Origin of the sequence: Rhizobium skierniewicense Ch11, assembly GCF_023757665.1 — a bacterium.
GTDB lineage: Bacteria > Pseudomonadota > Alphaproteobacteria > Rhizobiales > Rhizobiaceae > Agrobacterium > Agrobacterium skierniewicense.
Genome location: NZ_RXPG01000030.1, coordinates 449579 through 564921 on the forward strand (window position 1 = coordinate 449579; position 115343 = coordinate 564921).

General features: G+C 56.5%; 98 protein-coding genes and 1 pseudogene (2 of these 99 running past the window's edge). 64 read left to right on the forward strand and 35 right to left on the reverse strand.

Going from position 1 to position 115343, the window contains the following annotated elements; all coding sequences use genetic code 11:
* The 10 genes from EKM04_RS21950 to EKM04_RS21995 all read left to right on the forward strand — a co-directional run.
* Nucleotides 1–131 carry the 3' portion of an acetyl-CoA carboxylase gene (locus EKM04_RS21950; protein WP_183893531.1) on the forward strand. The gene continues 103 nt to the left of window position 1, outside the view, so only the last 131 of its 234 coding nucleotides appear in the window; the start codon falls outside the window, past its left edge; the stop codon is at nucleotides 129–131.
* The gene (locus EKM04_RS21955; RefSeq protein ID WP_234910861.1) at nucleotides 128–1495 is read left to right on the forward strand and encodes an acetyl-CoA carboxylase biotin carboxylase subunit; all 1368 of its coding nucleotides are present in this window, start codon (nucleotides 128–130) and stop codon (nucleotides 1493–1495) included. The genes EKM04_RS21950 and EKM04_RS21955 overlap by 4 nt, the downstream gene beginning before the upstream one ends.
* A 12-nt stretch (nucleotides 1496–1507) precedes the next feature.
* Nucleotides 1508–2383, forward strand: coding sequence for a 5-oxoprolinase subunit B family protein (locus tag EKM04_RS21960; RefSeq protein WP_183893535.1), 876 nt, complete (start codon nucleotides 1508–1510; stop codon nucleotides 2381–2383).
* Nucleotides 2373–3344 carry a 5-oxoprolinase subunit C family protein gene (locus tag EKM04_RS21965; protein ID WP_183893537.1) on the forward strand — a complete coding sequence of 324 codons (972 nt, stop codon included), beginning with the start codon at nucleotides 2373–2375 and terminating at the stop codon, nucleotides 3342–3344. The genes EKM04_RS21960 and EKM04_RS21965 overlap by 11 nt, the downstream gene beginning before the upstream one ends.
* Nucleotides 3345–3590: 246 nt before the next feature.
* Nucleotides 3591–4343 carry an ABC transporter ATP-binding protein gene (locus EKM04_RS21970; protein WP_174155383.1) on the forward strand — a complete coding sequence of 251 codons (753 nt, stop codon included), beginning with the start codon at nucleotides 3591–3593 and terminating at the stop codon, nucleotides 4341–4343.
* A complete protein-coding gene (locus tag EKM04_RS21975; RefSeq protein WP_183893539.1) occupies nucleotides 4340–5074 on the forward strand; it encodes an ABC transporter ATP-binding protein in 735 nt (244 codons plus the stop codon). Before EKM04_RS21970 ends, EKM04_RS21975 begins: the two co-directional genes overlap by 4 nt.
* A 1-nt stretch (nucleotide 5075) precedes the next feature.
* Complete coding sequence (locus tag EKM04_RS21980; RefSeq protein WP_183893541.1) at nucleotides 5076–5981, forward strand: branched-chain amino acid ABC transporter permease; 906 nt, start codon at nucleotides 5076–5078, stop codon at nucleotides 5979–5981.
* 4 nt (nucleotides 5982–5985) lie between these two features.
* The gene (locus EKM04_RS21985; protein ID WP_183893543.1) at nucleotides 5986–7068 is read left to right on the forward strand and encodes a branched-chain amino acid ABC transporter permease; all 1083 of its coding nucleotides are present in this window, start codon (nucleotides 5986–5988) and stop codon (nucleotides 7066–7068) included.
* 40 nt (nucleotides 7069–7108) lie between these two features.
* Nucleotides 7109–8302, forward strand: a complete 1194-nt coding sequence (locus EKM04_RS21990) for an ABC transporter substrate-binding protein (protein ID WP_183893545.1) — start codon at nucleotides 7109–7111, stop codon at nucleotides 8300–8302.
* A 96-nt stretch (nucleotides 8303–8398) separates the two neighbouring features.
* Nucleotides 8399–10051, forward strand: a complete 1653-nt coding sequence (locus EKM04_RS21995) for an NTP transferase domain-containing protein (protein WP_183893547.1) — start codon at nucleotides 8399–8401, stop codon at nucleotides 10049–10051.
* Here the strand turns inward: EKM04_RS21995 and EKM04_RS22000 are convergent.
* Nucleotides 10043–10738 carry an XdhC family protein gene (locus EKM04_RS22000; RefSeq protein ID WP_183893549.1) on the reverse strand — a complete coding sequence of 232 codons (696 nt, stop codon included), beginning with the start codon at nucleotides 10736–10738 and terminating at the stop codon, nucleotides 10043–10045. The genes EKM04_RS21995 and EKM04_RS22000 overlap by 9 nt on opposite strands.
* Nucleotides 10738–11073 carry an XdhC family protein gene (locus EKM04_RS22005; protein WP_183893551.1) on the reverse strand — a complete coding sequence of 112 codons (336 nt, stop codon included), beginning with the start codon at nucleotides 11071–11073 and terminating at the stop codon, nucleotides 10738–10740. Before EKM04_RS22005 ends, EKM04_RS22000 begins: the two co-directional genes overlap by 1 nt.
* 245 nt (nucleotides 11074–11318) lie before the next feature.
* On the opposite strand from EKM04_RS22005, the gene paoA reads away from it, so the two are divergent.
* From paoA to paoC, 3 genes are read left to right on the forward strand one after another with little or no spacing between them, the layout of a single operon-like run.
* A complete protein-coding gene (gene paoA, locus EKM04_RS22010; protein ID WP_183893779.1) occupies nucleotides 11319–11915 on the forward strand; it encodes an aldehyde dehydrogenase iron-sulfur subunit PaoA in 597 nt (198 codons plus the stop codon).
* Nucleotides 11912–12862 (forward strand): FAD binding domain-containing protein, encoded by a 951-nt coding sequence (locus EKM04_RS22015; RefSeq protein ID WP_183893553.1) that lies wholly within the window; start codon nucleotides 11912–11914, stop codon nucleotides 12860–12862. Before paoA ends, EKM04_RS22015 begins: the two co-directional genes overlap by 4 nt.
* 3 nt (nucleotides 12863–12865) lie before the next feature.
* Nucleotides 12866–15064 carry an aldehyde oxidoreductase molybdenum-binding subunit PaoC gene (gene paoC / locus EKM04_RS22020; protein ID WP_183893555.1) on the forward strand — a complete coding sequence of 733 codons (2199 nt, stop codon included), beginning with the start codon at nucleotides 12866–12868 and terminating at the stop codon, nucleotides 15062–15064.
* Nucleotides 15065–15142: 78 nt separating this feature from the next.
* Here the strand turns inward: paoC and EKM04_RS22025 are convergent, their stop codons facing one another.
* On the reverse strand, nucleotides 15143–16909 hold the full coding sequence (locus EKM04_RS22025) for an SLC13 family permease (RefSeq protein WP_183893557.1): 1767 nt from the start codon (nucleotides 16907–16909) through the stop codon (nucleotides 15143–15145).
* Between the two features lie 518 nt (nucleotides 16910–17427).
* On the opposite strand from EKM04_RS22025, the gene EKM04_RS22030 reads away from it, so the two are divergent.
* Together EKM04_RS22030 and EKM04_RS22035 are read left to right on the forward strand one after the other, a co-directional pair.
* The gene (locus EKM04_RS22030) at nucleotides 17428–19194 is read left to right on the forward strand and encodes a sensor domain-containing phosphodiesterase (RefSeq protein WP_183893559.1); all 1767 of its coding nucleotides are present in this window, start codon (nucleotides 17428–17430) and stop codon (nucleotides 19192–19194) included.
* Between the two features lie 65 nt (nucleotides 19195–19259).
* Nucleotides 19260–20240, forward strand: coding sequence for a sensor domain-containing diguanylate cyclase (locus tag EKM04_RS22035; RefSeq protein ID WP_183893561.1), 981 nt, complete (start codon nucleotides 19260–19262; stop codon nucleotides 20238–20240).
* Nucleotides 20241–20245: 5 nt separating this feature from the next.
* On the opposite strand, the gene EKM04_RS22040 is transcribed toward EKM04_RS22035, so the two are convergent.
* Nucleotides 20246–20794, reverse strand: coding sequence for an RbsD/FucU family protein (locus tag EKM04_RS22040; RefSeq protein WP_234910842.1), 549 nt, complete (start codon nucleotides 20792–20794; stop codon nucleotides 20246–20248).
* Between the two features lie 248 nt (nucleotides 20795–21042).
* Here EKM04_RS22040 and EKM04_RS22045 point away from each other — a divergent pair, with 248 nt between their 5' ends.
* The 11 genes from EKM04_RS22045 to EKM04_RS22095 all read left to right on the forward strand — a co-directional run bounded on the left by EKM04_RS22045 (nucleotide 21043) and on the right by EKM04_RS22095 (nucleotide 33575).
* A complete protein-coding gene (locus EKM04_RS22045; protein ID WP_183893563.1) occupies nucleotides 21043–22104 on the forward strand; it encodes an ABC transporter ATP-binding protein in 1062 nt (353 codons plus the stop codon).
* Nucleotides 22105–22164: 60 nt separating this feature from the next.
* The gene (locus tag EKM04_RS22050; protein ID WP_183893564.1) at nucleotides 22165–23826 is read left to right on the forward strand and encodes a type 2 periplasmic-binding domain-containing protein; all 1662 of its coding nucleotides are present in this window, start codon (nucleotides 22165–22167) and stop codon (nucleotides 23824–23826) included.
* Between the two features lie 88 nt (nucleotides 23827–23914).
* Nucleotides 23915–25024, forward strand: a complete 1110-nt coding sequence (locus EKM04_RS22055) for a carbohydrate ABC transporter permease (RefSeq protein ID WP_183893566.1) — start codon at nucleotides 23915–23917, stop codon at nucleotides 25022–25024.
* A gap of 73 nt (nucleotides 25025–25097) precedes the next feature.
* A complete protein-coding gene (locus EKM04_RS22060) occupies nucleotides 25098–25958 on the forward strand; it encodes a carbohydrate ABC transporter permease (RefSeq protein ID WP_412762946.1) in 861 nt (286 codons plus the stop codon).
* 18 nt (nucleotides 25959–25976) lie between these two features.
* Nucleotides 25977–26897, forward strand: coding sequence for a ribokinase (gene rbsK / locus EKM04_RS22065; protein WP_183893568.1), 921 nt, complete (start codon nucleotides 25977–25979; stop codon nucleotides 26895–26897).
* A 216-nt stretch (nucleotides 26898–27113) separates the two neighbouring features.
* Complete coding sequence (locus tag EKM04_RS22070) at nucleotides 27114–28085, forward strand: sugar phosphate isomerase/epimerase family protein (protein ID WP_174155381.1); 972 nt, start codon at nucleotides 27114–27116, stop codon at nucleotides 28083–28085.
* 90 nt (nucleotides 28086–28175) lie between these two features.
* The gene (locus EKM04_RS22075) at nucleotides 28176–29240 is read left to right on the forward strand and encodes a sugar ABC transporter substrate-binding protein (protein WP_183893570.1); all 1065 of its coding nucleotides are present in this window, start codon (nucleotides 28176–28178) and stop codon (nucleotides 29238–29240) included.
* A gap of 58 nt (nucleotides 29241–29298) precedes the next feature.
* Complete coding sequence (locus EKM04_RS22080) at nucleotides 29299–30825, forward strand: sugar ABC transporter ATP-binding protein (protein WP_183893572.1); 1527 nt, start codon at nucleotides 29299–29301, stop codon at nucleotides 30823–30825.
* 16 nt (nucleotides 30826–30841) lie between these two features.
* On the forward strand, nucleotides 30842–31819 hold the full coding sequence (locus EKM04_RS22085) for an ABC transporter permease (protein WP_183893574.1): 978 nt from the start codon (nucleotides 30842–30844) through the stop codon (nucleotides 31817–31819).
* Nucleotides 31816–32691 carry a MurR/RpiR family transcriptional regulator gene (locus EKM04_RS22090; protein WP_174154761.1) on the forward strand — a complete coding sequence of 292 codons (876 nt, stop codon included), beginning with the start codon at nucleotides 31816–31818 and terminating at the stop codon, nucleotides 32689–32691. The genes EKM04_RS22085 and EKM04_RS22090 overlap by 4 nt, the downstream gene beginning before the upstream one ends.
* Nucleotides 32688–33575: a ribokinase gene (locus tag EKM04_RS22095; RefSeq protein ID WP_183893576.1), complete on the forward strand. Its 888-nt coding sequence runs from the start codon at nucleotides 32688–32690 to the stop codon at nucleotides 33573–33575. Before EKM04_RS22090 ends, EKM04_RS22095 begins: the two co-directional genes overlap by 4 nt.
* Before the next feature lie 34 nt (nucleotides 33576–33609).
* Here the strand turns inward: EKM04_RS22095 and gnd are convergent, their stop codons facing one another.
* Entirely contained in the window at nucleotides 33610–34644 is a 1035-nt protein-coding gene (gnd, locus tag EKM04_RS22100; RefSeq protein ID WP_183893578.1) for a phosphogluconate dehydrogenase (NAD(+)-dependent, decarboxylating), read from the reverse strand.
* Nucleotides 34645–34903: 259 nt separating this feature from the next.
* Between gnd and tkt the strand changes: the two genes are divergently transcribed.
* The 6 genes from tkt (at nucleotide 34904) to uxuA (ending at nucleotide 41908) form a co-directional block, all read left to right on the forward strand.
* Nucleotides 34904–36949 (forward strand): transketolase, encoded by a 2046-nt coding sequence (gene tkt / locus EKM04_RS22105; protein WP_183893580.1) that lies wholly within the window; start codon nucleotides 34904–34906, stop codon nucleotides 36947–36949.
* Between the two features lie 215 nt (nucleotides 36950–37164).
* Nucleotides 37165–38184 (forward strand): DUF808 domain-containing protein, encoded by a 1020-nt coding sequence (locus EKM04_RS22110; RefSeq protein WP_183893582.1) that lies wholly within the window; start codon nucleotides 37165–37167, stop codon nucleotides 38182–38184.
* Nucleotides 38185–38320: 136 nt separating this feature from the next.
* A complete protein-coding gene (locus tag EKM04_RS22115) occupies nucleotides 38321–38653 on the forward strand; it encodes a hypothetical protein (protein WP_183893584.1) in 333 nt (110 codons plus the stop codon).
* A 12-nt stretch (nucleotides 38654–38665) separates the two neighbouring features.
* On the forward strand, nucleotides 38666–39682 hold the full coding sequence (locus EKM04_RS22120) for an aldo/keto reductase (RefSeq protein ID WP_183893586.1): 1017 nt from the start codon (nucleotides 38666–38668) through the stop codon (nucleotides 39680–39682).
* Complete coding sequence (locus tag EKM04_RS22125) at nucleotides 39679–40524, forward strand: amidohydrolase family protein (protein ID WP_183893588.1); 846 nt, start codon at nucleotides 39679–39681, stop codon at nucleotides 40522–40524. Before EKM04_RS22120 ends, EKM04_RS22125 begins: the two co-directional genes overlap by 4 nt.
* A gap of 187 nt (nucleotides 40525–40711) precedes the next feature.
* On the forward strand, nucleotides 40712–41908 hold the full coding sequence (gene uxuA, locus EKM04_RS22130; RefSeq protein WP_183893590.1) for a mannonate dehydratase: 1197 nt from the start codon (nucleotides 40712–40714) through the stop codon (nucleotides 41906–41908).
* A gap of 121 nt (nucleotides 41909–42029) precedes the next feature.
* Here uxuA and EKM04_RS22135 read toward each other — a convergent pair whose 3' ends face one another.
* From EKM04_RS22135 to EKM04_RS22145, 3 genes are read right to left on the reverse strand one after another with little or no spacing between them, the layout of a single operon-like run.
* Nucleotides 42030–43196, reverse strand: a complete 1167-nt coding sequence (locus EKM04_RS22135; RefSeq protein ID WP_183893592.1) for a DMT family transporter — start codon at nucleotides 43194–43196, stop codon at nucleotides 42030–42032.
* A 13-nt stretch (nucleotides 43197–43209) separates the two neighbouring features.
* A complete protein-coding gene (locus EKM04_RS22140; RefSeq protein WP_174154741.1) occupies nucleotides 43210–44454 on the reverse strand; it encodes a type III PLP-dependent enzyme in 1245 nt (414 codons plus the stop codon).
* A gap of 33 nt (nucleotides 44455–44487) precedes the next feature.
* Nucleotides 44488–47028, reverse strand: coding sequence for a bifunctional diguanylate cyclase/phosphodiesterase (locus EKM04_RS22145; RefSeq protein ID WP_234900385.1), 2541 nt, complete (start codon nucleotides 47026–47028; stop codon nucleotides 44488–44490).
* A gap of 411 nt (nucleotides 47029–47439) precedes the next feature.
* Between EKM04_RS22145 and EKM04_RS22150 the strand changes: the two genes are divergently transcribed.
* On the forward strand, nucleotides 47440–47829 hold the full coding sequence (locus tag EKM04_RS22150; protein ID WP_183893594.1) for a RidA family protein: 390 nt from the start codon (nucleotides 47440–47442) through the stop codon (nucleotides 47827–47829).
* 53 nt (nucleotides 47830–47882) lie between these two features.
* On the opposite strand, the gene EKM04_RS22155 is transcribed toward EKM04_RS22150, so the two are convergent.
* The 6 genes from EKM04_RS22155 to EKM04_RS22180 all read right to left on the reverse strand — a co-directional run bounded on the left by EKM04_RS22155 (nucleotide 47883) and on the right by EKM04_RS22180 (nucleotide 53941).
* On the reverse strand, nucleotides 47883–48473 hold the full coding sequence (locus EKM04_RS22155; protein WP_183893596.1) for an NAD(P)H-dependent oxidoreductase: 591 nt from the start codon (nucleotides 48471–48473) through the stop codon (nucleotides 47883–47885).
* A complete protein-coding gene (locus EKM04_RS22160; RefSeq protein ID WP_183893598.1) occupies nucleotides 48473–49879 on the reverse strand; it encodes an FAD-binding oxidoreductase in 1407 nt (468 codons plus the stop codon). Before EKM04_RS22160 ends, EKM04_RS22155 begins: the two co-directional genes overlap by 1 nt.
* A 3-nt stretch (nucleotides 49880–49882) precedes the next feature.
* Nucleotides 49883–51199: a cytosine deaminase gene (locus EKM04_RS22165; protein WP_183893600.1), complete on the reverse strand. Its 1317-nt coding sequence runs from the start codon at nucleotides 51197–51199 to the stop codon at nucleotides 49883–49885.
* Nucleotides 51199–51993 (reverse strand): ABC transporter permease, encoded by a 795-nt coding sequence (locus EKM04_RS22170; RefSeq protein WP_183893602.1) that lies wholly within the window; start codon nucleotides 51991–51993, stop codon nucleotides 51199–51201. Before EKM04_RS22170 ends, EKM04_RS22165 begins: the two co-directional genes overlap by 1 nt.
* Nucleotides 51990–52817, reverse strand: a complete 828-nt coding sequence (locus tag EKM04_RS22175; protein WP_183893604.1) for an ABC transporter ATP-binding protein — start codon at nucleotides 52815–52817, stop codon at nucleotides 51990–51992. Before EKM04_RS22175 ends, EKM04_RS22170 begins: the two co-directional genes overlap by 4 nt.
* Nucleotides 52818–52924: 107 nt before the next feature.
* Entirely contained in the window at nucleotides 52925–53941 is a 1017-nt protein-coding gene (locus tag EKM04_RS22180; protein ID WP_183893606.1) for an ABC transporter substrate-binding protein, read from the reverse strand.
* Between the two features lie 178 nt (nucleotides 53942–54119).
* On the opposite strand from EKM04_RS22180, the gene EKM04_RS22185 reads away from it, so the two are divergent.
* A complete protein-coding gene (locus EKM04_RS22185; protein ID WP_183893607.1) occupies nucleotides 54120–55091 on the forward strand; it encodes a LysR family transcriptional regulator in 972 nt (323 codons plus the stop codon).
* Here the strand turns inward: EKM04_RS22185 and EKM04_RS22190 are convergent.
* Nucleotides 55079–55876 (reverse strand): creatininase family protein, encoded by a 798-nt coding sequence (locus EKM04_RS22190; RefSeq protein WP_183893609.1) that lies wholly within the window; start codon nucleotides 55874–55876, stop codon nucleotides 55079–55081. The genes EKM04_RS22185 and EKM04_RS22190 overlap by 13 nt on opposite strands.
* 342 nt (nucleotides 55877–56218) lie before the next feature.
* Here EKM04_RS22190 and EKM04_RS22195 point away from each other — a divergent pair, with 342 nt between their 5' ends.
* From EKM04_RS22195 to EKM04_RS22230, 8 genes are all read left to right on the forward strand, one after another.
* Complete coding sequence (locus tag EKM04_RS22195) at nucleotides 56219–56884, forward strand: FadR/GntR family transcriptional regulator (RefSeq protein ID WP_210290007.1); 666 nt, start codon at nucleotides 56219–56221, stop codon at nucleotides 56882–56884.
* 72 nt (nucleotides 56885–56956) lie between these two features.
* Nucleotides 56957–58468, forward strand: coding sequence for an ABC transporter substrate-binding protein (locus EKM04_RS22200; RefSeq protein ID WP_183893613.1), 1512 nt, complete (start codon nucleotides 56957–56959; stop codon nucleotides 58466–58468).
* 89 nt (nucleotides 58469–58557) lie between these two features.
* A complete protein-coding gene (locus EKM04_RS22205; RefSeq protein ID WP_174154714.1) occupies nucleotides 58558–59505 on the forward strand; it encodes an ABC transporter permease in 948 nt (315 codons plus the stop codon).
* Complete coding sequence (locus EKM04_RS22210) at nucleotides 59502–60377, forward strand: ABC transporter permease (protein ID WP_183893615.1); 876 nt, start codon at nucleotides 59502–59504, stop codon at nucleotides 60375–60377. Before EKM04_RS22205 ends, EKM04_RS22210 begins: the two co-directional genes overlap by 4 nt.
* A gap of 21 nt (nucleotides 60378–60398) precedes the next feature.
* Complete coding sequence (locus tag EKM04_RS22215; protein ID WP_183893617.1) at nucleotides 60399–62183, forward strand: gamma-glutamyltransferase family protein; 1785 nt, start codon at nucleotides 60399–60401, stop codon at nucleotides 62181–62183.
* Between the two features lie 4 nt (nucleotides 62184–62187).
* Nucleotides 62188–64026: an ABC transporter ATP-binding protein gene (locus tag EKM04_RS22220; RefSeq protein WP_183893619.1), complete on the forward strand. Its 1839-nt coding sequence runs from the start codon at nucleotides 62188–62190 to the stop codon at nucleotides 64024–64026.
* 151 nt (nucleotides 64027–64177) lie between these two features.
* The gene (locus tag EKM04_RS22225; protein ID WP_183893621.1) at nucleotides 64178–65920 is read left to right on the forward strand and encodes a M14 family metallopeptidase; all 1743 of its coding nucleotides are present in this window, start codon (nucleotides 64178–64180) and stop codon (nucleotides 65918–65920) included.
* 161 nt (nucleotides 65921–66081) lie between these two features.
* Nucleotides 66082–67062: a YihY/virulence factor BrkB family protein gene (locus EKM04_RS22230; protein WP_183893623.1), complete on the forward strand. Its 981-nt coding sequence runs from the start codon at nucleotides 66082–66084 to the stop codon at nucleotides 67060–67062.
* A gap of 38 nt (nucleotides 67063–67100) precedes the next feature.
* Here the strand turns inward: EKM04_RS22230 and EKM04_RS22235 are convergent, their stop codons facing one another.
* Nucleotides 67101–67988 (reverse strand): LysR substrate-binding domain-containing protein, encoded by an 888-nt coding sequence (locus EKM04_RS22235; protein ID WP_183893625.1) that lies wholly within the window; start codon nucleotides 67986–67988, stop codon nucleotides 67101–67103.
* 106 nt (nucleotides 67989–68094) lie between these two features.
* Here EKM04_RS22235 and EKM04_RS22240 point away from each other — a divergent pair, with 106 nt between their 5' ends.
* Entirely contained in the window at nucleotides 68095–69114 is a 1020-nt protein-coding gene (locus tag EKM04_RS22240; RefSeq protein ID WP_183893627.1) for a YeiH family protein, read from the forward strand.
* 14 nt (nucleotides 69115–69128) lie between these two features.
* Here the strand turns inward: EKM04_RS22240 and EKM04_RS22245 are convergent, their stop codons facing one another.
* The 3 genes from EKM04_RS22245 to EKM04_RS22255 are packed head-to-tail and all read right to left on the reverse strand — an operon-like array spanning nucleotide 69129 to nucleotide 71703.
* On the reverse strand, nucleotides 69129–69656 hold the full coding sequence (locus EKM04_RS22245; protein ID WP_183893629.1) for a flavin reductase family protein: 528 nt from the start codon (nucleotides 69654–69656) through the stop codon (nucleotides 69129–69131).
* A complete protein-coding gene (locus EKM04_RS22250) occupies nucleotides 69656–70546 on the reverse strand; it encodes an aldo/keto reductase (protein WP_183893631.1) in 891 nt (296 codons plus the stop codon). The genes EKM04_RS22245 and EKM04_RS22250 overlap by 1 nt, the downstream gene beginning before the upstream one ends.
* Nucleotides 70546–71703 (reverse strand): LLM class flavin-dependent oxidoreductase, encoded by a 1158-nt coding sequence (locus tag EKM04_RS22255; RefSeq protein WP_183893633.1) that lies wholly within the window; start codon nucleotides 71701–71703, stop codon nucleotides 70546–70548. The genes EKM04_RS22250 and EKM04_RS22255 overlap by 1 nt, the downstream gene beginning before the upstream one ends.
* Nucleotides 71704–71804: 101 nt before the next feature.
* Between EKM04_RS22255 and EKM04_RS22260 the strand changes: the two genes are divergently transcribed.
* From EKM04_RS22260 to EKM04_RS22285, 6 genes are all read left to right on the forward strand, one after another.
* Nucleotides 71805–72509, forward strand: a complete 705-nt coding sequence (locus tag EKM04_RS22260) for a GntR family transcriptional regulator (protein WP_183893635.1) — start codon at nucleotides 71805–71807, stop codon at nucleotides 72507–72509.
* 210 nt (nucleotides 72510–72719) lie between these two features.
* Nucleotides 72720–73793, forward strand: coding sequence for an ABC transporter ATP-binding protein (locus EKM04_RS22265; protein WP_183893637.1), 1074 nt, complete (start codon nucleotides 72720–72722; stop codon nucleotides 73791–73793).
* A 60-nt stretch (nucleotides 73794–73853) separates the two neighbouring features.
* On the forward strand, nucleotides 73854–75089 hold the full coding sequence (locus EKM04_RS22270) for an ABC transporter substrate-binding protein (RefSeq protein ID WP_183893639.1): 1236 nt from the start codon (nucleotides 73854–73856) through the stop codon (nucleotides 75087–75089).
* A gap of 135 nt (nucleotides 75090–75224) precedes the next feature.
* Nucleotides 75225–76160: a carbohydrate ABC transporter permease gene (locus EKM04_RS22275; protein ID WP_183893781.1), complete on the forward strand. Its 936-nt coding sequence runs from the start codon at nucleotides 75225–75227 to the stop codon at nucleotides 76158–76160.
* Nucleotides 76157–77011: a carbohydrate ABC transporter permease gene (locus EKM04_RS22280; protein ID WP_174154685.1), complete on the forward strand. Its 855-nt coding sequence runs from the start codon at nucleotides 76157–76159 to the stop codon at nucleotides 77009–77011. The genes EKM04_RS22275 and EKM04_RS22280 overlap by 4 nt, the downstream gene beginning before the upstream one ends.
* Before the next feature lie 52 nt (nucleotides 77012–77063).
* On the forward strand, nucleotides 77064–79055 hold the full coding sequence (locus EKM04_RS22285; protein ID WP_183893641.1) for an alpha-glucosidase: 1992 nt from the start codon (nucleotides 77064–77066) through the stop codon (nucleotides 79053–79055).
* 620 nt (nucleotides 79056–79675) lie between these two features.
* On the opposite strand, the gene EKM04_RS22290 is transcribed toward EKM04_RS22285, so the two are convergent.
* A complete protein-coding gene (locus tag EKM04_RS22290) occupies nucleotides 79676–80254 on the reverse strand; it encodes a DUF1349 domain-containing protein (protein WP_183893643.1) in 579 nt (192 codons plus the stop codon).
* A 537-nt stretch (nucleotides 80255–80791) separates the two neighbouring features.
* On the opposite strand from EKM04_RS22290, the gene EKM04_RS22295 reads away from it, so the two are divergent.
* Complete coding sequence (locus EKM04_RS22295; protein ID WP_183893645.1) at nucleotides 80792–81322, forward strand: cysteine dioxygenase; 531 nt, start codon at nucleotides 80792–80794, stop codon at nucleotides 81320–81322.
* A gap of 391 nt (nucleotides 81323–81713) precedes the next feature.
* On the opposite strand, the gene EKM04_RS22300 is transcribed toward EKM04_RS22295, so the two are convergent.
* The 6 genes from EKM04_RS22300 to EKM04_RS22325 form a co-directional block, all read right to left on the reverse strand.
* Entirely contained in the window at nucleotides 81714–81950 is a 237-nt protein-coding gene (locus EKM04_RS22300) for a hypothetical protein (RefSeq protein ID WP_183893647.1), read from the reverse strand.
* A 125-nt stretch (nucleotides 81951–82075) separates the two neighbouring features.
* Complete coding sequence (locus EKM04_RS22305; RefSeq protein ID WP_183893649.1) at nucleotides 82076–82765, reverse strand: TfuA-like protein; 690 nt, start codon at nucleotides 82763–82765, stop codon at nucleotides 82076–82078.
* Nucleotides 82765–83943 (reverse strand): YcaO-like family protein, encoded by a 1179-nt coding sequence (locus EKM04_RS22310; protein WP_183893651.1) that lies wholly within the window; start codon nucleotides 83941–83943, stop codon nucleotides 82765–82767. The genes EKM04_RS22305 and EKM04_RS22310 overlap by 1 nt, the downstream gene beginning before the upstream one ends.
* Before the next feature lie 2 nt (nucleotides 83944–83945).
* Entirely contained in the window at nucleotides 83946–84170 is a 225-nt protein-coding gene (locus EKM04_RS22315; RefSeq protein WP_174154670.1) for a hypothetical protein, read from the reverse strand.
* Between the two features lie 12 nt (nucleotides 84171–84182).
* Nucleotides 84183–85976, reverse strand: a complete 1794-nt coding sequence (locus EKM04_RS22320; protein ID WP_183893653.1) for a hypothetical protein — start codon at nucleotides 85974–85976, stop codon at nucleotides 84183–84185.
* A gap of 5 nt (nucleotides 85977–85981) precedes the next feature.
* Nucleotides 85982–86416, reverse strand: coding sequence for a helix-turn-helix domain-containing protein (locus EKM04_RS22325; protein WP_174154665.1), 435 nt, complete (start codon nucleotides 86414–86416; stop codon nucleotides 85982–85984).
* Between the two features lie 74 nt (nucleotides 86417–86490).
* On the opposite strand from EKM04_RS22325, the pseudogene EKM04_RS23185 reads away from it, so the two are divergent.
* The 6 genes and pseudogenes from EKM04_RS23185 to EKM04_RS22355 all read left to right on the forward strand — a co-directional run.
* A pseudogene (locus EKM04_RS23185) lies at nucleotides 86491–86673 on the forward strand (DDE-type integrase/transposase/recombinase); the annotation flags it as partial.
* Between the two features lie 1077 nt (nucleotides 86674–87750).
* Nucleotides 87751–88782, forward strand: a complete 1032-nt coding sequence (gene bcsN, locus EKM04_RS22335) for a cellulose biosynthesis protein BcsN (RefSeq protein ID WP_327786284.1) — start codon at nucleotides 87751–87753, stop codon at nucleotides 88780–88782.
* Nucleotides 88783–88894: 112 nt separating this feature from the next.
* Nucleotides 88895–91090 carry a UDP-forming cellulose synthase catalytic subunit gene (gene bcsA, locus EKM04_RS22340; protein ID WP_183893655.1) on the forward strand — a complete coding sequence of 732 codons (2196 nt, stop codon included), beginning with the start codon at nucleotides 88895–88897 and terminating at the stop codon, nucleotides 91088–91090.
* Complete coding sequence (locus tag EKM04_RS22345; RefSeq protein WP_183893657.1) at nucleotides 91087–93468, forward strand: cellulose biosynthesis cyclic di-GMP-binding regulatory protein BcsB; 2382 nt, start codon at nucleotides 91087–91089, stop codon at nucleotides 93466–93468. The genes bcsA and EKM04_RS22345 overlap by 4 nt, the downstream gene beginning before the upstream one ends.
* A gap of 35 nt (nucleotides 93469–93503) precedes the next feature.
* Nucleotides 93504–94514, forward strand: coding sequence for a family 8 glycosyl hydrolase (locus EKM04_RS22350; protein ID WP_252094098.1), 1011 nt, complete (start codon nucleotides 93504–93506; stop codon nucleotides 94512–94514).
* Nucleotides 94514–96715 carry a cellulose synthase gene (locus EKM04_RS22355; RefSeq protein WP_183893661.1) on the forward strand — a complete coding sequence of 734 codons (2202 nt, stop codon included), beginning with the start codon at nucleotides 94514–94516 and terminating at the stop codon, nucleotides 96713–96715. Before EKM04_RS22350 ends, EKM04_RS22355 begins: the two co-directional genes overlap by 1 nt.
* Before the next feature lie 39 nt (nucleotides 96716–96754).
* Here the strand turns inward: EKM04_RS22355 and EKM04_RS22360 are convergent, their stop codons facing one another.
* The 6 genes from EKM04_RS22360 to EKM04_RS22385 form a co-directional block, all read right to left on the reverse strand.
* Complete coding sequence (locus EKM04_RS22360; protein ID WP_183893663.1) at nucleotides 96755–97510, reverse strand: SDR family NAD(P)-dependent oxidoreductase; 756 nt, start codon at nucleotides 97508–97510, stop codon at nucleotides 96755–96757.
* Nucleotides 97503–98387 (reverse strand): polysaccharide deacetylase family protein, encoded by an 885-nt coding sequence (locus tag EKM04_RS22365; protein ID WP_183893665.1) that lies wholly within the window; start codon nucleotides 98385–98387, stop codon nucleotides 97503–97505. The genes EKM04_RS22360 and EKM04_RS22365 overlap by 8 nt, the downstream gene beginning before the upstream one ends.
* A 19-nt stretch (nucleotides 98388–98406) precedes the next feature.
* A complete protein-coding gene (locus tag EKM04_RS22370) occupies nucleotides 98407–100134 on the reverse strand; it encodes a dipeptide ABC transporter ATP-binding protein (RefSeq protein ID WP_183893667.1) in 1728 nt (575 codons plus the stop codon).
* Nucleotides 100131–101006, reverse strand: coding sequence for an ABC transporter permease (locus EKM04_RS22375; protein ID WP_174154647.1), 876 nt, complete (start codon nucleotides 101004–101006; stop codon nucleotides 100131–100133). The genes EKM04_RS22370 and EKM04_RS22375 overlap by 4 nt, the downstream gene beginning before the upstream one ends.
* Nucleotides 101006–101977 carry an ABC transporter permease gene (locus EKM04_RS22380; RefSeq protein WP_174154645.1) on the reverse strand — a complete coding sequence of 324 codons (972 nt, stop codon included), beginning with the start codon at nucleotides 101975–101977 and terminating at the stop codon, nucleotides 101006–101008. Before EKM04_RS22380 ends, EKM04_RS22375 begins: the two co-directional genes overlap by 1 nt.
* 62 nt (nucleotides 101978–102039) lie before the next feature.
* Nucleotides 102040–102741, reverse strand: a complete 702-nt coding sequence (locus tag EKM04_RS22385; protein ID WP_183893669.1) for a creatininase family protein — start codon at nucleotides 102739–102741, stop codon at nucleotides 102040–102042.
* Between the two features lie 205 nt (nucleotides 102742–102946).
* On the opposite strand from EKM04_RS22385, the gene EKM04_RS22390 reads away from it, so the two are divergent.
* The 3 genes from EKM04_RS22390 (at nucleotide 102947) to EKM04_RS22400 (ending at nucleotide 106119) form a co-directional block, all read left to right on the forward strand.
* On the forward strand, nucleotides 102947–103510 hold the full coding sequence (locus EKM04_RS22390) for a MarR family winged helix-turn-helix transcriptional regulator (protein ID WP_234900382.1): 564 nt from the start codon (nucleotides 102947–102949) through the stop codon (nucleotides 103508–103510).
* Nucleotides 103507–105099, forward strand: coding sequence for an ABC transporter substrate-binding protein (locus EKM04_RS22395; protein WP_183893671.1), 1593 nt, complete (start codon nucleotides 103507–103509; stop codon nucleotides 105097–105099). Before EKM04_RS22390 ends, EKM04_RS22395 begins: the two co-directional genes overlap by 4 nt.
* A gap of 72 nt (nucleotides 105100–105171) precedes the next feature.
* Complete coding sequence (locus EKM04_RS22400; protein WP_183893673.1) at nucleotides 105172–106119, forward strand: isoaspartyl peptidase/L-asparaginase family protein; 948 nt, start codon at nucleotides 105172–105174, stop codon at nucleotides 106117–106119.
* Nucleotides 106120–106216: 97 nt separating this feature from the next.
* Here EKM04_RS22400 and EKM04_RS22405 read toward each other — a convergent pair whose 3' ends face one another.
* From EKM04_RS22405 to EKM04_RS22415, 3 genes are all read right to left on the reverse strand, one after another.
* On the reverse strand, nucleotides 106217–107137 hold the full coding sequence (locus EKM04_RS22405) for an ABC transporter permease (RefSeq protein ID WP_174154639.1): 921 nt from the start codon (nucleotides 107135–107137) through the stop codon (nucleotides 106217–106219).
* Nucleotides 107130–108140: an ABC transporter permease gene (locus EKM04_RS22410; RefSeq protein ID WP_174154637.1), complete on the reverse strand. Its 1011-nt coding sequence runs from the start codon at nucleotides 108138–108140 to the stop codon at nucleotides 107130–107132. The genes EKM04_RS22405 and EKM04_RS22410 overlap by 8 nt, the downstream gene beginning before the upstream one ends.
* 78 nt (nucleotides 108141–108218) lie before the next feature.
* Complete coding sequence (locus EKM04_RS22415; RefSeq protein WP_183893675.1) at nucleotides 108219–109925, reverse strand: peptide ABC transporter substrate-binding protein; 1707 nt, start codon at nucleotides 109923–109925, stop codon at nucleotides 108219–108221.
* A 304-nt stretch (nucleotides 109926–110229) separates the two neighbouring features.
* Between EKM04_RS22415 and EKM04_RS22420 the strand changes: the two genes are divergently transcribed.
* From EKM04_RS22420 to EKM04_RS22440, 5 genes are all read left to right on the forward strand, one after another.
* Entirely contained in the window at nucleotides 110230–111393 is a 1164-nt protein-coding gene (locus EKM04_RS22420) for a M20 aminoacylase family protein (RefSeq protein ID WP_183893677.1), read from the forward strand.
* 32 nt (nucleotides 111394–111425) lie between these two features.
* Nucleotides 111426–113276, forward strand: coding sequence for an ABC transporter ATP-binding protein (locus tag EKM04_RS22425; protein WP_183893680.1), 1851 nt, complete (start codon nucleotides 111426–111428; stop codon nucleotides 113274–113276).
* A 296-nt stretch (nucleotides 113277–113572) separates the two neighbouring features.
* The gene (locus EKM04_RS22430; protein ID WP_183893683.1) at nucleotides 113573–114346 is read left to right on the forward strand and encodes an aspartate/glutamate racemase family protein; all 774 of its coding nucleotides are present in this window, start codon (nucleotides 113573–113575) and stop codon (nucleotides 114344–114346) included.
* Nucleotides 114347–114358: 12 nt separating this feature from the next.
* Complete coding sequence (locus tag EKM04_RS22435; RefSeq protein WP_234900381.1) at nucleotides 114359–115297, forward strand: ABC transporter permease; 939 nt, start codon at nucleotides 114359–114361, stop codon at nucleotides 115295–115297.
* Nucleotides 115297–115343 carry the 5' end (the start) of an ABC transporter permease gene (locus tag EKM04_RS22440; protein WP_183893685.1) on the forward strand. 757 nt of this gene lie beyond the right edge of the window, so 47 of the gene's 804 nt are visible here — the first part of the coding sequence; it begins with the start codon at nucleotides 115297–115299; its stop codon lies beyond the right edge, outside the window. Before EKM04_RS22435 ends, EKM04_RS22440 begins: the two co-directional genes overlap by 1 nt.

A 115343-nucleotide genomic window follows, 5' to 3' on the forward strand; every position in this document is an offset into this window, starting at 1 on the left:
TGATCGGCCTTATCGAAGTGATGAAGTCCTTTCACGAGGTTCGCTCTGACGTGGCAGGAAGCGGCATCAACTTTCTCGTTGATAATGAGGAGCCGGTCATGGCCGGTGCGGCACTGGCGGATCTAAGCTGATGCTGAAGAAGCTGCTGATTGCCAACAGGGGTGAGATCGCGGTGCGGGTGATCCGCGCAGCTCAGGATCTCGGTATCGCAACCGTTGCTGTTTACTCCGCAGCCGATGCAGATGCCTTGCATGTTCGCCTCGCAGATGAAGCCGTCAACATCGGACCGCCCGCAGCGAAGAAGTCCTATCTCAACATCGAGGCGTTGCTGGAGGCCGCGCGCAGCACCGGATGCGACAGCGTACATCCAGGCTATGGCTTTCTGGCGGAAAACGCTGACTTTTCCGACGCTGTGACCGCAGCAGGACTGATCTTCGTCGGTCCATCCGGCAACGCGATCCGTTTGATGGGCGACAAGGTATCGGCGCGATCGGCTGCGGCTGCTGCCGGGGTGCCTGTGGTTCCGGGTTCGGCTGGCCGCGTCGAAAGCGTGGAAGCCGCACGGGATGTTCTGGCGGAAACCGGTTTTCCGGTCATGATCAAGGCCGCGGCCGGCGGCGGTGGGCGTGGTATCCGCATCGCAAATTCACTTGCCGAGTTCGAGCAAGCCTATCCGCAGGCGCAGGCCGAGGCCCTGGCGGCCTTCGGTGACGGCGGTCTCTATATGGAAAAGGTCATAGGACGGGCGCGCCACATCGAGGTGCAGGTTTTGGCCGATGGAAAAAACGCCGTCCATTGCTACGAGCGGGAATGTTCGCTCCAGCGCAGACGCCAAAAGGTCTGGGAGGAGGCGCCTTCACAAGCACTTTCGGATGCTCTGCGCGAAAAGCTATGCGCGTCTGCTGTGGCGCTGGCGAAAGCGGTGTCTTACTCGGGTGCCGGAACCGTCGAATATCTCTATGAGGATGCAGCCGACACATTCTATTTTATCGAGATGAACACCCGTATTCAGGTGGAACACCCCGTAACCGAAGCCATTACCGGTCTCGATCTCGTTGCCGAAATGTTGCGGATTGCCGGTGGTGAGCCGCTACGACTGGTTCAGGATGATATCAAGGTCAACGGCCATGCCATCGAGGTTCGTCTGAACGCGGAAGACCCAGCCAAGGATTTCGCGCCGTTTCCCGGCAAGGTCGATGATCTGAGGATACCGGGCGGTCCCGGTGTCCGGTTCGATTCCATGCTCTACAATGGCTACGAGATACCGCCATTTTACGATTCCCTTCTGGCAAAGCTCATCGTGCATGCGGAAACGCGCGAAGCGGCCATTGCTCGCCTGAAGCGTGCACTGAACGAGCTTGAAATTACCGGCATAAAAACGACCAAGCCGCTGTTTCTGGCACTTGCAGCCGATCCTGCGGTTCAGTCCGGAGATGTCCACACCCGCTGGCTGGAAGGCTGGCTTACCGAAAACGCAGCGGCGCTCGCCGGCTGAAAAGGAGAAGTGATGTCGATACGATTCAACTTCGGCGGTGATGAACATATTTTCGGTGAAGTGTCCGAAGAGATGTCGCTGGCTTCGTTCTTCACCGGCCTGTCGATGATCAATGCGGTGCGTGAGGCGAAGATCAAGGGTGTTACCGAAACCTGCCCGGCCAATGCCAGCTTTCAGATTCGCTTCAACCCTGACATCATTTCCCCGCATGATCTGTTGAAAGAGCTGAAGTCGATGGAAGATGCAGCTTCGAAATCCGATGCTGCGTTGAAGACGCGGATCATCGAACTGCCGGTCTATTTCCAGGACCCGTGGACGCACGAGACCGCCATGCGGTTTCGCGAACGTCATCAGGACCCAAACTCGACCGATCTGGAATATTCCGCCCGCATCAACGGCTACGGCACGGTCGAGGAGTTCATCGCGGCCTATTCCGGCCAGCCATGGTTCGTCTCGATGGTAGGCTTCGTTGCTGGTCTGCCGTGGCTCTATCAGATGGTCGAGCGCAAGAAGCAGATCGAAGCGCCGAAATATCTGCGTCCTCGCACGGATACGCCAAAGCTGACGGTGGGGCATGGCGGTTGCTTTGCCGCGATCTATTCCGTGCGCGGGGCCGGTGGCTACCAGATGTATGGTGTCACACCCGCTCCGATCTATGATCCGACCCGCAAGGTGCGGTATCTGACGGACGAGATGTGCCTTTTCAAACCCGGTGATATCGTCAAGTTCAAGTCGATCACTCGCGACGAATACGACACAATGCTTGAAGAGATCGAGGCTAACCGCTGGCAGCCGACGGTGCGTGACTGCACCTTCAGCCTCACCAGTTTCAACAGCGACATTTACGGCACCAATGCCCAACTGATGGAGCTTCTCAATGGCCGTTAAAGTCATCACACCCGGCCTTGCCACGTCAGTCCAGGATCTCGGTCGTCCCGGTTATTATCATTCCGGTATTCCCGAAGGCGGTGGCATGGACCGCTTTTCCACCCGCATCGCCAATCTTCTGGTGGGCAACGAACCCGGTGCCGCTGTCCTGGAAGTCACCTTCATGGGCCCAGAGCTGGAGTTCACAAAGCCTCTGACCGTCGCCGTGACCGGCGGCGAACTTCCGCCCAAGGTCAATGGCGTGGAGCAGCCGACATGGGAAAGCTTTGCCGTGAAGGCAGGTGATCGTCTGTCGTTCGGATATCTCAAGGCAGGAGCGCGCGCTTATATTGCCATATCGGGCGGCATCGACGTTCCGGTCGTTCTGGGGTCGCGCTCGACCTATGTGCTTGGTGCCCTAGGCGGTTTTGAGGGGCGCGTCCTGAAAGCAGGTGACGAACTTCCGGTTGGCGAAGGTTCCGGCAAAGCAGGGCTTTCGCTTCCGTCGCATCTGCGCGGTTTGGGTGCCATGCCAGCCGAACTCCGCATGCTGCCCGGCATTTACTGGCACCGGATAACCGACGCCGCGGGGAAGCGCTTTTTCGAGGATACCTGGAAAGTCGCGCCGGAAGCTGACCGTATCGGCTATCGCTTCAAGGGCGGCACGCCACTCGAATTCATTCCTCGCGAGCAGCCGTTCGGTGCCGGTTCGGACCCTTCCAATATCGTTGACGCCTGCTATCCCTATGGGTCCGTGCAGGTGCCGAGTGGCACGGAACCCATCGTGCTTCATCGCGATGCGGTGTCGGGTGGCGGTTACATGATGCTGGGCGTCGTCATTTCTGCGGATATGGACCGTATCGCGCAAATGCAGCCGCATACACCGGCGCAATTCGTACCCGTAACGCTGGAGGAGGCGCTTGTGGCGCGGGCCGACAGGACGGCGGCGCTCGCGAAGGCAGAGGAATTCCTGGCCGCCTGATACGGTCGGATCTCTTCGGACGAGGAACCGGGGATGGACTGGTCAATCCCGATTGGCCCTCCGCAGCGCCAGATTACTATATCCGGCGCGCGCAACGACAAGACGAAGCCGGTAAACGGCGTGAATTTGTTAGCCGAGCGATCCGAAGAGATTGCCGGAAGAATAAGGGGAACATCGCTGGAATTTTCAGGCCGTCACACGGTCCGTTCCAGCATGCCCTCTCCTGAAAACATAAGGAACAGGGGAATGGGTCAACTTAGCGCGGAAAACGTCTCCGTCGCCTTCGCAGGGCTAAAGGCGCTGTCGTCGGTGACGTTGGATATAACGCCCGGACATATTAGTGGTCTGATTGGTCCTAATGGTGCTGGCAAGACGACACTGGTCAATGTGCTGACGGGTTTTCAGGCTCCGACCGAAGGAGCCATCAATCTCGACGGGGCATCGCTCAGCGGGCTCAAGCCGCATATGGTGCGACGGCGTGGTATCGCCAGGACCTTTCAGGGTGGCCGTCTTTTCCGGGATCTGGCCGTTATCGACAATCTCGAAGTGACCGGTGTAGGCCTCGGCATGAGCAGGCGAGCCGCCGTTGCAGAAGCGCAGGCCATGCTGGACTGGATGGGCATCGGCGCTCTCGGCTCGCGCATTGCCGGTACGCTGCCCTATACGGACGAGCGCCGGGTTGCCATAGGCCGCGCGCTCATTGGCCGCCCATCCTATATTCTTCTCGACGAACCCGCTGCCGGAATGAGCAGCCATGAGGCCTCCGACCTGTCGTCGCTGGTCCGGCGCATTGCACGTGAACTCGGCTGTGGTGTTCTCATCATCGAACACAATGTCGGCCTTGTGCTGGGGCTGTGCGACCACATCGTTGTCCTTGATTCCGGCGCGGTCATCGAAGAGGGCACACCCGCCGCGATCCGCGGCAGCGAGAAGGTGCGGCATGCCTACATGGGTACAGCTGCCGACACGGACTTGCCCGTTGTGGAGGCGTTGCAATGAATATCCTAACGGTATCCGACGTCGAAATCCGCTATGGCAGACTGACCGCCGTGCGGGGTGTTTCCTTCTCAATCGATGAGGGCGAAATCCTCTTCATCACCGGTCCGAACGGGGCTGGAAAATCATCGTTGATGCGCGCGATTGCGGGCGTTACCCCGGCCTCTGCCGGACGCATAGATTTCCATGGTAACGATATCACCGGCAAAGCGCCGGAAGATATTGCGCGCCTTGGCTTTTCCATGGTGCCGGAGGGGCGGGAGGTTTTCGGCTCTCTGACCATAGAGGAAAATCTTCTGGTCGGCACGGGGATGCACGCCCGAGATCGCGGTTGGCGTGCGCGCGCCGCGACCGAACTGGAGGCGGTTTATGAGACCTTTCCCATGCTGAAAGAGCGCCGAAACGGGCAGGCTGGCCTTTTGTCCGGCGGTCAGCAACAAATGCTTGTCATCGGTCGCGCACTGATGACGAACCCGCGCCTCATCGCCATCGATGAGCCGTCACTCGGACTGGCGCCCAACATCACCGACCAGGTTTACGAGCGGCTGATCGCACTGCGGGCCGAGCGTCGATTAACCCTGCTTGTCGTGGAGCAGAGCTCTGCCCGCGCCGTCATGGTCGGCGGACGCATGATCCTCATGCGCGGCGGCGAGATCGTGCTGGACGGCGATGCGCGCGCACTCGGCAACAGCGAGGCCATTCAGGCAGCTTATTTCGGTTATGAGGATCATTGAGATGTTACAGATCGTCTTCGACTCGCTGTCTCTCGGTTCGCTCTATGCACTCGGCGCACTCGGCATCGCGCTGATCTTCGGCGTCATGCGGCTGGTGAACTTCGCGCATGGCGATGTCATCGCCTTTTGTATCTTTGCGCTGTTATGGCCCTCGACGGATGCCATGGCTATCGTCTTTGCCGGTCAACTGCCTTGGTATCTGCTGGTGCCGCTGGTGTTGATAACGGGGGCTGGGCTTTCGGTCCTGTGTGAGATCGTTGTGTTCCGCCGATTCAGGCGTGCCAATCCGGCTACCATGATGATTGCGTCTTTCGCACTCGGCTTCGTCATACGCTACTTCCTGCTGATGCTGTTTACCAGCCGGCCGAAATCCATCTCGCTGTTGCCGATGCTGTCACAGCCGGTGGAGATTTTCGGCGCGCGGCTACCGCTGTTGCAATTGATCACCATCCTCGCGACGGTCCTGATCCTGATTGGCCTGTCGCTCTTCCTGCGGCGGACCCGGTTCGGGCTGGAAATGCGTGCTGCGGCGGAAAACTTTTCCATGGCCCGCATGCTGGGTGTTCGCGCCAACCGCGTCATCATGGGTGCCTTTGCACTTTCAGGCGCGCTGGCCGGTGCCATCGCCCTGATCTTCGGCAGCCAGACGGGCACCGCCGATATCCAGATGGGTGCATCTATTATGCTGATGGCCTTCATCGCGACTGTGATCGGTGGTCTCGGCAGTCTGGCCGGAGCAGTGCTTGCAGGCTTTTTGCTGGGTGCTGCGTCTGTCATCATGCAGGTCGTTCTGCCGGTGGATGCGCGCCCGTTTCGCGATGCCTTTGTTTATGGGGCGGTCATTCTCGTCCTGTTGTTCCGCCCGCAAGGCCTGATCGCCGCGCGCGGCACCAAGGAAAGGGTCTGACGCCATGACGATCGCAACCACACAAGACCTTCCCGCAGCATTGGCAGCTCCGAAAAAACCAGCGCCTTTCACACTTGCGCGCCGCACCATCATGACGCCGATCCTGTTGTCACTTCTGCTCCTGGCAATCGCGGTGCTGACGGTGATGACCGGTTCCAAGCCGTTCAACCAAGCCGTCATCGATGTCTTCGTCCGCGTCACACTGGTCGTTGGGCTCTACATCTTCATCGGAAACTCGGGCGTTCTGAGCTTCGGCCATATCGGCTTTACCTGCCTCGGGGCCTATGCGGCGGCGTGGCTGACCATCAATCCGATCATGAAGAAAAGCGCGCTTCCCGGGCTGCCGCAATGGTTGCTGGATACACGACTGCCCTATTGGGAAGCGGCCATATTGGCAGCACTCTTTGCCGGCATCGTGGCGCTTGTCTTCGGCAAGGTGTTGATGCGGCTTTCCGGCATCGCTGCATCGATTGCGACATTTGCCGTGCTGGCCATGATCAACACAGTCTATTCCAATTGGGAAGATGTGACCGGCGCAACGTCTTCCGTGGTCGGCATCCCCATCGTCAGAACCATATGGCCCTATGTCGGCGCTGCCGTCATCGCCATTTTCATCGCTTGGGCGCATGCCATCTCCCGGTCCGGTCTGGCATTGCGCGCCGCGCGTGATGAGCCGACGGCTGCCGCCGCATCGGGCGTGGATATCCCAAAGGAGCGTCTTGTCGCCTTCACCATATCAGGTACGGTCATGGGGCTGGGTGGCGCGTTGATGGCACATTCCATCGGTGTCGTCACGCCCGATACCTTCTATCTCGGCCTCACTTTCATCACGCTGTCGATGCTGGTCGTCGGTGGCATGAGCAGTCTGTCGGGTGCTGTGATCGGTGTGGTTCTTCTCTCAGCCCTCATTCAGGCACTCCGCATGCTTGAGGCCGGGGTTCCCATCGGGGCAACAACCTTTGCCCTTCCCAAAGGGCTTCAGGAAATCGCCCTCGGTGTCATCATGATCGTGATCCTTGCGCTCCGTCCTGCCGGATTGATCGGCAATCGCGAGATCACCTTGTTTCGTCGCAGTCAAAACAAATAGCCGGCGGAGAGGAAACCGCACGGCAATAAAGGAGAACGGAATGGCTTACATGACGAGAATGCTGTCTGCGGTTCTGGCAACCGCCATGACGACCTTACCGGCTTGGGCAGACGACGATAAAATCGTCGTCGGCTTTGCCACCGGTGCTTCCGGTTTCATGGAAGCCTATGACAAACCGGCGCAGGATGCGGCGATGATCCGCATCGACGAGATCAACGCGGCTGGCGGCCTGCTCGGCAAGAAGATCGAGGTCGTCAGTGCCGATACGAAGTCCGACCGTGCGGAAGGTGCCAAAGCCGGTCTGTCGGTCATCGATCAGGGCGCCGACCTGGTCGTCGTATCGTGCGACTACGACTTCGGTGCCCCGGCAGCGCTGGCGGCTGAAGATGCGGGACTGGTCTCGTTCTTCCTCTGTGCAGAATCCGTGAAAGCGGGCATTCAGGGCGTCGGCCCACACAGTTTCTCCGCTTCTGTGCTGGCTGCCGTACAGGGTGCGACGATGGCGGAATGGGCTTTCAACGAGAAGAAGGCCAAGACCTATTACCGCCTGCTCGATACCTGGACCGAATATAACAAAGGCATTTGCGACGGCTTCGACTGGATGATGCCGAAGCTTGAGGCCAAGGGTGCGAAGCTCGTCGGCAAAGACACCTTCAAGAACGAGGATGCGTCCATCGCTGCGCAGATTTCCCGCATCAAGGCGCTGCCGCAGGAGCCGGATGCGATCATGCTGTGCACGATGATGCCCGGTGCGGTCTCGGCCATCAAGCAAATCCGTGCTGCCGGTATCAACTCGATGATCCTCAATGGTTCCGGCGTGGACGGAAGCTATTGGCTGTCGGCCGTGCCCGACCTGTCCAACTTCTTTACGCCTGTTCAGGGCTCAATCTATGGCGACGATCCGAACCCGGCCGTCCAGACCTTCAATGCCGCCTACAAGAAGAAGACAGGCTCTGACCCATCGAGCCAATATGTCTATCCTGGTTACTCCATGATCGACGTCTGGGCGAAGGCAGTGGAGCGGGCAAAAACCACGGAAGCCAGTGCAGTCGTTGCGGAGCTGGAAAAGATGAAGGACGAACCCACACTCTTTGGCCCAAGGACCTTCACCGCGGAACTCCACCATCAAAACCAGGCTCGTTACCTCATCGTGGAAACGAAAAACGGAAAACCCGGTGTCGTCGGCAACTGGACGATATCTGAACCCATTCCCCTGGACGCCCTCGTCAAGTAAAGCGACCTTTCACCCGTTGCGCCATGCATCCAATCAGGATGCATGGCGTTTGCATGTCTCAAATCGCGCGGGCTGACGCGTCATGGGGCAATACACATGAAATTCGGGCAATTTCCCATTGATGATGCGACGGGTTTTTTGCTCGCCCATTCCCTGCGGTTTTCCGGTGTCGATCTGTCCAAGGGGCACGTTCTCAAGCGGTCCGATTTGCAGCGTTTGAAAGCGGCTGGATTAAAAACCGTAACGGCTGCCCGCCTCGAGAGCGACGACCTGAGTGAAGATGATGCAGCCAGCATGCTGGCTGTCGCTGCGAGCGCGGACAGCTTGAGGTTTTCGGAAGCCAGAACCGGTCGGGTCAATGTCTACTCGACGGTCAAAGGCGTGTTCGTTGCAAACAAAGCCGTCATCGACTGTTTCAACAGCATTGATCCTGCCATCACCGTTGCCTGTCTGGCAGACCACTCGAGAGTGAATGCTGATGACCTTGTCGCGACGTTTAAGATCATCCCACTTGCTGTTCCAAGGTCGAAGATCGAGGCGGCCTGTTCCGTGATGAAGGAACAGACCGCATTTTGTGTGCGACCATTCAAACGCTTCGCCGTCAGTCTGATTGCCACCGAATTGCCGAGACTAAAGCCTTCTGTCATGGACAAGACAGCCCGGATCCTGGCCAGACGTCTTGCCGTTTGTGGCAACTCCCTACAGCGGGAGAGTCGCACAACGCATGAAACGCAGGCACTTTCAGAAGCGCTTAGAGAGGTTTCAGCCCTGCAAGACGATGCCCCGAAATTGATCGTCGTTTTTGGTGCGTCTGCTGTCATCGATGAAGGCGACGTTATTCCGCAGGCCATCCGGGAGGCTGGGGGCACCGTTTTACGGGTTGGAATGCCCGTCGATCCGGGAAATCTTCTGGTTTTGGGCCTTATCGGTGAAACCCATGTCATAGGAGCGCCGGGATGTGCGCGCAGCCCGATGGAAAATGGGTTCGACTGGATCCTGGAGCGTGTTTTGACAGGTGAAAAGCCTGATGGTGGCATGATAGCAGGCTTGGGTGTCGGCGGCCTATTGAAAGAAATTCGCTCACGGCCGATGCCGCGAGATAACGTTTCAGAAAGGCAAGACCAGATGTCTGTCGCAATCGTTCTTCTCGCAGCCGGAATGTCGAGCCGCATGGGTAGCAGCGGTCTTCACAAGTTGCTGGCCGAATTCGATGGGATTCCACTTCTGCGTCGGACTGCCACCGTCGCAGTTGGTAGCAAGGCGTCATCGGTTGCCCTAGTCCTCGGCCACAGAGCAGACGACCTGATAAACGTCCTGTCGGGCCTGAAGCTGTCAACGATCATCAACCCGGATTACGCATCGGGCATGGCGAGCTCCCTCGCGACGGGGTTCGCCACGCAGGAGGCGCGCAATGCCGACGGTATCATGGTTATGCTGGCGGATATGCCGGACCTCTCTAGCGTGCATCTCGATCAACTTATCGATGCTTTCGACGCATCGGGAGCCACCGCAATCGTCCGGGCCGTTTTTGACGGCAAACCCGGTAATCCAGTTATCCTGCCGCGCTCCCTGCATGACGCCATCCTGCGTCTGGAAGGTGATGTCGGTGCCCGACATCTGATCGAGACGTCAGGCCTGCCGATCATCAACGTCGAGATCGGTTCCGCAGCGCAAGTGGATGTCGACACGCCCCAAGCCGTGGAAGCCGCTGGGGGTGTTCTGGTCGAGAGCTTAAACCATCTACCTTGATAGGCTCGGCTTTCCAGAGCGCAGTGTGCTGATGATTTCTGCGAGGATAGCGACAGCAATTTCAGCGGGGGTGGCCGCACCGATATCAAGTCCGATAGGTGCGGCGATGCGAGAAAGCTCCGCCTCGGTCAATCCCTGGTCCTTCAACCGTGCCAGCCTCGCCTGGTGGGTTTTGCGGCTCCCCAGCGCGCCGACGTAAAAACAACCGGTTCGGAGCGCTTCGGCGAGCGGAAAGTCATCGATCTTCGGATCATGTGTCACGGCAACAAGCGCCGTATGCGGATCCAGCGGACGGTTCTTCAAGACGTCCTCCGGCCAATCGGCCGTTAAATCCATCTGTGCAAAGCGTTCAGTGGTGGCGAACGCGGTCCGCGGATCAATGATGCAGACATCAAAACCGGTCAGATGCGCCATCTGTGCGAGTGCCTGTGTGATATGGACCGCCCCGATGATGACAATCCGCGTCGCCGGGACATAGACATTCACGAAATAGGAGGTGTCTTCGACGGTGACGCTAGCAGACTTTCCGGATTGAAGCGCAGCTGTGATGGCTTGGCCAAGAACACCCTCGACAGCCTCGCCATCGGCTACAACACGACTGCTGCCAGTATCGAGATTGGTAATCGTCGCTGCCGCGATACGGTCTGAACGGTAGCGGTTCAGCGTTTGAAGGCTGATCAGATCCATCAGTGCACTTTCTCGACAAAGACGCGAATGCGTCCTCCGCAGGACAGGCCCACGGCCCATGCCGTCTCATCGGCAACGCCGAATTCAAGCATTTCCGACGTCCCGTTGCCGATGACATCAATCGCCGCGGCGATCACCGAGCCTTCAACGCAGCCACCCGAAACCGAGCCTTCGAAATTGCCTTCGGCATCGATGACGAGATGACTGCCGGGAGGTCTGGGTGCCGAGCCCCATGTCTCGATGACGGTCGCTATCGCGACCTCACGGCCGCGTTTTTTCCAGCGTTCGGCCACATCGAGCGGATCGCCATGCCCATGGTCGTCTTCAGTCCTCATCACAGTCTCCAGATATTCAGTGTCTACGCATACCGACGCGATAGCGGTAAGCGCCGCAGCAAACACTGGGACTTTACGCTTATCATCATGTTGCACAAGCGCGTGCATCTCTTCATTGGCTGGAAATAGCTGCAAAACCGACTGTGCGTCGCGTGCCAGGACTTGAACAAGGACACCCGTTACGAGGACATGTGGCTGTGCAACCAGTAGGCTATTAAAAAATCACGGGAACTTTTTGAGTTGAACTGACTTACCAAGTTGTCGCGGTGAATGCGGCAGCGGGTGTCGCCGGAAGCGCGGTGGCGCATATTCCGGGGAGCCAAATGGAACATTCTTCTCAAGTCAGACTCAACGTAAATGGTGAGAGCCACGTGCTCGACTTAGATAATAGAACGACGTTGCTGGACGCTTTGCGCGAACATCTTCATCTCAATGGAACGAAAAAAGGATGTGACCATGGCCAATGTGGTGCCTGCACGGTCATGGTCGGTGGTGAACGGATAAACTCGTGTCTTTCGTTGGCAGTCATGCATCATGGCGACGAGGTCGTGACGATCGAAGGGCTGGGCGAGCCCGGCAATCTCCACCCGATGCAGGCAGCCTTTATCAAGCATGACGGGTTCCAGTGCGGCTATTGCACGCCGGGGCAGATCTGTTCCTCCGTGGCGGTGCTTGAGGAGATAAAAGCGAATATCCCCAGCCACGTCACGAGCGATCTGACCACTCCGGTCCAACTGACAGCCGACGAAGTGCGTGAGCGCATGAGCGGCAACATCTGTCGATGCGGCGCTTACGCCAACATCATTGATGCCATTTCGGACGTGGGGGGTGTCAGAGCATGAAGGCCTTTACCTACGAGCGCGCAACGTCAATCGAAACAGCGGTGAAGTCTGCCGCTTCCAATCCCGATGCAAAATTTATCGCTGGTGGAACGAATCTTCTCGATCTGATGAAACTCGAGATCGAAACACCAACCCATTTGATCGACGTTAATGGTCTGGGGCTTGATGCAATCGAAGCGACGCCGGAAGGCGGCTTGCGCATTGGCGCAATGGTGCGCAATACAGAGTTGGCTTCCCACGCTGTCGTGCGCCGTGATTATGGGCTCGTATCCCGCGCTCTCGTGGCCGGTGCTTCCGGCCAGCTTCGAAACAAGGCGACAACTGCAGGCAACCTGCTGCAGCGGACCCGCTGTCCCTACTTCTATGACCCCAACCAGCCCTGTAACAAGCGCAGCCCCGGTAGCGGCTGTTCCGCCATCGCTGGCTTTAGCCGGCAGCACGCGGTGGTGGGTGTCAGCGATGCCTGTATCGCGACCCATCCGAGTGATATGGCAATTGCCATGCGGGCGTTGGATGCGACTGTGGAAACGGTCAAGCCTGATGGCACCAAACGCGCCATACCCATCGAAGAGCTCCATCGCTTGCCCGGTGATACGCCGCATATCGAAACGACGCTTGAAGCAGGAGAATTCATTACTTCGGTGGTTTTGCCGGCACCTGTGGGCGGAAAACAAATTTATCGCAAAGTCAGAGACAGGGCATCATACGCGTTTGCCTTGATTTCTGTCGGAGCCGTGATTCACGAAAATGGAACGGGCCGGGTCGCCGTTGGTGGCGTTGCCCACAAACCCTGGCGTGTCGAAACGGCCGAAGCCGAGCTTACCAACGGCGCCCGTAAAACGGCCCGCGCAATTCTCGCCGACGCACGTCCTACAGAACAGAACCGCTTCAAGGTCGATCTCGTTGAGCGTACGCTCGGCGCTGTCCTCTCCGAAGCAAGGGGTTGAGCCATGAAATTCGATACACCAGCCACCACCAATCCCATTGATCGACTCAAGGTCGTCGGCAAGCCCATCCACCGTATCGACGGTCAGCTCAAGACGACAGGGCGGGCGACTTACGCTTATGAGTGGCACGACCCCGACCTGCATTATGCGTATGGCTATCCCGTTGGCTCGGCCATCGCGAAAGGCCGCATCACGGCGATGGATGTCGATGCTGCAAAAAAAGCTCCCGGCGTCCTGGCGGTTGTCACCACGCTAGACGTTGGCAAGCTTGAGAAGGGTGAGTTCAATACGGCAAATCTGTTCGGCGGCGATGAGATCCAGCATTACCATCAGGCTATTGCTGTTGTTGTTGCTGAAACTTTTGAACAGGCGCGCGCCGCTGCATCTCTCGTCAAGGTCGATTACATCGAGGAAAAAGGCGCTTTCGATCTCCATGCCGAAAAGGATTCGGCGAAAAAACCGGACGAAAAGCAAAAGCCGGACACTGCCATTGGTGACTTTGATGTCGCATTTCGGGCGGCACCCGTAACGCTGGACCAGTCCTACACAACACCGGATCAATCCCACGCCATGATGGAGCCGCATGCGTCCATCGCCTCCTGGGACGATGGCAAACTGTCCATTTGGTCTTCCAGCCAAATGATTGACTGGTGGCGTACGGATCTCGCGACGACGCTTGGTATCGACAAGGACAAAATTCAGCTGAGGTCACCCTATATTGGAGGTGGTTTCGGCGGAAAGCTGTTCCTGCGCGTCGATGCCGTTCTCGCGTCATTCGGCGCGAAAGAAGCGAAGCGTGCTGTGAAAGTGGCGCTGCCGCGCCCCTTCATCATCAACAATGGAACGCATAGGCCGGCCACCATTCAGCGCATTCGCATCGGTACAGATACGGAGGGGAAGATCACCGCCATCGGACACGAGAGCTGGTCAGGCGATCAACCCGAGGGTCAACTTGAAGTCGCGGTGAACCAGACTCGCTTGCTGTATGCAGGCAAGAACAGAATGACAGCGATGCGGCTGGCCGAATTGAACCTTCCAGAAGGCAACGCCATGCGCGCGCCCGGTGAAGCACCCGGCCTGATGGCACTTGAGATTGCGATTGACGAGATTGCGGAAAAGGCGGGTGTGGATCCCATCGAGTTCCGTATCATCAATGACACGCAGGTTGACCCGGAAAAACCAGAGCGCCCTTTCTCTCATCGAGACCTCATCGGCTGCCTGACTGTCGGCAAGGACCGCTTCGGGTGGAGCAACCGTCCTGACGTTGCCACCCGCCGAGATGGGAAATGGCTTGTCGGTATGGGGGTCGCTGCAGCGTTTCGCGACAATCTCGTTGTTCCCTCCGGTGCGCGTGTGACGCTCGATAACAGCGGAAAAATCACCGTAGAGACCGATATGACCGATATCGGCACGGGGAGCTATACGATCATTGCGCAGACAGCGGCTGAAATGATGGGACTCTCCGTCGACCAGATCGACGTCAAACTGGGCGACTCCGCCTTTCCTGTCTCGGCCGGTTCTGGCGGACAGTTTGGTGCAAACTCCTCGACATCTGGGGTTTATGCTGCCTGTGTGAAACTCCGCGAGGAAATCGCCAAAAAACTTGGCTTCAACTCGCAGGACGCTGTGTTCGAGGGCGGCGCAGTCATATCGGGCAACCGCACTGTACCGCTTGCGGAAGCTGCTGGACCGGATGGTTTGGTGGGCGAAGACAAGATGGAGTGGGGCGATCTGACGGAAACACACCAGCAATCCACCTTCGGCGCACATTTCGTCGAAGTTGGCGTCGATATCGCGACGGGTGAGACCCGCATTCGTCGCATGCTGGCGGTCTGTGCCGCAGGACGTATCCTCAACCCTATCACCGCACGGAGCCAGGTTATCGGTGCCATGACAATGGGCGCTGGCGGTGCATTGTCCGAAGAACTTGCGGTCGATACAACGCGTGGTTTTTTCGTCAACCACGATCTGGCGGGCTACGAAGTCCCCGTCCACGCCGACATCCCAGCGCAGGAGGTCATTTTTCTCGATGAGACCGACCCGATGTCGTCTCCTATGAAGGCCAAGGGTGTGGGAGAACTTGGCCTCTGTGGCGTATCTGCTGCGATAGCAAATGCGGTTTACAACGCCACCGGTATTCGCGTCAGAGACTATCCTGTCACGCTTGACAAGCTTCTGAGCGGATTGCCTGAACTGGCGTAATTGCTGACAGTTTGCATCAGACCGAGAGAGCCGTGTGAAGCCTTAGCTCCACACGGTTTTTTGCAATCGTACAGCGGGCTAAATTGGCCATACCATGAGTAGTATGGGAACGCTGACAATCAATACGATGAACGACAAGGGCAGGCCGAGACGCGCGTAGTCTCCGAACCGGTACCCGCCTGGTCCCATGACGAGCGTGTTGCACTGGTGTCCAATCGGGGTCAGGAAGTCGCAACCTGCCCCAATCGCCACGGCCATCAAAAATGCGTCCGGTTGAAAGCCGAGCTTGCCAGCAAAGGTCGCCGCAATAGGCGCCATGACCAGCACTGTGGCCGCATTGTTGAGGAACGGCGTCACCGCCATGGCAGCCACCATGATCAGCGCCAGCGCGCCGTAAGGCGGCAACATTTCAGCAGTGCGCGATAGCAAGTTGGCGATGATGTCGGTTGTGCCGGTCGTTCGCAGCGAATCGCTGACCGGGATCAGTGCCGCCAGCATAATCAGAATGGGGGCGTCGAGATGGTGGTAAACTTCGCGCAATGGCGAGGCGCCGGTGACCACCATGAGAAACGCGGCCGCGAAGAACGCTGCAGCGACCGGTACGCCACCGAATGCCGTTGCTGCTATGGTAACGGCGAGAATAGCGACCGGAAGCAATGCGTTACGCGTACTGCCAAGCTTGAGATTCCGCTCGACAAGGGGAAGACATCCCCATTCTCTCAGAAGATCGGGAAGAGTTTGCAGGTCGCCTTGCAGCACGAGAATGTCACCATTGCGGATCTTTATTTCTCCCAGCCGTTCGCTGAAGCGCTTATCCCGCCGGCTGACGGCAAGCAGGTTGAGGCCGGTGCTGTCAAACAGCGCAACGTCCTTTGCACTCAGCCCCACCAGACGCGAATGCTCGCCAACGATGGCCTCGACTGCGCTGATGTCTCTGGAGCTCGAGGGCTCATATTTGCGGTCCGATAGTTGCAGCTTCGCCTCGCTGACGAGTTTGTCGAGGGCGCCTTGCTCCCCTTCAATGATCAGAAGGTCACCATCTTTCAAAATGGTATCGGGCAGGGGTGTTCGCTTTTTTCCAAGCGGGCTGACAATGGCCGTGACCATTGCATCACCGCCACCCGGCTTTTGGAGCCAACTGATAGATTGGCCAATGGCGGTCGATGTGGACGTGATCTTGGCTTCGGTCGTGTAGTTCTTGATCTTGACAGCATCATCCATCGAGGCTTTGTCGCGGGTTCGCTCCGGTAGCAATTTGTAGAAAAAGCCAAGGAAAACGACTCCTGCGACCACGAGTGCCAGTCCTACCGGTGTGTAGTCGAACATGGTGAAAGGCTGGCCCGTAATTTCTTCCCGCACGCGGGAGACGATGATGTTGGGAGAAGTTCCGATCTGCGTCATCAGTCCGCCGAGCAGCGATGCAAAGGACATCGGCATCAGGAACATGGATGGTGATACGCTCGACTTTCGTGCCATCTGAATGGCTACGGGAATCATGATTGCCAATGCGCCGATGTTCTTGATGAAGGCCGAGAGAACCGCGACGATCACCACCAGTATGATCAGTTGGGCGCGAGGGCCACGCCTTTCCGGGGAAAGACGACGCAATGCGACATCCATAACCCCGGATCTGGATATGGCGGCACTGACAATCAGCGCAGCACCGACGATGATGACGATATCGTCTGAAAACCCGGAAAAAGCTTCTTTCGCTGGAACAATACCGACGCATATAGCCGCGAGCAATGCGCCGACCGCAACCACATCGTATCTATATTTTCCCCAAAGGAAAGCGCCCATCATCAGCGCGATGATGAGAAGAGACAGCCATTGATTGGTGAGCATTTGAACATCCTGATGGCAATATCATAACGCATAACGGGGCAATCGGTGCCGTTTGGGAAATGTTTTTCGAATTATTTTGGAGAGCAGTATATCGTGCGATGGTGTGTGCCAACTATCTAAATTTCACGTGCCTGAATAATAATCAAATCATTGAAATTAAATTATTATCGTCAAAGGCTAACGATTATTATTTTCTTCAATAGTGTTGCATGCGGTAGGAGGGTACCCCTTGTCGATATGACATGGGGACAAAGTTCATAGCCGGGTTACCATTTTCGTAACTATGAAAAGAACTCCTGCGGAACGATTTATATGTAGTTCAATTATTGTGATGTAAAACAATGGCAATACGGAATTTCTTAAGAAGCATAGGCATGATGCCTTAAAACTGCCGGGTCGACCCGAGCCGCCATTTGGCGCGAGCTCCCCGGCATCGCTGCATCAAAAATGAAGAGACCCCTCAGTTAAGTGAAGCGCACGTGCAGGCCTGCACGATGGCTTTGCTATGGACACGACGAATGCACGATGAAATAGCCAGACTTGCCAGCCTCAAGAATTTACGTCTTCTCGATACGCTTCCAAGCGAAAACTTTGATCGGATAACGCGGCTCGCGGCGAATATTTTCGGCCTTCCGATCGCTGCGGTTTCCCTGACAGATACGCATCGCCAATGGTTCAAGTCAAAGGTGGGTGTCGACCACAATGAAATTCCACGTCACAAAGCGCCCTGTTCTGAGGTTGCCGAAAGCAGAAAACCTTTCGTTATCAATGATTTTCAAGATGACGACTGTTATGTAGACAGCACCCTTGGCAATGCTGGCATTCGCTTTTACGCCGGAGCGCCGCTTATAACTGCTGAGGGCTTTGGTCTCGGTGCATTGTGCGTTCTGGGAACTGAGCCGCGTGACATAACCTCGGACGAAATGGCGACGTTGGTCGACCTTGCGGCAATGGTCATGGATCAGGTGGAACTGACCCACGCACTGGGGCGCATAGAGCCGTCCAGCGGACTTCCGAATCGCTATCAGTTGCTCAACGATCTCTCGGACATGGTCGCGCGTGGCGATGTGAAGGAGCGGATCATCTGTCTGCTCGACCTGGCGCAGACCGAACAGTTCGAACACCTCTCGCGCGTGCTCGGCCCATCCTATTTCGATACGTCCATTCAGGCCGCCGTCAACATCTTGAGAGAGCATGTCGGGCCGGATGACGCTCCCTACCATGTCGGTCCCATGCAGTTTGCATTTTTCGCACAGGAAGGCGTGAACGTCGACGATTATACACTCCTGCTGGAGCAGAAGCTGCATGAACTGCAAGCCGACAGCGCCTTTCAGATGGCGATGACTCCATCGATCGGCATCGTTGTCTTCCATCCACAGAATACGTCGCCAGAAGATGTCTTGCGCTCGATGCAGAGCGCGGCGCAGGATGCGCGCGAAAGTGTCAGCAAAATTGGTTTGTTCTCACCCGCAATGGATTTGCGTCACCGCCGTAATTATAGAATTCTACAGGATTTCCGGGCAGCGTTGACATCCGATGACCAGTTGTCCCTCGTTTTCCAGCCGCGTATGGACGTGGAAACAGGTGAGGTCTTGAGCGCTGAAGCACTGCTGCGCTGGGACCACCCCGTGCTTGGCCCGATATCGCCGGTAGAGTTCATCCCAGTCATCGAGGTTTCATCCTGCGCGCGGAGCCTGACAGACTGGGTGTTGGACGAGGCTTTGTCGAATCTGTCCCAATGGCGGGCCCGTGGCATGCGCTTCAAGCTGTCGATCAATCTCTCGGCACTGAACCTCGAAGAGCAGGATTTCTTCGAAAGATTGATGACGAAGCTTGCAAAATACCAGGTGGATCCGGACCAGATCGAACTGGAATTGACTGAAACTGTCATGATGAAGGAAACCGAAGGCGCTTTCGGTCTGCTCGATCAATTGAAGGCGGCAGGCGTGCAACTCGCGATCGATGACTTCGGTACCGGCTACAGCAGTATTGCTTACCTCCAAAAACTGCCTGCGGATATCGTCAAGATCGATCGCTCGTTCGTGTCGGATATGATCAATGGCAATCGCGAACGCGTGCTGGTTCGCTCGATGATCGATCTCTCCCACAGCCTTGGCTACCGGGTCGTTGCCGAGGGTGTCGAAACGGTTGAGACTGCTGATTTGCTTCAGGCAATGGGGTGCGACGAAATCCAGGGTTACTGGTTGTCACGCCCCGTCAGAAGCGCCGCACTGGTAGAATGGTTGATGGAGCGCCAGCAGCCGAAAATTCTCCTGGCGTGTTGATATCCAAATCGAATCCTCGTTTCGAGAGAGCATTCCTCTCTTGAAATCCCTAAAAGGTCAGTGACATGAAAGATTTTTTCGCACGTATGGCGAAAGGCACGACCAGATTCGATGAGGACCTGATCGTCATCCTCGACACCTTGCCAATTCCGATTTCCTGGGCATCCATACCCGATGGCCATATCCGTTTCATGAACAAGGCTTTCACCCGGACGTTCGGATATCAGAACGGCTGCTTCATGACGGTCGATGATTGGATCGATGAAACCTACCTCGATGACGCCGAGCAAAAACAGGCGCGCATTCGCTGGGACACCCTCTGGAAGCGCAAATCGTCGGGTATCACTGAAATCCAGGAGTTTGAAGTCAACGTCAGACATGCCAATGGCTCCACCGTGTCGGCTTTGCACAGAGGCATTGTCCTGCACGAGTTCGATCTGGCTATTGCAGTTTTCGAAGACATTTCCGCGCAGAAACTCACGGAAAACGTGCTGAAACGCATTGCCAACGAAGATCCTTTGACGGGCCTTGGAAACCGGCGTGTCTTGAAAGACAAGTGGCTTGAGATCATCGCCAATACAGAAACATCGAGACGGCAGCCGATGACGGCGCTTCTGATGGTTGATCTCGACAATTTCAAGCCGATCAACGACCATTATGGTCATGAGGCCGGAGACGATATTCTGAAAATGGTGGCGACACGGCTTCGCCAGTCCGTTCGTCACAATGATACAATCGTGCGCATGGGTGGGGACGAATTCGTCATTCTCCTCCCAGGGCTGAGAGACCAAGGCGTGGCCGAGCGGGTGTGCCAAAGGATAGCGACGGCTTTTCAAAAGCCTTTTTGCGTGCGGGGAGAGAGCGTCGAGGTCGGCGCTACGATCGGTGCCAGCCTCTACCCGGATCACGGCGGCAATTTGGATCAACTCCTGCATGCCGCGGATCAGGCGCTTTATCGCATGAAGCGGAGCCAGAAAAACAGCTGGGACTGGTTTGATCCATCCGTTAGGCACACTGTTGCCAAACAGGACGCCGCACTGGCTTGATCTTGCTAACAGACGCCCTTTGTGAAGATGAAGCAGCCATAGGGCCCAGGATCGGACGTTCGTACGATGGCAAATGAACGCTTCGCTGCTTCGTAGAAATCAAAGCGCTCCAGCGCCTCAATCCGGATCGAACGTCCCTCTGCGCTATTGACGACGGTCTGCATCGCTGAAAAGATGGGCACCTGACCGTCCGGGTCGCCAACGACTTGCATACGCTTGACCGGTGCCTCAACGAATGTATCCAACGGGAAGAGCTTGAGGATTGCTTCGGCAGCTCGCTCGAGACCGCAGCCAGACACGTTGATGATGCGACCATGGGTCGTGTGTTTTGCGATGGTCTGGGCGGGGTGATTGATGTCGCACAGAACCAATTGGTCGCCGTGCCCCATCAACATCAGTACATATAGAAGTTCAGCATTGATAACCGGATCTATTCCTTTGAGCACGACCATTTCCTCCCTTAAAATCCGGCTGTGAACTTCACGACTTATGTCATATTTGTAATGTAGCAACGGATAGCTGTAAAGGCTGCGGGAAAATTTTTGAAATTTCAACAAATTCCTCAGTAGATTTAGCAGTAAATATGACATTTTAAGGCTGGGTCGTTGTGGATCGACAAATATTTCGCGTTATCCAAATCGGCCAATTTACAATCAATAAAATATGTGTGAAGTTTGCGCAACGGATGACATCCTCCCAAGGATAGCTCCGGCGGGTGCGGCTCTTCGCTGTACCCGCCGGCTGATCAGGGAGGGATGCGACGTCGCGAGGAGTGCGCGGCGCCGTGGGAGGAGAAAAACGTTTGGCATCGATGAACATCGTCAATGTCGGAAAAGCCTATGGTAGCCTGACGGTGATCCATGGCGTTTCCGTTGAAATACCGGACGGGGAATTCGTCGTTCTGGTGGGACCGTCCGGCTGCGGAAAGTCAACGCTGCTGCGCATGGTCGCCGGTCTCGAACCAATCACGTTTGGCGATATCCAGATTGACGGCAAAGTGGTCAACGACTTGCCGCCGAAGGACCGTGATATCGCGATGGTCTTTCAGAGTTACGCCCTTTATCCGCACAAGACCGTTGCGGAGAATATGGGGTTTGCGCTGAAAATGCGCGGCGAAGCCAAGGCAGATATCGACGCGAAGGTGCGCAAGGCAGCTGAGATCCTTGACCTCATACCCTATCTCAACCGCTATCCTCGCCAGCTTTCCGGTGGCCAGCGCCAGCGCGTGGCGATGGGGCGTGCCATTGTTCGTGACCCCAAGGTCTTTCTGTTCGACGAGCCGCTTTCCAACCTTGACGCCAAACTGCGTGTGCAGATGCGCGCGGAGATCAAGGAATTGCAGCGGCGGTTGGCCACGACGATGATTTACGTGACGCATGATCAGGTCGAGGCCATGACCATGGCGGATAGGATTGTCGTCTTGCGTGATGGCCGGGTCGAGCAGATCGGCTCACCTCTGACGCTTTACGACAAGCCCGCCAACACATTCGTGGCCGGTTTTATCGGGTCTCCATCTATGAACCTCATCAAGGGTCATATCCGGCATTCTCCGGAACCGTATTTCGAGGCGGAGGAGGGGATTCGATTGCCGCTTTTGCGCGTGCCGCCCGGATCCGACGGAAAGTCTGCGTTTTACGGTATCCGGCCTGAGCATTTCACGCTCGGCGGTTCCGTCGATGCGCAGGTGACGGTAGTAGAGTCAACCGGTTCGGAAACGCAGGTGTTTGCCAAGCTTGGACAGCAGAAGATCATCGGCGTGTTTCGCGACCGTGTGGAGGAGCCAGCAGGCGGCACGATTGCAATGACGCCGAACGCAGCGCTGGTTCATTTGTTCGATGGCGAAAGCGGGCTGCGGCTGGAGTAAAATCTTTTCGTCGCCTTGAGGAGAACGGCGACGATACCAAATCAACGGGAGGAGAACCGCATGAAAGTCAGTGATTTCGAAAGAATGATGGCGATAGGCCTGAGCCGCCGCGCTATCTTGAAAACCAGCGCAAGCCTTGGCGCAGTGGCCGCTGCGGGTAGCATGCTTGGTCCTATCGGCGCCGCTTACGCGCAGGACGCAAACCTTCGGACGCAAATTCTGCAGGTGCCAGGCGTGGGCAAGGGTTCGCCGACCGATGCCGACTGGCAAAAGGTTGGTGAGATGTGTCTCGAAGCCACCAAGAAGACCGTGAAGCAGGGCGAGTTTGCCGGTGTCGAGCTCTCCTTCATGGGTCTCAACAACCAGAACCTTCATAACGTCTTGTTCCGCGGCTTCCTCAAGCCTTGGGAAGATTATACCGGGGCCAAAATCACCTGGATCGACTTGGCACAGGCCGATTACAATCCGCGGCTTCAGCAGGCAATCGCGACGGGCACGGTTGATTTCGATCTGCTTGAAATGGGCGCGCCTTTCGAGGGCGATGTCTGCGGCAAGGGCCTGGCATCCGAAATGCCGGATTGGGTCAAGGCCCAGATCGACATGGATGATTACGTCGATTACCTGAAGGCGCCTGTAGGCACGTGGGACGGCAAGACCTATCGTGTGTCCGTCGATGGTGATTGCCATAACTTTAATTATCGCACCGACTATTTCACCGATGCCGATCTGGCCAAGGCCTGGAAGGATGAAGACCATGAGGGCGATTGGGGCGTTCCCAAGACCTGGCAGAAAGTTCAGGAAGTCACCAAGTTCCTCAAGGGCAAGACCGTCGGCGGCATGGACGCCATCGGCTATCTCGATTCGCCAAAGGCATGGGGCGGTTTCGGCTTCTACTTCCTCGGTAGCCGCGCCACGGCCTATGCCAAGCATCCTGACGACAAGGCCTGGCTGTTCGATACCGACACGATGAAGCCGCGTATCAACAATCCTGCCTGGGTTCGCGCCATTCAGGACGTGATGGATGCGCTGCCATCGGAAGCGGGCGATCAGCTGAACGCCGATCCCGGCACCGCCGCCTTCCAGCAGTTTCTGGCAGGAACCGGATCGATGGTCTCGTGGTGGGGTGATGTGGGTGCCGCCGCGCGCACCAGCGACACCTCCGTCATCGGGGAAACCATTGGATTTGATATTCTGCCAGGCTCTGACGATGTTTACAATTCCAAGACCGGCAAATGGGACAAGCTCGCAAGCGGTCCCAATTTCGCGCCGAACATGGCCTATCTCGGCTGGGGCGTTTACGTCATGGCACGGGTCGACAGCGACGAGAAAAAGAAGAAAGCGGCCTGGAGTGCGGCAGCGCATCTGGGCGGCAAGGACATCGCTCTGTGGACCGCCGCCTATCCATCCGGCTTCCAGTGCTATCGAAAGAGCCAGTTCGATATCAAGGAATGGGTAACGGCTGGCTATGACGAGGCGTTCATCTCGAACTACCTCGCTTCGCAGTCCAACTCCTACAACCACCCGAACGCTGCGATCGAGCCGCGAATTCCCGGCATTTTCCAATACTATAGCGTTGCGGAAGACGAATTGGCCAAAGTGTTTGCCGGTCAGGCAAGCGCGCAGGAAGGGGCGGATGCCATTGCGGCAGCCTGGGAGAAAGTCACAGACCAGCTTGGCCGCGAAAAGCAGATAGCGCTCTACAAGGCTTCACTGGGCGTTTGATGCCGTAACCTTCAGACTCAGGCGGCCCATATCGCGCCGCCTGAGCCATGCCCGCTTGAATACGGCTTTCCAGCCTTGAGGTTTGCCCATGTCGCATACGATCACGTCAACTCTGCAACCGGTGGAACAGACCCATGTTAAAACGAGCGCTGTCAGACGGGGCAAGCTTTTGCTTCTGGCGGCAACTGTTTTGCTTTTCGTCGTCTTTGCGTTACAGATTTTCGAGGCAGCGGGCCTCACCACGCTTGGTCTCGTCAGTTGGCGACCTCTGCTGTTTGCCTACATCATCTGGGCAACAGCGCTCTGCGCCGCGCAGATTCTGATCCGGGGGGAGGCGGGGCAAAAGGCGGCCTTCGTGCTGCCTGCTGTTCTTTTCACCGTCGCCATGGTAGTCTTCCCCACTGTTTTCGGCCTCTACATTGCTTTTACCGACTGGAATCTCAGTGCGGTTGCGGGGCGTCGTTTCAACGGCCTCGATAATCTGCGAACCCTGTTTGCGGATCGCTATTTCTGGAACGCACTATTGAACATGGTCTATTATGTTCTATCGGTGCTGGTCCAATATGCCATTGCCTTCGGTCTGGCATTGCTTCTCAACGCCGAGATCAAGGCGCGCAAATTTTTTCGCGTCGCCTTTCTGTTGCCACTGATGCTGAGCCCTGTCGCGGTCAGCTGGATGATCGGCAAGTCGTTGATGGAATACCGATTCGGTCCGGCTGCAACGCTCGCCCGCCATCTTGGCTGGGACAATCCGGCATTCTTTGCGACACCCTGGCTTGCGCGTTCCTCCATCATTGCAATGGATGCCTGGGTGTCCATTCCCTTCATGATGATCTTGCTGCTGGCAGGCCTTCAGGCGCTGCCTTCGGAAATCAAGGAGGCGGCGAAGGTGGACGGTGCCTCCGGCTGGCAGAGTTTCAAGGAAATCACCTTCCCGCTGATGCTGCCGGTCAGCATCACCGTCATCATCCTACGCATCATCTTCCAGTTGAAACTCGCCGATATCGTTATCAATGTCACCGCTGGCGGACCGGGCGGTGCAACGGACACCGTGTCCAGCTTCATCTTCCGTGAGTACCGCGATCGCTCCAATGTCGGCTATGGAACCATGCTGGCGGAGTTTTATCTGGTCATCATCATTATCTTCGTCGCGCTCATCCTCAAAGGAACGAGCCGGTGGATGCAGCGTGACAATTGAGGCTAAAACCATGGCGACTTCTGTTGAAACATCCACAAGACGACCAAGCCTGTGGTCACGCCGCCCGCAATTTATGACGAGCAGCCTGCTGATTTACGCGGCTCTGGTCTTCTGGGCGTTTATTTCGCTGTTTCCGATCTACTGGACGATCACCACCTCGTTCAAGACGGCTGTCAACGTCACGCAGGGACATCTCATTCCCTTCGTTGACTTCACGCCGGACTGGAAAGGCTGGCGTTCTCTCGGCCTTTCGCCGGATACGATTTTTGCGCAGTCTACTGTTCGAGACGAATTCATCCGGCGCTTTTTCAACAGTATCGTCGCTTCTGCGGGCGCATCTTTCCTTGCTGTCGTCATCGGCTCTCTGGCAGCCTATGGCCTCAGCCGCTTCTCCTATAAATTTCTCTGGATGAAGAACAAGGATATCTCCTTCTTCTTCCTGTCGCAGCTCATCCTGCCACCCGTTGTTTTGGCAATGCCGTTTCTGGTCCTCTACAAGCATCTGATGCTGCTTGATACGCTGGTTGGCCTTATTCTCGTCTACACTCTGATGGTGCTGCCCATCGTCATCTGGATCATGCGGGATCAGTTCGACACGATCCCGGTCGAGCTGGAACAGGCCGCATTGGTGGACGGCTGCTCGATATGGGGTGCCTTCATGCGCATCGTTTTGCCCATCGCTCTGCCGGGGATGGTTGCGGCTTTCATTCTATCGGTCATTCTGTGCTGGAACGAGTATTTCTTCGCAGCGCTGCTGACGAGTTCCAACGCAAAGACGCTTCCGGTGATGGTGGCAAGCCAGACCGGCTCACAAGGCATCAACTGGTGGTCCATGGCGGCGATCGCGACAGCTGCCATCATGCCGCTTGTTCTCGTCGGAATTTTCCTGGAGCGTTACATCGTCAAGGGCCTGACAGCCGGGGCGGTTAAATAGGGCGTTGAGGAGAACAACATGAAGTCGGGCATATCTATTCTGGGCATTTTCGTTGCCGACACAGCTTATCTTGCACCACGATTGCCCGCTATTGGCGAAACTATCAGCGGCAGTGGTTTTTCCGTTGGTCCGGGGGGCAAAGGCTCCAATCAGGCCGTAGCGGCTGCACGTGCCGGTGCCGACGTCTCTTTCATCTCCAAAATAGGGCGCGATACGTTCGGTGACCTTGCGCTGAAGACTTACGAGCAGGCCGGTGTCACGGCCAAGCTGACGATCATGGACGATCAGCCCACGGGCGCAGCCTTCATCTATGTCAACGACACGAACGGCGACAACGCCATCATCGTTTATGCGGGTGCAGCGGGCACGATCGATATCGATGATGTCGAATCGGCACGGGATACCATCGAGACATCTGAGGTTTTCGTGACGCAGTTGGAGCAGCCTGCACGGGCGGCGCACCGGGCGCTGGAAATCGCCCGTAATGCAGCGGTGACGACGATTTTCAATCCCGCTCCGGCGGATGCCTTCCCGGATGAAATCTATTCGCTTTGCGACTTTATCGTTCCGAACGAAACCGAAGCCGCCGCACTCGTGGGTCATCCGCTTGACACGCTGGAGGACGCAAGGCGTGCAGGTGACGTGCTGCTGTCGCGTGGCGTCGGCATAGCGCTCATTACGTTGGGCGCGCGCGGCGTGTTGTTTCATGCACAAGACCAGTCCGTCCATGTTCCCGCCGTCAACTGCGGTCCAGCCATTGATACGACCGGTGCCGGGGACGCCTTTGTGGGTGGTTTTGCTGCGGCACTTTCGCGCGGATCCAGTCCACTGGATGCTGCACGGTTTGGATGTGCAGCGGCTGGTATTGCCGTCACACGGCGCGGAACAGCCCCTGCCATGCCGTCGCTCGATGAAATCGAGGCCGTTCTAGCCAGCTGATACAACGTTTCCGACTGTACATGTCTCTGACTTATGAAATCCGCGATGACACGCCCTGCGTGCCCATTTGCGCGTCCGTATGAGCCAGACTGACGGTGGAAAAGCGTGTTGAAAGTTCGATTTGATGCAATGCACAACATATATAGCTTTACAAAATAAAATTAATTTGTGAAGTTGTCGCAACAACGATTGAAGTGAGCCATTGCCTTGACCCCATTGAAATTTGCCACACGTTTGAATTCTTTCGCCTCGAAGCCGCAGGCCGAATGGCCTGACCTTTCCGGCAAGCCGACGATGCTGCAGATGGCGACGCGCGCTGCAAAGGTGGACGGATTGACCGATCTCGATCTCAATTATCCAGACCACGTCGCAGATGATCCAGCCCTTTTGGCCCGACAGATTGGTGATCTGGGCCTTGCGATCAATGGTTTTGCAATGCGCTATTACACAAATCCGGCCTTCAAGATCGGCGCTTTTACCAATCCGGATGCGGCAGTGCGACGTGAGGCGATCGACCTGACGAAGAAGGGTATCGATGCAGCCCGTGCGGCGGGCAGCAACCTCATGACCCTATGGCTCGGTCAGGACGGCTTCGATTATGCGTTCCAGGCAGACTACCATACGCTATGGCAACACGAGATCGACGGAATTCGTGAAGTTTGTGCCCATGATCCGGATTGCCTCGTCAGCATTGAGTACAAGCCCAACGAGCCGCGCTCCTACAGCCTGATGCCCGATTGCGCCACGACGCTTCTCGCCATCAAGGACGTTGACATGCCCAATCTCGGCGTAACGCTGGATTTCGCGCATGTTCTCTATGCCGACGAACAACCTGCATTTGCCGCAGCGCTAATCGCCCGTTACAGCCGCGTGCTCGGTGTTCATCTCAATGATGGTTATGCCAAGCGCGACGACGGCCTGATGGTAGGCGCCGTCCACACGCAGCAGACGATCGAGCTTCTGCGGCAGATCCGCAAGGATGGCTACGATGGCGCGATCTACTTCGATACGTTCCCGGATATGACAGGTCTAGACCCCGTTCACGAGTGCGAAGTGAACATCCAGACCGTCAAGCGCATGCTGAAAGTCGTTGATCGTATCGATCAGGACAATCGCCTGTCCGGTGCCGTAGAGCGGCAGGACGCCGTCTCGGCCCAGGCGGTCATTCAGGAGCTTATGCTCGGCTGAAGCAAAACCGCTGACTTTTTCTAAATCTGAACCTTTCACCAAAGGCAGGCCGAAGGTTTGCCGAAAACAACACCATCCGGGAGGAAACCGATGAAGACCTTTTTGAAGACGACCGTTGCTGCGGGGCTTGCCGCCAGCTTTCTGTTCAGCGCCGCTTTCGCGCAGGAACTTGCACCGCTCAATTCCGACACGGAAAAAGACCGCATGGACTGGTCGCAGCTCGAAGCCAAGCTTGGCCCGTTCCCAAAAATGCCAGAGGGTACGAAGGCCGGAGCGGTGTCCAAGACGCTGACCAACGAATATTGGCGCTCCCTGGGTCTGGGCTATGAGGCGTTCGGAAAGAAGGTCAATGTACCAGTTGCTTACCAAGCGGCCCAGAGCGAAGGTGACCAACTCGGCCAGCTTACCATTGCCGAGGGCATGATCACGCAGGGCTATAACGTCCTGCTGGTATCGCCACAGACGGATGCCAACTTGCAGCCGGTCATCGAACAGGCCAAGGCAGCCAATATTCCTGTCGTCAACGTCAACGATGCCGTCATCCCGCAGGCCGAACATTATGTCGGTAACGTGCAGCGCGACAACGGCGTACGCGTTGCCAAGTGGTTCATTCAGAACCGTCCGCAGGGCGGCAAGGTCGCTATTGTTGAAGGGCAGGCCGGTGTTTACGCGGCCGTCCAGCGCACCGATGGTTTCAAGTCGACCATCAGCGAAGGTGGCAAGTTTCAGGTCGTCGCCAGCGTTCCTGGCAACTGGGATCGTCAGACATCCTATGACGCAGCGACCAACATCCTCAACCAGCACCCCGACCTGATCGGCTTCTACGCCAACAATGACGGCATGGCGCTTGGTATTGTCGAAGCCGTCAAGGCTGCGGGTCTTGCCGGCAAGGTCGCAGTCTTCGGTACGGATGGCATCTCTGATGCCTATGCCTCGATCAAGGCTGGCGAATTGACCGGCACAGTCGATAGCTTCCCGGTTCTGACAGGTGAAGTCGCGCTGGAAACAGCACTGCGCCTCGTCGCTGGTCAAAAATTGCCGCGCGTGGTGGCCACCCCGCAGGCGTTGATCACTGCCGATAATCTCAGCCGCTATCAGGGCACGGGCGTCGATGTGCGCGCCGTTCTGATGGAAGACGCCAAGACTGCAAAGTAAAGAACGCGAAGGGGGAGGCCGGTTCTGCCGGCATCCCCATCAAGCAGGAGATTGAGCGATGACGCCGAGACTGAGATTCGAGACGATTTCCAAGAGCTTTCCCGGCGTAAACGCATTGACGGATGTTTCGTTTGAGGTCGTCCCCGGCGAGATCCACGGACTTCTCGGTGAAAACGGCGCTGGCAAATCCACGCTTTTGCGCATTTTGTCCGGCGTGTTTCGCCCTACATCCGGCACTGTCTTTGTGGACGGAGAGGCTGTCGCCTTCAAGAAACCGATGGATGCCCGGGCCGCCGGTATCGCGATGATCCACCAGGAACTTCAGCAGGTCCCGCATTTGAGCGTCGCCCAGAACATGTTTCTCGGTCATTCGCTGACGCATATGGGCGGCCTATTCGTGTCCCGCCGCGAGCAGGAAGAGCGCGCTGCAGAAGCGCTGTCGATGATCGACAAAACCATTGATCCTTCGGCGCCGATATCATCTCTCAAGGTCGCTCAGCGCCAGATCGTCGAAATCGGCCGAGCGCTTCTCGACAAAGCGAAGGTCATCGCCATGGATGAGCCGACGTCGAGCCTGACGCCCAGCGAGTTCGACCGACTGGCAGAGGTCATCGCCAGCCTATCCAAAACCGGCGTATCGATCATCTATGTATCGCACAAGATGGATGAGGTCTTTCGCATCTGCCAACGCTCCAGCATCATGCGCGATGGCAAGCTGGTTGATATCGTGGATCTCGCCACGGTTTCGGAAAAGGACGTGATCGCCAAGATGGTCGGTCGCGAATTGATGCAGGAACACCATAATTCCTTCGTGACCGATACCGTCAAGCTCGAAGCCAGAAATCTGTCGTCAGCGACCAGAATTCGCGATGTGTCCTTCAGCCTGCACAAGGGTGAAGTCCTTGGTATCGCCGGGTTGGTCGGCTCCGGGCGCACGGAACTCCTGCGCTTGCTGGCTGGTGTCGATCGCCTGAGCGCCGGTTCGATTGTCATTGACGGGAAAGAACAGAGCTTCTCCAATCCACGCGATGCAATCGCCTCTGGCATCGGTCTGGTGCCGGAAGAGCGTAAAAGGGAGGGTATCATTCCCCTGCGCCCCGTTGCCACCAATATGGCACTGGCCTCGCTTGGCACGTTTTCATCCGGCGGGATGATCAGCAATTCGAAACTGCGCGCGACCGCACAGGACTTTTTGAAGCGCGTTAACCTGCGGCCCTTCCAGCTGGATCGTCCGATCCGGTTGTTCAGCGGCGGTAACCAGCAAAAGGCCATCATTGCGCGCTGGCTGGCGGCCAAATCACAAATCCTGCTGTTCGATGAGCCGACCCGCGGCATCGATGTGGGGGCCAAGTCAGAAATCTATCATCTGATCGAAGACCTCGCCCGGGAAGGTCATTCCATCATCGTCGTATCCTCCGAGCTGCCCGAGGTTATCCGCCTTTCGGATCGCGTGCTGGTCATGCGGGAAGGGCGGATTGCGGCAGATATTCCACGTGATCAACTGAGCGAAAGCGCGATTGTCGCGCATGCCATTCCAGGGGCGAATGCCGATGCGGACGACGCGCGCATTGCGCGACCCGTATGAACGGACAGGACCATCCATGACCAGCACTTCCAATGTCACGCCCAACTCCGGCCCCGCCTTCCGTCGCTTCTCGTTTTCGCTTCGCGATGCAGGGACGTTGATCGGCCTCGTCGTCATCATGGCGGTGTTTGCAGCCCTCGTTCCGGGGTTCATTTCCGAGCGAAATCTTGTCAACATTCTCCAGCAGTCCAGCATCAATGCGTGCCTGGCACTCGGTATGACGCTGGTCATCATCTCCGGGGGCATCGATCTGTCGGTTGGCCCCACAGCTGCAATCTCTGCTGTTGTTACCGCCAGCCTGCTTGTGGCGGGTACACCGATCCCGCTTGCCATTCTGGCAGGTCTCGGCGTTGGCGTTCTCTGCGGTTTGATCAATGGCGTGCTGGTTGCCTATGTGGGCCTGCAACCTTTCATCGTGACGCTGGGAACACTCAGCACTTATCGCGCCATCGCGTTGATCTACACCGGTGGCAATCCCGTTCTCGGGATTCCAGCGGGGTTCCGGTCTCTCTTTAACGGCAATCTCTTCGGCATCCCGACGCCGGTGCTGATCGTTGCCGTTGTTGCCATTGCCGCATGGATATTGCTCAAGAAAACGCCGATTGGCGAGTATTTGATGGCGGTTGGCGGCAATGAAGAGGCTGCCTATGTCGCAGGCGTTCCGATCGCCCGCACCAAGATTACGGCCTATGTCATTTCCGGTGGTCTGGCTGCACTTGCCTCTCTCATTCTCATTGGTCGTCTGGGGGCTGCCGAACCTATTCTTGGAAACCTGTGGGAATTGGATGCCATCGCGGCCGCGGCTATTGGTGGTGCGTCCCTGATGGGCGGGAAAGGCAGCATTCTCGGTACGATACTGGGCGCCATCATCTTGGGTGCAATGCGCAACGGTTTGACGTTGATGAATGTTCAGGCCTTCTATCAACTGCTCGCCACTGGCCTTATAATCCTCGTCGCCATGATGATTGATCGTGCGACAAGGGGAAGAGAATGAATTCGGAAAGCTTCGACACGAAGACAGTCGGCCCGCGCATTCGCATGATGATGCCCTTGCTGACAGCGCTCGAAGCAAAGGTCGTGGATACCGTTTTCGCGATGCGTGATTTCAGCGATGAAACGTCGCTGAAGCAGATCGCTGACGACGCCGGCGTGTCGGAAGCCATGGTGGTGAAGATCACCAAGAAGCTCGGCTTTTCCGGGTACCGCGATTTTCGCACAGCGGTGAGCCAGTACAATCGCCAACCGACGGCAGAAATGCACCAGGAACTGTCCGTTGAGGACACGTCCCAGGAGATCGTTCAGAAGGTTTTTCGCACCTCGATCAATGCCTTGGAGGAAACACTGTCCATTCTGGATATGGTGGCCTTCGACAAGGCTGCCGACCTCATCCACAGCGCTAGGCAACGGGATTTTTATGGCGTCGGCGGTTCTGCACAAATCGCTCGGGACGTGTCGCACAAGTTCCTGCGTATCGGTGTTCGCGCATCCGTGTTCGATGATGTTCATATGATGCTGATGTCGGCAGCGCTGTTGACCAACGGCGATATCGCCATCGGCTTTTCCCATTCCGGCAATACCACCGCGATCATCGAAGCGCTTCAGCTGGCCAAGCGCAACGGCGCGCAAACGATTGCGATCACGAACTACAACTCTTCCGCGCTAGCGCAGGCCGCCGATGTGGTTCTCTGTTCCACCGCACAGGGATCGCCCCTGATGGGTGAGAATGCCGCCGCGCGCATCGCACAATTGAATATTCTCGACGCCGTCTTCATGGCGGTTGCACAGCGCGACTACCAGTCGGCTGAAACAAATCTTGACCGGACCATGTCTGCCGTCAAATCCAAACGGAAAGATAGACTTTCATGACATCATCGCCGCTCGTCACCGTCCTGGGCAGTCTGCATTATGATATTGCTGTTATGGGTCCATCGCGCCCACGAAAAGGTGAGACCGTGACGGGCACATCTTGGCATCCCAAGTTCGGCGGCAAGGGTGGCAATCAGGCGGTATCTTGCGCCCGCACCGGCATGTCCACGTCGATGATAGGCGCGGTCGCGGAGGACGATTTTGGCCGTTTTCTCCTTGCCAATCTGGCGCGTAAAGGTGTCGATCACACTTTTGTCCGTGGTGATGCTTCCCGGTCCACGGGGATGAGCGTTGCCATTTTCGATGACGAAGGAGACTACGGCGCGGTCATCGTCTCAGGCAGCAATCTGACACTCGGTGAGGTCGATGTCGCCGCAGCTCATGAGGTCCTTTCAAAGACGACGCTTCTGGTTCTGCAAAATGAAATCCCGGATGCCGCCAACGTTGCGGGAGCAAAAGCCGTAAGACAGGCCGGTGGCCGCATTCTGATCAATGCCGCCCCTGCACGTGTTCTTTCAACGGCGCTCCAGCCACTGATCGACATCCTTGTGGTCAACGCCATCGAGGCTGAAATGCTGGCAGATACGCCGGTCGTGGAAACATTGGATGGCGCTTTGACGGCTGCCAAAATCCTCGCCCAAACCTATCCGGAGGTGGTAGTAACCGCTGGCGGAGCAGGCGTCGCCTATGCAAGTCGAGATGGCGGTGAAATCGTGATTGCCGCCATAAAGGTTGAGGTTCAAAGTACGCACGGTGCGGGGGATGAATTTATCGGCGTACTCGCCGCCGAGCTTGCCGCCGGCCACGCGATGATCGATGCACTGGGCCAGGCAAACCGGGCGGCTGCAAAGTTGGTCAGTACGTCCGAGCAGGACCGGAGCTAAGCTGCCGATCCTTGCTCTTCTGTTTGGGGGGAGGTCAGGCCGGTTTCATTCCAGCATCGGATTTTGGTTTTTCGTGATGGCCGCCAAAGGCAAACCGCATGGCAGACAGCAACTTGTCTGCGTAGAGGGACTCGCCCTGGGAACTGAACCGCTGGAACACGGCTGAAGACAAAACGGGGGTCGGCACACCGGTGTCGATTGCCGCTTTCAATGTCCAGCGCCCCTCGCCGGAATCGGAGACACGACCACCGTACGACGCGAGTTCTGGGTCCTGCTTCAGCGCATCCGCCGTCAAATCCAGAAGCCAGGAACTGATAACGCTGCCGTGTCTCCAAACTTCGGAGACAGCGGCCATATCGATGTCGAACTGGTAATATTGCGGTGTTGGCAGCGGGCTGGTTTCAGCATCGACATCCCGTGTCTTTTTGCCCGCATTGGCAGCTTTTAGAATGTTCATTCCTTCTGCATAGGCAGCCATCATGCCGTATTCGATACCGTTGTGGACCATTTTGACAAAGTGACCTGCACCGGTGGGGCCGCAGTGAAGATAGCCAAACTGCGCTGTCTTCAGCGCTTCGCTGGGGGCCTCGATATCAAGTGGATTGCCGCCAGGCGCCAATGTCGCGAAGACAGGGTCGAGATGGCGCACCGCCTTCTCAGGCCCGCCGATCATCAGGCAATAACCGCGCTCCAAGCCCCAGACGCCGCCGCTGGTGCCGACATCGACGTAATCGATGCCTTTGGCGCGCAGTTGTTCTGCTTTGTCGACGTCATCGTGGTAGTATGAATTGCCTCCGTCGATGATGATGTCGCCCGGCGCCATCAGCGCCGCGAGTTTGTCCACATTCTGCCCGGTGATTGCTGCAGGGAGCATGAGCCATGCGCAGGCGGGTTTCGTCAGTTTGGAAGCAAAATCCTCCATCGACGTCGCGCCTGTGGCGCCCTCTGCGACCAGTGCGGCAACGTTTGCGGGATTGATATCGAAGACAACGCATTCATGGCCGCCCTTCAATAGGCGCCGAACCATGTTCGCGCCCATTCTGCCCAGTCCCATCATTCCAATTTGCATCTCATTTTCCTCGAAGTCGTTATATTCGGTTGTTGAATTGTGCTGGCGTCGCCAAGCGTTTGCCGCGACTTGTTCAACCAACGTCATCGGCAATTGCGACTTATCGATGGTATTTTCCGTGACTGGAGTGCGCAGGGCCATCCTCGCGATTTGAGGTCGGGAATGCAGAGAAAGACGGCTGAGTGCTGGAACATCTGATGCTCCAACTGGCTTATCAGAGGTGGCGCCGCGAACGCGTGCATGCCCAAGGAGTTTTCCCATGCAGGATCAATCAACCGTATCAACTCAGAAATCTGTCCCGCCACCGCGTGACCCGCATCTGCGCGAACTTGCAAATTGCATCCGGTTTTTGTCAATGGACGCCGTGCAGAACGCAAAAAGCGGCCATCCCGGCATGCCAATGGGCATGGCGGATATTGCAACGGTTCTTTTTTCCGAATTCATGACCTTCGACCCTCAGGAGCCACATTGGTTCGACCGTGACCGCTTCCTCATTTCGAACGGTCATGGCTCCATGCTGTTGTACAGCCTGTTGTACCTGACGGGTTATGAGGACATGACCCTCGATGAGATCAAGCGCTTTCGCCAGATAGACAGCCGAACTGCAGGCCATCCGGAGTACCATCACGCGACAGGCATCGAGACCACCACCGGACCGCTGGGGCAGGGGCTGGCGAACTCGGTGGGCTTTTCCTTCGCCGAGAGGGTTATGAACGCGCAATTTGGGGATGATCTCGTCGACCACTTCACTTATGTGTTCCTGGGCGACGGATGCCTTATGGAGGGCATCAGCCAGGAAGCGATCTCCTTCGCGGGGCACCGCAAGCTGGGGCGGCTTATCGCTTTTTTTGACAATAATTCGATCTCGATCGATGGCGCGACCAACCTGGCTGAATCGGATGACCAAACCGCTCGTTTTCACGCGTCCAACTGGCACGTCATAGAAATTGATGGGCACGATACGGATGCGATCCGCGCTGCGATCATCGAAGCCAGGAATGTAACCGATAAACCGTCGCTCATCTCCTGCCGCACAATTATCGGTTTTGGATTTCCAACAAAGGCCGGCACTCAAAAAGCGCATAGCGACGCGCCGGGCGAGGAAGAGATCGCCGGTGCGCGTGAACTGTTGAACTGGTCGTCACCGCCATTTGAAATCCCTCAGAACCTTCTCGACGACTGGCGCAGGATTGGTGCCAAGGGTCGTTCGGCACAGCAGGCGTGGACAAAGCGGCTCGCCCAGACGAAGAGCGAGGTGGCTGAAGACTTCAAACGCCGTATGGACGGAGAGCTTCCTGCCGGCTGGCGCACAGCGATAACAGGCGCGAAGGCAGAGCTGGCAAAAAGCGAGAAGGATCTTGCAACCCGACAGGCCAGCGGCATCGTTCTCAATCATCTGTTCGATGCTATTCCCGAAATGCTGGGCGGATCAGCTGATCTGACGCCATCCAACAATACAAAGGCGAAGAACCAGACCGAGATCGTACCAGGTGAGTTTTCCGGTTCCTACGTGCATTACGGCGTACGCGAGCACGGCATGGCGGCCATGATGAACGGTATTGCCCTGCATGGCGGCCTTATCCCCTACGGTGGAACGTTCATGACATTCTCCGACTACTGCCGTCCGGCCATTCGGTTGGCTGCCATGATGGAGATTCGAACCATCTTCGTGATGACCCATGATTCCATCGGTCTGGGAGAAGACGGTCCAACTCATCAGCCCATCGAACATCTCAGCGCCCGTCGCGCCATTCCACAGCTTGCTGTCTATCGCCCCGGCGATTCCATCGAGACGGCCGAGTGCTGGGAGGCCATATTGGACGCGCCACGACAGGCGGCTTTGATTGCTCTCTCCCGTCAGCCGATGCCCTTGCTGAGAGGCGAAGCTGGCGATGAAAATCGTTCGGCCCGGGGAGGTTACGTTCTTCTGGAAGCGGATGGCGGCGAGCGGCAAATGACGATTTTTGCCTCTGGCTCGGAATTGCAGCTCGCCGTCAACGCCCGTGATCTTCTGCAACGGGACGGCATTCCAACCGCCGTTGTCTCCATGCCATGCAGGTTGTTGTTCGAAAAGCAAGACAGCGCCTATCAGCGTTCAGTTGTCGGCGAGACACGCGCCCGCGTTGCCGTCGAAGCGGCTGTGCAGGATTCCTGGGACCGATATATCGGCATCGACGGGAAGTTTGTCGGCATGCATCGTTTTGGCGCATCAGGCAAGATTGATGATGTCTACCGGAAATTCGGCATCACCACCGAAGCCGTTGTCGCTGCTGCGCGGGCTGTGATCAAGCAACTGGAAGGCTGATATGACCGTTGCCGCGCCAACACTTCACGCGGCGCGACGACGGAATTCTTCAGATCTCTATCCCGCATTGCTTGGAGCGATCGCCGACACCTGCCTGTTCTTGCGATATAAAGTGTGGCATGGCAGGTTTTCGCAAATCTGCCGGGCCAACATTCTTCAACAACTAAGATTTTTGGCTCAAGCGGCCTGAATTTTTCTGATAAACGGAGGCGCTCATGAGTGTCGGACTGATCGCCCTTTTCGATGACATCGCAGCTCTTGCCAAAGTTGCGGCAGCGTCTCTGGACGACATCGCTGGTCAGGCTGCCAAGGCTGGCGCCAAGGCCGCAGGGGTTGTCATCGATGACGCCGCAGTGACGCCCCGCTACGTGACCGGGTTTTCACCCGCTCGCGAATTGCCGATCATCTGGAAGATCGCACTGGGTTCTCTGAAGAACAAATTGTTGATCCTGCTTCCGGTCGCTCTTGTGCTCAGTCTGATCGCACCGCAGGCGATCACTCCGCTATTGATGCTCGGCGGCCTCTACCTCTGCTATGAAGGTGCCGAAAAGGTCTATGGGCTTGTCGTTCCCCATGCGGCGGAAGCGCATGAGTCGAAATTGGAAACGGCAAGCGTCAACCCACAGGCACTCGAGGATGCGAAAGTTGCCGGTGCGATCAAGACCGACTTCATCCTGTCGGCTGAAATCATGGCGATAACGCTCGGCGCGCTTGATCCGGGCAGCGTCATTTCGCAAGCTTTTATTCTTGCAGCTGTGGGTCTGGGCATCACCGCTCTCGTGTATGGTGGCGTGGCTGTGATCGTAAAGGCGGACGACTTCGGCCTCATGTTGGCACAGGTGAAATCGAACTCTACCATCGGATCGATTGCGAGAGGCTTCGGACGCGGCATCGTGGTCGCGATGCCGTATTTTCTCAAAATCCTGGGCGTGGTTGGTACCGCCGCCATGATCTGGGTGGGTGGGGGTATAGTCGTGCACGGGTTGGAAACATTCGGCATAGAGGCTCCTGCGCATCTGATTGAGGCGGCAGGACATGCCGTCTCTCAAGCCGTTCCTTCAGTTGCCTCCATCGCGTCCTGGTTTGTCGAGGCTGCCGGTGCGGGCGTCGTGGGCATTATCGTCGGCTTCATCGCCATCCCGGCAGCGACCTATATCGTGTCGCCGACATGGGGCCTTTTAAAGTCGCTTCTCCCAAGGCGCGTCAGGAAAGAAACTTCTGCGGAAAAAAACTGAGAACCCAATCGGCGCTCGATCGTCTCGGCAAACGTCTCCACCAAGACATCAATTGGCTTGACCAATTTATCCGCAAGTCTAAAATTCCATTGTCTGCGCAGCGGGGAGGCGATTGCGCAGGCAATGGAGGAAGAGCATGGCGGCCGGTCAAGTCAATTGTCGAGCGGCTGCTGTCGTCAGCTCTCATGACGTTATTTTTCAGCATAACGATATCGCGACGGAATTTCCCGGCGTTTCCGCTTTAGACGATGCAACGTTCAACCTGAGACAGGATAAAACGCGTGCGGTCTTGAGCAAAAACCGAGCTGGCAGATTGTTGCTGATCAAGGACGGCGGCAGGGGCGGGATTTTGACAGCGATCACCGTTCACATCCTCCTCAAGGTTATCGACAAAACCGAAGCGAAATCCGTTCTCACTAGGTGGATCAACCCACGACGCCCATCTCGATCTGGGCGTCGTCTGGCGTAAAAAAGGCAGGATATGAAGGTATCGGACCGGCGCAGACTTCCAAGGGTGGAGCTTGATATCCCCGTGTTCGGCCTTGGCTGCGCGCAGATGGGAAACCTCTATCGGGTCACACCCTATGATGAAGCCAAGGCGACCTTCGATGCCGCCTGGAATGCAGATGTCCGCTATTTCGACACAGCGCCCTATTACGGATTTACCCGGTCAGAACTCCGTCTTGGCACCATGCTTGGCGAGCATGCGAGAGAAGACTATGTCGTCAGTACCAAGGTCGGGCGGGTGATGACGCCGGATGCATCCGTTGGAGACCATGAGAACGATTTTGTCGATCCTCTACCATTCAGACCCGTGTTCGACTACACCTATGACGGCATCATGCGGTCATTCGAAGCGAGCCAGTCACGACTGGGAATTCTGGCGCCGGATATTCTCTACGTGCACGACATCGGTGCCGCACAGCATGGCGACGAACACGACCACTACTGGAACCAGATCACAACGGGTGGCGGGTTTCGGGCGCTTGAAAACCTTCGTCGTGAGGGATCTACCAAAGCCGTGGGGCTGGGTGTCAACGACGCTGAGATCATCAATCAGACCATGGACGTCTTCGATCTGGATATCGCGATGCTTGCCGGTCGTTACACCGCGTTAGAGCAGGGGAGCCTCGCGGTTCTCGACCGTTGCGTTGAACGCGGTGTGGGTGTCGTCATAGCGGGAGTTTTCAATTCCGGTCTTCTGGCAGGAAACCGCAAGTTTAACTACGCGGACGCGCCTGCGCATCTTCTGGAGCGGGTGGATGTGCTTGACGGAATGTGCCGGGACGCCGGTGTATCGCTGCCAGCCGTCGCTCTGCAGTTTGCGGCAGCACACCCTGCGGTCGTCAGTGTTGTGTCGGGAGCGCGCAATGCCGACCAGATCAAGAGTAATATCGCCTGGTTTGAGGAGAGCATTCCGGTTTCCATCTGGAAGGACTTGCAAGGTCGCGGGATTTTCGTCGATGGCACGCCACTCCCCACAGGTGACAGGCCATGATCATCGACGCTCATCAGCACTATTGGTTGATGAGGTCAAGGGAAGGGGCTTGGCCTCCTGCCGAGCTTACTGCGATTCATCGTGATTTCGAGCCGAAGGATTTGCAGCCCTGCCTCGAAGCGGACGGCGTTGACGGAACCGTTGTCGTGCAGTCGCTTGGTCGGGCCGAGGATACGGACTTTCTCCTTGAGCTTGCGCAATCGGTACCATCCATCCTTGGTGTCGTCGGGTGGGTCGACCTTATCGATCCCGTGACCGTTCAGCGTCTTGATCACTATGCGACACATCCGAAGTTTAAAGGCATTCGTCCGATGCTTCAGGACATCGATGACACCAACTGGATTCTTGACCCGAAGGCTACTCCGGCAATAGATGCATTGGTGAGACATGATTTGTCATTCGACGCACTGGTGACACCTCGACATTTTGGTCCTCTTCTGAAGTTTGCGCAGCGCCACCGAGATTTGCGTATCGTCATCGATCACGGCGCGAAACCTTTCATAGCGCAAGGCCATCTCGTTGCGTGGCGACGGGCGATGTCGGAATTGGCGATGTTGCCGAATGTCCATTGCAAACTCTCCGGCCTGTTGACCGAGGCGGATGGCAATCGTCGGCTCGCTGCTGTCAGGCCCTATGCTGAAACCATATTCGAGCTTTTCGGGACCCGAAAAACGATCTGGGGGAGCGATTGGCCAGTTCTCACTCTCGTGTCCGATTACCGATCCTGGTTTGAAGAATGCCGAGATATCGTCCCTGATGCCGATAAGGCAGCAGTCTTCGGAAAGAACGCCCAATCCTTTTATCGGCTGTCCGGCATCCAGCCATCTGTCTTTGTGCCTTAGGCCATGTTCAGCCAGACATCCCCGGCCCTCATACGGTTGACGCGCATTACGACTGGTTTTTCTTTCGATCAGGCTGAAAAGGCGCTGCCATATAGGAACCAGCACCCGGGTGCGCTGAAAATCATTGTTCAGCGGGAGGGCAGTCCGTCGCGTTCCATGCAAAGTTTACAGAGGAGGATTTCGAGACATGAAATATACATGGCGCTGGTTCGGTCCGGTGGACAAGGTAACGGTACGCGACGCCGCGCAGGCCGGGGCTGAAGGGATCGTCAGTGCGCTTCATCACATCGAGACCGGTGCCGTCTGGCCTGTGGATGACATCATCATGCGCCACGAAGCCATCAAGGCTGGTGGTCTTTATTGGGATGTGGTGGAAAGCGTGCCGGTTTCAGAAGACATCAAAACACAGACCGGCAACTGGAAAGCTCACATCGCGAATTGGCAAGAGACCCTGCGCCGTCTGTCTGCCAGCGGTATCCGCACCGTCTGCTACAATTTCATGCCGATTCTGGATTGGACGCGGACCGATTTGCGCTGGGAAACACGTCATGGCGCGAAGGCCATGCGGTTCGACCTGACAGACTTCGCAGCGTTTGACATTCACATCCTGAAACGTCCCGACGCCAAGCACGATTATCCTGCGTGGTTGGTGGAAGAGGCGGCGAAGCGCTTTTCCGCAATGCCGGATAGAAGGACTGTCGCGCTCGCACAAAACATCAGCGCAGGGTTGCCCGGTTCGGCGGATGGCTACACGCTGGACCAGCTTCTGGAAAAACTGCGGACCTATCAGGGTGTTGATCGGTCGCGGCTGCAATCCAACCTGGTCGATTTTCTGTCTGAGGTCGTGCCGGTCGCAGAGGCGGTTGGCATCAACATCTGTGCCCATGGCGATGATCCGCCTTGGCCGCTCCTCGGTCTGCCCCGCATTCTTTCTACGCAGGCCGATTATACGTATATGCTTGACCAGGTGAAGAGTCGTTTCAATGGCGTCACGCTGTGCACCGGCTCACTTGGCGCGCGCGCCGATAATGATCTGCCGCTCATCGCAAAAACCTTCGCAGATCGTATCCATTTCGTGCATCTGCGCAATGTGACACGCGAGACCGACGCCACGCCCTGCTCCTTTTTCGAGGACGAGCATCTCGAAGGAGCAACCGATATGGTAGCGGTCATGGCGGCGCTGCTGGAGGAGGAAAAGCGCAGACGCGCGGAAGGTCGTGAAGACCATCGTATTGCCATGCGGCCTGACCACGGACAGGAAATTCTGGATGATGAGACCCGGGGCGCGCAACCCGGCTACCCTGCCATTGGCCGCCTGAAAGGTTTGGCCGAACTGCGTGGCATCGAGCGCACGCTTCGTCATCCGCAATTCGGCCGAGTATAGACCATGACCAGACTATACTCTGTGCTCGTCCACCCTATGTGTCATATTTGGAGAGTGGAGAGATGAACGACTGCCTCTGGCTCCAAGATGGCCTCTGTGAGGTTGCATGCCGCCATTTCCGTCATGCAACCAGTGTGCAGGAAGGGCTTGGCTGTGCATTGTCGTCATGTTCTGATTCCAGTTCATCCCATATCTGGACGAGACAGCCGAGTGCGAAAAGCAGTTCCTTCATCTCACGATCATGGGAACGTGGATTGTCGTAGTCCCGACCGATCAATACCAGTCTCGTCACGACACGGTTCGTCACGTCAAGAAGGTCGGTTCGAGACGCGATGGTGCTTACAGAGGTCAGCCAGGTTTCGGGCAGGGCTGAGGAAGCAATCGCGGGGAACGTCGTCTGCGATTTTTTCCACAGACCCGCGCTGGCAATCACCGCACCCGTTACGACAAGAAGACCTGACCAGAACAGGGACAAGCTCAGCGCCGCGCCCGTAAACACGGCCACGAGGACAGCGCCGATAAAGGGTTCGACGTAGGAGAATGCACCCAGCGCCTGAATATCGCCCCGCTTGAGGCCGAAATCCCAAAAGTAGATGGCAAGACCCATCGGAAAAATACCGAGAGCTGCGACCGCAAACCACTCGATTGGCTGCGGCGGGACCCACGTTTCAAGCAGGAAGTGCGCTGCAAATGTGATCACAGCTGAAGCAGCGTAAAATACACCAAGCGTCGATGACGGCACATCCGGCAAGGTGCGCGCAATCACGGAATAAAGGCCCCACAGGCCTGCTGCGACGCCGATCAACGCGAGATAGAAAAACGATGAACCTGTTGAAGCCCCTTCGCCGCCGGTTTCGACCAGCATCGTGACACCGACAAAACCCAGGAGGGCTCCGACAACATGCCACCATCGCAGCCGCTCGCCCGGGAGGAAGGCAGAGCCCAGCACGATCATCAAAGGGGTGGTGGACTGCAGCAGAGCGGCAGCGGCGGGTGGCGCCTGCTGCGTGGCATAATAGATGCAGCTATGATAGCCCACCAGAGAAACGACGGTGAATACCCACACACGTATGGGCTGCCGAAACGCCTCGAGAGGATGGCTTCCGGTCAGCAACCACACGGCAGGCGACATTGCCGCCGAAAACATGAACGCCAGCGCGACCGTTTGAAGAGGCGGGATCGATGTCGTCAAAGTGACGAGCATCGTTTCCGTCGCCCAGAGAATAACCCCGACGGCGCCGATCAAAGAAGCTGTCAAACGACCGACGCGCTTTGGGGTGGTGATCATAAGATGTTTGAGCCTACTCGCCCAGCACGACGATTTTGTCGGCATGGAACCCGTTGAAGTGGGTCCGCATCGACAGGCTATAGGCACCCATCATACCGATTTCGATCCAGTCACCTTCCTGAACGTCATTCGGCAATGTCAGTGGAGCGCCAAGCACGTCGTTGGAATCGCAAGTCGGGCCGTAAACCTTGAAACTGGCCATGGGAGCAGCGGGCCGGGCGTGATGACGGATCAGCCGAATGGGGCGTGTTTCCTTGGGATGGGTCAGTTCCTGCAAAGTCCCGAAGACACCATCATTGATGTAGATCGCCCGGTCGCGGCGAACCACGACCTGAACGATGGTCGTTCCGGCTTCAGCAACAAGAGAGCGTCCCGGCTCGCACAGCACGATGCAGCCATGCGGAAGATCGATACCGCGACGGGCATGCACGATTTGTGCGAAGTAATGTTCCAGACCCTGCACCCGGTCTCCCGGATAGGCCGCCGGAAAACCACCACCCACGTTGAGCACGCTCAGTGGCACGCCTGCGGCACGGGACACTTTCGACGCAAGGGTAATGGCTGCCGAGAACGCTTCCGGAGCGAGACATTGCGAGCCGACATGAAAGGAAATGCCTGCCTTTGCCCCGCGCTTCTGGATGATCTTGAGCATCCGCGCCGCATCATCGGGCTGTGCACCGAATTTTGTTGAAAGGACATAGCGCGCATCGGCTGGCTTGGTGGCTAGGCGAACGGCAACCATGAGATCGCTGTCGAAATCCGCTTCCTGGAAGATCTTCTCAATTTCTTCTTCGCAGTCTGCTGTGTAGAAACGGATGCCGTGATTGAAAGAGGCGGTACGGATCGCCGGGCGTGATTTGGCCGGGTTGTTGAAGAACTGACCGGCCGAGCTGCCGAACAGGCGATCAATAAGGCGCACTTCCTCAAGTGATGCCACGTCGAAATCCGTTATACCGGCCTGAAAGAGGGTCTCCAGAACAAAAGGATGAGGATTGCATTTGACGGCATAAAGCGGGCGACCCGGAAAAACACTGAAGCGCTTGGCGGCCTGTCTGATTTTTGAGGGTTGCAGGCAAAAGACCGGCTCCGTCGGACGAAGGTCCGAAATAATCGCATCCACGCTCTCGAAAACTTCCAGAGGTGGACCTGAACGACGCTTGCTCTCGGCCGGAGACAGAGCGGTTTCGATGGTCTGTGGCAATGTGTCGGTAGGATTGGCCTGATCGAGATCGAGGAGGCGTAAGCTCTGCGCGTTCATAGTCTGTCCCTGTTATAGTGTTGTTTGTTATGTTTAAGCGGCAACGCTCACGTCGGGGTCTTGCGCATTCTCGCGCTCGTTCCAGTCGAGCATGAAACTCGTCAGTTCGGTTGCCGTAATAGGCCTGCTGAAGAAGTAACCCTGCAATTGATCGCAGCCCTCTTGGGTCAAGAAAGTCGCCTGTTCGGCGGTTTCCACGCCCTCCGCCGTCGTAACCATATTGAGACTTTGACCCAGGCTGATAACCGATTTCACGATCGCCCCGGACTTGTCCTTGTCGCTCATGTCGCCGATGAAGGATTTGTCGATCTTGATCTTGTCGAACGGGAACGAGTTCAGATATCCGAGCGATGAATAACCCGTTCCAAAGTCATCCATTGCGATCTTCACACCCAGATCTTTAAGGGCATTCAAGGTGGCGAGCGCCGAGCTGACATCGTTGATAAGGACGCTTTCGGTGATTTCAAGCTCGAGGCGCGACGGGTCGAGACCTGTGCGTCTAAGGACATCCTTTACAACCTCTACCAGTTCGCGATTTCGGAACTGAACCGGCGAAAGGTTTACCGCAACCCGTAGGTCTGGCCAGCTCAATGCCTGTTTACAAGCCGTTTCAAGAACCCATTCTCCGATAGCAACGATCAGGTTTGTCTCCTCCGCCAGAGGGATGAAGTCGATTGGAGGAACGATACCGCGAACGGGATGACGCCAGCGAATGAGCGCCTCGACGGTCACGACCTTTTTCGTGCCGATGTCGATCAGCGGCTGATAGTGCAGCTCCAGCTGGTTCTTGAGCATCGCCTGGCGCAAATCATGCTCCAGTGATTTGCGTTCCTGCAATTCCAGATCCATGTGGGCTTCGAAAATGCGATAGGTCGCGCGGCCTGCCTGTTTTGCGCGATAGAGCGCTATGTCTGCATTTTTGAGAATGCGTTCAGGGTCGTTGCCCGATTCCCTGCACATTGCGATCCCCAGGCTCACTCCGACATGAATCTCGTTTCCGTCTATTTCGAAAGGTGCTTTTACGACCTCGATCAGCCTGCGGCAAAGCTGTTCCGATTTTGCCGGTTGGCTGACGCCGGTCTGGATGATGGCAAACTCGTCGCCACCAAGCCTGGCAACGGTGTCGGTGGACCTGACGCATGCCAACAGGCGCTGTGACAGCTGTCGCAGAAGGATGTCACCTGCGCCGTGGCCCAGCGTATCGTTGACTTCCTTGAAGTGATCAAGATCCAGGCAGATGACCGAAACACGCGAGGCTTTTGCGCCGCTGCCGGAAAGAGCCGTGTTGAGGCGTTCGCGGAAGAGGACGCGGTTGGGCAGTCCGGTCAAGGCATCGTGAAGAGCGAGGTGGCTGGCGCGCGCCTGTGCTTCGACCTCTTCGGTAATATCTGTTGCGGTGCCGCGGAACCCGACGAAATTTCCCGCCACATTATGGCTGGGCCGACCAGCGAGCCTGCACACGCGGGTTGTTCCCGACGCATCCTTGTACAGGCAGCGCAGATCCCGGAAGGCATGCCGCTCGGATGTTTCCTGTAGCAGCTTCGTCCATCCGTCATTGTCGCTGTCGCTCTGGAAGAATTGGGGCAGGGTCTTGCCGAGAACGCTGGCCGCAGCGATGCCGGTGACCTCCGAAAAGCGGCTTGACAGAAACATCATCTGAAGCTGCGGGTCGCATTCCCATATCCAGTCCGACGATGCTTCGGCGACATCCTTAAAGCGGGCCTCGCTTTCCTGCAGCGTCTGAGCATAGGCCTCGACCGTCCTGGCAGACTCTTCGAGCGCCTTCGTCGATCTGCGAATGTTTCGTACAACGAGAAAAGAGAAAGCACCAAGGATGATGACGCAAATGGCCAAAGGCGGTGCCAGAACGGGCAACAGCTTATAACCCGGCTTCGCCGGCACCCATGTGATCGCACCCAGCGACTTGCCATCAGATGATGTCAGGTGGAGAGAGGCTTCGGCTGCAGCAGGCGCAACGTCGTCATGGGTCAAGCCTGAGAGGAGATAGTCCTGGCCCATTTTTTCAAGAAAGGAATGGTTCAGCTTTTTTGCGAAGACGATGGAGGTCAACGTTGCCACGTCAACAGATGCGCGGTCGACCGATGGCGGCAGAATGGAGGTGGCGGCGACAATGACCACATCTTTACCAGATCGTAGCAAGCCTGTAACGGGCTCCACCTGACTGTGGGAGCTTTTCATCAGCTCGCGCAGTCCCTCCGGAATGAGCGCAAAGGCGTCTATTTTTTCAGGAACGCCGTCTATGACGGCATAGACCGTGTCCCCTGCCGAGTTGATAGCGAATGCTGCCTCGTATCCCAGACCCTCGAAAATGTTTGCGCCGATGTTGCCGTCGGTCGCTGCCCACTGCGTGTCTATCTTGAGATACAGATTGTTATAGACATCTTCCCAGACCGCGTAGTCCTTAAGATTGCGCGCGACTTCGCGTGTCTTCACGGCAAGTGCTGTCTGGGCAAGCTTGGTCGAAGATTCGACCTCAAGACTGTTCTGTCTGTCTGCGGCAACAAAAAGAAACCCGATGACCACGACAATAGCGATGATAAGAATACCCGCCATCGGAACAACAATCCGCTGGGTAAATTTTTCACCACTAAAAGAGGGGCTCTTGCCTTGCTGATAGAACATGACTTGCCTTTCGGAGACGACTTGGCGGCAAGGTGATCGTTATTCGGCAATATTGTGTTAACTCGTCATAATTCCGTGATTTTCAGTTAAGACTTCGTAAGTGCTTGTGCGTTGAAATTAAATTAGTTTTTGATGTTGGAAGATTGGTTTTGGAGATACGCGATCCAGAGCATTGATGGTTTTTTGGACTGGAAATTGCAAATAAAAACTCATTTCAAACGTGTGCCTTTAGGTGTGAATTGCTTATTTATCAGTCATATTTTCCGTGCCATTCTGTCCGTGTCGTGCGTAAGCAAGGATGCTGGCGCAGCCTGGTTTTGATGGTCAATAAGAGAGTCCGATATGAAGCGTGTTTTCAACCCACCCTCTGTTCGTCAGCCATTCGGCGCCTATAACCACGGAATGCTGGTTGAGGCGGGCGCGAGTTTGCTTGTTACCTCCGGGCAACTTGGGGTTACGCCGGATGATGTTATCCCGCATGATGTTTCCGCACAGGCCGAATTGTGTTTCAAGGCGATTGGCGCTGTTTTGGACGAGGCGGGCATGACCTATGCGGATGTTATCCGCATTTGCGGCTTCGTGACCAAACGTGAAGACTTTCCTGCCTATATGGCGGTTCGTGATCGTTTTACGCTCGATCCCAAGCCAGTTTCGACCTTGCTTGTCGTCGGCGGATTCACCCGTGCAGAATTCCTGGTGGAAGTAGAGGTCACCGCGGCCAAGGTTTTTTAGGTTTTTCGATTTCTGTCTAAATGTCTTGGATGCCGTGTCTCACAGCGACCTCTCTAGAGGCGCAGCATCTCTGCGCGGACTTTTTCTAGAAATTTCGTACGTGTCTCAACTGTGCAGTTGTTCATATCGTAGTGGGCGAGATAGGTGACGCCCCTTGTCGGATTGATCACCGCGCGCAACACTCGCGTTGCCATTTTCCTTGGTGGGTCACCGGCAAGGAACGCGCGCCAGCGGTTGCCGCCATAGGTCGTCACGACGACAAGTTTCTTGATGCTCTTCAACTTGCGGGTCAGCTTGCCTCTGTCGCCTTCATCCATGTCGAAAGTGACGCCGGGCAACCAGACGCGGTCGAAATACCCCTTCAGGATTGCCGGCCACCCAAAATTCCACACGGGTGTCACGATGACCAGCGCATCCGCTGTCCGCAACCTCTCGACATAGGAGCGTACCGGTTCGATATTGGCCGGCACCGTGTGGTAGCCAAGGCGTTCTTCTCGTGTCAGGACAGGGTTGAAGTTTTCCGCATAGAGATCGCAGTCATCCACCTCGTGTCCAGCCCTGCGAAGCGTTTCAACGGCCTCATTATGCAGGGCCGAGCCGAAGCTCGATTCAACCGGGTGGGCGTGAAGAACCAAAATCTTCATCAGCCACCCGCTGCCGCCAGACCAGGGAAAAGATAGTTCTCACCGCTTTTGAAATCGAAGTCGGGGTTTTCCCAGGCGATCATCTTACCGGGGTTGAGCAACCCTTGCGGATCAGTCTCTTTTTTGAAGGCGAGCTGAACGGTATCCGTCTGCTTCATGCCGCCTTCCTCCAGAGTATATCGATGAGGATTGAAAATCGGGCACCCATTGTCCTGGTGGATTTTTATGATCTCCTCCAACCGTTCTTCCGTCGCAAAACGGACGAGGGGTAGACCCGAGCACTGGATGTGGCCATCGAATTTGAGGAACTCCAGATGCCCCGGGACCTCGTCACCGAAAATCTGCGTCATTTTCTGGACTTTCGCGACATGGTCGGGTCCAGGATATTGAACCTGTAGATAGGTAAAACTTGGATCGACCTTGAGCGCGCGCAGCGTCGTGTGGTTCCACGCAAGTTCGTAGGCATGTGGAATGCCCTTCATGCTTTCGACCTTGTCGGAGCGAAACAGTATCTCCCCTTTCTGACGCTCGGTGAATGCGGTGAACGCATCCATGGATTGCGGTGCGACCATGAAAACGCAGATCGATTGGTTTCTGTGACGGATGAAGGGTTTGTGGCGTGGGAAGTAGTCATACGGAATGGGTGCGGCAATCGGCGCGATTTCCTTCACCAGAATACCGTTCTTGTGGGCAACTGCGTCGCCAAAGCGAACCGCGTCCATGTAGTCATCGTAACCCACAAGAACGTCCACCCACTCATAGGCAGGTGCCAGTGGCATCTCGACCTCAACGATGATGCCGTTGGTGCCATAGGCGTGGGTCACTTTTTGCAAATCCCATGCCGTCAGGTCGAGCAGCCGTGGTTCGGCTTCCATCGTCACGACCTTCAAGCGCAAGATGTTACCCAGATCACGCAACCCGCCCCAATGAACTGAGCCGACACCGCCCGAGCCGCCCGCGATGAAGCCACCGATGGTCGCCGACTGGGCGGTCGAGGGATGGAAACGCAGTTCCTGGTTGGAATGCGCCTTCGTCTGGCGGTCGAGTTCCGCGATGACAATGCCGGGCTCGGCGATCACGCGGCCAGGATGGATTTCCTTGACCGCGCTCATGTTGATCATGTTCAAGACAATCCCGCCCGACAGCGGCATGGCTTGACCGTAGTTGCCGGTACCGGCGCCGCGTGGCGTTACCGGCACGGAATGGGCATGTGCGACCTTGAGCGTCTGGATGACCTCTTCAACCGACTTTGGCGAAACGACGAGGTCGGCGGTGACGTTATCCAACTGACGTTTCAAAACGGGTGAGTACCAATAGAAGTCGCGGCTTTTTTGGCGCACAAGGGCAGGATTGTCTTCCGTTGCAATGCCTTCAAGCTCCTTCTTGATCTGCGCATAGTCGGCCATGTTTCACTCTTTCATTAATATGGGATCAAGGTCACGGTAGTCTGGCAAGCAACGGTCGATGGCCTTGCCATTGCGCATCACGATGCGGTCTGCTTGTGGACGGGAAAGGAGCTCGCTCCACCGGCGCGCATTAAACATCACCAGATCGGCTGGAAGCCCTGGCCCGATGCGGCCAATATCCGTGCGGCCCAGGATGTTGGCAGGCGTCGTGGTCACAATACGCGCCACGTTATCAATCGGGTGGTCCAGATGCAAAATACGCACGGATTCACGCAGCACCTCGACGGCATCGAGATCGCCATAGGCGTAGAATGGATCGCGGGTGTTGTCGGAAGCAACGGCTGTGGATACACCGGCGGCCGTAAGTTCCTGAAACAGCGTCGGTCCGCGCCAGCGAGGCGTGCGGCCTGCATGGCGATCCTGCAGATACATATTGCACATCGGTAATGACACGACCGAGATATCGGCGTCCGCGACTTTACCGATAACCCGCTTTATTGTCTCCTCGTCCTGAAGAGCAAGTGAACAGCAGTGGCCAACTGTCACTGAGCCTTGGAAGCCGGAGCGCCGTTTGGCGTCGGCGATGGCCTCTAGCGTCAGCACTTCCCGGTCTTCGGTCTCATCGACATGCAGGTCTATATCGAGGCCATTGTCGGCAGCGCTGCGAAACAGCGCGTCGAGGATCTTGTCAAAATCCGGCAGGATGCGGGTCGCGCCGCCCAGCAGTCCACCGTATTTTCTGGTGGTGGCGACGATGGCATCGAAAACCGGTTTGTCGAGTACGCTGTCAAGCGGTAGAAGAGCGACTGCCTGCAAGACGATACGATCCTTCCACTCCTGCTGGATCTCTGCAAACAGCGGAAAGGAGATATCCGTCTGCGGTGGGACGCTATCCAGATGCGTCCGGATGAGTTTTGTGCCATGCGCAAAGGCGGCCCTTAGTGAGAACTCCATGCGTGCACGAATGTCCTGAGATGACCAGTGAGCGACGCGGTCTTCGCGTACATTATCCAGAGCGCCTGTGAAGGTACCGTCTGGGTTTGCTCGCCGATCCCAAACATGGCCTTTGTCTAGGTGGGTGTGCATATCGACGAAACACGGGAAAATCATGCCGTTGCGCAGGTCCGTTCGTGGCAGATCTAAAGGCGCGGAACCTGCCGGTAAGACTGTCTCGATCATCCTACCCGCGATCACGATGTCGGCAGAAACCAGACCATCTTTTGCCGGTGCTGCAAACCCTTCCAGGGTGACCGAGGGCAAGGTGGCATTGATCAATGCAAAACGTTCTTCTTGTGGCACTCGCGTAAATCCATATGTCATCAATTTTCTCTCCTCAGGCTGCTTTCATGCCAACGGTGCAGGAAAAGCCAGGAAATAAACGAGGTTATGCAGAAGATCACAACCCCGAGCAGCGACAACAGCACCAGTGCCGCAAAAAGCCTGGGAATGTTCAGGCGGTATTGCGATTCCAGGAGCCGGAATGCGAGGCCGGAACCGGCCCCGGCCGAGCCTGCGGCGAATTCTGCGACAACGGCTGCGATGAGTGCAAGTCCGCCGCCAATCCGCAGGCCGGTCATAAAATAGGGCAGCGCTGATGGAAGTTTGAGATAGATCAGTGTTTGCCAGCGAGAGGCACCATACAGGTCGAACAGGTTGAGCAGATTGTGATCGACGCTTTTCAGGCCCTGCGCCATGTTCGACAGGATCGGGAAGAATGCGACGAGGAAGGCACAGATCAGAAGCGCAATCTGGGTCGTCGGTGTGTAAATGAGGATCAGTGGTGCAATCGCCACGATGGGTGTCACCTGAAGAATGACCGTGATGGGATACAGCGCAATCTCCAACCATTTGGATTGCACGAGAATGATGGCGATCCCCACGCCCCCCATCAAAGCCAGTGCCAGCGCCTGAAGCGTGATCTTTGTGGTCACCAGCAATGCGGGCGACAGCGTGCCCCAGTCATTATAGAGCGACTTTCCCACCGCGACCGGGCCGGGCAGGATATATTGTGGGATCGCATAGGCGCTGATGATGGCCTGCCATATCAGGATCATACAGATAACCACGGCGATCGGTATCGTGATGCGCAAAGCCATGTCGCGGTTGAAGGTCATTGGTGTTCTCCGCCATCCATGGCTTCAATCAGCATGGTGGACACCTTTTCGCAGGCCCGACGATATTCCTCAGACGTGCGATAGTGTGCATCTCGTTCCAAGCTGGTAACCAGAGGGAAATCTGCATGCACGCGGCCCGGCCTTGGCCGCATGATCACAATACGATTGGACAGATAGGCGCTCTCAAAAACCGAATGCGTGACGAAGACGACAGCGATGCCGGTCTGTTTCCACAATGTCAGCACGTCGTCATTCAGCTTTTGCCGCGTGATCTCGTCCAACGCCGCGAATGGTTCGTCCATCAACAGCAATTTTGGCTTTGTCACGAGTGCTCGTGCGATTGAAACACGCATCTTCATGCCACCGGACAATTCTCGCGGATAGGCATTTGCGAAGTCGCTGAGACCAACAGTTTCGAGCGCGCGCGCCACGTCGTTCTTGGCGGCCGATTTGGACACGCCCCGCAGCTTCAGTGGCAGATGGACGTTTCCGAAGACCGTCTGCCAGGGCATCAGCGTCGGTTCCTGAAAGACGAATGAGATATCGCCATCCGGCAAGCCCTTCGCGTTGATACGCGAGCTTGGCCAGTCGATCGTGCCCGATGTGGCGTCTCCGAGACCTGCGATGATCCTTAGCGCCGTCGATTTTCCACAGCCGGAGGGGCCGAGCAGGCTCACGAACTCGCCACTATCGATGCTCAACGATACATCGGACAGCGCCAGTGTCCCATTTGAAAACTGCTTTGAAACGCCCCTCATGCTGACCAGAGGTCGTTTTCGACCTTCGGTGCTGGCGGGTGGTTTCGAAACTGGCGGTAGGGTCATTGCATGGCCTTGGCAAATATCGTGACGTCGGGACTCGCGATCGGTTAGGGCGACGGGATCATCACGGCTCACCCGTCGAAACGAGGCGTGCGATCCCATCGATTTTCCTATTTCTTGAGCGCCATGCCCACGCCCTTGCAGACGAACTTCGTTGTATAGGCCTGCTTGTAATCCAGATCGCCGGGCTCAACGCCAATCGCCACCATATCGTCAAAGAACTTCTTGTATCTCTCGTCGGTCATGCAGCCGATGCCCTTGGTCAGAGCTTCACCCGATTCAAGAATGCCGTATTCTTTCATCTTCGCGATGGAAAAAGCGATCTGACCATCCGTCATCTCCGGATTATCTTTCTTGATCAGGTCGTTACCAGCCTTGTTGTCACCGTAAAGGTAAGTGTACCAGCCCTCCAGCGTGGCATCGACGAAGCGCTGAACCATCTCCGGCTTTTCATCGACCGTCTTTTGCATGGCTGTTATCATCGTCGAATAGGGTGCGTATCCCGCGTCAGCCAGCAGAAAGACCTTCGGCTTCCAGCCCGTCTGCTTCTCGACCTCATAGGGTTCCGAGGTCAGGTAGCCTTGCTGTGCAGATTGCTTGTCGGCGATGAACGGTGCCGGGTTGAACGTGTAGGGCTTGTATTGCTCTTCCTTGAACCCTGGATAGTTCTTCTTCATCCACTCGAAGTAGGTTGCGAAGCCCTCCTTGCCCATGAATATGGTCGTCAGCTTGCTCATGTCGCCGAACGTTTCGATCCCAGCGTCAGGGTGCGCCATCAGCATCTGTGGATCTTTCTGGAACAGCGAGGCAACACCGACCACCGGAATTCCCTCCTTGCGCGCATCCATGTCACCCAACTGACCACTCATGTAGAAATCGACTTTTCCGGCAAACAGAAGAGACCGGTTGGCGGCATTTGGACCGCCCTGGACGATGGTCACCTTCAGACCATGCCGCTCATATGTGCCATCAGCTACGGCCTGATAAAAACCGCCATGTTCAGCCTGTGCCAGCCAGTTCGTTCCATAGCTGACCTCGTCAAGTGCGGATGCGGGCTGGGCGGATAACGTAGCGGCGCACAATCCCAATGCGGCCACGCAGCTCTTTGTCTTGGAATCTCTGAACATTTTGAATCGTTCCCTTTTACAGGCATCGTAGGCGTGCCCGTTCCCTTTCATTTGAGCGGTTGCATTGATCTTTGAAAAGCATCAAAATTCGTGCGCATTGATGCCTTTAGAGCATCGCTTCCAAAACGAACTGCCGAAAAGGGCAGCGCGTCTTAAAATTGAGCAGAGGACTTTACCGGTGCTGCATTCGCGGAAACTTCGCTACATCGATGAGATTGCCAGATGCGGCTCGATCCGCAAGGCTGCGGCCAGGCTGAACGTGGCATCCTCGGCGATCAACCGTCAAATTTTGGCGCTGGAGGAAGAGTTGGGTGCGCCAATCTTCGAGCGCATGCCGCGCGGATTGAGGTTAACCGCGGCAGGGGAGTTGTGCATCGAGCATATCCGCGAGGTTCTCAAGACCTATGAGCGGATGGAAGGGCGTATTCGCGGATTAAAAATGCCCCAGGCAGGCAAGGTGTCGATGGTCGCGACCGTTGGGCTTGCCGCAGGACCGTTGCCGGAGATTGTCGCCAGCTTTATCGCCAAGTATCAAAGAATACACGTCCATCTGCGAAATGATGGTCCGTCAACGACAATTTCACCGGTGCTGGCCGGCGAAGTGGATATCGGCCTGGGATTTAATATCCCCGCTACGCCCGGCATTCGGACACTCGCCAATTTCGACATACCGATTGGCGTCGTGATGCCGCCCGGGCACCGATTGGCGGGTGACGGACCCATCGATCTTGCCGATGTCGCACAGGAGCCTCTGGTTCTGGCACAGTCCGGCACCAGTCTTCGTAACGTCATCAATCTGGCGTTCGCGCCGCTTTCTGTCGCTGTGCAGCCCGTGGTGGAAAGCAACGCGTCCGACATGCTCAAGCAGTTGGTCAAGCTTGGAACGGGACTGACGCTGCTCAATCCTCTCGATGTTTTAGCGGAATGCCGTCGAGGGGAGCTCGTCTTCCGGCCATTGGCTGGCCCACATTCCCGGCACCAGCCGATGAAGCTCTTTGCGCGTTCCCGCTCTTCACTCGATACGGTGACAAGTCTGTTTGTTGAGTTTCTGCTATCCCGATTGTCAGAGCTTGTGACGGAGTTGGAGGCAAAGGGCCATGTGCCGCCACAGCGTCAGCCGGACAAAGGCGAAGCTGCTCACTTCACATAGAGGTTGTCCAGTGAATAGTCTGACAGATCGCGCAATAACTCGACGAAGCCCGCGACCTGATGGCGACATATGGCGGCGCCCTTGGTTGCTGTTGCGGCGGCCGCATTTCCGACGACGCCGTGCGGATTGAGATCATGGGCAATCCAGGCAAGGGAGTGCGGTGGAAGGGGCTGTAAAAGCCGGGACTGTTCTTTCATCCATTCGGCCTTGGAGATGAAGTTTTGGGCGTGCTCCATCCGCACGAGGTCAGGACGGAAGTGCAGCATCAGCGATGTCTCGACATCACCGCCATGAATTCCGAATTTCTGCTCATGCTCGGAGATCAAGCCCTCCGGATTGCCGAAGCGGCCCCACTGCGTGCTGACGACCGCCATGTGATGTTTGACACGCAGCTCGCGGGCAACGATGCTCATGATATCGACATTTCCGCCATGGGAATTGACAATCACCATTTTGCGAAGGCCCGCCTCCGCGACCTTCGCACCAATCGCGGTCCAGGCCGGAATGAGGATTTCGGCGCCGAACGACAGCGTCCCCGGTCCGTAAACATGCTCGTTGGCTTTACCGATTTCCTGTGTCGGCAGAACAAGGAAATCAAGGTCATCCGGTCGCTGAACTTTGAGTTCCTCCAACATGCCGTTTGCAATTGCAACGTCGGTTGCCACCGGCAGATGTGGGCCGTGCTGCTCCGTCGACGCGATCGGCAGGACAGCAATGGTTCGATCGACGGACAAGCCTGCAAAATCGAGGGTGTTCAGTTCATTCCAGTAAAACGGCTTTCCCATTTCGCTTCCCTGTCCCAATCTTTTCTGAAGCAGGCGTAAGAGATCGACAGACGCTCGAAAAGCATCAATTTTCGCCCAGCGCGATGCTTTTTTGCGCTCGCACTCCGCTTGTTCATGATCGGCGATTGGAATGATTTGCGTGACAGATGAACGCTGGATGCCTTCTTTTTTTGCGATTTTTATTGTGCATCATAATTAGGCTTGACGGCCGCGGAATTAACGGTTTCACTGGAACCAATTCGAAATTGGTACGAACCATTGGATCAAAAGACTTCTGTCAGAGCACCAGAAAACTCCAACTACGCGCTGGAGAGGTTACGTGAACTGTTGCGGGTGACAACAATGTCCCCTGACGGCAAATTACCGACCGAGAGACTGCTATCAGAGCGTTTCGGTCTGGGCCGACGGGAGATACGCAGAGCGCTGGAGGTTTTGGAAGCCGAGGGGCTCATCTGGAGAAAGCAGGGTGCAGGTACATTTCTAGGACAGAAACCCGATAGCTGGAGCGAGCACGCCGCTAGCCTTGTATCTGGAACCAATTTCATGGAAATCATGGAAGTGCGCCTGCGGATAGAGCCGCAACTCGCACAACTGGCCGCCATGCGGGCCAAAAATGCTGACATCGCCCGTATGCGGGAGCTTCGCGACAAAATCTACGAACGCACAGATGCAGACTGGCGCGAGCTTTGGGATGGCTCGTTGCATCGATTGATTGCGCAGACGGCTGGTAATCAGCTTTTTCTGTCGCTTTTCGATGTCATCAACCGCGTTCGCCAGGACCCGGTTTGGCAGGCGGTGCGCGAACGTGCCCGAAAGCAGGACAGAACGCTGAAAGAATCGCGCGACCAGCATACGGATATTATCGAGGCGATCGCTTCACGAGACCCGGAGCGGGCGGGTGAGGCCATGCGCAATCACCTGCTGACGCTTCAGGAGCGGTTGATCCGCCAGACATCGATGGTCGCGCAGGACGCGCCTGCCACCGTGCAGGAGACCGATCCGCGCTAACACGGACAATGCCATAATCAGAGACCGGAAAACCGGCCGATTTCCACCCAAACCACCAAGGGAACAGACAAAATGAAACGCTTAGCTAGACTTTCCGGACTGCTTCTCATTGGCACGTTGCTGGCAACACCGGTGCTGTCGGCGGATCTGCGGATCGGCCTGATGGACGATGCCGATGTGCTGGACCCCGCTCAGTCCCGGACATTCGTGGGTCGTATTGTCTATACGAGCCTTTGCGACAAGCTGGTTGATCTCGACAACAATCTCGCTGTCATTCCGCAGCTTGCGACCAAATGGGCGTGGGGCGACAATGGCGGAACCTTGACGATGGATCTGCGTGAAGGCGTGGTCTTCCATGATGGTACACCGTTCAATGCCGAAGCGGTCGTCTACAACATCGATCGCAACATGACGTTGCCGGAATCGCGCCGCAAGAGCGAACTGGCCTCCGTCGCGAAGGTCGAAGCGACCGGACCGTACCAGGTCAAGTTTACGCTGAAGAGTCCGGATGCCAGCTTGCTTGCGCAGCTTTCTGACCGTGCAGGCATGATGATTTCGCCAAAGGCTGGCAAGGAACTGGGTGCCAACTTCTCCAAGAACCCGGTTTGCTCGGGCGCCTTTAAATTCGTTGAGCGCATTCAGCAGGATCGCATCGTTCTGGAGAAGTTTGCCGATTACTGGAACAAGGACAACATCTTCATCGACAAGGTCACGTTCCTGCCCATCCCGGATACGACCGTGCGTCTCGCCAACCTGCAATCGGGAGATCTTGATCTTGCAGAGCGTATTTCGGCGTCCGACGTCGCTGCCGTCAAGGCGGACGACAAGTTGAATTATGGAGAGGTTGTCGGTCCCGGCTATATGGCTCTGTATGTCAACATCGGCAACGGCGCCAAGGCCGACAATCCGTTCGGCAAGGACAAGCGCCTGCGTCAGGCATTCTCACTCTCTATCGACCGCGAAGCGATCAATCAGGTGGTGTTCGAAGGGACTGCGATGGCGGGCAACCAGCCTTGGCCGCCAACCAGCCCTTGGTACAACAAGGACATTCCCGTTCCCGCGCGCGATGTGGACAAGGCAAAAGCGTTGATGAAGGAAGCCGGTTTCGAAAAGTACGAAATCGAACTTCAACATGCCAACAATACAACGCAAACGCAGGCGATGCAGGTCATCCAGTCCATGGCCGCCGAAGCCGGATTTGATGTGAAGCTGAAGGCCACGGAATTCGCGACGCTTCTGTCTGAGCAGACAGCGGGCAATTACGTGCTGTCACGCTCCGATTGGTCCGGCCGTTCCGACCCGGATGGCAACATCCACCAGTTCGTGACCTGCAAGGGTGGCATCAACGACACCAAATATTGCAACCCGGAAGTCGACAAGTTGCTGAATGAGGCGCGTGCATCGACGGACAATGCCGTGCGCAAGACAAAGTACGATGCGGCGACGAAAATCCTGGATGAGGATTTGCCGCTGATCTATCTCGGCCATCAGGCGTATCTCTATGCCTATTCCAAAAAGATCACCGGGTTTACCCCATCCGGCGACGGCATGATCCGCCTGGCGGGCGTCAAGAAAGCCGACTAAGTCTGCCGCGTGCACATGGCGAGACGCACCCATTGGCTGCGTCTCGCACTCCCGGTCCAAGAGCCTTGCCCGTATAAGGACTTGCTTTTATGCATATCTACATCGCCAAGCGGCTGCTGGTAGCGATCCCGACGCTGCTGATCATTTCCGTCTTTGTTTTTTCGCTGCAGAAGCTTTTGCCGGGTGATCCTATCCTCGCCATGGCCGGAGAAGAGCGCGATCCCGCCGTCATCGAGCTGTTGCGGGAAAAATACCGGATGAATGATCCGGTCGTTTACCAGTATTTTTACTGGATCGGGTCGGTTGTCCAAGGCGATTTCGGCGTATCGCTTCGCACCAACCAGCCCGTTCTGGAGCTTGTGGCCGAAAAGCTGCCGGTGACGATCCAGCTCGCCCTGATGTCGATGTTCTTCGCCTTTGCCATCGGTGTTCCCATGGGCATTCTGGCCGCTGTCAAACAAAACACCTGGATCGACTACGTCGCCAATATCGTCGCCCTGTCGGGGCTGTCCATCCCAAATTTCTGGCTGGGCATCATGCTCATCCTTTTCGTATCCGTACAGCTTGGCTGGCTTCCGGCGTCTGGTTACGAGTCCATTTTTGTCGATCCCGTGAGGTCGCTGCAAACCATGATCATGCCCTCCTTCGTATTGGGAACCGGGCTTGCGGCAACACTCATGCGGCACACGCGCTCCTCCATGCTATCGGTTATGAAGTCGGATTATATTCGCACCGCACGCGCCAAGGGTCTTTCCACGCGTGAAGTCGTGCTCAGCCATTCCTTCCGAAATGCGCTTCTACCAGTCATTACGCTGACAGCGCTGTTGTTCGGGGAGCTTCTCGCCGGTGCCGTTCTGACCGAGCAGATTTTCACCATTCCCGGTTTCGGCAAGCTCATCGTCGATGCCGTGTTCAACCGTGATTACGCGGTGGTGCAAGGCGTGGTCCTGTGCACGGCGGTCGGGTTCATCTTCATGAACCTGTTGGCCGATGTCGTGACGGTCCTGCTCAACCCGCGCATGAGGGCAACCCTATGAGCCTGTCCGTAGAGGCAATTCCTGCCGAAAAGCCCAAGGCTGCCCAAAGCAGGGCGTGGAAAAAGATGAAGCGTAATCGCAGCGCGATTGCCGGGCTCATCATCATCGCCTTCTTCACGCTGCTTGCGATTGCAGCACCCGTCTTGCCATTGGCGGACCCGGTCGCAACAAGCTGGGGAGCCATTCGCAAGGCGCCCTCGGCAGCGCACTGGCTTGGCACAGATGATATCGGTCGAGACGTTCTGTCGAGAATGATCTGGGGTGCGCAGGCATCCTTGATGGCCGGAGTGGTCTCGGTTGCGATCGCCGTGTTGCTGGGTGTGCCGTTCGGGCTTGTGTCGGGCTATTTCGGCGGCTGGGTCGATCAGGTGATCTCGCGCATTACCGAAGCGTTTCTTGCCATGCCATTTCTCATCATGGCCATTGCACTTGCCGCGTTCCTCGGGCCGAGCCTGACCAATGCCATGATCGCCATCGGTCTGTCAGCGATGCCGATCTTCGTGCGACTGACACGGTCGCAGGTCATGGCCATCAAGACCGAGGACTATATCGAAGGCGCGCGCTCCATCGGTCTTGGCCATGGCGATATCATGCTGCGCTACATCCTGCCCAACATCGTGCCGCCCATCATCGTGCAGGCGACTCTGACGGTGGCGACAGCCATCATCGCGGAGGCCAGCCTGTCGTTTCTGGGGCTGGGCCAACAGGCACCGGCGCCAAGCTGGGGCTCGATGCTTAACGTCGCCAAGAACTTTCTGACGCAAGCGCCATGGATGGCGATGTGGCCTGGGGCCGCGATCTTCTGTGTCGTGATCGGGTTCAATCTGCTGGGCGATGGTCTGCGCGATGCGCTTGACCCACGCGAAAACTAGGAATTTCCAAAGGAAACTGTCATGAATGCTTTCACCACACGGCCTGAAATTCTCGGTACCTTCGGCGTCGTTACCTCAACCCACTGGATCGCCTCTGCTGTCGGCATGAGCATTTTGGAAAAAGGTGGAAACGCCTTCGATGCGGCCGTTGCGACGGGTTTTGTGTTGCAGGTTCTCGAACCGCATCTGAATGGACCGGGTGGCGACATGCCGGCCATCATCTACTCGAAGAAAAAAGACAAGGTCGAGGTCATCTGTGCGCAGGGTACGGCGCCTGCGGCGGCCACCATCGAGCACTATAGCGCGGAGGGTATCGATCTTATTCCTGGAGACGGCCTGCTGGCTACGGTCATTCCCGGTGCGTTCGACGGCTGGATGCTGATGCTGCGCGATTACGGCACGATGTCCGTTCGTGAGGTGCTGGAGCCATCGATCTATTATCTCGAACACGGTCACCCACTCTTGCCGCGCGTGGCGGCGACCATTGAAGGGCTCGCCGATTTCTTCCAGAAGGAATGGCCGACATCCTACGAAACCTGGCTACCGGGCGGTGTCGCGCCCCAGCCCTTGTCCAGCTTCAAGAACCCGGTTCTGGCGCAGACATGGAAGCGGATCATTGCGGAAGCCGAGGCAAAGACAGGCCGTGAGGCTGGTATCGACGCGGCCCGTGACGCGTTCTATCGCGGTTTTGTTGCAGAGGCGATCAGCGACTATCTGAAGACGGCGGAGGTGATGGATGCCAGCGGTCAACGGCACAAGGGCGTGCTCACCGCCGACGACATGTCCAACTGGACGGCCACCATAGAAGAGCCGACGACGTATGATTATCACGGCTGGACGATTGCCAAGACAGGCCCTTGGGGGCAGGGGCCGGTGCTTCTGCAATCCCTTGCGTTGCTGAAGGGCATCGATATCGGTGCGATGGACCCGGCAGGCGTCGATTTCGTCCACACTGTGGTGGAAGCCATGAAGCTTTCCTACGCTGACCGTGAAGTCTATTACGGTGATCCGGAACATGCACAAGTTCCAATCCAGACCCTGCTTTCAGATGGATACAATGACGAACGCCGCAAACTGATTACCGGTAAGGCGTCGATGGATCTGCGGCCCGGTCGTATCCCCGGTTTCGATACACAGCATGATCTCACCATGGATATGCTGAACACGATGGCCGGGGTGGGTGCCGTCTATGAGCCGACCATGTCGCACCTGACAGAAAAGCGTGGCGATACCGTGCATATCGATGTCATCGACCGCGAAGGCAACATGGTTTCGGTCACGCCATCGGGCGGCTGGTTGCAGTCTTCGCCGATCATTCCGGGCCTCGGCTTTTGCCTCAATTCGCGCGCACAGATGTTCTGGATGAAACCCGGCCTTCCGACATCATTGGCGCCGGGCAAACGTCCACGCACAACGCTGACGCCATCACTCGGCCTGTTCGAGGGCAAACCGACACTGGCTTTCGGCACGCCGGGGGGCGATCAGCAGGACCAATGGCAACTGGCCTTCTTCCTGCGTTACGCGCATTTCGGGATGAACTTGCAGCAGGCTATCGATCTGCCGTTGTTCCATACCACGCATTTTCCCGGCTCGTTCTATCCACGTACGCGTCAGCCCGGCAATGTGATGATCGAAAGCAGCATTGGCGAGCAGGCTCTGGCCGATCTCAAATCCCGTGGACACGATGTTACCGCAGCCGATCCCTGGACGGTGGGTCGCCTGACGGCTGCACGGCGGGATGCGGATGGCCTTCTCAGAGCTGCCGCCACGCCGCGTCTCATGCAAGCCTACGCCGTGGGGAGATGACGTTATGGCCGAAGTCGTGAAAGCATCGTCGGGCGAAACCGTTCTTTCGGTTCAAAACCTGAGCACCGCCTTTTTGGTCGATGGTGAGTGGAAGACCGTCGTTCGTGGCCTGTCCTTTGAAGTGAAGGCCGGTGAAACAGTCGCCATCGTCGGCGAAAGCGGCTCCGGCAAAAGCGTCACGTCCCTGTCGGTCATGCGTCTGCTGGAGCCACGATCCAGCCGCATCGACGGCAAGGTGCTGCTTGGCGGGAAAGATATTCTCACCATTTCCGAAAAAGAAATGCGCACAGTGCGTGGCAACGACATGGCGATGATTTTTCAGGAGCCGATGACATCGCTCAACCCGGTCTTCACCATCGGGCGACAGATTTCAGAAGTCCTGACGCGGCACAAGGGCATGACCAAGGCGCAAGCCCGTGCAGAAACCATCCGGCTCCTGGAAAAGGTGCGTATACCCAACGCCCAAGGCCGCTTCGACGAATATCCGCACCAGTTTTCGGGCGGGATGCGCCAGCGTGTGATGATCGCCATGGCGCTGGCCTCCAAGCCGAAGCTGTTGATTGCAGATGAGCCCACGACCGCGCTTGATGTCACGATCCAGGGACAGATCCTCGACCTCATCAAGCAGTTGCAGGAAGAGGAAGGTATGGCCGTTCTTTTCATCACCCACGATATGGGGGTCGTGGCAGAAATTGCTGACCGCACCATCGTGATGTTTCGGGGCGATCAGGTGGAAACAGGCGAGACAGCCGACATCTTCCATCGCGGGCAGCATCCTTATACGCGTGCCTTGCTTGCAGCCGTTCCCAAACTTGGCTCCATGGAGGGGCATGACTGGCCTTTGCGCTTCCCGCGCGTCGATACGTCGAGCGGCGTGATCTCCGAGGCCAAGGAGGTCCCTAATACTGTTGAAGGCGGATTGACACCCGTTCTTTCGGTCAAGAACCTCGTAACGCGTTTTGATGTCGGATCGGGCCTGTTCGGTCGAAAGACCGGTGCCGTGCATGCCGTTGAAAATGTGTCTTTCGACCTGTTTCAGGGTGAGACGCTCTCTCTGGTCGGCGAGTCCGGCTGTGGAAAGTCCACGACAGGGCGCTCGATTGCCCGTCTGGTGGAGCCGCGTAGTGGGGATGTGACGCTGGATGGTTTCGATGTCCTCAAGCTCGATCAGGTCGCACTCCGTAACATGCGCCGAAGCGTTCAGATGATTTTTCAGGATCCGTTTTCCAGCCTCAATCCGCGCATGACGGTGGGTTATGCCGTGGCAGAACCGATGATCAAGCACAAGATCGCGGTGCCTTCGCAGGCAAGACAGATGGCGGCCGATCTTTTGGAGCGCGTTGGCCTGTCGGCATCGATGATGGACCGGTATCCGCATGAGTTTTCCGGTGGCCAACGTCAACGCATCGCCATCGCCCGTGCACTGGCACTCAATCCCAAGGTGATCATCGCGGATGAAAGCGTGTCTGCACTGGATGTGTCGATCAAGGCGCAGGTGTGCAACCTGCTGCTCGATTTACAGGAGCAGTTCAAGATCGCATTTCTGTTCATCAGCCACGATATGGCGGTGGTGGAAAGGGTCAGCCACCGGGTTGCGGTCATGTATCTTGGTGAAATTGTCGAAATCGGTCCTCGTGCCTCGATTTTCGCCAATCCGCAACATCCCTATACCAAGAAGCTCATGGCCGCGGTGCCGGTGCCGGACCCCGCAAGAAGAGGTTTACGCCGCAACGCGCCGATTGATGAACTCAAAAGCCCAATTCGTCCGATCGGTTACATGTCGCCCAAGCGAACCTATCGCTCCGTTTCGCCGGGACATCAGGTTTTGCTGGAAAGCACGTGAGCGCAAAAGGCTCGGCCTTCGGACGGCTTGAACGCCGCGTTGTCCAGTCTGCGCGCGCGGCGGCGGCAAGGACCGCTACATAACGTTTCAGGACCCGTGGCCAAACCCCATCGGCCCGGTCATCCCGCGAGAACGATAGGGGTAAAGAACGATGACCGTGATCTTCAGCCAGAGTTTCAATCGCACGCTCGATGAGCTGGTAGAGCGCGCTGTCCCCGGGCAATTTCTGGAGGCCTGGACTTTCGATGATTCGAGCAGCAGGCGGGATACCGAGCGACGGTTGTTGGAAAAAGGCGTCATGTCCCGCATCCACTGCGCTTACAAGCCGTTGCTTCATGCTTTTCTGGAAGAGATCGATCTGACAGGTGTCGAAACCATTCAGATTCAATATCCCGTCCACACGCAGGCGCCCGTAAACCGCTTCCGGCTCGAAGCCTACCCTTTGGCGGCGTTGGTTGGAAATGCCAAAATCGAGTTCGTCCCGCGTGAGGATGCGGCGTTTTTCTATCATGTGGTTCTGACGCGCGCGTACGGATCCGAAACACTGAAGATCATGGCTCCCAATCGCGTCCATGTCGATATTGTCGGGCAAACCAACGTATCGCCCACAGGTTGGTTGCGGCGTGGCAACGACGAGGTCGGAGAGCGTTTGGAGACAGATTACGAGCGTCTGTTCGGAAGCGCGATCGATGCCGTTACAAAACATGATTGGGGCAACGAAGAACCGTATTTCGAAGAGCTGAATCTTCGGATTGGATACCCCTCCGATGATGCGCCGCTCTCGGTTGGCGATGAGACGGTCAGCGTGCGGGAGGCGCTGCATGAGGATCTCTACTTCTCGCTTCTCGAATTCTTCCAGAAAAAATCGGGGCGCCCGCTTGGTGATCGTGGCCTCACGCCCGGCCAGATTGTTCCTGAAGTCATCAAAAGCGACGCGGAGATTTCGGTTCACATCCAAATCCGCCCACTTGAAAAAGAGTTCGTGGATGGCGCGCATCAGCCCATTGCGACAGCCACCGCGCCTCTTGCTGCCGACCAGATTTCAAGCTCGCTGAGCGAGTTGGGCGGCGAGGAATTTGTTGCCGTTGCAAGATCAGGCCGATGCGTTATGGCGGCTTATCGCGGGGGTAGCGACGCCGCTGTGATGATCAGTGGTGGGCAGCACGCCAATGAGACGACAGGCATCGTCGGCGCTCTTCGCGCGGCGCACGTGCTGAATAACCGGGCTGACGCTCATTTCACGATATCACCGCTGGAAAATCCTGATGGATATGCCATCCATCAGCGGTTGCGTGTCGATAATCCCCGACATATGCATCACGCTGCCCGTTATACCGCGCTTGGCGATGACCTCGAATATAGGACACGCGAGACATCAGGAGCCCATCTGAACGAGACGGAGATCCGGTTCAGGGCGCAGGAACTGAGTGGTGCGGCACTGCATATCAACCTGCACGGCTACCCCTCACATGAGTGGACCCGGCCACTTTCTGGCTACATACCCCGTAATTTCGCGATGTGGACGTTGCCGAAGGGGTTTTTCCTCATCGTCCGGCATCACTCCGACTGGGCTGAGCAGGCGGAAGCTTTGCTCGATAAAATTACTCGGCGTCTTGCTGTGATTCCCGGTCTTCTTGATGACAACAAGCGCCAGATCGGGCTCTATGAGATCCACGCAGGAGAAACCGGTTTTCAGATCATCAACGGCATCCCTTGCCTGACGTCAATCGACGACCGCCACGCCGTTCCGATCACGTTGATCACCGAATATCCTGACGAAACGATCTATGGAGAACCCTTTATCACAGGGCATACCGCGCAGATGCAGACAGTCATATCGGCTTACGAGGCGTGGCAAGAGATCATGACATCTAATTTTCAGGCCGGCATTTAGATCATTCGCTCCAACCAAGCCCCCCGATGGGACTGGCTCAGAAGTGCCACCACCATCGTGGAAGTGAAAAGTCCGTCACATCCACTGGTCGAAGCCTTTAGACCTTGAGTCTTCAGGCGGGTTTGATGTACTTGGCTTTTCGGGTACGACAGGTGGGCTAGGTGAGCGGTGAAAACAGCGGTCTGAAGGGATCAGATGAAGAGCGAGGCCGGTTTGCTGAAAAGCCGAGCCAAATCCCGTTACGCGGCTATCGTGACGTTGTCTGGCGCGTCTTTTTCGAGTTCTTCGAGGACCGCGTTACGCTGATCGCCGCTGGCGCCACGTATTATTTGCTTCTGGCGCTATTCCCGGCCTTGGCAGCCCTTGTTTCCCTTTACGGGGTCTTCTCCGATCCTGTCACCATCGCAAAACACATCGCGTTTTTGTCCACGGTGCTGCCTCCAGGCGCATTCGATCTCATTGTCGGTCAATTGGACGGTTTGTCCCAACAGAAGAGTTCGACGCTGAGCATCGGGGTTATCACCGGCTTTCTCGTCGCGCTCTGGAGTGCCAACAACGGCATCAAGGCGCTTTTCGAAGCCATGAATATTGCCTATGGCGAGAAAGAAAAGCGCGGGATCATCAAGCTCAATCTGAACTCACTGCTGTTTACCTTCGGCGCACTGATCATCGCCATTGCCTTGATCACAGCTGTTGGTATCGTTCCTGCCGTGCTCGCCTATCTCTGGCTCGATCAATGGACCGAGTTTCTAGCCAAATTCGCCCGTTGGCCCCTTCTTCTTCTTCTCATCGGTTGCGGCATCACGATGCTGTATCGCTACGGTCCGAGCCGCGCACAAGCCAAGTTCCGGTGGCTGACCTGGGGGGCAATCTTTTCGACCACCCTGTGGTTGGCTGCATCCGTTCTTTTCTCCTTCTATCTGGAAAAATTTGCGGACTACAATGCGACTTACGGGACGTTGGGTGCCGTGATCGGTCTGATGGTTTGGACATGGATATCGGTGATTATCCTGATCCTGGGTGCTGAGATCAACGCCGAGTTGGAACATCAGACAACAATCGATTCGACGACGGGCCATCCGCTGCCAATGGGCAGCCGTGGCGCCCATGTTGCCGATACCGTAGGTGAGGTCAAAGATTAGGTTGGGGCTGACTGGCGTTCCTGTTGATGGTCAGACCGTCATGTCGGCGCCGGATGACAAATATCGAGAAGTGTCATTGCAGCCTTGCTGGCATGACGTTCCTTGTGCCTGAGCAGACGGAATTCGCGGATGCGTGTCTGGAATCCGACTTCGCATAACTTGCCGCTTTCGATATATTGCTGCGCGGCGAGGCGCGACACGGCTGCAGCGCCAGTGCCTGCGAGCAAGGCGCAGAGGATGGATTCGTTGGATGGCAAGACCAGCACGATGTTCAACCCGGCCGCTTTAACGCCCATGCCGTTCAAGGTTTCCTCGAAGGCGGAACGGGTGCCGGACCCGACTTCGCGCATAACCCACTGACCGCCTCTTATATCGTCGGCAGCAAGGGCTTTTTTGCCCGCCCAGGGATGGGAGGGGCCGACCACGACGACCAGTTCATCATGCGCCATGATCGAAGCCGCGAGCGCGGGTTCGTCGAGTTCACCCTCCACAAAGCCGATATCGGCTTCGCCGCTGATGACGGCGTCCGCGACAGTGCGCGTATTGCCGATCGTCAACTGCAAAGCGATACCGGGAAACTTTTTGTGAAATTCCATCAGACGTGGCGGTAACCAGTAGCTGGCGATGGTCTGGCTGGCAAAGACGCTGAGAGAACCCCGCTGCATACCGCCAAGTTCGTTGAGGATGAGTTCGACGGACCGAGACCGGGCGAGAAGCTTACGGGCTTCTTCGAGGAAAATAAGCCCGGTGCTGGTCAACTCGATCCGCCGGCCAATCCGGTGAAAGAGTTCGACACCATAATGTTGTTCGAGGCTGCGGATCGAAGCACTCACCGCCGAGGGCGTCAAATGGATGGCGGCGGCCGCCTTGGTCAGATGCTCACGTTCCGCGACTGCGACAAAAATTGCGAGTTGTTCGAAGGTCATAGGAAATCGTTCTGTTTTTCTGAATGAAACGTAGAATATTATTCGATGGAAGTAAATTAAATTAGCTGAAAAAACCGTTTCACCGTATCAGCTGAGATTGCCTCCGATGAATTTTTCCAAAGTGCGCCAAATCATTCCGGGCCTTGTCGTCTGCACCTTGGTGGCGTTCGCAGCCTATGTTCTGGCGTGGGTGCAGCACGCGCTCTTGGGCGCGGGGTTCCTCGAAGCACTCGTCTTTGCGATCCTCCTGGGCATCGTGACCCGAACGTTGTTTTCGGACCAGAAAACATGGCGCCCCGGCATCAATTTCAGTTCGAAGTCATTGCTGGAGATTGCTATTGTCCTTCTCGGAGCGTCGATCAGTTTTGCGACCATCAGGAGTGCGGGCCTTACGCTGATCATCTCGGTCGTAGCGATCGTGACACTGTCGATCTATGTGAGTTTTGCTGTTGCCCGCGTTTTCGGTCTGTCGCGCCGGCTTGCGATGCTGATCGCCTGCGGGAACTCTATCTGCGGTAATTCTGCGATTGTCGCGGTTGCGCCTGTCATTGAGGCCACGTCTGATGAGGTGGCCTCGGCGCTCGCCTTTACGGCAGTCCTTGGTGTCGCCTCGGTTCTTCTTTTGCCGCTGTTCTATACGTATGCGGGCATGGGCGCTGCGCAATATGGCGCCCTTGCTGGTCTGACCGTCTACGCCGTTCCGCAAGTTCTGGCCGCCGCGACACCTGCGGGTCTGGTCGCGGTCCAGACGGGCACTGTCATCAAGCTTCTGCGCGTCCTCATGCTCGGGCCGGTGATCTTCACACTGGGTATTTTCGAAGGGAAAGCTGCCCGGCGTGAGGGACGCTCGACCTCCCGCCATCATCTTGTGCCGTGGTTCATCATCGGTTTCATGATTGTCGTTGTTATCAGGTCTCTGGGACTTATTCCGCCCGATGCCGTTACCCTGCTTCTGACCATCTCCAGCGGCCTGACCGTGGTCGCGATGGCGGGACTAGGCCTTTCTGTCGATATCCGAACGGTGGCAAGCGCGGGAGGGCGAGTTATCCTTGCCTCATCAATCTCGCTGCTGCTGCTCGTGGCCGTCAGTTATTTCGTCGTCATTTCCGCGCTTCAAGCGTCGTGAAGTCGCGCCATCTCTCAAGACGCGACTTCGAACCGCCCGAATGCTCCGCGTGCAAAGCACAATGGTTCCCCGTTGCGGTAGGTTGCGCGAAGAACGCGGCCTAGAAGGATCGAATGATCGCCGCCATCGAAGATCGATGCGCGCTCGCACTCGAAACGGCTAAGCGTGCCCGGGATGATCGGAACACCTTCTGCATTACCGTCCCATGCCAGATTTTCAAAGCCAAGTCCGCCTCGGGTAAAGCGACTGCTGAGATCATTTTGATCCGCGGCGAGTACATGTATCGCGAAGTGTGTGGCACCAGTAAAGATATCGTGCCTGGAAGACGTTTTGGCTGGTGACCATAATATCAGCGGCGGATCGAGTGAAACGGACGAAAAACTGTTTACTGTCATCCCGATTGGCCCCGCCGGCGTCAGGACGGTGACGACCGTCACGCCGGTCGGGAAATTTCCAAGCGCGGTGCGAAGGCTACGCGTGTTTGCAGCATCCGGAACGAAGCTATGCTCATCATGCACAGACATGCTGCTAGTGGATGACATCAGGGCACCTCATGACCTTTGGCCAATGTGTAGAGTTCAAACCACATCTGCCTGTCCATAACCACCTGGTTTGCCTGAAAGATCGCGGCGATGCGCGTCAGGTTGTTGGTTCCCAGTACCGGCAGGATTTTGGCCGGATGCCGAAGCAGCCAGGCAATCGCGACAGCGGCGCTATCGACACCCTGATCGTTGGCAATGCCTGCCATGGCATCGGCAAGGGCTCCGCCTGCCGTCATCAAAGAGCCGCCGCCAAGAGGTGACCAGGCCATCACAGCGAGGTTCCGTTCCTGAAGAAAGGCCAGATCGCCGTTGGTAAAGGCCGATGTTTCGCCGAGGCTGAGCTCTATCTGGTTGGTGACCAGTTCGCTTTCCATGTGTGTTTGTAACAGCGAAAAATCCCAAGGGCGGAAGTTCGAAACACCAACACTGCGAACTTTTCCGGACGCCACCAGTTGATCAAGGGCTGCACCCGTTTCGTCAGGGTCCATAATCGGATCGGGTCGATGGATGAGCAGCAGGTCGATATGGTCAGTCGCCATGTCGCGTAGCGATGCTTCCACCGACGCATTGATATGGTCTGCCGAGGTATCGTAATGCTTGACGCGCGCGCCAGAGTGGCGACCCGCCGGGGCGACAATGCCGCATTTCGTCACGAGTTCGACCTTGTCGCGTAGCGATGGTGATGCCTTGAACGCTTCCCCTAAAATCGCTTCGGCCGTATATCCACCGTAGATATCCGCCTGATCGAGCGTGGTGATGCCCTGCGCAAGGCATGCCTCGATCTTGGCCTGGACATGAGCCGCGGAGGTGTCATCGTCGTTGCCTACGCGCCACATGCCATAGACGATGCGGCTGAGCGAAATGTCGGGTGTGAGTTCGATGCGATCCATCAGTGACGGTCTCCATTTCCAAGGGGTGTTGCGGGTGTCGCGGCTGGGACGCGCCCGTGCACATGCGGCAGGGAGCAGGTCTTTAGGTGCGGCAGGACCTTGCGACCGAAATGCTCTGCTTCTTCCAGATGTGGGTAGCCGGAGAAGATGAAGGCTCGAATACCCATCTTCTGGTAGTCTTCAATCGCGCTCATGATCTGATCTGTCGATCCGACGAGTGCAGCGCCACAGCCGGAACGCGCACGTCCGATGCCCGTCCAAAGGTTGGGCTCGATATAACCGAACTTGTCCGCCAGCTCACGTGCCTTTGCCTGATGCGCTACACCAAGTGAGATGCTGTCATGAGCGCGGTTACGGATCAACCGGCCATATTCGTCGTCCAGTCTGGATACCAGATGTTCAGCATATTCCTTCGCTTCTTTTTCGGTATCACGCACAATCATGTGAACGCGCAGGCCATAATCGAGTGTTCGGCCGTGGGCTTGTGCGCGGGCGTGAACCGCACGCATGCGCTCGGCAAGCTGTTCCTTCGTTTCGGGCCACATGAGATAGACGTCACATTGCGCACCGCAAAGTTCCAGTGCGTCTGGGGAATAGCCGCCGAAATAGAGCAGGGGGCCACCGTTTTGCTGGTAGGGGCGGGCCGGCTCGGTCGAAACGCCCTTGAACTGATAGATTTCTCCATCGTGGTCGATTGTCTCGCGCGTCCATGCCTGACGCAGAATTTGCACGACTTCGTGGCTGCGCCTGTAACGATAGGCGCTGTCGGCAACTTCGCCTGGAAAATCAGAGCTGATGATATTCAGCGTCAAACGGCCCTTGAGCATATGATCCAGCGTGGCCACGGTGCGGGCCAGCATGATGGGCTGCATTTCGCCACAGCGTATGGCGGCCAGAAAATTGATCTTTTCGGTGATGGGCGCGCAGCCGGCAACGAAGCTGAGCGTGTCCTGCCCCACCTGATAGGAGGACGGGCAGAGGACGTTGCGAAAACCCAGATATTCGGCCTTCTTGACGATCGAGGAGCAATGATCCCAACTTGAGCGTAACGATCCGTCGGGAACGCCAAGATAGGCATAATCGTCGGAGCACAGTGCCGAAAACCACGACACTTCTGTTGCGTCAAGATCCGCAGATGTTACAGGTATAATCGTCATGAAATCCTCCTCACAGGACATTGCCCAATTCAGTAACATTCGCTATTTAGTAAATCAATAATGCATCAATTTTTTCTGTCGATGACCGGGAGGGGTTGAGAATGAGGAGTTCCAAAGGAAGTTTGCCCGTATATCTCCAGATCGCCGAGACATTGGTTCGGGATATAACGGCTGGCCGACTGATCGACGGCGAGAAGCTCCCCCCGGAGCGTAAGATGGCGAACACCCTTGGGATCGCTGTGGGAACGTTGCGAAAGACGCTCGCCGAGCTGCATACGCGTGGATTGCTGGAGCGCATTCAAGGGTCAGGTAATTATATTCGTGCAGTCACGGACCCCAAAAGCGTTTACGCCATGTTTCGATTGGAGTTGGTCAACGGCGGCGGCTTTCCGACCGCAGAAATCCTGAGTGTCAGCCGCCAAACTAAACCAGCGGAGCTGCCACCCTTTGGTTCATCCGATGAGGGACATCGCATTCGCCGGTTGAGGCGAATAGCGGGCGAGGCCGCCGCGATCGAGGAAATATGGCTCGATGGTTCCTACATCGACAGCATTGCCGTTTCTGACCTGTCTGAATCCCTCTACCTCTATTACAGAACACGGCTTGGGCTGTGGATCGCGAAAGCGGAAGACCATATTGGTCTGGGTCACGTACCGGACTGGTCTCCCGCTGCGTTCGGTCCCAAATGCGGCGAATCCATGCCTCATGTCCTGCGGATCAGCCATTCACACGAAGGCGTGACGGCAGAGGTTTCCCACACCTGGTTCGACCCCCGCATTGCGCGATATGTCAACCGGCTGAAATAGAATTCCATGGGGTGTTCCATCTGGATAAAAAACGAGTTGTCTCACGCGGAAATTTAAAAATATTTCGAATTGTTATTGCAAATCAATGGGGATTTTTTAAATTCAAACGAAATAAATTAAATTGATACAGTATTGATTTCATTAGATCATTGCGTATGCTGATTTTAAGAGGAGCCCAAAGCATTGCCGCCGCGGGTTGGGTGATTAGGAATGGCATCAGTTACGCTTACTAAGCTCGAAAAGAGCTACGGCGCATACCCCATCGTCAAGGGTCTCGACCTTGAGATCGGTGACGGAGAGTTCGTTGTTTTCGTGGGCCCTTCCGGCTGCGGAAAATCAACAACCTTGCGGATGGTTGCCGGTCTGGAGTCCATAACGGGCGGCGAAGTGAAAATCGGCGATCGTGTCGTCAACAGGCTGGCGCCGCGCGAGCGTGACATCGCCATGGTCTTTCAGGACTACGCACTTTATCCGCATAAAACCGTTCGTGAAAATATGGGTTTCAGCCTGAAGGTGCGGGGTATCGCTGCGGGCGAGGCTGCAACGCGCGTCGAAGACGCCGCCAACATGCTGGGGATTTCCCATCTGCTGGATCGGCGGCCCGGCCAACTTTCAGGCGGCCAACGCCAGCGTGTGGCCATGGGGCGCGCCATCGTGCGCCGCCCGCAGGTTTTTTTGTTTGATGAGCCTTTATCAAATCTGGACGCAAAACTGCGTGGCCAGGTGCGCACCGAAATCAAGAAACTGCACCAGTCTCTCGGCACGACGATCATCTACGTCACGCACGATCAGGTCGAGGCGATGACGCTTGCGGATCGTATCGTTATCCTGAAGAGTGGCGAAATCGAGCAGGTCGGAACGCCGGATGAGGTCTATAATCGCCCGGCCAGTGTTTTTGTCGGCGGCTTCGTCGGTTCCCCCGCGATGAATTTTGCAAAAGCCAAGGCCGATGGCGGCAATCTTGTTTTTGCGAACGGTGACAGCCTGCCAATCTCTGCGCTGCGCTCAGCCGGTCATGCTGCTGCTATCGATGGACGAGCGTACATTGTCGGCATTCGCCCGGAACATTTCAGCACGGACTCGTCGCAGGTATCATTAACGTGCCATGTTCAGGTTGTCGAACCCTTGGGATCCGACACACTGGTTCATTTCACCTTAGGCACGGAAATGCTCACGGCGCGTATGCCGCCTGAAACGCGAATAAAGGCGGGTGAGACGTTGAAAATCGGTGTGGACCCGGCAAAAGTCCATCTCTTTGATGCAGAGACGGAACGCGCAATTTAAAAACAAAATGTCGCGCGGCGAGGAAAATCGACAGCGTGGGACAACAAGCGGGAGGAAAACATGACTTTGACGAGATTAACCGGCGCTCTTTTCTGCGGTACGATGCTGGCTTTTGCCATGCCAGCCGCAGCCGAGACGACATTGAGCATTTATATTTCCAGTCAGCACCAGCCTCAGGTCTGGCGTCAGGCGCTCGATAAGTATGAGGCCGCCAATCCCGACATTAAGGTGAAGATCGAAACCGGTGGCAATACATCCGAAGCGCAGGCCCAGTACCTCAATACGGTCATGTCTGCGAAGGATACTTCCCTGGATGTGCTGATCCTCGACGTCATTCGTCCTGCGCAATTTGCGGCGGCTGGCTGGACCAGCGACTTTGCCGACAAGGATATGTCGGCCTATCTGCCAGCCTACGCTGGCGCCAACACGGTCGATGGAAAAGTCATTGCACTGCCAGCCTTCGCAGACTCGCAGTTTCTCTACTATCGCAAGGACCTCCTTGAAAAATACGGGATTCAACCACCCAAGACGTGGGACGAGTTGCAGGCCGCAGCCAAGAAGATTTCTGAAGGTGAGGGCAATGCCAATCTCCAGGGACTGTCCTTCCAGGGCAAGGCGATCGAAGGCGCGGTCTGCACCTTCCTGCTGCCCTACTGGAGCCAGGGCAAGAATCTCACGGAGAACGGTCGTCTGACATTTGATCGCGATGCTGCTGTCAAGTCGCTGAGCCTCTGGAAAAGCTTTGTTGACGAGGGTGTTTCCAAGAAGAACATAGCTGAAGTCGGCACCGATGATACCCGCAAGGAATTCCAGGCTGGCAATGCCATTTTCGCAGTCAACTGGTCCTACGCTTGGGCGCAGGCTCAGGGAAAAGAATCCGCCGTGGTTGATAAGGTCGGCGTGGCGCGTCTGCCAGCTGTGACGGGTGGAGAACAGGCAACCTGCCTGGGCGGCTGGGAATGGGGCGTATCGGCCTATTCCCAGCATCAGGATGAAGCCAAGAAGCTGGTCGAGTATCTGTCTTCTCAGGACGTGTCCAAGTTCATGGCGGTCAACGGTTCGCTGCTGCCGACTTATGCCGGCCTCTATAAGGATGCCGATGTTCTGAAGAGCGCGCCATGGTTTGCAGATGCGCTTCAGGTTGTGGAGACAGCCAAACCGCGTCCGGTCACACCGCGATATAACGAAGTCAGCGAGGTCATCCGCACGACCGTTAACTCGGTTCTCGCCGGTGTGTCCACGCCGGAGCAGGGCGCAGACCAGATTGAGGCACGCTTGAAGCGGATATTGCGCTAACACGTGACCTGATCATCATCTCCCCCTCCTGTTGTAAGGTGGGGGAGACACTCTCCAAAATGGTCCGACCGCCGGAGGCGACGCTATGAATCGTCGCCGGACCTTTCAATGTCTCGGGACAAAACGATGGCGAACATGATACCATCAGAAGCTGATGACAATCAGTTGGCCTCCTCGCCAAACTGGGCAAGGTGGCTTGACCTCAGTGACCGATCGCTGGCGGCCTTGCTTCTAGCGCCGGCCGCACTGCTTCTCTCGCTGATTATTGTCTATCCGGTCGGCCGGTTGATCTATACCAGCTTTTTCAACCTGTCTCTAACATCGGGGTTGCCAGCCGAATTCGTCGGTTTCGAGAATTACCAGCTCATGATCGAAGATCCGGTATTTTGGGAAACGACCTGGAATACCGTTTTGATCACGCTCATCACCGTGCCCGGCGCTCTGGTGGTCGGTCTGTGTCTCGCACTGATGGCCAACCTTCCCTTTGTCACAAGATGGCCCGTTCGTCTGTCGCTTCTGATCCCCTGGGCGTTGCCTCTCTCGTTTGCCGGATTGATCTTTGCGTGGTTCTTCCACTCCGAATATGGTGTCGTCAACGATCTGCTCAATCGCCTGGGCTTTGAGGGCATTATCTGGTTCAATTCGCCCAACTGGGCCTTTGCAGCCATTTGCCTGACCATCGTCTGGAAAACATCATCCTTCATGGCCCTTATCCTTCTGGCGGGTCTGCAAACCATTCCGCGTTCTCTTTATGAAGCTGCGGATGTCGACGGTGCCGGTCGGCTGCGCCAGTTCTTCGAAATCACGCTACCACTGCTCAAACCCGCAATCGTCGTGGCGTTGATTTTCCGAACCATAACGGCGCTACAGACCTTTGATATTCCTTACATGATGACGGGCGGCGGGCCAGGCACATCGACTGCAACGCTTGCCATGTACATCCACCAGAATACAGTTTCGTTCCTCGATCTTGGTTATGGCTCGGCACTCGCCGTCGTGATGTTCGTGATGTCCATGTGTGTCACAGCCGTCTATCTGCGCATGATCCGAACAAAGGAGCCATTCGCATGAGCACCCAAACCGCTTCCGGCTCCATGTCCTTTCTGTCCGGTAAGCCGCTGCGTTTCATCGCCGCTGGTATTCTGCTGATCAACGGCATGTTTCCTGCATTGTGGATCCTGTTTACCTCTTTGAAGTCGGAAGCGGAGCTGACCGCAAAACCGATCACCTGGATCCCGCACGCGCCGACGCTTCAAAATTACATGCAGGCGTTTTCAGACCAGCCGCTGCATGTCTTCCTTTTCAACAGCTTCATGGTGGCGCTTTTATCAACAGCGCTGACGTTGCTGGTTTCCGTCCTCGCAGCCTATGCCTTGGCTCGGCTCAATCTCGCGTATCGTGGACTGATCCTCTCGCTCATCATCGCCGTGTCCACCTTTCCCTTGGTCACGCTTCTGGTGCCGCTTTTCGAAATCATGCGTGCGCTCAATCTCCTCAACAGCTGGACTGCGCTGGTCCTGCCTTACACGGTGTTGAGTCTGCCGGTCTGCACGTTGATGCTCGTTTCGTTCTTCGAGGGCATTCCGCGCGATCTGGAAAACGCTGCGATGATCGATGGCTGTACGCGGATGGGGGCGCTGTTCAAGATTGTGGTGCCGCTCTGCGCGCCTGGCGTCTTTACCGCCGGTATCCTTGCCTTCGTCAATGCCTGGGATGAGTTCCTGCTGGCATTGTCCTTCAACTCCAATCCAGCCCTACGCACCCTTCCGGTCGGCATTCAGCTTTACCAGGGCGAATTTGCCTTCCCTTGGCCTGTGATTTCCGCAGCCCTCGTTGTCGGTATCGTGCCTGTGGCTATTCTGATCGTCATCTTCCAGGAACGCGTCGTTTCCGGTCTGACGGCAGGCGGCATCAAGGGGTGAGGGAGTTTGCGTCGCGAACAAACGGATATCGAAGACTTTGAAAGACGATGAAATGAAACTCGAGCAGACCGAGACCGGCTTCACCTTGTCCCTCAAGGGACACACAATCCTCGATCACAACGCCGCCTCGCCTGCCATCTTTGTCGGCATCGGCCAAGAGCGCATGGATATGTACCGGGGCAATTTCGACATCGAAGACTACGTTATCGAGCGCCGCGGCCTGTCCCACACCGAAGTCGACGGCAACAGAGTTACGCTCTCCGACACTGCTGGGCAACCGCCTCGTCTCGTCCTGACGATCGTTGAAGGCGCTATCATGTTTGAAGCGACCGATCCCATGCTCAATCGTCTCTGGATCCGCATCGAAGCCGAAGACGACGAACACGTCTGGGGTGGGGGCGAGCAAATGTCCTATTTCGACATGCGTGGGCGCCGTTTTCCGCTGTGGACGTCCGAACCCGGGGTTGGCCGCGACCCGACAACGGAGATCACCTTCAAAGCCAATGTCAAAGACAAGGCCGGTGGAGATTACTACACCACCAACTACCCGCAACCGACCTATGTATCGTCGGCGCTTTACGCCCTCCACGTCGATACAACGGCTTATTCAGTCTTCGATTTTCGCAAAAGTGGCTTTCACGAAATCGAGGTGTGGGCCATACCCGACCGTATCGAGATCTTTGCGCGCACCACCTTCGTGGAACTGGTCGAGACCCTGTCCACGCGCTTCGGTCGGCAGCCACCACTTCCAGAGTGGGTTTATAACGGTGCGATCATCGGGCTCAAGGACGGCGCTAATTCCTTTACCCGCCTCAATACCATTCGCCAAGCGGGTGTGGAGGTCTCCGCCCTTTGGTGCGAGGACTGGGTTGGTCTCAGACAAACATCCTTCGGGTCCAGATTGTTCTGGGACTGGCAAGCCAACGAGACGCGATATCCTGGGCTAGGAGAGAAAATTGCAGAACTGCACGACAGCGGCATTCGCTTTCTGGGCTACGTGAACCCGTACCTTTGCGTCGATGGACCACTCTTTGCGGTCGCAGACGCCGCTGGTTACTTCGCCACGGACGGATCGGGGAAGACTGCCCTCGTGGATTTCGGAGAATTCGATTGCGGTGTCGTGGATTTCACCAATGAGGCGGCAGCCGAATGGTTCGCAGAAGAGATCATCGGCAAGAATATGCTGGATTTCGGCCTTTCCGGCTGGATGGCTGATTTTGGTGAATATCTTCCCATCGACGTCCACCTGTCGAATGGTATCGATGCCAAGATGATGCACAATGCCTGGCCGACGCTGTGGGCCGAGGTCAACGCCAAGGCGATCGCTTCGCGCGACAGGACTGGTGACGCCCTGTTCTTCATGCGCGCCGGTTTCACAGGCGTTCAGAAACATTGCCCGCTTCTTTGGGGCGGGGACCAGTCGGTTGACTTTTCACGTCACGATGGGCTGGTAACCGTCATCTGCGGAGCGCTGTCATCAGGCCTTCTCGGCAATGCCTACCACCATTCCGATATCGGCGGTTACACCAGCCTGTTCGGCAATGTCCGCACGCCGGAGCTGTTGATGCGCTGGGCTGAAATGGCGGCGTTCACGCCCGTGATGCGCACTCATGAAGGAAACCGCCCTCGCGAGAATATGCAGATTGATCAGAACCCGGAAGTCCTGTCTCATTTTGCGCGCATGACACGCGTTTACCTCTCCCTCGCACCCTATCTCAGGTCTCTGTCAGCAGAGGCGGTGGAACGCGGGTTGCCTGTACAACGCCCGCTCTTCCTGCATTACCAGGATGATCACCACACCTACACGATCCAGGATAGCTACCTCTACGGTGCAGACATGTTGATCGCGCCGGTATGGCAGGCCGCGCAAGAAACACGCATTGTCTATCTCCCCAAAGGTGAGCGCTGGGTACACATGTGGACGGGCGAGACCTTTGAGGGTGGTTCGGAGGTCGAGATCGCCGCGCCACTCGGCTACCCACCGGCTTTCTATCGATCGGGTTGCACGCACGAGGCGTTATTCGTCGCGCTCCGCGAAATTTGAACGTACATAATCGTCGCGAAGCGCACTTGCGCCGGGCGGCGAACGCCTTTTGTGATCGTTGGGGCCACCAGCGATTATCAAGGGGGTGGATAGAACGGATGCTCTTCCTCACTGTGTCTCCAGTAGACGAGCACTCCGGGTTGGATTCGTTCCGGATCGTCGGGACGATCACTGTCTCGACCTTGACTGCAATCTTCAACGAGGAAGGCGGGGAGCCTGGAGAAATGGCAACGCGCCTGATGAAAGCCATTGTCCGCTGCAGCGGGTGCGGTTGGGCGATGGACGTCAGCCATATGCGACGTCGAAAACACTTTGCCGGAAAGGATGCGGCAGGTCATGCACGCCACATTCGAAATCGACACTTGTTTTCCTGAGATTTACGACGTCGCCGAATAGGGCGTTTGGAGTCAATCGCAATGACGGCATTTGTCGCGAAGCGGAAGACGCCTTCTATCCCAAACGGTCATTGGCGACCGTATCCCAAAGGCAGCTTCGCGCCTTTAAAGCAGTCGCACAGCCATTCGTTGGTTGTTATTGAAAGTGGTCATCGTTCTCAGCAAAGTCTATTCGCTCTGCGCAAGAGGCAAACGCTGCCGCTACTCAATGAAGCGTTCTGATGGCTACGTCAGGTCGTGGAGGTCTTTGCCCAGGGCCCGCCCGAATTGCCACTCACTAAATTGGACTTCCAAGCCCGAGCGTTCGGGAGTGCAGCACATCGGGCCAACGAGATAATGATCCGCTTTTGGGAATGGACAGAGGCGAACCAAAGGCCATGTCTGCCCATCGCCGGAAGCTTGTATTCTCAAGACACCGCTCTGGACGGACACTCTTATCCAAAAATCTGACGGGTTGCCGTTATAGCGCCACGTTGCCCAGTCGGAGGTTTCATCTGTCAGCACACTGCCGAGCAAGCCATATCCGTCCGAGAACTCGATCCCAGTCTTGACCCACCGTCTTTCGTCGAGCCTGACCATGAGGCCCGCCTGGTCGTAAAGATGTTCAAACTGTGCCTGGACACGAACCTGGGCGGTGAAATCACCTCCGGCCTGGAATGCGTAGAAGTGGCCGCTATCACGCACAAAGCCATAGTGCGTCTCTCGCCAAAAATCCGTATTGGCGTCTGTTGTTACCGAAAGTTCGATATCGGAAGCATTTGATGTAACAGGCTCATTGAGCCATCGCCCATGTTTAAGACTCATCACGCGGGTCTCCTAATATGACCAGAGGACTTCTCAGCCGCATCTCGTAAAACGATCATTGCTAGAAACCCTAATTGCGACCAGCAGGCAAGGTTTGGGTGGCGTCTCGGTTCGTCGTGGGGGGGGCGCCTCGTGATGCCATACACACTGGCAGGCGGGCGGGCTGCCACAGGTGGCTGTCTTTCTCCAGCGGGAAAACCCCAGGCCGCTACGCCCGTTTGGCGAACGGATTGCAATGCACCATACGATATATTCGTTTCGTATCAACGGTCCAGTTTCAATTCCACGAGCGGCAAGTTCGCGCGCTATGTGCAGCTTAAGCCGTAGCAGATCGAGCATTGTGGCAGGGCTGGCGACCATGGCCAATGAGCCGTCACGACTGAGCGACGGCGTTGCCAAACGGGAGGTCTGACCTCGCTTGCATCTAAAAAAATAGAACAATATGGTTGAATAATTGAATTTTTGAGGTATTATTTACCAAGTTAATTTTTAAAATTAGCAATAAAAACGTTGACAATTGATTCGTAGGAATTGCTCATGCTCCTTTCTTCCTCCGCCTACCAAGACGTTAAAATGAATGAGGTCCTCGGCGAGCTGGCAAACAGGTCTAGCTTTCTGGTGCGCGAATATTTGAGATCGACACGGGAAACGCTTGAATTGATGCTCGCAAAACCCGAGTTGCTGAAGGGCATTCCGTTGAGATCCGAGCCAGGAACCTACAGTCGAAATCTTCTTCTGGGAGAGGGTGACATGAGTGTCTGGGCGATGACATGGGCGTCTGGCGCGAAAACATCCATTCACGATCATCATTGCTCGTGCTGTTTCGGCGTCCTCCAAGGCTCACTAACAGAAATTCGCTATCATTCACTCGAGGGTAACAAAGTTGTCGAGCGTGAACGCGTCGCTCGCAACGCAGGCTTCATCGATTGCCTGCTTCCAAGTGGCCCAAACATTCACATGATGGCGAATGAAAGCAGTGAAGACGTGATCTCGATCCATATTTATGGCTATGATCACATGCTTCACAAGACATCGGTTCGTCAGGAGTATGAGGTCGTGGCTGGCTGACAGGTCTTTGGGTACCCTAAACATTCGCCATATCTCGCACTCACGGTTCTATCGTGCGCTCAAAGCCTGATTTCCATCTCTGGTACGCAAAATCTGCGTAAGTCTGTTGGTGTTTTCGACTGTTTCTATAGCCGGAGAGATTGCCGATCTCGAAATAATGCCTGCACGCCTATGGTCGCCTTCAGGTAATGTGGAGCTTACCACAGCGAACCGAGCAACATTTCAAGTGCTCAACACAGGCAACCAGTGGGCTAAACCAAATGCCCTATATCGCTCTTGGACGGACGCGTACCGCTGACGCCGTGACTGGCTTGTTGGACGATGCGAACGCGGCCGCTGTAATTTGTGCTGCCGCGTAATATCATCGTCAGTTCCGATCGCAAAAATCGCCTCAGCAATGGCCTGCGCGGCCCGATGCGAGGTTTACGATGTCGGCATTTGAAAATTCCACGTCCATCTCGCTTTGCAAAGCGGACTGTAGCGCTTGCTTTGCCACGTCGATGTACCAGCTAGCCGATGGCGCACCCAACGTTTCCGCAACGCCTTGTGCGTAGGTCAGCATATTGATGAGGGTGAGAAAGTCTTCCTGGCGTTCATCAATCTCGGCGTCAGTTCTAGATAATGTCATCGAAATCTCATCGTATGTCGGTTGCGATGGATTTATTTATGCAAAGATCGGGCGTTAAGCGCGTTGCAAAACCGTTGCACACGCAGTGCGTGATTTTAATACGGCGTTTCTACCTTGTCCGAAAACTAAAAGTACATTTTCCGAAACAGTGTGGTTGCGTTGAATTGCCAATCGTCGGCCTTCACCGGCTGAAGATTTTGCCCCATTGCCTGAAGCAACTCGATGGCATCCCGCTTTTTCTGGTCTACCCAGCAAATGTCTAAAACGGGTTTGAGGGTTTCGAGGTCAATGCCAGCCAAGTGGCAGATTGTCTTCCATGTTCGTCGCTTGAAGAAGAGAGACTGCGCTGCACGAGCGAGTTTTTCGCAACGTTGTTGGTTCAGCAATCCGAGAACGGATATTTTGGCAATCGTCGCCTGAGCATTGACAAGTGGAATACTCAAGGGTGGATATCCAAGTTCTGAAGGACCATAGGTCAAGGCAACATCGGCGTCGTCCACGCGAATACCCGATACATAGTCCTCGAATATTTTACCGATTCCGATCATGCCGTAGGCGGAGCATTCTGCCGCCCGTAATGCGCCCATGCTCGCGGCGCCGAAGACTGAAATGTTCCTGGACAGAGCAAACAGCAACTCTTTGTGCCAGACAGGTGCCGCCATTTCGAACTGCCCGTCGATCAATCCGATTTTGAGTGCGCCATCCGCAATCGCCTGCATGACATCGCCTTGGCAGGCGGGTGGACGTAGTTTGACGTCTGCGGCAACGAACTCATGAGCATTCGGCAAGCTTGGCCCAACGAAAACAACGTGCATTATAAAGCCTTCGAAAGAGCACGACTGCCTAAGCGACGGTGTCGTTCTCCATCCGGATTTTCAAGCTGAGGTGCGATGACTTTCACGACACTGGCGGGCAACCATTCAGGCGCAAGATCAACGGCGTAGAGATCTTGGATACTGCAATTGTAAAGTTGCTCCAGAACCAGTTGAAGAGACAGCTCGGTGGATTTTGCACTCAGAATGGGAAGGTCGGTGAGCTTTTTGGATGGGCACGTAGCCAGCGCCGCGACAGTCATCAGGTCTGCGTGCCGGGAAAAAACATCTGGTAGCAAGTCGTCTCTTGCACCAGCGATGAACGTGATCCGAGACTGGGCGGCCTCTGTAATGGCTCTTATTGCTGCAATGGCCGGCGAAGTGGAGGCACCAGCGCCGTAAGTGATGTCAACATGGCGGATGGAGCGGGTGTTTGCTCGGTTTTTGGGACCCATCAACGCTACAATGCACGGTATCCGTAAATCCGTCGTGATGTCGAACAAGACGATATCCAGACCCGCATGTGAGATTTTGGCCAGTGCGTTCCGCAGTGTTGGTTCCGCAATCGCATTCGTGTCGATGGATGATGTGTATCGTTTTGTTGCCGGAGTCGCATGCCACAGCGTCAGCGCGTCACGCTCCACCCTTTCCAGCAAACCGTGGAGCACGGCTTCGTCACGCGTATTGCCGGAGGCGAGGCCATCGGACGATTGCCAATATCGTGGCGATGTCACGGTCCGGTCGAGATGCACAGCATCGAACGGTACCCATATCTCGTGGCCCGTCAACAGATGCTGAGCGCGTGCCCAATTGATATCTTCGCTTGGTGATACCGGCTTTGCGTGCGGCGAGAGCAGACTTTCGAGGGTATCCGTGGCGTGTCCGGAAGCTTGCAACGTCTGCCGGCTCGTAACGAGCAACTGGCAAGCTGGATTTGTCGCCACCGATCGCTCGATTGCCTCCATCGCAGCCGATGTTTTCGCGGCATTGTCATCCATACCCTTACCTTGGGCGATAACGATTGCTTTTGCATTCGGGGAAAATGCGCACCAGACAGGAATACCGATATCATCGAGATCCGTCTGCCGGCCCAATCTGGTGATGCCGAGCCGACGAAGAAAAGGCGAAACCCTTTCAAGGGTTTCGCCCGCAGAACACGCGCGATAATTATCGAGTTGCAAGATCAGCCGTTATCTTCGTGAATGCCGCCTGCACCCAAGGTGTCAGCAGAAGCCGAGATCGCGAAATTGACACCCTTGGTTATCGCAACACCCGATGCACGCAGGGATGCCGCCTTTTCCAGCTCCCCGGTCAAGGGTTCTTTGACGGCGGTGATCGTGCCAGATTGAAAATCCACCAGCCAAAGACCCTCTTCACCCTCAATCCCCAGAATAACTGCTTGTGCCATAGAATCCCTTGCCTAAAATCCGGCCCGCTTGAGGCCGTCTCGATACAATTCGGTCTGCCATTGCTCCTTGTGGGGAATGACAGCCAGCCAGCGCTCCAAATCAAAATTCGGATTGTCTTCAAAGACTTTTGCACGATAAGCGCGAGCCTTATCAACCTCTCCCAGCATGCCGCAAGAGGCCGCAGCAAGCCGGGACGCCGCCCGCTTGTTGCTCATTTTGTCGATATAAGCCAGCGCCTGATCATAGTCCTGTAAAAAGTAGCTGGCACCTGCTGCCGTCCAAAAATAGATATCCGGCGATATGGGATTGAGAGAGATTGCATGGTTGATTTTGATCATCGCACTGGCGGGATCGCTGGCATGGATCAGACTGTCGGCATGACTGGCCAGTACATCGGCATATTGCGGGCTGAGGCTTTCAGCCTGTGAAAGCGCGGCTAGGCTCTCATCGATATTTCCCATGAAAAGGCGGCTCACACCCAGCTCCTTGAACCCGCTGGCAAATTCGCCGTTTTCCTTGATGGCGCAGTCGGCAAAATACTGCGCTTTCGCGAGGAGTTCGTCATCGCACCTCGCCGTCACCAACCACTCCATGGTGAGTGTGCGCGACATGGCCGCAAGCGCTTCGGGCAGGTCATTCCCATGCTCCAGCGCTTCTTTGAAGTATTTTCGGGCACGTCGGATCGAGGGAAGGCTGACGCTGGAAAGAGTTTGCAGACCTTTGAGATAGAGGAAGTAAGCCTCGGGCCTGCGCGAAAAATCGCCGACTGCGCCCTGATGCAAACCTATTCTGGACATCAATTCGCGCTGGATTGCCAGCGCGATCGTTTCCCGATGGGATGCGATCAAGAAAGGAGCTAATTCGAAACGGTCTGCCCAGATGATTTCCTCAGTCGGTGTGAAAATCAGCTGGAAGAACAGTTGGTTGTCAGTTCGCCTGCTGTCGAGTGCATAAACGACATTGTGCTTCTCGAGCACGGCGGCCTTGTCTTTCGATGCCTGTATACGCTCTGACGTGTAGGGTGCGACAACCGAAACCAGATGGCTGCTGCAAAGCCCAATCGTCAAATCTTCTATCAATGCATTTGCAATCGATCCATCCCGGCTCGCCTCTTTAGACGTGTGAGGAGGAAGGAGAGCAATACGGGGCTGCACCGCTTGGTTCGCAGCGCTTTGTTCCTTCACCGCCAGTAGACGTGGCGTGGACACGATTATCTGCGTGCCAAGCCCCGACGACAGTTGCTGTCTGACATCGTCATCCTGGGGGTTCGCTTCAAGCAGAAGGACTGCGGCGCGTTTCAGGTCTGCACTGGCTGCGGACCGCAACGCTGGAGAGCCGGAAATGTCCATGAACAATGAGCGAAGTGTACTCAAAAGCCGCAATCGAACATCTCTGACCCACATGTCGAGCGCTGTCTTTCCTTCGCCAACAGACGGGAGAAATTGCATGGCGACAGCACCACAGGCTGCGTGAAGGCGCTCCCGCGGCTCAGATATTGTCATGAAGCCAAGGTCGCAGGCCACCGTTTTCCGGTTCAGGGACAGGGCGTTGGTGTCGGCAATGATCAGAGGGGCAGGGGCATTCGTCGTCGCGAGCCCAAAACGTCGCAAAGTCGAACGCAGATTTGTCAGCGCCGCCTCGCCGTTGCCGGGCCATAAAAGATTGGCGACATCACGTCGTGCAACCGGTCTGCCAATATCAAAAAGATAGGAACAGATGAGCAAGGCCTGGGTGGAGACGTTTACGACGTTTCCGCTCTCATCTTCCACAGTGCAACGGCCCAATGTGGCCAATCGAAAAACCATGTCAGTTAGTTCACTGGAGTTACGAAGATTTCTTTGGTTTTCGGAGCGTCTGTCTCGGCGTTCATGCCCAGTGACTGGACGAGTTCGAGAACGCGACGGCGAACGTGAGCGTCCTCTATGGCAGAAAACGCCTTTGCAAGGGATCTGCCTTCTTTCGAATTCAGGAACTGGGACAGGGCATTCGGCACCGCCACCGTTCTGTCGTTTCCTGCGTCAGGAACGCCTTCAAAGAAATAGGAAATATGAACATCCAGCAGTTCCGAGATATGCTGTAACCGGCTGGCACCAACCCGATTTGTGCCCTTCTCATACTTTTGGACCTGCTGGAATGTGATTCCAAGTCCGTCACCCAGTTTTTCCTGGCTCAGGCCCAGCATGACGCGACGCATGCGAATACGCGAGCCCACATGTATATCGATTGAGTTGGGTGACTTTTTCATGATGATTCGAAACTCCAGAGCATAAGACTTTACCTAATGATTGCCGGAATCTTTAACTGTTCGCAATCGGTGATTGGCGCGTGGTCGATCAGGACGGGTATTGTAGTCGATGTACTTGTGCAAAGCCGCGGCGATACCAAGGCTGTCATGCATCTGATGCGACAGATTCTCAAGGTGAAGGATATGCGCCGCGTGTTATGATTACCGACAGGCCGCTGTCTTACGGCGCCGCGAAGAGCGACGTTATGGCCGGGGTAGGCAAATCCAGCGTAGGATTTATGTTCGTCCGAGACGCTCAAGCAGAGTGTCTATTTGCTGCGAACTCGGCACTTCCGGCGGGTGGTCCAGCTTTGCACTCTGTCTGTACGCAGGGCTTGTCGAATACCACTCGATCAATGCGGCAGCCACTTCGATGGCACGTGGATCGTTTTTTTCGACATTATTTTCTTCGCACCAGGCTGTGTGAAATCGATTGATCTCTTCCAAATCCACAGATGACAGTACGGATGGAGGGTGGTTCGAATAATGCGTATCCATTTGGCACCGGATTTGAGCAGCTTCTGGTAGTGGAGACACAACAACTTTGTGAGCACTTTGTTCCCGCGTGGGAACATTGCGTCTCATACCTTTCAATTAAATCATATTGCATGGATTAAACGGCCTCGCTCAAGGATCAGTCGGCTGTCATGCAACGTGACGTCGTGCTGGTGTATTTCAGGTGAGCGTCCTACCGATGTTGAGCTTCGCGATTGTGGCCACGCCGAGCCTTGTAATATCGCTTCTTGCAGCTTTGCGTCAGAGATGTTGCATGCGGAAAGCACCGGCGCAGAAGAAAGAGCAAGGAAAGGTCCTGCAGCAAAAGCTGCCGTTCTAACGATGGTCATATAATAGGTTCGATCGGCGGTTTTTTTGCTTCGACCTCGTGGTGTAAAGCGCGTAGTCCGAAAAGAGCACACCGCGTGACGCTCCCATCATGCTATCAGGACGAGCTATGTCTTATTTTGTTCCACTTTCCACAGTGGTTTGTTCTGCTGTAGTATAATTTTATCGACGAATTCTAGCTATCATTTTGAATTATATAAAGAGTATTTATCTACATGAGATTGAATGGCGCCAATGGTGCAGCTTTTGAGTTAAGTCTTTTTTCAGTTGCGACCAATGCAGTGCGCTCAAAGCGTCTATGAGAGAAGCAAGCTGCTATTTGCGGCAGTAAAAATCAGTGGAGGCGTGCTGTTTTCCAGGGTCAGTCTTTATGGTTTACTACATAATGTTATTGAAACATTGATTGCTAAATCAACGTCCTCGCGTATTCCATAGCCATGGTTTGGTCAAATATGATTCGGTATGCTTGCGGCCTTGCCAGCATCGGTAGGGTGGCGGGTGCGGCAGCGAAAAACAGCGCTGCCTTTGTTCTATTGTCTGGTATGGCCGTGGTGCTGTCGGGATGTAATAATCCTGGAGGCGTCAGGCCTTCCGGCGCGCCTAAGATGCTGCCGCCGGAAGAGGCGCTCATTTTTCCTCCTCCCGGTGGCCCCGAAGTGATCGGTGTCATCAGCCGAACCTTTTCCAATGCCGTTCAGCAGGAGGTTCTCTTGCGCGCCGATGCCCGGACGCCGGGGCAGAATTTCCTCAAGATCGAACTTTTCGGGCCGCAGCGCGCCGAAGATACGGGCAAGGACGGATTGTCCAGCGGCAGCTTGCGAGCGTCGACCATTTCGCGCGAGATTCGATCCGCTTTCCCTGGTGCCAGTCTGGCGACCTCCGCCGAATATTTGCAGAATGCCTATGGCGCGTTTTCCTATGCATCCGGCAAGGGCTCGAGCGATGACATGTGTATCTACGCATGGCAACATATTCGCTCGCCAGAAGATATGCGGCAGGGTTTCAAGAACCTTGGGCGCATCAATGTCACGCTGCGGCTTTGCCAGTCAGGTGTCACCGCGCGAGATTTGCTGACTGTCATGTACAATTACACCATTACGGGCAGCTATGATGCAGAGGGCTGGAACCCTTACGGTACGGCGCAGAAGCCGCCGGATGGTATGGGGCGCTCGGGCAATCCGATCTATCCGGTTACGGCAAATGACAATCCCATGCAGCCTGGACTTCAAACGCCGTCTCGACAGCCTGTTCAAGAGAGCCGTCCTGTAGCGCGTGCAGCTGTGGCGCAGCCGCAACGGTTACTACAGCCGATCTCCAATCCGGCACCGTCGCGCGTGGTCATTCCGTCGCCATCCGCTGTGTCTCCTACACCCGCTCGCCCGGATGATGTGTCGAGACAGGGCGAGCGTGCGCCAACGAAACGTGTCGTCATCCCGTCACCCGACTGTGCGACTTCAGGGCGGGGTGCCCAGGGATGTACGTAACCAGTTTAAGGTCATGCTGTCCAAATGCGTGTCGACGCGTGATGGCTACAGGGCTGTAACTCTTTAATTTGAGGCATGTGGCCTCTCGTCGAATTGAAAGCAAGGTTTGCAGATGAGCAAGGCCATCTCCGTCATCGTCTGGGTGCTCGTCTCGGTCTGCGTTTTGGTCATCGTGACTTTGCCGGTCAGCTTGCAGACCCATCTGATTGCCACCGCGATTTCGCTGGTGCTGCTGGCCACGATCAAATCGCTGAACGGAAAAGGCGCGTGGCGACTGATCGGCCTCGGTTTCGGCACGGCGATTGTGTTGCGCTACGTTTACTGGCGCACCACCAGCACCCTGCCGCCGATCAACCAGCTTGAAAACTTCATTCCCGGCTTTTTGCTGTATCTGGCGGAAATGTACAGCGTGTTAATGCTGGCTTTAAGCCTCGTGATCGTGTCAATGCCGCTGCCATCACGAAAGTCGCGACCCGGTTCACCCGGCTATCTGCCAACGGTCGATATATTCGTGCCGACCTATAACGAGGACGCCGTCCTGCTTGCCAACACGCTTGCGGCTGCCAAGAATATCGACTACCCCGCAGACAAGTTCACTGTCTGGCTTTTGGATGATGGCGGCACGGTCCAGAAACGGAATGCCTCCAACGTGTTGGAAGCGCAGGCAGCCGCACGCCGCCACGAAGAGCTGAAGCAGCTCTGTGCCGATCTGGGCGTTAATTATCTGACCCGTGGTCGCAATGCGCATGCAAAGGCTGGAAATCTGAACAATGGCCTCGAGCATTCTACCGGTGAACTCATCACCGTGTTCGATGCGGATCATGCGCCCGCTCGCGATTTCCTTCTCGAAACGGTGGGATATTTTGAAGAGGACGACAGGCTTTTCCTTGTCCAGACTCCGCACTTCTTCCTCAACCCAGATCCGATCGAGCGAAATCTGCGCACATTCGAGACGATGCCAAGTGAAAATGAGATGTTTTACGGCATCATTCAACGTGGTCTGGACAAGTGGAACGGCGCGTTCTTTTGCGGTTCTGCAGCTGTCTTGCGCCGCCTTGCGCTGAAAGAAACCAACGGATTCAGCGGCGTCAGCATTACGGAAGATTGCGAAACAGCGCTCGCCCTCCATTCACGCGGCTGGCATAGCCTCTATGTCGACAAACCGTTGATCGCAGGGCTCCAGCCAGCGACCTTCGCCAGCTTCATAGGCCAGCGAAGCCGCTGGGCGCAAGGAATGATGCAGATTCTGATCTTTCGCCAACCGCTGTTTCGTCGAGGACTCTCGTTCACGCAGCGTCTTTGCTATATGTCATCGACGCTGTTCTGGCTGTTTCCTTTCCCACGGACAATCTTTCTGTTTGCGCCGTTGTTCTATCTGTTTTTCGATCTTCAGATTTTCGTCGCGTCCGGCGGCGAGTTCCTGGCCTACACGGCGGCATACATGCTCGTGAACCTGATGATGCAGAATTTTCTCTACGGCAGTTTCCGATGGCCTTGGATATCTGAGCTCTATGAATATGTGCAGACTGTGCATCTTCTGCCCGCTGTCGTTTCGGTGATCTTCAATCCCTCGAAACCCACCTTCAAGGTCACGGCCAAAGATGAGTCAATCAGCGAGGCCCGTCTTTCCGAAATCAGCCGGCCATTCTTCGTGATCTTTGGTGTGCTTGTGATCGCCATGATTTTCGCGATCTATCGCATTTACGCAGAGCCCTATAAGGCCGATGTGACGCTGGTGGTGGGTGGCTGGAACCTGCTCAATATCATCTTCGCGGGCTGCGCACTCGGCGTTGTGTCGGAGCGGAGTGAAAAATCCGCGTCGCGTCGCGTTACCGTGAAGCGGCGCTGCGAACTGCAAGTTGGCGATAGCGACGCGTGGTTGCCTGCGACCGTGGAAAACGTCTCCGTGCACGGCATGCTCATTCACATTTTTGATTCCGGGCTGGTTCCCGTTGAAAAGGGAACGACCGCCACCATTCGCGTCAAGCCGCATAGCGAAGGCGTGCCGGAAACGATGGGTATCAACATCGTTCGCTCCGTCAAGCAGGATGGTTTTATCTCGGTGGGTAGCACATTCTCGCCCCAGAAGGCGGTGGATCACCGGCTGATCGCGGATCTCATTTTTGCCAACTCGGAGCAGTGGAGTGAGATTCAACGCGTTCGCAGAAAAAATCCAGGCCTCATCAAGGGCACGGTGACGTTCATGGTCATCGCGATCTTCCAGACGCAACGCGGCCTCTATTATTTCTTCCGTTCCCTCAAACCGGAACGGCAAACGAAGCCGGCATTGGGAGCGCCGAAACCATGAGAAAGTCGCTCCTTTCCGCCATATGTCTCGTGTCCATTTCAACCATCGCCCTCGCGCAATCGACGCCCTTCGACATGTCGCCGGAAAAGCCAGCGGCGCTGCCGATCCCAGCGCCCGTTGCGCCAGCCCCGCCGGTCCAGAAACCCGCGACAGAAGTGCCCGCCGTGCCAATTCCTGCGCCAGGTGCTGCGGCATCGCCGAGAGCTGTGACCCCTGCCATCTCGGACGACGCCGATGACCGTCGCCGCTACATCCTGCCCTTTCAAGACCTCAGCCTCACCGGTGAAATGGATCAACGTCAATGGACGCTCTATTTGACGCCGGAGCAGGCCAAGGCAGCGGTATCGCTGACGATCGGCTATCAGAACGCGATTGTCGTTGCGCCGGAAAGTTCCAACCTCGAAGTTTCCGTCAACAACATACCTCTGGAGCGAAAAACCGTTTCTTCGCCGGACGCTCAGGGCAATGTTACCATGGCCATTCCACCCGATGCGCTTCAGGCTGGCGCCAACGTCATTTCATTGGGCGTACAACAGCGCCACCGCACCGACTGCACGATACAGTCAACATACGATCTCTGGACCGATGTCAGCCCCGCCAGCACCTATATTACGTTCAACGGCGATGTCGGCAACCGGTTCAGTACGATTGACGACATCCAGGCGACGGGCGCCGATCTTGCTGGTCTGACGGCGATCAATATCGTTGCACCGGGCCTCACGAACCCGGTGTCTGCCCAGCCACTCCTCAAGCTTGCCCAAGCCCTTGCTCTTCGCACGCAGATGCCGAACCAGCAGGTGACGTTCAGTACGAGTTTGCCCAGAGAGCAAACGGCCGGAACCTTGACGGTTCTTGCTGGCACGGCACGCGAAATTGCCGCCGCCACGCGGGCGGTGCCACCGGAGGCCCTGTCAGGTCCCTATGCGGGGTTTGAGAGCAACATTATCAATGGTGTATCGGCGCTCATCGTCGGTGGTCCGACGCCGCAGGCAATGCAGCTTGCCATCGACCAACTGACCGCATCGGTCGAGCGCCCGACAGGCGCAGCCCGCGCGACGCTTTCAACAAAGGCATGGCATACGCCGGACGCGCCGCTGGTCATGTCCGATCGTCGTATCTCGCTTTCTGCGCTCGGCGTGAAAAGCAGCGAATTCTCCGGCCGACGCTTCCGCACCGATTTTACCATTGGTACGCCAGCAGATTTTTACGCTTCGGCCTATGGTGAAGCGACCTTGCTTTTGGATGCCGCCTACTCGAACGAGGTTTTGCCCGGTAGCCACATCGATGTTTACGTCAATGGTAATATCGCCTCGACGGTGCCGGTGTCGAACCGCGGCGGCGGTATTTTCAGGCATCTACCGATCAACGTCACCCTGCGCCATTTCGTGCCGGGCGTGAATACGATTGCCATCGAAGCCGTGTTGATGACGCAGGCAGATACAGCCTGCCTGCCGGGTGCACCAGCAAACCAGACACCGCGTTTCGCGCTGTTCGATACGACTGAACTTCATATCCCCAATTACGCGATGATCGGTCGAGCGCCCGATCTCGCCGCGACGAACGGTGTTGGCCAGCCCTATCGTGAGGGCGGTCAACCTGTCGCCATATGGCTGGAGCGGGTGGACACCGATACCATGTCGGCTGCAGCCACGTTTCTCAGCCGTCTGGCCCTTGCGGGCGGACAACCTATTCCTGTGGAACTCGTCGCAACACCGGGCGCCGTTGGTGAGCGAAACGCCCTGTTCTTCGGAACGCTGACGCAGATGCCGCAGGCCTTGATCAGTCAGCTCGATCTCGCGCCTGCAAGTCAGGTTGCCTGGCGGGAGAGCGGCAGCGCCGCTCAACCTGCACAGACGGATCAGCTTTTCAATGACTGGCGGGAACGCGTCGATGGCGGTGTCTGGCAGGGGCAGATTTCGTCCTTTGAGGAATGGATGAAGCGCAACTTCGACATCAGTTCTGAGACGCTGCGCTTTCTTCCCGGTGCCGAGCAGATTTATACACCGCCAGGTAATGTCTCGTTCATGCTCGCGCAGGGTTTGAGCCCTGGCGGCGAGGGTGTCTGGACCATGGCCACCGCACCGACGTCTGCAGATTTGCGGACCGGCATGGCCGCGATGGTCGAACAGAAACGCTGGAATGCACTGGGTGGACGCATCGCTACCTATGATGCAGCCGCCGACAAGGTGGAGACGATCGCTGCCGAACAGCCCAGCTTCATCATCACCCGTCCGTTCTCCTTTTCGAACTGGCGGTTGATCGCGGCGAATTGGCTATCGACCAACACGCTTTCTTATTCTGTGGTTTTCATTGGGTTTCTCACGCTGTTGGGATGTGTGACATTCCTGATGCTGCGTGGCATGGGGCGACAAAAATGAGATATGCGTGCTGCCTCCTGTCCAAAACCCTGGTGATGCTGGTGATGATCTTGTCTCCAATCGGTGCAAGGGCTGCCTCGATAACGCAGGCCGACTGGTCGGCTTACAAGTCGGCGTTTCTCGATCCTGCCGGACGTATTGTTGATACTGCAAACAACAATATCAGCCACAGCGAGGGACAAGGATACGGCATGTGGCTTGCCGTTCTTGCCGATCAACCGGCCGATTTCGAGCTGATCTGGTCGTTCACCCAAACCGAGTTAATGGTTCGGGATGATGGGCTGGCCGCGTGGAAATGGGACCCGCAGGCGACCCCGCATATTTCCGATATCAACAATGCCACCGATGGCGACATCCTGATCGCCTATGCCTTGGCACTGGCATCCAGGCAGTGGGGCAAGACTGATTATGCTGAAGCTGCCCGCTCCATTGCCGAGACGGTGCTTGCCAAAGCGGTTGTCCAAAGGGGAGGGCGCACACTTCTGTTGCCTGGAACGACAGGTTTCGGAGAAGACGATCGGCCGGACGGGCCAGTCGTTAATCCTTCCTACTTCATTTTCGAAGCCTTTCCCGTCCTGAACGAGCTTGCGCCTTCCCCGCTTTGGGCTGCGTTGAGCAAGGACGGTCTTGCACAGATCACGGCCTATGCCTTTGGCCCGAGAAAACTTCCCGCCGACTGGGTTTCGGTAAAAACAAAGCCACGGCCCGCCGACGGATTTCCGCAGGAATTCGGATATAATTCCGTTCGAATACCGCTCTATCTGTCGAGAGCAGGGTTAGGAGATAAGAAGCTTCTGGAGCGTTTGCAAAATGGAACCGTGATCGACGGCGGCAACATGGCCACATTCGAGCTGCGAACCGGAGAACCGAAAGATGTTCTGTCGGATGCCGGATATCGCATCATCCCAGCGCTTTCAGCCTGCGTTAGCGACAAAACACCTATTCCAGAGGATCTCCGTCGTTTCACGTCAACACTTTATTATCCATCTTCGTTGCATCTCTTGGCTCTGTCATTTGCGACTGAAATGCATCGGGAGTGCTTGTGATGGGAAAGTCGCTTTACATATCAGCCGCGATATTGGCTCTGTGTGGTGTCACCGCATACCAGTGGCGCGATGAACTGTTGGGACGGGTGTCGCGTGTTCACACGACCGGTTCGATCCTATCCGATGGGTTCGGTGCCGTATCCTCTTCCGCAAATGTACCGCTAAAGAACAATGCCAACCCACCCGTGACGACACCTGCTCCGGGCAATCCCTCGGCGATCAAGGTCGCGCAGGCTCCGCGTCAGCCTTCGGCTTCTCAGCTCACGCCAACGCCCGCGTCCTCCCAACCTGTCGTGGTGGATGAAAGTGCACTTCGATATTTTGCCGCGCAAGGTGATACGGCGCGGCTTCAGGCGGAAATCGCCCGGTTGCGGGCGCTTTACCCCGATTGGACGCCCCCAAGCAATCCGCTTGCCGTTCCAGAGGAGGGCGATCCGCAACTGGAGACCATGTGGCAGCTTTATGCCAATGGCCGGTATGCGGAGGTGCGCAAGGCGATCGCTGATCGTCAGGCGGCAGATGCAGGCTGGCAGCCGCCCCCAAACCTGACCGAGATGGTGGGGCTTGCCGAGGCACGGCAAAAACTGATCAACGCTTCCGATCTCAAGCAATATAACGCCGTCCTCGATACGGCCGCAGCAAGTCCCGGACTGCTGACATGCGGCGAGGTCGATGTGCTGTGGCGTGTGGCGGAAGCTTTCGCGCGCACCGATAAGCCTGAGCGCGCGCGGGACGCCTATAACTATGTTCTGAGCAATTGCGAAGGTGCCAGCGATCGGCTCGCAACCGTCCAGAAGGCTTCGGAACTTCTCCCGGTTGCGATGGTGAATGATCTTCTTTCGAAAGAAAAGCCTGGGGTAGACGGACTTCTGGAGTTCGAGCCCATCAAGAACGATCTCGCCCGTCAGTTCGTCGCCAGTGGTGGTGAGAGCAAGGACGTCATCGTTCCAGCTGCCTATTTGATGCGAATGGAGCGCCTTGCCGAAAGCGACAAGCTGGCCAGCGACGCACTGTTGCTGGGCTGGTACAATCTGCGCCGTGAAAATCAGGATGCGGAAAAATGGTTCCGGCAAGCAAAAGCGGCAGACGATTCAGCATCTGCCTCGCAGGGCCTCGCGCTGGCCTTGATCGCCCGGAACGAACCGCGCGATGCAGAAGACGTGTTATATAAATGGCGTGATGCGTCGGACGATGCGCGCAAGACCTATCTTGCAGCAACCGCCAATCTTCTGGCGCTTGATCCGCCCATTGCTCTGGAGCCTGACGTTTTGCGGCGCATTGCGGAAGAAACCGTTGCGCAGAAAGATGCCGCGACAGCGCAGGAGTTCGGCTGGTATTCCCGTGCGTTTCTGCAGCCGCAAATGGCGGCGCAGTGGTTCGCCACGGCCTTGGGCTGGAAGACCGATGACGAGCCATCCGCCTATGGACTGGCGCTGTCCTATCAGGATTTGAACAACGTTGCCGGCGTGCGCCAGCTCCAGCAGCAATGGGGCGCGCAGTCTGAGCGTATTCTCGCCGTTGGCAGGCCCGATCCTTCTGCGTCGCCGCGCATCGCCCGTCAACACGTCACTGACGTCCAGCCCACCGATGTCGTCTATCAGGAAGGGGCGACCACGGCTGCGCCGAGACAAAGAAGAACGGTTGTTGCCCAAAACCAGCCATCGCGGAAAACAAGCCGGTGCGACGCAACGTTCAATCCGGATGGTCTTCCGCCCCAGCAAGCCCTGCAACAGGGCTGGTGCCTGATGGATGCCAACAGGCCCGCGGAAGCACTCAAGGCTTTCGGGGCGGCGCTGAAGGGCGGCCAGCCAACGATCCGAAGTGACGCGGCCTACGGCCAGAGCCTTGCCTATCTGCGCATGGGCCTCACCGACAATGCCGCCGTCTCGGCCACAAAATCCGGTATGGACAAGACCAAGGCGACAGAACTTCAGATCGCTATCCTTACGGACCGGGCATTGGCGGCCTACAATAACGGCCAGTACGAAAAAGCGCTGATCCTGCTCGACCAGCGCGCCCGTTTCGCCACTGAACGGAATGATCTGATGGTAATCCGAGGTTATTCATATCTCAATTTGGATCGCTATGCCGAAGCCATCCAGGTATTTGAGGGCCCGGCATCGACGGGGCATCGAGACGCCGTCAGAGGCCTTGCCGCGGCACGCGATGCGCGCCCGAGCAAAGGTCCTCGCGGAGGTTGATAGCGACAGGATTTTTTGTCGTTTAGCGTTGCAGGTCGATCAACGGATCCACTGCATACCGTCGATCTGGATATCCTGACCCGTCATGAAATTGGGCTCGGAGGTCGCGAGGAATGTCACCACGCTTGCCACATCCTGCGGGGTGCCGACCCGCTTCATCGCAATACCTGCCGCGAGCTGCGCTTCTCGCGCGTCGATCATGGCATTCGAGCGCTCCGTCTTGATGACACCTGGACAGATGGCATTGACGACGATCTCTGGGGCCAGTTCTTTTGCAAGTGCCTTTGTCATCCCCAGAATGCCAGCTTTCGCCGCCGTATAGGAAAATTTGCTGACGGCACTGGTGACGCCGCCCGTATGGGCGTTCATCGATGACATATTGATGATGCGACCGCCGCCATTGCGGCGCATGACAGGGACTGTTGGCTGGATATAGTTGAAGGCACCCTTGAGGTTGGTGTCGATGGTGGTATCGAATTCCTCCTCGGAAATCTCTTCTATACCCTTGGCCATGGGGCGGCCCGCATTGTTGAAGAGGACGTCGATCCTTCCCAGTCTCGCATCCACATTCCCCACGATCTCGGCCGCGCGTGTGTAGTCACGCACATCCGCTCGATAGGTAAGGGCTTCGCGTGAAAGTTCCCGAATTTCCGCTGCGGTGCGCGCCAGATCATCCTCCATCATGTCGACCAAGACGAGATCGAACCCGTGCTTTGCAAAATCCAGTGCACAGGCCCGCCCGATACCACGACCGCCGCCGGTGACAATCGCCACTTTACGGATCACGTCAGGCATCGGCATTCTCCTTGGCGTAGAGCGCGATCTCTGCGTGCGTTCCGAACCACACATCGTCATGGCTCTGGATATGCTGGATCAGTTCTTCGAGGATGAAGATGCGCGAGCGGTAACCGGACACGTGCGGATGCATGGTCAACAGAAACAGGCCGCCTTCCTCATAGGCGCGGTCGAACTCGCGTTTGAAGATGTCGAGCACTGCGGGTGGAGGCGTGTAAGGGCGGTGGGCTGTGAAACGGTTCATGTTGAAATAGACAGCATCGTCTCTGATCCATTCCACGGGTAACTCGACAATGCCGGTGGGCTCGCCGCTTTCAAGCAACTCATAGGGATCGTCATCCGCCATCAGCGAGCTATCGTAAAGAAGTCCGAGTTCGCGCTCTATTTCCAGTGTTACTGCGGAAAAATCCCACGACGGCGTGCGCATTCCCACCGCGCGGACGCCGGTGATCCTTTCGATCGTCTCGGCGGCGCGCAGATGCAGTTCACGCTCTTTTTCGGGCGGTACCTTCGTGTTCACCTCGTGGATCCAGCCATGCAAGCCGATCTCGTGGCCCTCGGCAATCACGCGTTTCTGCTCGTCGGGATAAAGAAGGGCCGTAACGGCAGGCACGAAAAAGGTAGCGGGAACGCTGGTTTTTTTCAGAACGTCCAGAATGCGTGGTACACCGCGGCGGTTGCCATATTGCCCTTGTGAGAGACGGCCGATGGATTCCCCGCCATCGCGCAACTCATTGGTCTCATGGTCGCTATCGAAGGAAAGAGCCACGGCGCAGCGTGTACCATTCTTCCAGACCTTCGGTTTCAGCGAACGGCCAGCCCGCACTTTCTCGACTTTGCCGCGCCATGTGGCCTCGTCCCATTCCCACGGTTCCATATGTCGTTCTCCCCGTCTTCTATTCGGCCGCTTGCGGCAGGACCGGCACGGCCGCGAGCAGTCGCTTGGTATAATCGTGCTTCGGGTCAGCGTAGATCGCGCTCGTCTCGCCCTCTTCAACGATGCGGCCCTGATACAGGATGGCCACGCGGTCGCAGAGGTGTCGAACGACCGACAGATCGTGGCTGATGAACAGAAGTGACAGATCAAGCTCTGCTCGCAAGCGTATCAGAAGGTTGATGATTTGGGCCTGTATCGAAACGTCGAGGGAGGCCACGGGTTCATCGCACACGACGACGTCGGGCTGCATGGCGAGTGCTCTGGCAATGGCGATGCGCTGCCGTTGGCCGCCGGAGAACTGATGGGGAAAACGGTTGACGAAAGCGGGGTCCAATCCCACCGCGGCCAGCCAACGTCTCACATAATCGGGTGCTTCCGCGCGGCTCACCAACCGGTGCGCAAGCGGCCCTTCGGCGATGATATCGCCAATGCGCATACGACCATTGAGAGAAGCGAACGGGTCCTGAAAGATGGTCTGGACACGTGTCGTGATCTTGGACGGGCTGCGTCCGGCACTCATCACGGGTTGACCATTGAGCCGGATGACGCCCGATGTCGGCACGGTGATGCCGGCTGCCATGCGCCCCAGCGTCGATTTGCCGGAGCCGGATTCGCCCACCAGCCCCAGCACGTCACCACGCTTGACAGTGAGCGAGACACCATCGACGGCCTTGACGACGGTGACCGGCTGCGACAGGCCGGATCTGATGGCTAGCCCATGCAGAAAACCGACGGGTTTTTCGAAGCGTTTCATTGCATTGTCGATGACGAGATAGGAGCTGCCGAGAGGCGGCAGATTGGCGGTCGCTGCTTTTCGCGGCGGTGGGGCCGCATCCGCAATACCGCTGCCGCGCAACAACAGCTCGCCCGGCTTGGCGCGAGACGGCAACGCTTCAAGCAGGGCCTTGGTGTATTCATGCTGCGGCTTCGTCAACACGCCAAGCGCCGGGCCGATTTCGACGATCTTGCCCGACTTCATGACGGCAACACGGTCAGCGATAGAGGAGACGACCGCGAGGTCGTGGCTGATCCAGATCAATGCGGTGCCGAGGTCAGCAACCAGTTCTTTCATCTCAGCCAGGATTTCGGCCTGGATCGACACGTCGAGCGCCGTTGTCGGTTCATCGCAGATGATCAGCTTGGGTCGGTGTAGCAGCGCGATGGCGATTGCCACGCGCTGGCGCATGCCGCCGGAAAACTGGTGCGGGAAGAAATCGACCTTTCGTTCGGGATCGCTGATCCGCACCTGAGCCAAGGCCTTGATAGCTCGTTCGCGCGCATCTGAACTGCTGATGTTTCCGTGGGCTTCCAGCGCCAGCTTGATCTGCGTGCCGATGCTCAAAACGGGGTTTAGCGTCATCATCGGGTCCTGGAAGACCATCGAAATGACTTTGCCACGGATGGCCCGGAGTTCGTGGCTGGGCAGGCCGACCAGCTCCCGGCCCTCCAGCTTGATTGAGCCCTCCACGATACGGCCGGGTTCATCGATCAGGCCGATGATGGAGAACCCAGTAATCGATTTGCCGGAACCGGATTCACCGACCAGACCCAACACTTCGCCGGGCGCAACGGAAAAGGAGATGCCATCAACGGCCTTCACGTCGCCTCGTCCACTTGGGAACCAGGTTTTCAGATTGGTGACGTCGAGAAGCGGGGTCGCAGATGTTGCAGTCGGTGTTGGGTTCATCTGCGAAGCCTCGGGTTAAGCTGGTCGCGTATCTGGTCGCCGACGATGTTGAGCGAGACGATAAAGAGAATAAGCGCCACACCGGGATAGATCGAAATCCAGTAGCGACCCGAAAGCAGATACTGGAAGCCATTGGCGATCAGCATGCCCAATGATGGTTCGGTTGGTGGCAAGCCGACACCGAGGAAGGACAGTGTCGCCTCGAGCGAAATGGCGCTCGCCACCTGTACGGTTGCGACAACGATAAGGGGCGGCAGCGAGTTGGGCAGGATATGTTTCAGCACAACGCGCCACGGTGACAGCGGAATGGACAATGCCGCCTCGACATAATCCTTCTGTCGTTCGGCAGCCGCGGCACCATGGGCGGTGCGGGCGAAATAGGCGTATTGGGCAAAGATCAGCGCCAGAATGAGCTGATAACGACCTTGTCCCAGCACGGCGGCAATGACGAAGGCCAGGAGAATGGCCGGGAACGAAAGCTGCAAATCCACGATGCGCATGACGAGGCTTTCGAAACGTCCCCCGATATAGGCGGCAGAGCAGCCGACGACAGCCCCGATGACGAAGGCAATGCCACCGGCAATGATGCCCATTTGCAGCGAGATACGAAGGCCATAGATAATAGCGGACAGGAGATCGCGGCCCTGAGAATCCGTGCCCAGCCAGTGGGTGTAACCGCCGGTGCCGACATAACCGGGGGGGCGACGGGCATCGCGCAGCACCAGATGCGCAAGATCATAAGGGTCTTGCGGCGTTACGAGTGGTGCAATGAGGGCGACCAGCACAATAATGAACACCATGACCGCGGCGCCAAGGGCAACCTTGTTGCCGCGAAATTCCTCCAGAAACCTGTAGAACGGAGTGTCGCGCATCAGGCACGTCCCTTTCTCAAACGCGGGTCGAGCAGCGCATAAACGAGATCGACCACGAGATTGATGACGATGAACAGAAGGGCGACGAACATCAGGTAAGCGACCATGACCGGCCGGTCGAGCGAGGTGATGCTGTCGATGATGAGTTTGCCGAGCCCTGGCCAAGAGAAGATGGTTTCTGTCACCACCGCAAATGCCAGCGTCGAGCCAAGTTCCAGACCGAATACGGTGACAAGCGGGATCGAGATCAGCCGCAGAACGTGACGGCTTAGCACCGTGAATTCCGAAAGACCGGCGGCACGGGCGAATTTGACCGTATCGCTTAGCATCAACTCACGGGTGCCAGCGCGCGCAAGGCGGATCATCAGCGAGAATTTGAACAGTGCGAGATTGAGAGCCGGCAATATCAGATGACGCAGACCATCGCCGGTCAGAAAACTGAAATCGACGCCGAACAGGCTGACCGTCTCCCCGCGGCCACCGGCGGGCATGCAGCCGCACTGAACCGCAAAGACCATGATCAGCATCAGGCCGAACCAGAAGGTCGGCACCGAAAAGCCCAGAATGGACAATGTCATGATGGCACGAGAGACAGGGCTGTGCGGGCGGTACCCGGCATACATGCCGATGGGTATGCCAACAAGGCTTGCAAATAGCACTGCCGCCAATGTCAGTTCCAGAGTGGCCGGGAGACGTGTCAGGATCAATTCACTGACGGGCATGTTGTAGACAAAAGACCGTCCGAAATCTCCGTGCAGAATGCGGCCGACAAAGGTAAAATATTGCTGCCACAGCGGCTGGTCCAGGCCATATTGCGCAATCACGGCGGCGCGAATGTCCTGCGTGGCATCGGGAGAGATCAAAACGTCAATCGGATTGCCGACGGCATAGACGCCGCAGAAGACGAGCGCCGACATGGCGATGACCACGATGAGCGCCTGCCATAGTCTTTGCAGGATGAAACCAAACATGCGTTCCCAGTTCTCCCGTCTTGTGCGGGTTTGTCCGTCTCTTTACGACGTCCGTGTGGTTGTCAGTGCCAGTCGGTCTCCAGCAATGCGCGCGTTTCCTTCACGGCCACATCCCAGATCGCCAGCATGTCTTCATCCGCCCGCTGATAAAGCCCGTGATAATTGCCATCGCCCAGCAGTTCGCGTTTGCGGGCTGCGCCCACACGCGCCAGCGCTGCATAGTCGATCTGAGGTTTGGACGTGTCGGGCTGGCGCTGGTCGGTCGTGCGCGTCCATGGGAAATTCTCCATCCACGAGGCATGCGAAGCGGCAGGATCGATCTCCTGCACCTTTGCCAGTGTTTTCGGTGCCCGCCACCAGTCATGGAATTTGACAGAGGCGTCGGGATGCATGTTCAGCCACTCGGAAATAACGGTGGTGGCTGGTACATTGCCACCGTGGCCGTTGACGACGAGGATGCGACGAAAGCCGGACCGGTACATGCTGTCGAGCAGATCTCTGATGACGCCGATATAGGTGGAGAGCGACAGGCTGAGCGTTCCCGGAAAGGTCGCAAAGGAGGATGCCAGGCCATAAGGCACGACCGGAAACACCGGGATTCCCAACGGCTCGGCCGCATCGACCGCGATCTTCTCGGCCAGGATCATGTCTGTCGCAAGACTGAGATAGGCGTGCTGTTCGACGCTGCCGATCGGCAAAATGCAGCAATCGTTTTCCGCGACGCGCTCTTCAACCTGCATCCAGTTCATGTCGGCTATCTTCAATTCGCTATCCCCATTCTCATTTGCGGCGCAAAGGCGCAAAGAACGTCCACCATTTGGCATTTCAGCACAATATTTGTGCTTTTTGCCTATCTGCGCTCCATCAAACAAAGTTCTAAATGGAACTAAAAAAAGAAATTGACAGCCATTTAAACCAACGTCAAGTTCCATACGGGACTAAAATGAATGGCAGTGAAGCGAGGATTGATTGCGACAATCACGGGGACCAACACTGGATGCTCTGCTGCGGGAAGGTGGCAAAATTGCCGCCGGAAGCCACGGCGTGGAGGAACTCGTTTCCGTCAAGCTCTGGCAAAATCCGTGCTGGTTGTCGTTCCGGTTCAATTTTCTAGCCCTGCAATTTAACGAGCCGATCTATCGACTGATCGAAAAGGAACACGGTGTTCCGCGACCGGAATTCGTCGTGCTCTATTCGCTCGGGCTATCCGACGGGCTGACGGCCAGTGCGATTTGCAGCTCCTCCGGTTTCCCAAAAAATACGATCAGCCGGGCGATCCAGAAGCTCATCGACAAGAATATTATCCGCCGTGAAATCGACCAGACGGATCTGAGGAGTTTTGTCCTCTTTATCACCGACGAAGGCAAACGCATCGTCGAGCAGGCCATGCAGCCAATGGTCGAGCGCGAAAAGGCGATGGTCTCGTCGCTCACCCCCGCCGAACAGCTGATGCTGTCGGAGCTGCTTGCCAAGGTCGTCGTGGATTCACCGAACTGGCCCCCTATGATACCGACAGAGGAGAACGAAGAATGATAATCTCGAAAACAGTCCGCACAGCTGTGCTTGCAACGGCTTTGCTGGGTAGCGTCTCAAGTGCCGCCCTTGCTGCCGATCTGACAATCGGCGTGCGCGCCGGGCCGCTGTCGATCGACCCCGACTTCACCGCCGCAGGCACCCACGCCGAGGCAATGAAGCATATTTACGATTCGCTGATCAAATCCGGCAACAACCTGGAACTCGAACCGGGCCTTGCCACCAGCTGGACGGCGATTGACGACAGCACCTGGGAATTCAGGCTGCGCCCCGGCGTGAAATTTCATGATGGATCTGACTTCACCGCAGAAGACGTCAAATTCTCCATCGAGCGCATTCCGCGTGTTGCCGGCCCAAACCCGACCACGATCTATGTACGCCGCGTGAAGGGTGTCGAGATCGTCGATCCATTGACCATTCGCGTCAAAACGGACGGCCCGGCTCCGAACCTGCCGAATGATTTCATCCGTTTGTTCGTCGTCTCGCACATTGCTGCCAAGGACTATTCCGACAGCGCCGAAAAAGCCTCCGAAGGCTTCAATTCCGGCAAGGCCGCCATTGGCACTGGCCCCTACAAGTTTGTCTCGTGGACGCCGAAGGAGCAGCTCGTTCTGGAGCGTTTTGACGGATACTGGGGTGGCAAGGAGCCGTGGGACAAGGTCATTCGCAAGGAACTACCGAATGATGCGGCCCGCGTGGCCCAACTGAAGGCGGGCCAGGTCGATCTCATTGCGCGCATTCCGGCCTCCGATGTGCCGACGCTGGAGCAGGATTCCAAGCTTACCATCGTTCGACAGGACAGCGTGTATCTGTTCAACATCGCTTTCGATTTCCGCGAAAAGTCGCCACAGGTCAGCGCCAAGGATGGCTCGCCGCTGCCGAAGAACCCTTTTACCGACCCAAGGGTTCGCGAAGCCTTTGATCTTGCGATCGACAGGGAAACCATCACCGAGATCGCCATGGAAGGCATGGGCACGGTCCAGTCGCAGCTCGTCACGCCGAACATCTTTGGCTACAATCCTGATGTGAAGCCGACACAATCCGACGTGGACAAAGCGAAGGCTTTGCTGACGGAGGCCGGGTATCCCGATGGCTTCAAGGTGACCTTCTCCTTCACCAATGATCGTCTTCCCGGCGACAAGGATGCGGGTACCACGATCGCACAGATGCTGACCGCGATCGGCATTCAGGTTGAAGCCAATGCCCAGCCTGGCGCGGTTTATTTCCCGGCCAACACACGTGGCGATTATTCGCTGACGATGTCAGGATGGGGGACGCTGACGGGTGAAGCGAACTATACGCTGTCGTCGCTTGTGCATACCAATGAGCCTGCCAAGAAGCTGGGTGCTTTCAACATTCGCGGCTACTCGAACCCGGCGCTCGATAAGCTGATCGAGCAGGCGGGTGTCGAAATGGACGCTGCCAAGCGCGCGCAATATCTGAAAGACGCTAACGCGATCGTGGCATCGGATCGCCCCAATCTGTCGATCGCCTCGATCATCTCCGCATGGGGCATGAAAAAGACCATCACCATCGCGCCGCGCTCGGACGAAGACACGTTGGCGATGAACATCCGCCCAGCACAATAAGCTGCGCGGACTTCGATGACCGGGCCGGGCAAGATGTTGCCCGGCTCATGTCGTTCAAAAGAAGGAAAAATGATGGGAAAGATCGCATTGGCAATTCATGGCGGGTGCGGTGTCATGGCAAAGCTCGGCTTGACCGATGAGGAGTGGCAGGCGGCACGCATCGATCTCGCTCATGCTTTGCGCGCGGGCTGGGCCGTGCTCATATCCAACGGGTCAGCACTCGATGCGGTCCAGGCAGCGGTCGTGGTGCTGGAAGACAGCCCGCATTTCAACGCAGGCTACGGTGCTGCACTCAATGCCGATGGCGATCATGAGTTGGAAGCCTCGATCATGGATGGCGCGACGCTGGAGGCTGGCGGAGTGACGTTGGCAAGACGGATTCGCAATCCGATCAAGGCTGCACGACGCATCATGGAAAAGGGTGAGGCCGTCATGATGGGGGGCAGCGCTGCAGACGACTTTGCCAGAGATGAAGGCCTCGACGTTGTCGAGAATAGCTACTTTACCACCGAAAGGCGTGTCAAAGCGCTGGCTGCTATGAAGGCCCATGCAGAGGCAGGCACAGCGGCGGTGGCGAGCGAGTCCGAGAAACACGGCACCGTTGGTGCGGTCGCGCTTGACGCTGCCGGACATCTGGCTGCGGCGACCTCGACAGGTGGTTACAACAACAAGCCGGTCGGTCGGATCGGTGATACCCCCATCGTCGGTGCCGGCACTTACGCCCGTGACGGGCTCTGCGCTGTCTCTGGCACAGGAAAAGGTGAGTTCTTCATCCGCTATGCAGTTGGCCACGAAGTGGCAAGCCGCATCGGATATCTTGGCGAAACTGTGGAGCAGGCAGCCTCCAAGATCATTCAGGAGGATTTGAAACCGCACGGCATTGGGGCCGGGCTGGTGGCCGTCGGTGCCGACGGTTCGATTGCAGCGCCCTATAATACCGATGGCATGTTCCGCGGATGGGTTACATCGGACGGAACATTCTACGTCGCCACACATGATCAGGTTTTCGCGGTGGCATAAGTGGAGCCGGTCCACCTTGCAGGGTGGGCCGCTCCTCACCTGATGCGCGAGTGATTGGGGAAAAGCAGTCTTTGTATCCCCACCACCTCCGCGTGGCTCAGGTCTTCAAGCTTCTGGGATCAAGAGCGTCCCTTATCGCATCACCCATATAGTTCACGCTGAGAACGGTCAGCGAGATCGCAAGCCCTGGCCATAAGACGCGGGAGGGTGTCAATTGCAGGAAATTGGCGCCATCAAACAGCAGGCGGCCCCAAGTCGGAAAGTCGGAGGGGAAGCCGAGGCCGAGGAAGCTGAGCGCGGACTCGGTGATGATGGCGGCGGCAATGCCCAACGTCGCCGATACCATGATCGAACTGAGAACATTGGGCAATATGTGCTTGATAATGATGCGGTATTCACGCATGCCGCTCGATTTCGCCGCCAGAATGAACTCCTGGTTTTTAATCGAGAGAACGTCGCCGCGCACGATGCGCGCCGTGTGCATCCAACTGGTGATGCCGATGACGGTCACGATGAGAATGAAAATCCCCGTCTCGGGACCGAATGCAGCGCGCAATGTATCGCGAAACAAAAGCAGGATGACCAGCAAAAGCGGCAACAGGGGCAGGGCGAGGAACAGGTCCGTCAGCCGCATCAGAGGCCCGTCTAGCCTGCGAAAATAGCCAGACAGGACACCCACAAGGGTTCCAAGGAACAGGGCCAGCAACATGGCCGTGATGCCGACGGCAAGTGAGATGCGTCCGCCCGCCAAGACCTGCGCCAGCATATCCTTCCCCAGATTGTCTGTGCCGAAAGGATGCGCCAGAGATGGCCACTGGTTGCGGGCTTTCACATTGATGGCGTTGGGAGCGACCCGATGGATGTAGGGGCCGACATAGACGGCGAGAACAATGAATGTAAAAACAATCAGCCCGACCACGCCGCCCTTGTGGGCGCGAAATTGTTTCCAGATATCGACCAGGGCAGATTTCATCGGGCTGGAGGCGGCGTTTGATGGCGCGACCGTTGCATCAGTCATAGCGAATCCTCGGGTCGAGAATGCCATAGAGAACGTCGGCAATCAGGTTGAAGAGAACGATCAAAACGGCAAATATGAAAGTTAGCGTCTGAACCAGAGGAATGTCGGCGCCCTGCACTGCGGTGATCAGCAATTGCCCAAGGCCGTTCACACGGAAAATCTGCTCGGTGATGATAGCGCCGGAAAAGATCGTCGGAACGCCCAGCGCAATGACGGTGACCACCGGGATAAGGCTGTTGCGCAGCACATGTACCAGGAGAACGGTCTTTTCCTTCACCCCCTTGGCGCGGGCGGTACGGACATAGTCCTGATGAAGATTATCCAGCATGGAGGCGCGCACAAAGCGGCTGATCTGCGAGACATTGTAGAGTGTCAGAACCAGCACGGGCAGGAACATCTGCTTGATCTGTAGGAGAAAACTGGACCAGCTGTTGACCTGGAGGTTGGTATCGTAGACCGACGGGAACCATTGTAGCCAGGAGCTGAACACCACGACCAGCAGAACGCCCGTGAAGAAGGTGGGGACGGAGTAGCCCAGCATCGATATGAAAGTGCCGATCTGATCGAAGATGGAATATTGCTTATAGGCAGAAATGACGCCGATCGGGATCGCCAGAATTGTTCCGAAGAGATAGGCAAGGCCCACCACCCAAAGCGTCTGTGGCATGCGCTGTACGACGAGATCGACGACCGGACTGCGCGTCGCCCAGGACAGTACACGCATTCTCTGGCCATCGCCAAACTGCCAGCCGGTCAGTTTCTCAATGAGGTTAAGCGGTTCGTTGATGAAGAATTGCTGGAGCCAGTAGAGATAACGCATCAAGAAAGGTTGATCCAGGCCAAGCGATGCGCGGATTTGTTCCCGAACCTCTGGCGGGATTGTCAGCGGCAGATCGCCAGTGGGGTCGTTGGGTGCGAGATCAAGCAGTGCGAAGATAACAAAGCTGATGACGAGCAATGTCGGGACGGCAAAGAAAAGTCGCCGCATCGTAAAGGCAAACATGGGTGCGTCTCCGGACCTTCGAGAAATGCAAAGTCACCGGCTTCGTCGGTCAAGACAAAGCCGGCGCGGCCTGCATTCTTATTTCTTGCGGGACCAGTCCGCGATATTCCAGAGCTCGGAATCCCAGCCGGTCATCTTGACACCCTCCAATGTCAGCGATCGCGACGAAACCTGTCCGCGGTAGATGAGCGGAATGTGCGCGCCTTCTTCTGTCAGCATATCGTTGAGCTTTTTGGAAAGCTCGATGCGCTTCTCTTGTTCGGCAGTTTTGGAAAGTTCACCGAGAAGCTTGTCATATTCCGGGTTGCAATAACGTGGAATATTCTGGCCCTGCCAACCGTTGGAGGGAGCGGGGACCTTGTCGCACAGCCATTCCGCCAAATATTTTTCCGGGTCCGTTCCGTCGAAGTTGTTGGTGTACATTTCCACGTCGGCGTAGAACTTCTGGAAGGTATCAGGGCTTGCCGGATCCCCGCCGAAGAACACCGAAGCGCTGGTATTGCGCAACTCCGCGTCAACGCCGATCTGCGACCACATATCCTTGACCAATTCCTGCGTGGCTTGACGAACGGAGTTGGTGGAGGTGGCGTAGAGGTAGGACAGGCGAACGCCATTCTTGGCACGGATGCCGTCTGGACCCTTGGCCCAGCCAGCATCGTCTAGCAGCTTGTTAGCGCCGTCGATGTCTTGGGTTAGGCACCAGTCGTTTGCCGTTGAAGCATAGGCTTCCGGACCGGGCACGATGTTACATGTTGGCCTACCGGATTCGCCATAGGCAGCTTCATCGATGATGTTACGGTCGATCGCCATGGAAAGAGCCCGGCGAACGGCAGGGTCCGACAGGGATGGATGTGGACCGGCTTCCTTGGTCGATCGTTTGTCGCCCAACGCCGGGTCGGCATTGTAATGATTGAGGTTAATGCGCTCAACCTGGGTGCCAAACGCTGTGACCAGCTCACCCTTACCCGCGGCCACCATGGTCGCCAGAATTTCGGGCTCGACCTGCATGTTCCAAGCGTAATCGAACTCACCGGTTTCCAACACCGCGCGGGCAGCGGAGGCCGCGTCACCGCCGCCTTTCAGCGTGGCTGTCGCGAAGGCAGGTTTGTCCGGATCGCGGTAGTTTGGATTCGCGATGAAGCTGATGACATCGTTGGGTTTGAAATCCTTGACGACGAAGGGGCCGGTTCCGATGGGTCCGAAATTCGCCGATGTGCAGCCGGGGGCTTTCGCGCCGACGCAATTTTCGAATTGCTTTTTCTGAATGATCGGGGACTGGCCACCGACAAAGGCGCTGTAGGGATAAGGCTTGGGTTCGTTGAAGGTAATTTTGACAGTGTGTGGATCGGGCGCTTCGACCGTTTTGACGCCTTCGTACTGTGCCGCCTGTGCGCAACCGCCGTCCGGGGCTGTGCAATATTTCCAGGTGAAAATCACGTCTTCGGCCGTCAGCGGTGTACCATCCGACCATTTTACGTCGGGCTTGAGCTTCCATGTCATGCTCAGCAAGTCTTTCGATATGCCACCATTTTCCAGCGTCGGGATTTCGGTGACCAGCGTGGGGACCAACCCGCCTTTTTCGTCGTACCGCGCCAGCGGCTCGATGACCATGGAGGCACTGTAGTACTCCTTCGTGCCACCCGAGAGATACGGGTTGAGCGTGGATACGGCCTGCCAAAAGAGTATCTTCAGTTCGCCGTCAGTGCCGCGTTCCGCATGCGCTGCAGGTGGGGCGAATGCCAAGGCGGCGACGCTGCCTGCTAACAAGATATTGGATTTTCTCATTTTATTCCCCGTTTTGGATTGTTTTGCGTTTGCGCAGCGCGTGCGCGTCCTCGACGCTTCCTTGCAGCTGTGGCTTTTCTAACCACTTGACTTCACAAGGATTTCTTCAATTTCTCCTTTGTTTCGAAATTCTGAAAGCGAGTCCGCATCATTGGCCTCATGCGTATTTGACCAAATTTTGTGCCATCTAAACACGAGCCTATTTTTCATTCAAGATGCAAATTTCGCACTTGCAAAAAGAGATTTTACGAACGCAGTATGGGGGCAGACCTGTGGGGAACCATGGAAAAAAAGGGGTGCAGAAATGCCGATTTTGAATCGTGTCGCCGAAATGCAGGACGATGTAGCCGCTTGGAGGCGCCACCTGCATGAGACGCCGGAATTACTCTATGACGTCTTCCAAACATCGAAATTCGTCGCGGAGAAATTGCGGTCGTTCGGCTGCGACATCGTGGAAACCGGCATCGGCAAGACCGGTGTCGTCGGTGTCATCAGGGGTCGGCATGGAGATGGCCCAACGATTGGCTTTCGCGCCGATATGGACGCATTGCCGATTATGGAAACCAGCGGCAAGCCGTGGGCGTCAAAGGTCCCCGGCAAAGCCCACTCCTGCGGACACGATGGTCACACGGCCATGCTGTTGGGCGCTGCACAATATCTTTCGGAAACCCGCAATTTCAAGGGTTCCGTCGCTGTGATCTTCCAGCCTGCGGAGGAGGGTGGAGCTGGCGCGCTTGCCATGCTGAATGATGGCATGATGGACAAGTTCGGCATTGCAGAAGTTTATGGCATGCACAATGAACCCGGTATTCCCGTGGGTAATTTTGCCATCCGCAAGGGCTCCGTCATGGCGGCGGCTGACAGTTTCGAAATCAAGATTACCGGTCGTGGAAGCCACGCGGCGGCACCGCATCTGTCGATTGATCCTGTCTTGACATCGGCGCACGTCATCATTGCCCTACAGTCTATCGTGTCTCGCCAGATGGATCCGTTGAAATCGCTTGTGGTCACTGTCGCGACCACCCATGGCGGCACGGCGGTGAACGTCATACCGGGTGATGTAACGTTGACGGGGACCGTTCGAACATTGCTGCCGGAAACGCGAGATTTTGCCCAGAAGCGCCTGACCGAAGTTGCCCAGGCAACCGCGCAAGTTCATGGCGCCACCGCGGAGGTGACCTATCGCCGGGGTTACCCCGTGACCTTCAATCATGAAAACGAGACCGATTTTGCCGTGGGTGTGGCCAGCGCTGTCGCTGGATCCAATGCGGTCAATTCCAATGCGGCCCCACACATGGGTGCGGAAGACTTTTCCTACATGCTGGAAGCACGTCCTGGAGCTTTCATCTTCCTCGGTAATGGCGATACGGCTGGTCTTCATAACGCAGCATACGACTTCAATGACGAGGCGCTTCCCTATGGCATCAGCTATTGGGTCGGGCTCGCTGAAAAAGCTCTCGCCGCTTGATGCGGCTGCGCCTTCATTTTTAGGAGATGTCCATGCTGCTGTCAGCCACTGCAATGGAACATGCTGGCGGTTCGGTCAGCCCCGTCATTTCCGTTCAGAATCTCACGACCTCCTTCCGTCTGGAAGGAGCTTGGAAATCGGTGGTGCGCGATATGAGTTTCGATATCGCACCGAAAGAGACTTTGGCCATCGTGGGCGAAAGTGGCTCCGGCAAAAGCGTCACGTCGCTTTCCATCATGCGTCTGCTGGACAAGAAGACCAGTCGCATCGAAGGCAAGGTCGTGCTCGGTGGTCGTGATCTTCTCTCTTTACCGGAAGAAGAGATGCGCAAGGTGCGCGGCAGGGATATCTCCATGATATTCCAGGAGCCGATGACCAGTCTCAATCCGATCTTCCCGATCGGTAAGCAGATTTCTGAAGCGCTGACGGTGCATCAGAACATGTCGTCATCTTCTGCCAAGGCCGAAGTGATCCGGTTGCTGGAAAAGGTGCGCATCCCCAACGCCAAAGCCCGTTACGATGAATATCCACACCAGTTTTCCGGCGGTATGCGCCAGCGTGTCATGATCGCCATGGCGCTGTCTTCCAAGCCAAAGCTTCTGATCGCCGATGAGCCGACCACGGCCCTCGATGTGACGATCCAGGGCCAGATATTGGATCTCATCAAGACCCTTCAGGAAGAGGAGGGCATGTCGGTTCTCTTTATCACGCATGACATGGGCGTGGTCGCCGAGGTGGCGGACCGCACGATCGTGATGTTCCGTGGAGATATGGCCGAAACTGGCACGACCGACGATATCTTCCATCGCGGCAAACATCCTTACACACGGGCCCTGTTGTCCGCCGTTCCGAGGCTCGGCTCGATGGCGAGCCTCGATCTGCCCATGCGCTTTCCGGTCATCGACATCAAGACCGGCGAAAATCAGCCGTTGATGGAGGTGACGGACACAGTCAAGAAGTCGATGACGCCGATCCTCTCGGTCAAGGATCTCACCACGCGTTTCGATATTCGGTCTGGCATTCTCGCGCGCAAATCCGGTGCCGTTCATGCTGTTGAAAAGGTGTCTTTCGATTTGCATGAGGGCGAGACCCTGTCTCTGGTGGGTGAATCCGGTTGTGGCAAGTCCACAACAGGGCGCTCGATCACCCGCCTGATAGAGCCGACCGCTGGTCGTGTCACGCTGGACGGATACGATGTGATGCGGCTCGATAAACCCAGTTTGCGGGCGATGCGCCGCAGCGTCCAGATGATTTTCCAGGACCCCTTCGCCAGTCTCGATCCGCGCATGACAGTCGGATCTGCCATTATGGAGCCGTTTCTCGAGCACAGGCTGGGAACGAAGGCGCAGGCGCGGGAGAAAACTGCAGGGCTTCTTCAAAAAGTCGGGCTTTCTCCCGATATGATGCGGCGGTTTCCTCACGAGTTTTCAGGTGGGCAGCGCCAACGCGTCGCTATCGCGCGCTCGCTCATGCTCGACCCAAAGATCATTGTTGCGGATGAAGCGGTCTCTGCACTCGATGTCTCCATCAAGGCGCAGGTTTGCAATCTGCTTCTCGATTTGCAGCAGAGCCTCAATCTGGCGTTCCTGTTCATCAGCCATGATATGGCGGTGGTGGAACGGGTCAGTCATCGCGTGGCCGTGATGTATCTCGGAGAAATCGTCGAAATCGGGCCGCGCTCCGCTGTCTTTGACAATCCCCAACACGAATACACACGCAAGCTCATGTCGGCTGTTCCGGTGCCGGACCCAACGCGACGCGCCATCAAGCGCAATATGGCGACGGATGAGATCAAAAGTCCGATCCGGCCCGTGGATTATGTTCCACCGGTTCGGCGGTACCGCGAGGTGTCTGCCGGACATCTGGTTCAGGATATCGCCTGAGCGACCGGTCGCCGGGGTTCGAATTTCCTTTCTCTCTTGTGTAACCACCAATCCGGTGTCAGAGCGGCGCGCTATGGCATGGCTAAAACTGCATGTCTGAATGATCAAAATTTAATCAACGCGACGAATTGCTTTTAAATCATACGATTGAGACTACCCGTTCGGGTAGGTATTTGTGTTTTTATCATGGAAACTACCCATCCGAAACAACGCCCTACCTATTCCTCAATCCCCTTCCACTCTGCGGTTGAGCGATGCACGGTAGCGTCATCACAAAACGGGAGGGGGAGTTCCAGATGCAAGACAACACAGTCCACATCCGCGTCATCTCACCGCTCGTCACAAGGGGCTTTCGCAAGCTTGCTGATCTCAAGGCGCTGGAATACCCGGGAATAGCAGTGTCTCATGCCGAGATCTCGACGGGGCCAGCTTCGATCGAAAGCGAATTCGAGGCAGCGATGTCCGTGCCCGGCACTCTCCTTGAAGTCAACAAAGCCGATCGAGACGGCGTCGATGCTGTGATCATAGATTGCATGGGCGACCCAGGTCTGAGGCCTGCAAGGGAAATCACAGACATGGTCGTGGTCGGGCCGGCGCAGACCGGCATGCACATCGCCGCCATGCTTGGCCACACATTTTCGGTCATAACCGTCATGCGCCGCTTGAGGCCATCCTTTGAGAACACGGCCGCGTTGTGCGGTCTTTCCAGCAAGTTGGCATCGGTGCGCAGTGTGGATATTCCGGTTCTCCATCTGGAAGCCGACAGGACAGAAACCTTGCGTCGGCTTATCGAAGAGGGTCGAAAAGCTGTCGAGGAGGATGGCGCAGAGGCGCTGATCTTCGGCTGTACGGGACTGATGGGTTGTGCTGCCGGTTTGCGGGCCGGCCTGCTCGCCGAAGGCATTGATGTTCCTGTGATAGACCCGATACCGACAGCCATCTCGATCGCCGCAGGCTTGGTCCGTGCCGGTCTCTCGCAAAGCAGGACGACGTATCCACCACCACCGGAAAAAGCATTGATCGGCTACGATGCGCTCCACGCATCCATGCCGCCGCTTGCCGCCGAATAATCAGGAGACCGGATGAGGGATATGGCAACAGGCACGGTCACCACCACTGCAGAAAGAAACACCGGGACGGCCGGTCTGCGCATGGGACAGCGCTTCTTTTCAGGGGGAATTTTCTGGCTGCTGGTTATTCCGGCGTTTCTCTTCTTCCTCGTCTTCTTCGTCGTGCCCACCGCATCTCTTTTTGCCTTGGCGTTCAACAAATCGACAGCTGGTGTCATCAGCCTGTCCAGCGTGATCACCTTCGACAATTTCGTGCGCATCTTCACGCGTTCAATTTACTACGAGTCCATCCTGCGTTCGGTTGGTATCGCCACCGTTGTGTCGCTCATATGTCTGTTTTTTGGCTATCCGCTGGCCTATGTCATTGCCAAGACCGTAAGTCCCGGCCGAAACGCGCTGTTGATGATACTTGTCCTGTCGTCCATGCAGCTCGACATGGTCATTCGTCTGTATGGTCTGATGGTTCTGCTGGGCGACAACGGTCTCATCAACGGCGCATTGATCAAGTTGGGTGTCATTTCCGGGCCGCTGCCGTTGATGTACAACACCTTCGGCGTGGTGGTCGGACTTGTACAGATTACACTGCCCTTCATGGTTCTGTCGTTGATCGGCATCATCAAATCCATTCATCCATCGCTGGAAGAGGCGGCTCGGTCTCTGGGCGCGTCTCGCGCAAAAGCGTTTTGGTCGGTCGTGCTGCCGCTTTCCATGCCTGGGATTCTGGCGGGAACACTGCTTGTCTTTGCGCTCGCGATCTCTTCTTACGTCGTTCCCGCGCTGATGGGCGGATGGAAGGTCATGGTCCTGCCCATCCACATCTATCAGCAGGTGGCCGAAACCGGTCGCTGGCAGTTCGGCGCGGCCATCGCCGTTGTTCTTTTCGTCACAAGCCTCATGGCTATTGCCGTCTATCAGAGGGTTGCCATGCGCACGACAGGAGGTCGGAGTTGATGCGCGATGAATCTCCCATCCCGTTTGTCTTCAAGACGATCTCGCT

Excerpts from the sequence above, each read along its gene's own strand:
- EKM04_RS22140 (WP_174154741.1), bottom strand. The coding sequence starts at position 44,454 with ATGAACGCGCAGAGCTTACGCCTCCTCGATCTCGATCAGGCCAATCCT.
- EKM04_RS22110 (WP_183893582.1), top strand. The coding sequence starts at position 37,165 with ATGAGTGTCGGACTGATCGCCCTTTTCGATGACATCGCAGCTCTTGCC.
- EKM04_RS22405 (WP_174154639.1), bottom strand. The coding sequence starts at position 107,137 with ATGACTGATGCAACGGTCGCGCCATCAAACGCCGCCTCCAGCCCGATG.
- EKM04_RS22435 (WP_234900381.1), top strand. The coding sequence starts at position 114,359 with ATGAGGGATATGGCAACAGGCACGGTCACCACCACTGCAGAAAGAAAC.
- EKM04_RS21995 (WP_183893547.1), top strand. The coding sequence starts at position 8,399 with ATGAAATTCGGGCAATTTCCCATTGATGATGCGACGGGTTTTTTGCTC.
- EKM04_RS22075 (WP_183893570.1), top strand. The coding sequence starts at position 28,176 with ATGAAGACCTTTTTGAAGACGACCGTTGCTGCGGGGCTTGCCGCCAGC.
- EKM04_RS22430 (WP_183893683.1), top strand. The coding sequence starts at position 113,573 with ATGCAAGACAACACAGTCCACATCCGCGTCATCTCACCGCTCGTCACA.
- EKM04_RS22410 (WP_174154637.1), bottom strand. The coding sequence starts at position 108,140 with ATGTTTGCCTTTACGATGCGGCGACTTTTCTTTGCCGTCCCGACATTG.
- EKM04_RS22165 (WP_183893600.1), bottom strand. The coding sequence starts at position 51,199 with ATGACATATGGATTTACGCGAGTGCCACAAGAAGAACGTTTTGCATTG.
- uxuA (WP_183893590.1), top strand. The coding sequence starts at position 40,712 with ATGAAATATACATGGCGCTGGTTCGGTCCGGTGGACAAGGTAACGGTA.
- EKM04_RS22215 (WP_183893617.1), top strand. The coding sequence starts at position 60,399 with ATGAATGCTTTCACCACACGGCCTGAAATTCTCGGTACCTTCGGCGTC.
- EKM04_RS22195 (WP_210290007.1), top strand. The coding sequence starts at position 56,219 with ATGTCCCCTGACGGCAAATTACCGACCGAGAGACTGCTATCAGAGCGT.
- EKM04_RS22115 (WP_183893584.1), top strand. The coding sequence starts at position 38,321 with ATGGCGGCCGGTCAAGTCAATTGTCGAGCGGCTGCTGTCGTCAGCTCT.
- EKM04_RS22260 (WP_183893635.1), top strand. The coding sequence starts at position 71,805 with ATGAGGAGTTCCAAAGGAAGTTTGCCCGTATATCTCCAGATCGCCGAG.
- bcsN (WP_327786284.1), top strand. The coding sequence starts at position 87,751 with ATGATTCGGTATGCTTGCGGCCTTGCCAGCATCGGTAGGGTGGCGGGT.
- EKM04_RS22150 (WP_183893594.1), top strand. The coding sequence starts at position 47,440 with ATGAAGCGTGTTTTCAACCCACCCTCTGTTCGTCAGCCATTCGGCGCC.
- EKM04_RS22240 (WP_183893627.1), top strand. The coding sequence starts at position 68,095 with ATGAATTTTTCCAAAGTGCGCCAAATCATTCCGGGCCTTGTCGTCTGC.
- paoC (WP_183893555.1), top strand. The coding sequence starts at position 12,866 with ATGAAATTCGATACACCAGCCACCACCAATCCCATTGATCGACTCAAG.
- EKM04_RS22370 (WP_183893667.1), bottom strand. The coding sequence starts at position 100,134 with ATGAACCCAACACCGACTGCAACATCTGCGACCCCGCTTCTCGACGTC.
- EKM04_RS22290 (WP_183893643.1), bottom strand. The coding sequence starts at position 80,254 with ATGAGTCTTAAACATGGGCGATGGCTCAATGAGCCTGTTACATCAAAT.
- EKM04_RS22000 (WP_183893549.1), bottom strand. The coding sequence starts at position 10,738 with ATGGATCTGATCAGCCTTCAAACGCTGAACCGCTACCGTTCAGACCGT.
- EKM04_RS22160 (WP_183893598.1), bottom strand. The coding sequence starts at position 49,879 with ATGGCCGACTATGCGCAGATCAAGAAGGAGCTTGAAGGCATTGCAACG.
- EKM04_RS22295 (WP_183893645.1), top strand. The coding sequence starts at position 80,792 with ATGCTCCTTTCTTCCTCCGCCTACCAAGACGTTAAAATGAATGAGGTC.
- EKM04_RS22415 (WP_183893675.1), bottom strand. The coding sequence starts at position 109,925 with ATGAGAAAATCCAATATCTTGTTAGCAGGCAGCGTCGCCGCCTTGGCA.
- EKM04_RS22035 (WP_183893561.1), top strand. The coding sequence starts at position 19,260 with ATGAAAGATTTTTTCGCACGTATGGCGAAAGGCACGACCAGATTCGAT.
- EKM04_RS22205 (WP_174154714.1), top strand. The coding sequence starts at position 58,558 with ATGCATATCTACATCGCCAAGCGGCTGCTGGTAGCGATCCCGACGCTG.
- EKM04_RS22155 (WP_183893596.1), bottom strand. The coding sequence starts at position 48,473 with ATGAAGATTTTGGTTCTTCACGCCCACCCGGTTGAATCGAGCTTCGGC.
- EKM04_RS22050 (WP_183893564.1), top strand. The coding sequence starts at position 22,165 with ATGAAAGTCAGTGATTTCGAAAGAATGATGGCGATAGGCCTGAGCCGC.
- EKM04_RS21980 (WP_183893541.1), top strand. The coding sequence starts at position 5,076 with ATGTTACAGATCGTCTTCGACTCGCTGTCTCTCGGTTCGCTCTATGCA.
- EKM04_RS22200 (WP_183893613.1), top strand. The coding sequence starts at position 56,957 with ATGAAACGCTTAGCTAGACTTTCCGGACTGCTTCTCATTGGCACGTTG.
- EKM04_RS22180 (WP_183893606.1), bottom strand. The coding sequence starts at position 53,941 with ATGTTCAGAGATTCCAAGACAAAGAGCTGCGTGGCCGCATTGGGATTG.
- EKM04_RS22325 (WP_174154665.1), bottom strand. The coding sequence starts at position 86,416 with ATGAAAAAGTCACCCAACTCAATCGATATACATGTGGGCTCGCGTATT.
- rbsK (WP_183893568.1), top strand. The coding sequence starts at position 25,977 with ATGAAGTCGGGCATATCTATTCTGGGCATTTTCGTTGCCGACACAGCT.
- EKM04_RS22225 (WP_183893621.1), top strand. The coding sequence starts at position 64,178 with ATGACCGTGATCTTCAGCCAGAGTTTCAATCGCACGCTCGATGAGCTG.
- EKM04_RS22085 (WP_183893574.1), top strand. The coding sequence starts at position 30,842 with ATGACCAGCACTTCCAATGTCACGCCCAACTCCGGCCCCGCCTTCCGT.
- EKM04_RS21965 (WP_183893537.1), top strand. The coding sequence starts at position 2,373 with ATGGCCGTTAAAGTCATCACACCCGGCCTTGCCACGTCAGTCCAGGAT.
- EKM04_RS21960 (WP_183893535.1), top strand. The coding sequence starts at position 1,508 with ATGTCGATACGATTCAACTTCGGCGGTGATGAACATATTTTCGGTGAA.
- EKM04_RS22420 (WP_183893677.1), top strand. The coding sequence starts at position 110,230 with ATGCCGATTTTGAATCGTGTCGCCGAAATGCAGGACGATGTAGCCGCT.
- EKM04_RS22125 (WP_183893588.1), top strand. The coding sequence starts at position 39,679 with ATGATCATCGACGCTCATCAGCACTATTGGTTGATGAGGTCAAGGGAA.
- EKM04_RS22365 (WP_183893665.1), bottom strand. The coding sequence starts at position 98,387 with ATGGAACCGTGGGAATGGGACGAGGCCACATGGCGCGGCAAAGTCGAG.
- EKM04_RS22250 (WP_183893631.1), bottom strand. The coding sequence starts at position 70,546 with ATGGATCGCATCGAACTCACACCCGACATTTCGCTCAGCCGCATCGTC.
- EKM04_RS22315 (WP_174154670.1), bottom strand. The coding sequence starts at position 84,170 with ATGGCACAAGCAGTTATTCTGGGGATTGAGGGTGAAGAGGGTCTTTGG.
- EKM04_RS22235 (WP_183893625.1), bottom strand. The coding sequence starts at position 67,988 with ATGACCTTCGAACAACTCGCAATTTTTGTCGCAGTCGCGGAACGTGAG.
- EKM04_RS21990 (WP_183893545.1), top strand. The coding sequence starts at position 7,109 with ATGGCTTACATGACGAGAATGCTGTCTGCGGTTCTGGCAACCGCCATG.
- EKM04_RS22245 (WP_183893629.1), bottom strand. The coding sequence starts at position 69,656 with ATGTCATCCACTAGCAGCATGTCTGTGCATGATGAGCATAGCTTCGTT.
- EKM04_RS22005 (WP_183893551.1), bottom strand. The coding sequence starts at position 11,073 with ATGAGGACTGAAGACGACCATGGGCATGGCGATCCGCTCGATGTGGCC.
- EKM04_RS22025 (WP_183893557.1), bottom strand. The coding sequence starts at position 16,909 with ATGCTCACCAATCAATGGCTGTCTCTTCTCATCATCGCGCTGATGATG.
- EKM04_RS22400 (WP_183893673.1), top strand. The coding sequence starts at position 105,172 with ATGGGAAAGATCGCATTGGCAATTCATGGCGGGTGCGGTGTCATGGCA.
- EKM04_RS22305 (WP_183893649.1), bottom strand. The coding sequence starts at position 82,765 with ATGCACGTTGTTTTCGTTGGGCCAAGCTTGCCGAATGCTCATGAGTTC.
- EKM04_RS22145 (WP_234900385.1), bottom strand. The coding sequence starts at position 47,028 with ATGGCGGGTATTCTTATCATCGCTATTGTCGTGGTCATCGGGTTTCTT.
- EKM04_RS22220 (WP_183893619.1), top strand. The coding sequence starts at position 62,188 with ATGGCCGAAGTCGTGAAAGCATCGTCGGGCGAAACCGTTCTTTCGGTT.
- EKM04_RS22015 (WP_183893553.1), top strand. The coding sequence starts at position 11,912 with ATGAAGGCCTTTACCTACGAGCGCGCAACGTCAATCGAAACAGCGGTG.
- EKM04_RS22285 (WP_183893641.1), top strand. The coding sequence starts at position 77,064 with ATGAAACTCGAGCAGACCGAGACCGGCTTCACCTTGTCCCTCAAGGGA.
- EKM04_RS22265 (WP_183893637.1), top strand. The coding sequence starts at position 72,720 with ATGGCATCAGTTACGCTTACTAAGCTCGAAAAGAGCTACGGCGCATAC.
- EKM04_RS22055 (WP_183893566.1), top strand. The coding sequence starts at position 23,915 with ATGTCGCATACGATCACGTCAACTCTGCAACCGGTGGAACAGACCCAT.
- EKM04_RS21985 (WP_183893543.1), top strand. The coding sequence starts at position 5,986 with ATGACGATCGCAACCACACAAGACCTTCCCGCAGCATTGGCAGCTCCG.
- EKM04_RS22170 (WP_183893602.1), bottom strand. The coding sequence starts at position 51,993 with ATGACCTTCAACCGCGACATGGCTTTGCGCATCACGATACCGATCGCC.
- bcsA (WP_183893655.1), top strand. The coding sequence starts at position 88,895 with ATGAGCAAGGCCATCTCCGTCATCGTCTGGGTGCTCGTCTCGGTCTGC.
- EKM04_RS22375 (WP_174154647.1), bottom strand. The coding sequence starts at position 101,006 with ATGCGCGACACTCCGTTCTACAGGTTTCTGGAGGAATTTCGCGGCAAC.
- EKM04_RS22270 (WP_183893639.1), top strand. The coding sequence starts at position 73,854 with ATGACTTTGACGAGATTAACCGGCGCTCTTTTCTGCGGTACGATGCTG.
- gnd (WP_183893578.1), bottom strand. The coding sequence starts at position 34,644 with ATGCAAATTGGAATGATGGGACTGGGCAGAATGGGCGCGAACATGGTT.
- EKM04_RS22300 (WP_183893647.1), bottom strand. The coding sequence starts at position 81,950 with ATGACATTATCTAGAACTGACGCCGAGATTGATGAACGCCAGGAAGAC.
- EKM04_RS22210 (WP_183893615.1), top strand. The coding sequence starts at position 59,502 with ATGAGCCTGTCCGTAGAGGCAATTCCTGCCGAAAAGCCCAAGGCTGCC.
- EKM04_RS22320 (WP_183893653.1), bottom strand. The coding sequence starts at position 85,976 with ATGGTTTTTCGATTGGCCACATTGGGCCGTTGCACTGTGGAAGATGAG.
- EKM04_RS22280 (WP_174154685.1), top strand. The coding sequence starts at position 76,157 with ATGAGCACCCAAACCGCTTCCGGCTCCATGTCCTTTCTGTCCGGTAAG.
- tkt (WP_183893580.1), top strand. The coding sequence starts at position 34,904 with ATGCAGGATCAATCAACCGTATCAACTCAGAAATCTGTCCCGCCACCG.
- EKM04_RS22255 (WP_183893633.1), bottom strand. The coding sequence starts at position 71,703 with ATGACGATTATACCTGTAACATCTGCGGATCTTGACGCAACAGAAGTG.
- EKM04_RS22360 (WP_183893663.1), bottom strand. The coding sequence starts at position 97,510 with ATGCCTGACGTGATCCGTAAAGTGGCGATTGTCACCGGCGGCGGTCGT.
- EKM04_RS22380 (WP_174154645.1), bottom strand. The coding sequence starts at position 101,977 with ATGTTTGGTTTCATCCTGCAAAGACTATGGCAGGCGCTCATCGTGGTC.
- EKM04_RS22090 (WP_174154761.1), top strand. The coding sequence starts at position 31,816 with ATGAATTCGGAAAGCTTCGACACGAAGACAGTCGGCCCGCGCATTCGC.
- EKM04_RS22425 (WP_183893680.1), top strand. The coding sequence starts at position 111,426 with ATGCTGCTGTCAGCCACTGCAATGGAACATGCTGGCGGTTCGGTCAGC.
- EKM04_RS22135 (WP_183893592.1), bottom strand. The coding sequence starts at position 43,196 with ATGATCACCACCCCAAAGCGCGTCGGTCGTTTGACAGCTTCTTTGATC.
- EKM04_RS22350 (WP_252094098.1), top strand. The coding sequence starts at position 93,504 with ATGCTGGTGATGATCTTGTCTCCAATCGGTGCAAGGGCTGCCTCGATA.
- EKM04_RS22030 (WP_183893559.1), top strand. The coding sequence starts at position 17,428 with ATGCACGATGAAATAGCCAGACTTGCCAGCCTCAAGAATTTACGTCTT.
- EKM04_RS22190 (WP_183893609.1), bottom strand. The coding sequence starts at position 55,876 with ATGGGAAAGCCGTTTTACTGGAATGAACTGAACACCCTCGATTTTGCA.
- EKM04_RS22080 (WP_183893572.1), top strand. The coding sequence starts at position 29,299 with ATGACGCCGAGACTGAGATTCGAGACGATTTCCAAGAGCTTTCCCGGC.
- EKM04_RS22345 (WP_183893657.1), top strand. The coding sequence starts at position 91,087 with ATGAGAAAGTCGCTCCTTTCCGCCATATGTCTCGTGTCCATTTCAACC.
- EKM04_RS21970 (WP_174155383.1), top strand. The coding sequence starts at position 3,591 with ATGGGTCAACTTAGCGCGGAAAACGTCTCCGTCGCCTTCGCAGGGCTA.
- EKM04_RS22060 (WP_412762946.1), top strand. The coding sequence starts at position 25,098 with ATGACGAGCAGCCTGCTGATTTACGCGGCTCTGGTCTTCTGGGCGTTT.
- EKM04_RS22175 (WP_183893604.1), bottom strand. The coding sequence starts at position 52,817 with ATGACCCTACCGCCAGTTTCGAAACCACCCGCCAGCACCGAAGGTCGA.
- EKM04_RS22395 (WP_183893671.1), top strand. The coding sequence starts at position 103,507 with ATGATAATCTCGAAAACAGTCCGCACAGCTGTGCTTGCAACGGCTTTG.
- EKM04_RS22120 (WP_183893586.1), top strand. The coding sequence starts at position 38,666 with ATGAAGGTATCGGACCGGCGCAGACTTCCAAGGGTGGAGCTTGATATC.
- EKM04_RS22095 (WP_183893576.1), top strand. The coding sequence starts at position 32,688 with ATGACATCATCGCCGCTCGTCACCGTCCTGGGCAGTCTGCATTATGAT.
- EKM04_RS21975 (WP_183893539.1), top strand. The coding sequence starts at position 4,340 with ATGAATATCCTAACGGTATCCGACGTCGAAATCCGCTATGGCAGACTG.
- EKM04_RS22275 (WP_183893781.1), top strand. The coding sequence starts at position 75,225 with ATGATACCATCAGAAGCTGATGACAATCAGTTGGCCTCCTCGCCAAAC.
- EKM04_RS22355 (WP_183893661.1), top strand. The coding sequence starts at position 94,514 with ATGGGAAAGTCGCTTTACATATCAGCCGCGATATTGGCTCTGTGTGGT.